Annotated in this window: 74 protein-coding genes; 36 read left to right on the top strand and 38 right to left on the bottom strand. The window is 59.1% G+C overall.

Going from position 1 to position 85,524, the window contains the following annotated elements:
- Positions 1 to 211: 211 nt before the first annotated feature.
- The 8 genes from alaC (at position 212) to fdhA (ending at position 10,922) form a co-directional block, all read left to right on the top strand.
- Positions 212 to 1,429 (top strand): alanine transaminase, encoded by a 1,218-nt coding sequence (alaC, locus tag AC07V9_RS24185; RefSeq protein WP_495018162.1) that lies wholly within the window; start codon positions 212 to 214, stop codon positions 1,427 to 1,429.
- A gap of 446 nt (positions 1,430 to 1,875) precedes the next feature.
- On the top strand, positions 1,876 to 3,129 hold the full coding sequence (glyA, locus tag AC07V9_RS24180; protein ID WP_495018161.1) for a serine hydroxymethyltransferase: 1,254 nt from the start codon (positions 1,876 to 1,878) through the stop codon (positions 3,127 to 3,129).
- Positions 3,130 to 3,144: 15 nt separating this feature from the next.
- Positions 3,145 to 4,395, top strand: coding sequence for a sarcosine oxidase subunit beta family protein (locus AC07V9_RS24175; RefSeq protein ID WP_495018160.1), 1,251 nt, complete (start codon positions 3,145 to 3,147; stop codon positions 4,393 to 4,395).
- Between the two features lie 20 nt (positions 4,396 to 4,415).
- A complete protein-coding gene (locus tag AC07V9_RS24170) occupies positions 4,416 to 4,739 on the top strand; it encodes a sarcosine oxidase subunit delta (protein WP_495018159.1) in 324 nt (107 codons plus the stop codon).
- Positions 4,736 to 7,756, top strand: a complete 3,021-nt coding sequence (locus tag AC07V9_RS24165) for a sarcosine oxidase subunit alpha (RefSeq protein ID WP_495018158.1) — start codon at positions 4,736 to 4,738, stop codon at positions 7,754 to 7,756. Before AC07V9_RS24170 ends, AC07V9_RS24165 begins: the two co-directional genes overlap by 4 nt.
- Before the next feature lie 125 nt (positions 7,757 to 7,881).
- A complete protein-coding gene (locus tag AC07V9_RS24160; RefSeq protein ID WP_495018157.1) occupies positions 7,882 to 8,514 on the top strand; it encodes a sarcosine oxidase subunit gamma in 633 nt (210 codons plus the stop codon).
- Positions 8,515 to 8,660: 146 nt separating this feature from the next.
- Positions 8,661 to 9,518: a formyltetrahydrofolate deformylase gene (purU, locus tag AC07V9_RS24155; RefSeq protein ID WP_495018156.1), complete on the top strand. Its 858-nt coding sequence runs from the start codon at positions 8,661 to 8,663 to the stop codon at positions 9,516 to 9,518.
- Positions 9,519 to 9,722: 204 nt separating this feature from the next.
- On the top strand, positions 9,723 to 10,922 hold the full coding sequence (gene fdhA / locus AC07V9_RS24150; RefSeq protein ID WP_495018155.1) for a formaldehyde dehydrogenase, glutathione-independent: 1,200 nt from the start codon (positions 9,723 to 9,725) through the stop codon (positions 10,920 to 10,922).
- A 41-nt stretch (positions 10,923 to 10,963) separates the two neighbouring features.
- Here fdhA and AC07V9_RS24145 read toward each other — a convergent pair whose 3' ends face one another.
- Positions 10,964 to 11,320 carry a hypothetical protein gene (locus AC07V9_RS24145; RefSeq protein WP_495018154.1) on the bottom strand — a complete coding sequence of 119 codons (357 nt, stop codon included), beginning with the start codon at positions 11,318 to 11,320 and terminating at the stop codon, positions 10,964 to 10,966.
- Positions 11,321 to 11,623: 303 nt separating this feature from the next.
- Here AC07V9_RS24145 and AC07V9_RS24140 point away from each other — a divergent pair, with 303 nt between their 5' ends.
- Together AC07V9_RS24140 and AC07V9_RS24135 are read left to right on the top strand one after the other, a co-directional pair.
- Entirely contained in the window at positions 11,624 to 12,298 is a 675-nt protein-coding gene (locus AC07V9_RS24140; protein WP_495018153.1) for a DUF1190 domain-containing protein, read from the top strand.
- 274 nt (positions 12,299 to 12,572) lie between these two features.
- Positions 12,573 to 13,121, top strand: a complete 549-nt coding sequence (locus tag AC07V9_RS24135) for a DUF2780 domain-containing protein (RefSeq protein WP_495018152.1) — start codon at positions 12,573 to 12,575, stop codon at positions 13,119 to 13,121.
- Positions 13,122 to 13,294: 173 nt separating this feature from the next.
- On the opposite strand, the gene yihG is transcribed toward AC07V9_RS24135, so the two are convergent.
- The gene (yihG, locus tag AC07V9_RS24130; RefSeq protein WP_495018151.1) at positions 13,295 to 14,188 is read right to left on the bottom strand and encodes a 1-acylglycerol-3-phosphate O-acyltransferase, YihG family; all 894 of its coding nucleotides are present in this window, start codon (positions 14,186 to 14,188) and stop codon (positions 13,295 to 13,297) included.
- A 194-nt stretch (positions 14,189 to 14,382) separates the two neighbouring features.
- On the opposite strand from yihG, the gene rloA2 reads away from it, so the two are divergent.
- The 4 genes from rloA2 to creD all read left to right on the top strand — a co-directional run bounded on the left by rloA2 (position 14,383) and on the right by creD (position 18,649).
- Positions 14,383 to 14,883, top strand: a complete 501-nt coding sequence (rloA2, locus tag AC07V9_RS24125; RefSeq protein ID WP_495018150.1) for a retropepsin-like aspartic peptidase RloA2 — start codon at positions 14,383 to 14,385, stop codon at positions 14,881 to 14,883.
- Positions 14,884 to 14,956: 73 nt separating this feature from the next.
- Entirely contained in the window at positions 14,957 to 15,640 is a 684-nt protein-coding gene (gene creB, locus AC07V9_RS24120; RefSeq protein ID WP_495018149.1) for a two-component system response regulator CreB, read from the top strand.
- Positions 15,640 to 17,058: a two-component system sensor histidine kinase CreC gene (gene creC / locus AC07V9_RS24115; RefSeq protein WP_495018148.1), complete on the top strand. Its 1,419-nt coding sequence runs from the start codon at positions 15,640 to 15,642 to the stop codon at positions 17,056 to 17,058. The genes creB and creC overlap by 1 nt, the downstream gene beginning before the upstream one ends.
- Positions 17,059 to 17,272: 214 nt before the next feature.
- Positions 17,273 to 18,649: a cell envelope integrity protein CreD gene (gene creD / locus AC07V9_RS24110; protein WP_495018147.1), complete on the top strand. Its 1,377-nt coding sequence runs from the start codon at positions 17,273 to 17,275 to the stop codon at positions 18,647 to 18,649.
- Positions 18,650 to 18,861: 212 nt separating this feature from the next.
- Here creD and AC07V9_RS24105 read toward each other — a convergent pair whose 3' ends face one another.
- The 8 genes from AC07V9_RS24105 to AC07V9_RS24070 all read right to left on the bottom strand — a co-directional run bounded on the left by AC07V9_RS24105 (position 18,862) and on the right by AC07V9_RS24070 (position 28,045).
- Positions 18,862 to 19,491 carry a glutathione S-transferase family protein gene (locus AC07V9_RS24105; protein ID WP_495018146.1) on the bottom strand — a complete coding sequence of 210 codons (630 nt, stop codon included), beginning with the start codon at positions 19,489 to 19,491 and terminating at the stop codon, positions 18,862 to 18,864.
- Positions 19,492 to 19,604: 113 nt separating this feature from the next.
- Positions 19,605 to 19,796, bottom strand: coding sequence for a hypothetical protein (locus tag AC07V9_RS24100; protein WP_495018145.1), 192 nt, complete (start codon positions 19,794 to 19,796; stop codon positions 19,605 to 19,607).
- A complete protein-coding gene (locus AC07V9_RS24095; RefSeq protein ID WP_495018144.1) occupies positions 19,793 to 20,926 on the bottom strand; it encodes a PepSY-associated TM helix domain-containing protein in 1,134 nt (377 codons plus the stop codon). The genes AC07V9_RS24100 and AC07V9_RS24095 overlap by 4 nt, the downstream gene beginning before the upstream one ends.
- A gap of 82 nt (positions 20,927 to 21,008) precedes the next feature.
- Entirely contained in the window at positions 21,009 to 23,444 is a 2,436-nt protein-coding gene (locus AC07V9_RS24090) for a TonB-dependent siderophore receptor (protein ID WP_495018143.1), read from the bottom strand.
- A 237-nt stretch (positions 23,445 to 23,681) separates the two neighbouring features.
- Positions 23,682 to 24,671: a FecR domain-containing protein gene (locus AC07V9_RS24085; RefSeq protein ID WP_495018142.1), complete on the bottom strand. Its 990-nt coding sequence runs from the start codon at positions 24,669 to 24,671 to the stop codon at positions 23,682 to 23,684.
- Positions 24,668 to 25,186: an RNA polymerase sigma factor gene (locus tag AC07V9_RS24080; RefSeq protein WP_495018141.1), complete on the bottom strand. Its 519-nt coding sequence runs from the start codon at positions 25,184 to 25,186 to the stop codon at positions 24,668 to 24,670. The genes AC07V9_RS24085 and AC07V9_RS24080 overlap by 4 nt, the downstream gene beginning before the upstream one ends.
- Before the next feature lie 192 nt (positions 25,187 to 25,378).
- Complete coding sequence (locus AC07V9_RS24075; protein ID WP_495018140.1) at positions 25,379 to 26,098, bottom strand: 3'-5' exonuclease; 720 nt, start codon at positions 26,096 to 26,098, stop codon at positions 25,379 to 25,381.
- Between the two features lie 12 nt (positions 26,099 to 26,110).
- Positions 26,111 to 28,045 carry a putative nucleotidyltransferase substrate binding domain-containing protein gene (locus AC07V9_RS24070; protein WP_495018139.1) on the bottom strand — a complete coding sequence of 645 codons (1,935 nt, stop codon included), beginning with the start codon at positions 28,043 to 28,045 and terminating at the stop codon, positions 26,111 to 26,113.
- A 224-nt stretch (positions 28,046 to 28,269) separates the two neighbouring features.
- On the opposite strand from AC07V9_RS24070, the gene AC07V9_RS24065 reads away from it, so the two are divergent.
- Positions 28,270 to 28,716, top strand: a complete 447-nt coding sequence (locus AC07V9_RS24065; protein WP_495018138.1) for a response regulator — start codon at positions 28,270 to 28,272, stop codon at positions 28,714 to 28,716.
- A 240-nt stretch (positions 28,717 to 28,956) separates the two neighbouring features.
- Here AC07V9_RS24065 and AC07V9_RS24060 read toward each other — a convergent pair whose 3' ends face one another.
- Entirely contained in the window at positions 28,957 to 31,134 is a 2,178-nt protein-coding gene (locus AC07V9_RS24060; RefSeq protein ID WP_495018137.1) for a malate synthase G, read from the bottom strand.
- 476 nt (positions 31,135 to 31,610) lie between these two features.
- On the opposite strand from AC07V9_RS24060, the gene AC07V9_RS24055 reads away from it, so the two are divergent.
- Entirely contained in the window at positions 31,611 to 32,129 is a 519-nt protein-coding gene (locus AC07V9_RS24055; protein WP_495018136.1) for a glycine cleavage system transcriptional repressor, read from the top strand.
- Positions 32,130 to 32,487: 358 nt separating this feature from the next.
- Here the strand turns inward: AC07V9_RS24055 and rarD are convergent, their stop codons facing one another.
- The 6 genes from rarD to AC07V9_RS24025 form a co-directional block, all read right to left on the bottom strand.
- Positions 32,488 to 33,381: an EamA family transporter RarD gene (gene rarD / locus AC07V9_RS24050; RefSeq protein WP_495018135.1), complete on the bottom strand. Its 894-nt coding sequence runs from the start codon at positions 33,379 to 33,381 to the stop codon at positions 32,488 to 32,490.
- Between the two features lie 135 nt (positions 33,382 to 33,516).
- Positions 33,517 to 34,491: a serine/threonine protein kinase gene (locus AC07V9_RS24045; protein WP_495018134.1), complete on the bottom strand. Its 975-nt coding sequence runs from the start codon at positions 34,489 to 34,491 to the stop codon at positions 33,517 to 33,519.
- Positions 34,492 to 34,540: 49 nt separating this feature from the next.
- Positions 34,541 to 36,469 (bottom strand): PhoX family protein, encoded by a 1,929-nt coding sequence (locus AC07V9_RS24040; protein WP_495018133.1) that lies wholly within the window; start codon positions 36,467 to 36,469, stop codon positions 34,541 to 34,543.
- 105 nt (positions 36,470 to 36,574) lie between these two features.
- Positions 36,575 to 37,339, bottom strand: coding sequence for a TOBE domain-containing protein (locus AC07V9_RS24035; protein ID WP_495018132.1), 765 nt, complete (start codon positions 37,337 to 37,339; stop codon positions 36,575 to 36,577).
- A gap of 281 nt (positions 37,340 to 37,620) precedes the next feature.
- On the bottom strand, positions 37,621 to 38,106 hold the full coding sequence (locus tag AC07V9_RS24030) for a YjaZ family protein (protein WP_495018131.1): 486 nt from the start codon (positions 38,104 to 38,106) through the stop codon (positions 37,621 to 37,623).
- Between the two features lie 76 nt (positions 38,107 to 38,182).
- The gene (locus AC07V9_RS24025; protein ID WP_495018130.1) at positions 38,183 to 38,917 is read right to left on the bottom strand and encodes a double zinc ribbon domain-containing protein; all 735 of its coding nucleotides are present in this window, start codon (positions 38,915 to 38,917) and stop codon (positions 38,183 to 38,185) included.
- Between the two features lie 108 nt (positions 38,918 to 39,025).
- On the opposite strand from AC07V9_RS24025, the gene bioB reads away from it, so the two are divergent.
- The 5 genes from bioB (at position 39,026) to bioD (ending at position 43,776) form a co-directional block, all read left to right on the top strand.
- Complete coding sequence (gene bioB / locus AC07V9_RS24020; RefSeq protein ID WP_166595644.1) at positions 39,026 to 40,081, top strand: biotin synthase BioB; 1,056 nt, start codon at positions 39,026 to 39,028, stop codon at positions 40,079 to 40,081.
- A 170-nt stretch (positions 40,082 to 40,251) separates the two neighbouring features.
- The gene (gene bioF / locus AC07V9_RS24015; protein WP_495018129.1) at positions 40,252 to 41,433 is read left to right on the top strand and encodes an 8-amino-7-oxononanoate synthase; all 1,182 of its coding nucleotides are present in this window, start codon (positions 40,252 to 40,254) and stop codon (positions 41,431 to 41,433) included.
- Position 41,434: 1 nt separating this feature from the next.
- Positions 41,435 to 42,166 carry an alpha/beta fold hydrolase gene (locus tag AC07V9_RS24010; RefSeq protein ID WP_495018128.1) on the top strand — a complete coding sequence of 244 codons (732 nt, stop codon included), beginning with the start codon at positions 41,435 to 41,437 and terminating at the stop codon, positions 42,164 to 42,166.
- Entirely contained in the window at positions 42,159 to 43,007 is an 849-nt protein-coding gene (gene bioC, locus AC07V9_RS24005) for a malonyl-ACP O-methyltransferase BioC (RefSeq protein WP_495018127.1), read from the top strand. Before AC07V9_RS24010 ends, bioC begins: the two co-directional genes overlap by 8 nt.
- An 88-nt stretch (positions 43,008 to 43,095) precedes the next feature.
- Positions 43,096 to 43,776: a dethiobiotin synthase gene (bioD, locus tag AC07V9_RS24000; RefSeq protein WP_495018126.1), complete on the top strand. Its 681-nt coding sequence runs from the start codon at positions 43,096 to 43,098 to the stop codon at positions 43,774 to 43,776.
- Between the two features lie 91 nt (positions 43,777 to 43,867).
- Here bioD and AC07V9_RS23995 read toward each other — a convergent pair whose 3' ends face one another.
- The 6 genes from AC07V9_RS23995 to AC07V9_RS23970 all read right to left on the bottom strand — a co-directional run bounded on the left by AC07V9_RS23995 (position 43,868) and on the right by AC07V9_RS23970 (position 50,371).
- Positions 43,868 to 45,340 (bottom strand): aldehyde dehydrogenase family protein, encoded by a 1,473-nt coding sequence (locus AC07V9_RS23995; protein WP_495018125.1) that lies wholly within the window; start codon positions 45,338 to 45,340, stop codon positions 43,868 to 43,870.
- Complete coding sequence (locus AC07V9_RS23990; RefSeq protein ID WP_495018124.1) at positions 45,333 to 46,151, bottom strand: ABC transporter permease; 819 nt, start codon at positions 46,149 to 46,151, stop codon at positions 45,333 to 45,335. Before AC07V9_RS23990 ends, AC07V9_RS23995 begins: the two co-directional genes overlap by 8 nt.
- Before the next feature lies 1 nt (position 46,152).
- Complete coding sequence (locus tag AC07V9_RS23985) at positions 46,153 to 47,085, bottom strand: ABC transporter permease (RefSeq protein ID WP_495018123.1); 933 nt, start codon at positions 47,083 to 47,085, stop codon at positions 46,153 to 46,155.
- A gap of 30 nt (positions 47,086 to 47,115) precedes the next feature.
- On the bottom strand, positions 47,116 to 48,267 hold the full coding sequence (locus AC07V9_RS23980; RefSeq protein ID WP_495018122.1) for an ABC transporter substrate-binding protein: 1,152 nt from the start codon (positions 48,265 to 48,267) through the stop codon (positions 47,116 to 47,118).
- 51 nt (positions 48,268 to 48,318) lie between these two features.
- Entirely contained in the window at positions 48,319 to 49,455 is a 1,137-nt protein-coding gene (locus tag AC07V9_RS23975) for an ABC transporter ATP-binding protein (protein ID WP_495018121.1), read from the bottom strand.
- A gap of 106 nt (positions 49,456 to 49,561) precedes the next feature.
- Complete coding sequence (locus tag AC07V9_RS23970) at positions 49,562 to 50,371, bottom strand: helix-turn-helix transcriptional regulator (RefSeq protein WP_495018120.1); 810 nt, start codon at positions 50,369 to 50,371, stop codon at positions 49,562 to 49,564.
- Between the two features lie 322 nt (positions 50,372 to 50,693).
- On the opposite strand from AC07V9_RS23970, the gene AC07V9_RS23965 reads away from it, so the two are divergent.
- The 4 genes from AC07V9_RS23965 to AC07V9_RS23950 all read left to right on the top strand — a co-directional run bounded on the left by AC07V9_RS23965 (position 50,694) and on the right by AC07V9_RS23950 (position 56,646).
- A complete protein-coding gene (locus AC07V9_RS23965) occupies positions 50,694 to 50,990 on the top strand; it encodes a pyrroloquinoline quinone biosynthesis protein PqqE (protein ID WP_495018119.1) in 297 nt (98 codons plus the stop codon).
- Between the two features lie 358 nt (positions 50,991 to 51,348).
- Complete coding sequence (locus AC07V9_RS23960; RefSeq protein WP_495018118.1) at positions 51,349 to 53,154, top strand: phenylacyl-CoA dehydrogenase; 1,806 nt, start codon at positions 51,349 to 51,351, stop codon at positions 53,152 to 53,154.
- A 193-nt stretch (positions 53,155 to 53,347) separates the two neighbouring features.
- A complete protein-coding gene (locus AC07V9_RS23955) occupies positions 53,348 to 54,643 on the top strand; it encodes a GGDEF domain-containing protein (RefSeq protein WP_495018117.1) in 1,296 nt (431 codons plus the stop codon).
- Positions 54,644 to 54,867: 224 nt separating this feature from the next.
- Positions 54,868 to 56,646 carry an acyl-CoA dehydrogenase C-terminal domain-containing protein gene (locus AC07V9_RS23950; protein WP_495018116.1) on the top strand — a complete coding sequence of 593 codons (1,779 nt, stop codon included), beginning with the start codon at positions 54,868 to 54,870 and terminating at the stop codon, positions 56,644 to 56,646.
- Positions 56,647 to 56,893: 247 nt separating this feature from the next.
- Here the strand turns inward: AC07V9_RS23950 and AC07V9_RS23945 are convergent, their stop codons facing one another.
- Entirely contained in the window at positions 56,894 to 57,802 is a 909-nt protein-coding gene (locus AC07V9_RS23945) for a LysR family transcriptional regulator (protein ID WP_495018115.1), read from the bottom strand.
- Between the two features lie 230 nt (positions 57,803 to 58,032).
- Between AC07V9_RS23945 and AC07V9_RS23940 the strand changes: the two genes are divergently transcribed.
- Together AC07V9_RS23940 and AC07V9_RS23935 are read left to right on the top strand one after the other, a co-directional pair.
- On the top strand, positions 58,033 to 58,737 hold the full coding sequence (locus AC07V9_RS23940; RefSeq protein WP_495018114.1) for an aminotransferase class III-fold pyridoxal phosphate-dependent enzyme: 705 nt from the start codon (positions 58,033 to 58,035) through the stop codon (positions 58,735 to 58,737).
- A 182-nt stretch (positions 58,738 to 58,919) separates the two neighbouring features.
- On the top strand, positions 58,920 to 59,081 hold the full coding sequence (locus AC07V9_RS23935; RefSeq protein ID WP_081564967.1) for a YqaE/Pmp3 family membrane protein: 162 nt from the start codon (positions 58,920 to 58,922) through the stop codon (positions 59,079 to 59,081).
- Between the two features lie 136 nt (positions 59,082 to 59,217).
- Here the strand turns inward: AC07V9_RS23935 and AC07V9_RS23930 are convergent, their stop codons facing one another.
- The 11 genes from AC07V9_RS23930 to AC07V9_RS23880 form a co-directional block, all read right to left on the bottom strand.
- Positions 59,218 to 61,044 (bottom strand): S9 family peptidase, encoded by a 1,827-nt coding sequence (locus AC07V9_RS23930; RefSeq protein WP_495018113.1) that lies wholly within the window; start codon positions 61,042 to 61,044, stop codon positions 59,218 to 59,220.
- The gene (gene pqqE / locus AC07V9_RS23925; RefSeq protein ID WP_495018112.1) at positions 61,010 to 62,197 is read right to left on the bottom strand and encodes a pyrroloquinoline quinone biosynthesis protein PqqE; all 1,188 of its coding nucleotides are present in this window, start codon (positions 62,195 to 62,197) and stop codon (positions 61,010 to 61,012) included. Before pqqE ends, AC07V9_RS23930 begins: the two co-directional genes overlap by 35 nt.
- Entirely contained in the window at positions 62,169 to 62,444 is a 276-nt protein-coding gene (gene pqqD / locus AC07V9_RS23920; protein WP_495018111.1) for a pyrroloquinoline quinone biosynthesis peptide chaperone PqqD, read from the bottom strand. Before pqqD ends, pqqE begins: the two co-directional genes overlap by 29 nt.
- Positions 62,441 to 63,196 carry a pyrroloquinoline-quinone synthase PqqC gene (pqqC, locus tag AC07V9_RS23915; protein WP_495018110.1) on the bottom strand — a complete coding sequence of 252 codons (756 nt, stop codon included), beginning with the start codon at positions 63,194 to 63,196 and terminating at the stop codon, positions 62,441 to 62,443. Before pqqC ends, pqqD begins: the two co-directional genes overlap by 4 nt.
- 139 nt (positions 63,197 to 63,335) lie before the next feature.
- The gene (gene pqqB / locus AC07V9_RS23910) at positions 63,336 to 64,247 is read right to left on the bottom strand and encodes a pyrroloquinoline quinone biosynthesis protein PqqB (RefSeq protein ID WP_495018109.1); all 912 of its coding nucleotides are present in this window, start codon (positions 64,245 to 64,247) and stop codon (positions 63,336 to 63,338) included.
- 118 nt (positions 64,248 to 64,365) lie between these two features.
- A complete protein-coding gene (gene pqqA, locus AC07V9_RS23905) occupies positions 64,366 to 64,440 on the bottom strand; it encodes a pyrroloquinoline quinone precursor peptide PqqA (RefSeq protein WP_003422658.1) in 75 nt (24 codons plus the stop codon).
- 156 nt (positions 64,441 to 64,596) lie between these two features.
- Positions 64,597 to 66,969 carry a pyrroloquinoline quinone biosynthesis protein PqqF gene (gene pqqF / locus AC07V9_RS23900; RefSeq protein WP_495018108.1) on the bottom strand — a complete coding sequence of 791 codons (2,373 nt, stop codon included), beginning with the start codon at positions 66,967 to 66,969 and terminating at the stop codon, positions 64,597 to 64,599.
- Positions 66,970 to 67,173: 204 nt separating this feature from the next.
- Positions 67,174 to 67,974, bottom strand: coding sequence for a carbon-nitrogen hydrolase family protein (locus tag AC07V9_RS23895; protein ID WP_495018107.1), 801 nt, complete (start codon positions 67,972 to 67,974; stop codon positions 67,174 to 67,176).
- Positions 67,975 to 67,984: 10 nt separating this feature from the next.
- Entirely contained in the window at positions 67,985 to 69,679 is a 1,695-nt protein-coding gene (locus AC07V9_RS23890) for a flavin monoamine oxidase family protein (RefSeq protein WP_495018106.1), read from the bottom strand.
- Between the two features lie 131 nt (positions 69,680 to 69,810).
- The gene (locus AC07V9_RS23885) at positions 69,811 to 70,272 is read right to left on the bottom strand and encodes an Lrp/AsnC family transcriptional regulator (RefSeq protein WP_495018105.1); all 462 of its coding nucleotides are present in this window, start codon (positions 70,270 to 70,272) and stop codon (positions 69,811 to 69,813) included.
- A gap of 163 nt (positions 70,273 to 70,435) precedes the next feature.
- Positions 70,436 to 71,203, bottom strand: coding sequence for a class II aldolase/adducin family protein (locus AC07V9_RS23880; protein WP_495018104.1), 768 nt, complete (start codon positions 71,201 to 71,203; stop codon positions 70,436 to 70,438).
- 191 nt (positions 71,204 to 71,394) lie between these two features.
- On the opposite strand from AC07V9_RS23880, the gene ppk2 reads away from it, so the two are divergent.
- Positions 71,395 to 72,306 (top strand): polyphosphate kinase 2, encoded by a 912-nt coding sequence (gene ppk2, locus AC07V9_RS23875; protein WP_495018103.1) that lies wholly within the window; start codon positions 71,395 to 71,397, stop codon positions 72,304 to 72,306.
- Positions 72,307 to 72,339: 33 nt separating this feature from the next.
- On the opposite strand, the gene AC07V9_RS23870 is transcribed toward ppk2, so the two are convergent.
- Positions 72,340 to 73,386, bottom strand: a complete 1,047-nt coding sequence (locus tag AC07V9_RS23870) for an FUSC family protein (RefSeq protein ID WP_495018102.1) — start codon at positions 73,384 to 73,386, stop codon at positions 72,340 to 72,342.
- Positions 73,387 to 73,985: 599 nt separating this feature from the next.
- Here AC07V9_RS23870 and AC07V9_RS23865 point away from each other — a divergent pair.
- Positions 73,986 to 76,964, top strand: a complete 2,979-nt coding sequence (locus AC07V9_RS23865) for an ATP-binding protein (protein ID WP_495018101.1) — start codon at positions 73,986 to 73,988, stop codon at positions 76,962 to 76,964.
- Positions 76,957 to 78,663, top strand: a complete 1,707-nt coding sequence (locus AC07V9_RS23860) for a response regulator receiver domain (RefSeq protein WP_495018100.1) — start codon at positions 76,957 to 76,959, stop codon at positions 78,661 to 78,663. The genes AC07V9_RS23865 and AC07V9_RS23860 overlap by 8 nt, the downstream gene beginning before the upstream one ends.
- Here the strand turns inward: AC07V9_RS23860 and AC07V9_RS23855 are convergent.
- Entirely contained in the window at positions 78,660 to 79,829 is a 1,170-nt protein-coding gene (locus tag AC07V9_RS23855; protein ID WP_495018099.1) for a DNA cytosine methyltransferase, read from the bottom strand. The two genes, AC07V9_RS23860 and AC07V9_RS23855, sit on opposite strands and share 4 nt — an antisense overlap.
- A gap of 531 nt (positions 79,830 to 80,360) precedes the next feature.
- A complete protein-coding gene (locus AC07V9_RS23850; protein WP_495018098.1) occupies positions 80,361 to 80,525 on the bottom strand; it encodes a hypothetical protein in 165 nt (54 codons plus the stop codon).
- Between the two features lie 378 nt (positions 80,526 to 80,903).
- On the opposite strand from AC07V9_RS23850, the gene virB5 reads away from it, so the two are divergent.
- The 6 genes from virB5 (at position 80,904) to AC07V9_RS23820 (ending at position 85,200) form a co-directional block, all read left to right on the top strand.
- Positions 80,904 to 81,689: a P-type DNA transfer protein VirB5 gene (virB5, locus tag AC07V9_RS23845; protein WP_495018097.1), complete on the top strand. Its 786-nt coding sequence runs from the start codon at positions 80,904 to 80,906 to the stop codon at positions 81,687 to 81,689.
- A 1-nt stretch (position 81,690) separates the two neighbouring features.
- Entirely contained in the window at positions 81,691 to 82,182 is a 492-nt protein-coding gene (locus tag AC07V9_RS23840; protein ID WP_495018096.1) for a hypothetical protein, read from the top strand.
- The gene (locus AC07V9_RS23835) at positions 82,179 to 82,433 is read left to right on the top strand and encodes an EexN family lipoprotein (protein WP_495018095.1); all 255 of its coding nucleotides are present in this window, start codon (positions 82,179 to 82,181) and stop codon (positions 82,431 to 82,433) included. The genes AC07V9_RS23840 and AC07V9_RS23835 overlap by 4 nt, the downstream gene beginning before the upstream one ends.
- A complete protein-coding gene (locus tag AC07V9_RS23830; protein ID WP_495018094.1) occupies positions 82,430 to 83,515 on the top strand; it encodes a TrbL/VirB6 family protein in 1,086 nt (361 codons plus the stop codon). The genes AC07V9_RS23835 and AC07V9_RS23830 overlap by 4 nt, the downstream gene beginning before the upstream one ends.
- A gap of 277 nt (positions 83,516 to 83,792) precedes the next feature.
- Positions 83,793 to 84,011, top strand: coding sequence for an antitoxin VbhA family protein (locus AC07V9_RS23825; RefSeq protein ID WP_495018093.1), 219 nt, complete (start codon positions 83,793 to 83,795; stop codon positions 84,009 to 84,011).
- Positions 84,012 to 84,192: 181 nt separating this feature from the next.
- On the top strand, positions 84,193 to 85,200 hold the full coding sequence (locus tag AC07V9_RS23820; protein WP_495018092.1) for a DUF4917 family protein: 1,008 nt from the start codon (positions 84,193 to 84,195) through the stop codon (positions 85,198 to 85,200).
- Positions 85,201 to 85,524: the final 324 nt, after the last annotated feature.

The raw sequence follows: 85,524 nt of genomic DNA, 5'->3' as shown, positions 1-85,524 counted from the left end.
TTGATTTTGCTGAAGGAAGCGCTTGGCTATGAACCTGCGCAACAATTAACGCAGACATAGCCAATGAATTCGCTCCCGCAGAGAGAAATGCGACAAGGCTGAAGCGGGTATAGACAAACCGCCACCACCGCCCTTATCTTGCGCACCAGGCCACCGCAGTGGCCAGCGTCGCTCGGACGGTTCCGGGCGCTTACGTCTTCTAGAGGCCTCCATGGCAGACCAAGGTTCGCCGCGCCGCTTTGCGCGCATCGATCGACTCCCCCCTTACGTGTTCAACATCACTGCCGAGCTGAAAATGGCCGCTCGTCGTCGTGGTGAGGACATCATCGACCTGAGCATGGGCAACCCCGATGGGGCAACACCGCCGCATATCGTCGAAAAACTGGTCACCGTCGCCCAACGTGAAGACACTCACGGCTACTCGACTTCGCGTGGCATCCCGCGTCTGCGTCGGGCGATTTCCAGTTGGTACAAAACCCGCTATGAGGTCGACATCGACCCCGAAAACGAAGCCATCGTCACCATTGGCTCGAAAGAGGGCCTGGCGCACCTGATGCTCGCCACACTCGATCAGGGCGATACGGTGCTGGTGCCCAACCCGAGTTACCCGATTCACATCTACGGCGCCGTGATCGCTGGCGCTCAGGTGCGTTCAGTGCCGCTGATTCCGGGCGTGGACTTCTTTGCCGAACTGGAAAAGGCCATTCGCGGTTCGATCCCCAAGCCGAAAATGATGATCCTGGGCTTCCCGTCCAACCCGACTGCCCAGTGCGTGGAGCTGGATTTTTTCGAGCGCGTCGTCGCGCTGGCCAAGCAATACGACGTATTGGTGGTGCACGACCTGGCCTACGCCGACATCGTCTACGACGGCTGGAAAGCCCCGTCGATCATGCAGGTGCCGGGCGCCAAGGACATCGCGGTGGAGTTCTTCACCTTGTCCAAGAGCTACAACATGGCCGGCTGGCGCATTGGCTTCATGGTCGGCAACCCCGAGCTGGTCAACGCCCTGGCGCGGATCAAGAGCTACCACGACTACGGCACCTTCACCCCGCTGCAAGTGGCCGCCATCGCGGCGCTGGAAGGCGACCAACAGTGCGTGCTCGACATCGCCGAGCAGTACCGCCAACGCCGCAACGTGCTGGTCAAAGGCCTGCATGAACTGGGCTGGATGGTGGAAAACCCGAAAGCGTCGATGTACGTCTGGGCCAAAATTCCCGAAGCCTATGCGCATCTCGGCTCGCTGGAATTCGCCAAAAAGCTGCTGCTCGAAGCCAAGGTCTGCGTTTCGCCGGGTGTCGGTTTTGGTGAGTACGGCGACGATCACGTGCGTTTCGCCCTGATCGAAAACCAGGATCGGATACGTCAGGCGGTGCGCGGTATTCGTGGGATGTTCAGGGCCGACGGGTTGTTGCCTGCCAAATCGGTCTGATTGCGACATGCGCTCCCTCAAATTCCCCGGCCTCGACCGGGGATTTTTGTTTGGAATACGCGCTAAAACTGTGGGAGCGAATTCATTCGCGAGAGGCCGGTGCGGCCGATACATCTGCATCGCCTACCCATCTTCGCGAATGAATTCGCTCCCACAGAGATATGTGTAGCCCGCAGGATTAGAGGCATTGGCAGGGCTTTGCTGCCGGTGCCCGGCAGATCGTCGGCACACCGGCCCCCTACGCCCTCCGGCCAGAATCAAACGCCTGACCACATTGGTCTCCTCCAGCATGCAGCACCCATTCACGGCCATGTCGTAAACGCGCCTTTGTGTGGCGTGCGTAGGCATCTGGCCTGTCTGCGTCAGCCCTACCATCGCTGCCAAGGGGTGATCCAAAAGCCCCAACACGACAATTCAGGCGCCGCGCCGCCGCTGGGAGAACCGCGATGTTCAGCAAGCAAGACCAAATCCAGGGTTATGACGATGCACTCTTGGCGGCGATGAATGCCGAAGATCAGCGTCAGGAAGATCACATCGAGCTGATCGCCTCGGAGAACTACACCAGCAAGCGCGTCATGCAGGCTCAGGGCAGCGGCCTGACCAACAAATATGCCGAAGGCTATCCGGGCAAGCGTTATTACGGTGGCTGCGAACACGTCGACAAGGTCGAGCAACTGGCCATCGACCGCGCCAAGCAACTGTTCGGCGCTGATTACGCCAACGTGCAGCCGCACTCCGGTTCGTCCGCCAACAGCGCCGTTTACCTGGCTCTGCTGCAAGCCGGCGACACCATTCTGGGCATGAGCCTGGCCCACGGCGGTCACCTGACCCACGGCGCCAAAGTGTCGTCCTCGGGCAAGCTCTACAACGCCGTTCAATATGGCATCGACACCACCACCGGCCTGATCGATTACGACGAAGTCGAGCGTCTGGCCGTCGAGCACAAGCCAAAGATGATTGTTGCTGGCTTCTCGGCTTACTCCAAGACCCTGGACTTCCCACGCTTTCGCGCCATCGCTGACAAAGTCGGTGCGCTGCTGTTCGTCGACATGGCCCACGTGGCCGGTCTGGTCGCTGCTGGTCTGTACCCGAACCCGCTGCCGTATGCCGATGTGGTCACTACCACCACGCATAAGACCCTGCGCGGTCCCCGTGGCGGCCTGATCCTGGCCAAGTCCAACGAAGAAATTGAAAAGAAACTGAACGCCGCTGTGTTCCCGGGCGCTCAGGGCGGCCCGCTGATGCACGTCATCGCCGGCAAGGCCGTGTGCTTCAAGGAAGCCATGGAGCCAGGTTTCAAGGCTTATCAACAGCAAGTGATCGACAACGCCCAGGCCATGGCTCAGGTGTTCATCGATCGCGGTTACGACGTTGTCTCCGGCGGCACCGATAACCACCTGTTCCTCGTCAGCCTGATCCGTCAGGGCCTGACCGGTAAAGATGCCGACGCCGCGCTGGGCCGTTCTCACATCACCGTGAACAAGAACGCCGTTCCGAACGATCCGCAGTCGCCGTTCGTGACTTCGGGCCTGCGTATCGGCACCCCGGCCGTCACCACCCGCGGTTTCAAAGTCACCCAATGCGTCACGCTGGCCGGCTGGATCTGCGACATTCTCGACAACCTCGGTGATGCCGATGTCGAGGCCAATGTTGCCAGCCAAGTCGCCGCGCTGTGCGCCGATTTCCCGGTTTACCGCTGAGTCAGGAGTCGCACCATGCAGCATTACTCGGGCTTCGGCCTCTTCAAACACTCCCTCAGCCACCACGAAAACTGGCAGCGCATGTGGCGCACGCCGACCCCTAAAAAGGTCTACGACGTGGTCATCGTTGGCGGTGGCGGTCACGGTCTGGCGACCGCGTACTACCTGGCCAAAGAGCACGGCATCACCAATGTGGCCGTGGTCGAAAAAGGCTGGCTGGGCGGCGGTAACACTGCCCGCAACACCACCATCGTGCGCTCCAACTACCTGTGGGATGAATCCGCTCACCTGTACGAACACGCGATGAAACTGTGGGAAGGCCTGTCTCAGGATCTGAACTACAACGTGATGTTCTCCCAGCGCGGCGTGTACAACCTGTGCCACACCCTGCAGGACATGCGTGATTCCGAGCGTCGTGTGAGCGCCAACCGCTTGAACGGCGTTGATGGCGAACTGCTCAACGGCAAGCAGGTGGCGGAAGAAATTCCGTACCTGGACTGCTCGAAAAACACCCGTTACCCGATCATCGGCGCGACCGTTCAACGTCGCGGCGGTGTAGCGCGTCACGACGCCGTGGCCTGGGGCTTTGCCCGTGCCGCCGACGCCTTGGGCGTGGACCTGATCCAGCAAACCGAAGTCACCGGTTTTCGTAAAGAGAACGGCGTGTGCATCGGCGTTGAAACAAACAAAGGTTTCATCGGCGCGAAACGCGTCGGAGTGGTGACTGCCGGTAACTCCGGTCACATGGCCAAACTGGCGGGCTTCCGTCTGCCGGTCGAATCTCACCCGCTGCAAGCGCTGGTGTCCGAGCCGATCAAACCGATCATCGACAGCGTGATCATGTCCAACGCCGTTCACGGCTACATCAGCCAGTCCGACAAAGGCGACCTGGTGATCGGCGCCGGCATCGACGGCTGGGTTGGCTACGGTCAGCGCGGTTCGTACCCGGTGATCGAGCACACCATTCAAGCCATCGTCGAAATGTTCCCAGTCTTGTCCCGCGTGCGCATGAACCGTCAGTGGGGCGGCATCGTGGACACAACGCCGGACGCATGCCCGATCATTTCCAAGACGCCGGTGCCGAACATGTTCTTCAACTGCGGTTGGGGTACGGGTGGCTTCAAGGCCACTCCGGGTTCGGGCAACGTCTTCGCTGCCAGCCTTGCAAAAGGCGAAATGCACCCCTTGGCCAAACCGTTTTCCATCGAGCGTTTCCACAACGGCGCACTCATTGATGAACACGGCGCTGCGGCCGTAGCTCACTAACCACTAACAGGAGAAATCCCATGTTGCACATCTTCTGTCCTCACTGTGGCGAACTGCGCTCCGAAGAGGAATTTCACTCGTCTGGCCAGGCTCACATCCCGCGTCCGCTGGACCCGGCTGCCTGCACCGACGCCGAGTGGGGTGACTACATGTTCTTCCGCGACAACTCGCGCGGCCTGCACCATGAGCTGTGGATTCATGCCGCCGGTTGCCGTCAGTACTTCAACGCCACGCGCAACACCATGACGTACGAGATTCTCGAAACCTATCCGATTGGCACCAAGCCTCAGTTCAGTGAAACGCCGGCGTCTGCAATCAAGAACACGCAGGGAGATCAGGTATGAGCCAGTCCAATCGTCTGCCCAATGGCGGCCGCATCGACCGCAGCAAGGTCCTGAACTTCAGCTTCAACGGCCAGACCTATCAAGGCTTTGAAGGCGACACTCTGGCTGCAGCCCTGCTGGCCAATGGCGTCGACATCATCGGTCGCAGCTTCAAATACTCGCGTCCTCGCGGCATTTTCGCAGCCGGTTCCGAAGAGCCGAACGCGGTCCTGCAGATCGGCGCGACCGAGGCCACCCAGATCCCGAACGTGCGCGCCACCCAACAAGCGCTGTACTCGGGCCTGGTCGCCACCAGCACCAACGGCTGGCCGAGCGTGAATACCGACATGATGGGGATTCTCGGCAAGGTCGGCGGCAAGCTGATGCCACCGGGCTTCTACTACAAAACCTTCATGTACCCGCAATCGTTCTGGATGACTTACGAGAAATACATCCGTAAGGCCGCCGGTCTTGGCCGTTCGCCGACCGAGGTCGATCCGGATACCTACGACAACATGAACCATCACGCCGATGTGCTGGTGGTCGGCGCAGGCCCTGCGGGTCTGGCGGCGGCACTGGCGGCGGCGCGCAGCGGCGCTCGCGTCATCGTGGCCGATGAGCAGGAAGAGTTCGGCGGCAGCCTGCTGGACTCCCGCGAAAGCCTGGACGGCAAGCCTGCGGTCGAGTGGGTTGGCACCGTCGTCGCCGAGTTGAAAGGCCTCGCCAACGTGGTTCTGCTGCCACGCGCGACCGTGAACGGCTATCACGACCACAATTTCCTGACCATTCATGAGCGTCTGACCGACCATCTCGGCGACCGCGCGCCCATCGGCCAGGTGCGTCAGCGCATGCACCGCGTCCGCGCCAAGCGTGTGGTGCTGGCGACCGGTACTCACGAGCGTCCGCTGGTCTACGGCAACAACGACGTGCCGGGCAACATGCTGGCGGGTGCCGTTTCCACTTACGTTCGTCGCTATGGCGTGGCTCCTGGCAAGAAACTGGTGCTGTCGACCAACAACGATTATGCCTACCGCGTTGCGCTGGACTGGCTCGACGCCGGCCTGCAAGTGATCGCCGTGGCCGACGCTCGTCACAACCCGCGTGGCGCGCTGGTCGAAGAAGCCCGCGCCAAAGGCATCCGCATCCTGACCGGCAGCGCCGTGATCGAAGCTCGCGGCAGCAAACGTGTCAGCGGTGCTCGCGTGGCAGCGATTGATGTCAAGGCGCACAAAGTCACCAGCCCTGGCGAATGGCTCGACTGCGATCTGATTGCGAGTTCCGGCGGTTACAGCCCGATCGTTCACCTGGCCTCCCACTTGGGCGGCAAGCCGGTCTGGCGTGAGGATATTCTCGGTTTCGTGCCGGGCGAAGCGCCTCAGAAACGCGTCTGCGTGGGCGGCGTCAACGGCGTCTACGCACTGGGCGATGCACTGGCTGACGGGTTCGAAGGCGGCGTGCGCGCAGCCTCCGAAGCGGGTTTCCAACCGGTTGAAGGCGTGATTCCGAAGGCGCTGAGCCGCGTTGAAGAGCCAACACTGGCGATGTTCCAGGTCCCGCATGAGAAGGGCACGTCCCGCGCGCCGAAACAATTCGTCGACCTGCAAAACGACGTCACCGCAGCCGCCATCGAACTGGCGACCCGCGAAGGCTTCGAGTCGGTCGAACACGTCAAACGCTACACCGCGCTGGGCTTCGGTACCGATCAGGGCAAACTGGGCAACGTCAACGGTCTGGCCATAGCGGCCCGCTCGCTGAACGTCACCATCCCTGAGATGGGCACCACCATGTTCCGCCCGAACTACACGCCGGTGACCTTCGGCGCCGTCGCCGGTCGTCACTGTGGACACATCTTCGAGCCTGTGCGCTTCACTGCGCTGCACGCCTGGCACGTCAAGAATGGCGCCGAATTCGAAGACGTCGGTCAGTGGAAACGTCCGTGGTACTTCCCGAAAGCCGGCGAAGACATCCATGCCGCGGTGCGCCGCGAGTGCAAAGCGGTACGCGAAAGCGTCGGCCTGCTGGACGCTTCGACCCTGGGCAAGATCGACATTCAAGGCCCTGATGCGCGCGAGTTCCTCAACCGCATCTACACCAACGCCTGGACCAAGCTCGATGTGGGCAAGGCGCGTTATGGCCTGATGTGTAAAGAAGACGGCATGGTCTTCGACGACGGTGTCACTGCTTGCGTCGCCGACAACCACTTCATCATGACCACCACGACAGGCGGTGCTGCACGCGTCCTGCAATGGCTGGAAATCTATCAGCAGACCGAATGGCCGGACCTGAAGGTGTACTTCACCTCCGTGACCGACCACTACGCGACCCTGACCCTGTCGGGCCCCAACAGCCGCAAGCTGCTCAGCGAAGTGACCGACATCGACCTGGATCGTGAAGCTTTTCCGTTCATGACCTGGAAAGAAGGTCTGGTCGGTGGCGTTCCGGCGCGTGTCTTCCGGATTTCCTTCACCGGTGAGCTTTCCTACGAAGTGAACATCCAGGCCGACTACGCCATGGGTGTTCTGGAAAAAATCGCCGAGGCTGGCAAGCAGTACAACCTGACCCCGTATGGCACTGAAACCATGCACGTACTGCGGGCCGAGAAGGGCTTCATCATCGTCGGTCAAGACACCGACGGCTCGATGACCCCGGACGACCTGAACATGGGCTGGTGTGTCGGTCGCACCAAACCGTTCTCCTGGATCGGCCAGCGCGGCATGAGCCGTGAAGACTGCGTGCGTGAAGACCGCAAGCAGCTGGTAGGGCTCAAGCCTGTCGATCCGAACAAGTGGCTGCCGGAAGGTGCGCAGTTGGTGTTCGACCCTAAACAGTCGATCCCGATGACCATGGTCGGTCACGTGACGTCGAGCTACGCAGCGAACTCGCTGGGTTACTCGTTCGCCATGGGCGTGGTCAAGGGCGGCCTGAAGCGCATGGGCGAACGTGTGTTCTCGCCACAGGCTGACGGCAGCGTGATCGAGGCGGAAATCGTTTCTTCGGTGTTCTTCGATCCGAAGGGTGACCGGCAGAACGTGGAGTAAACCGATTCGCGGATGAATCCGCTCCCACAGAGGAACGCGGTGTCCTGTGGGAGCGAATTCATTCGCGATAGCCGCGCCGCAGATGTCTCGTCTGATGTAACAACAGAATTCAAAACAGGTGCTCTATGACCACAGCCAACGTTTACCAACAGCGGCCAACGACCGACGTCAAAGCCGAGTCGCCACTGTTTCATGCCGACCTGAAAAGCCTGGTCGGCAAAGGCCGCACCAACCCGGGTGTGGTGTTGCGCGAGAAAAAACTGCTGGGTCACCTGACCCTTCGTGGCGACGCCCATGATCCGGCTTTCGCTGCCGGTGTTCACAAGGCACTGGGCATGGAACTGCCCGCCGCGTTGACGCTGGTTTCCAGCGGCGAAAGCTCGATTCAGTGGACGGGCCCGGACGAGTGGCTGCTGATCGTCCCGACTGGCGAAGAATTCGCCGTCGAGCAAAAGCTGCGTGAAGCGCTGGCCGGCCTGCACATTCAGGTGGTCAACGTGTCCGGCGGCCAGTCGATTCTGGAACTGACCGGCCCGAACGTGCGCGACGTGCTGATGAAATCCACCAGCTACGATGTACACCCAGGCAACTTCCCGGTCGGCAAGGCCGTCGGCACTGTATTCGCCAAGTCGCAGCTGGTGATCCGCCGTACTGGCGAAGAAACCTGGGAGCTGCTGATCCGCCGCAGTTTTGCCGATTACTGGTGGTTGTGGCTGCAGGATGCGAGCGCCGAGTACGGCCTCGGGATCGCAGCCTGACCCAGTAGGCGCGCGCTTGCCCGCGATTGCGTTGTGTCATTCACCCATTATGTTGAATGGAACGACTCTGTCGTCCGAATGCGGCCCAGACCAAGCGCGCTCCTACAATGCTTGTGCAAACGTTCGACAACAGGAGCAACACCCCCATGAGCCGCGCCCCCGATACCTGGATTCTGACCGCCGACTGCCCCAGCGTGCTGGGCACGGTGGATGCGGTGACGCGCTTTCTGTTCGAGCAGGGCTGCTACGTCACCGAGCACCATTCGTTCGATGACCGGCTGTCCAGCCGCTTTTTCATTCGCGTCGAATTTCGTCAGCCGGACGGCTTTGACGAGGCGTCCTTTCGTGCAGGTCTGACCGAACGTGCCGCAGCCTTTGGCATGAACTTCGAGCTGACGGCGCCCAACTTTCGCCCAAAAGTGGTGATCATGGTCTCCAAGGCCGATCACTGCCTCAATGACCTGCTTTACCGTCAGCGCATCAACCAACTGTCGATGGACGTGGTCGCCGTGGTGTCCAACCACCCCGATCTCGAACCGCTGGCACGCTGGCACGATATTCCCTACTACCATTTCCCACTCGATCCCAACGACAAGCCCGCGCAGGAAGCAAAGGTCTGGCAGGTGATTGAGGAATCCGGCGCTGAGCTGGTGGTGCTTGCCCGTTACATGCAGGTCCTGTCGCCGGAACTGTGCCGCAAGCTCGATGGCAAGGCGATCAACATTCACCACTCGCTGCTGCCGGGCTTCAAGGGCGCCAAGCCGTATCACCAGGCCTACAACAAAGGCGTGAAGCTGGTTGGGGCGACGGCGCATTACATCAACAACGACCTGGACGAAGGTCCGATCATCGCCCAGGGCGTCGAGGTGGTTGACCACAGTCACTACCCTGAAGACCTGATCGCCAAGGGCCGCGACATCGAAGGCCTGACCCTGGCGCGAGCGGTGGGTTATCACATTGAACGGCGTGTGTTTCTGAACGCCAACAGGACTGTAGTGCTTTGACTTGTAGGAGCGCGCTTGCCCGCGATGAACGCTGGCGCGGTCTGTCTGATACACCGCGCCGTCTGGTTCGCGGGAAAGCGCGCTCCTATAGGGCGCGATGAACGAGTTCAAACCCAGAGCAACCAGTGCGTTGCAGCAACACCAAGCAACGCATTTCTCCGTTACACAGCTGCATCCATAACAACAATTCAGCGAGGTGAAAGCATGTCTGGTAATCGTGGTGTCGTGTATCTCGGCGCAGGCAAGGTCGAAGTACAGAAAATCGACTATCCCAAAATGCAGGACCCGCGCGGGAAGAAGATCGAGCACGGTGTCATCCTGCGCGTGGTGTCCACCAACATCTGCGGCTCCGACCAACACATGGTTCGCGGCCGTACCACTGCCCAGGTCGGTCTGGTGCTGGGCCACGAGATCACCGGTGAAGTGATCGAAAAAGGCACTGGTGTCGAAAACCTGCAGATCGGCGATCTGGTTTCCGTGCCTTTCAACGTGGCGTGCGGCCTGTGCCGTTCCTGCAAAGAGCAACACACCGGTGTGTGTCTGACCGTTAACCCGGCCCGTCCGGGGGGCGCCTACGGTTATGTCGACATGGGCGACTGGACCGGCGGCCAGGCCGAATACGTCCTCGTTCCGTACGCCGACTTCAACCTGCTCAAACTGCCGAACCGCGACAAGGCCATGGAAAAAATCCGTGACCTGACCTGCCTCTCCGACATCCTGCCAACCGGTTACCACGGCGCAGTCACTGCCGGCGTGGGCCCAGGCAGCTCGGTGTACATCGCAGGTGCCGGCCCAGTCGGTCTGGCGGCGGCGGCTTCGGCCCGTCTGTTGGGCGCGGCGGTGGTCATCGTGGGTGACGTGAACCCTGTCCGTCTGGCGCACGCCAAGGCGCAGGGCTTCGAAATCGCCGACCTGTCCAAGGACACCCCGTTGCACGAACAGATCGCCGCATTGCTGGGCGAGCCTGAAGTGGACTGCGCTGTCGATGCCGTGGGCTTCGAAGCCCGTGGTCATGGTCATGCAGGCGTCAAGGAAGAAGCGCCGGCCACCGTGCTCAACTCGCTGATGGGCGTCGTGCGCGTTGCAGGCAAGATCGGTATCCCTGGCCTGTACGTCACTGATGATCCAGGCGCAGTCGACGCTGCCGCAAAAATGGGCAGCTTGAGCATTCGCTTTGGTTTGGGCTGGGCGAAATCCCACAGCTTCCACACCGGCCAGACCCCGGTCATGAAGTACAACCGTCAATTGATGCAAGCCATCATGTGGGACCGCATCAACATCGCCGAAGTGGTGGGCGTTCAGGTCATCAGCCTCGACGATGCGCCGCGCGGTTACGGCGAGTTCGACGCAGGCGTTCCGAAGAAATTCGTGATCGACCCGCACAAGCTCTTCAGTGCGGCATAAGCCTGCTGGCGGTCAGTGAAAAGGCGACTTCGGTCGCCTTTTCATTTCTCCCGGATCAACTTCAAATAGGGCGTGGATGCGGCATCGTCTGGCTTGATGAGGGTAGTGCCCCTATAAATGCAGACTGTTTTGTTGTCCGTCTCCTCAACCGAATCGGCCCGCAACTCGTATGTCGTGTCGAGGTAGTCGTGTTTGGCGCCAAGGGTTTCACCGTGCCACTCCCCCGCGTTGTATGTATACCCTTCGTTGTAGGGGGCAGCCAGACGCGGCTCATCAGTTTTGAATTTCGATGCTCTGATGTCGCTGACTTTCGGGCAGATAGAGATATCACCCTCGGCATACACGTTGCCCGCTATCAAGACTATTAACAGCAGTGTCCAAGCGAATCCATTTCGCATGTGGGTACTCCATTACCTTTGATGGCTCAGGGGTGTGTTAATGCTGAGCAGTGGCTGCAGAGCCGTCTACTGTCAGAAATGACAGTTGTAGAAACGTTTGGCGATAACCGGCCACTGGTGCAGTACGCTCGTGCATGCTTGGCTGCGTTGTCTTTTGGGTGTCTTGCGTAGGTGGTTGCACAGTTTGGTGTAGGGCGTTTCCGAGAGTTGGGGTGGAATATTTGATTTCCATTCCAGCTTGTTTCTGAGCGTGACTTTGCGTGCTATTTGTCCGCCCGGTTTTTTCTTGGGCGCGGGTAGTACATGTTTATTGAAGCCTTGAAAGCCGGATTTCTGACCGGCATCGGCATCGGGTTTGCCGCAGTGCCGACAGTATTGGCAAAGGCCGAGTCTCTGCCCGAAACGCCGCGCTGGATCACGTCCACGGTGTTCTTCGAAAACGCCAATGCGTGTAAATGGGCAGGCGTTCCCGCACACCTTTGTGAGTCGGGACACCGTTCGGCGTATCGGCAGCATGTGCGAATCGCGCCATCCTATCGCGAGCAGGCCGACTGTGAAGCCGATTTCATTCCGGGGGAGTGCTTCGTCAGTGGTGTGTCGCGTCTCTGGACGCCATGGCTTTCGGGGTTTTCGCTCATTACCGATGCGCAGCTGCCGCCCGCTACCGAGCATGCGCAACACGAGGGGCAGGTGGCGCTGGCAATCATCAGCAAGTCCTGGGCGCAGCACTTGCAGGAAGTGAGCCGCTCTCCTGAGCCTACGACTCACGTGCGCTATTTCAGCGAGCCGCTTTACTGGGAGCGTGATCATCAGGGCGGCTTTCACCTGACTACGCTGCGCGAGAAACTACGCAACGGTGAATGGTTTGCCAATGCGTTCAGCAAGCGACCGCGGGTTAGACCTGGCTCCCCGCTGTGGACCCGCCACTTGACACGCAGCTTCGAGCCGCAACGCCTGGTTGACGTAGCGACGCCCTGATGGATACCAAGCTGGACCTTGCGTGCAGCGTATCCAGACAGCGCTGCGGCGTCTCATTGGCGTTCGGCTTGTTTTTCAGCGCAGGGGTGGTAGTTCGCGTGTTTGCGCAGGAGGTCGATGGCCGTGGCGCGGGTGATTTGGATCGTCCCCCTTATCGGTACCGTGTTTGAACTTCCAATCGGGCAGCGGTCCAACGCGCAGTTAACGTTTTACACGTGCTAGTCCGGCCACCGCCGGGTTTCTTGCAACTGAGGTGGGTTCAATGAAGGTATCAATGAAGAATGCACGCAACGTAGCGTTGGTCACGTTGATGGCGCTTGCGGCAAGCCCGGTCTTTGCGTTCAACCTGAACGACGCGGCGAACGCCGTTTCCAACGCCACCGGCGGCCAGCAGAAGGCAACCGCCGCGCCCGCAACCGCAGGCCTGCTCAACACCCTTGGCACGCAATTGAATGTCACCCCTCAGCAAGCCGTTGGCGGCACCGGCGCGCTGCTGGGGCTGGCGAAGAACAAGCTGTCGAGCAACGACTTCTCGCAATTGAGTCAGTCAGTCCCGGGCCTGGACCAACTGTCCGGCACCTCGGCATTGGGCAGTCTGGGTGGCCTGGGCGGCATGCTCGGCAACTCCGGCAGCCAGTCGGCCGTCAATAACGCGCTGGGCAACGTGCAAAGCATGGGCGACGTAAACAAGGCGTTCGGCGCACTGGGCATGGACAGCGGCATGGTCGGCCAGTTTGTCCCCGTCATCCTGCAATACCTGGGGCAGCAGGGCGCGAGCGGCTCGGCAATGTCGGCGTTGAGTGGGGTTTGGGGGGCGAAGTGATTCAACCCGGCCCAGAGTTCCTGTAGGCACGATCATCCGGTTTAGGAGCACCTGTGGGAGCGAATTCATTCTGGACGGCATTCCGACGAGACGGTGGTACATCCGATAGATAGCTTGCGGATGTAACGGCCAATCGCGAATGAATTCGCTCCCACAGATTTATGGATGGGGCGTCAGTTGCGGGGTGCTTCTGCGCGCAGCTCGGCGATCCGCGCACTCTTTTCAGTCCACAGCCGATTCACCCATTCCTGCACATACTCGCGAAACACCGGGTCGTTTTCGTAATCGCCCTGCCACAATGCGGGGTCGAGTTCGCGGGTCTGGATGTCGATGATCACGCGTGGCACCTGCCCTGAGATCAGGTCCCAGAAGCCGGGAATGCGCGCGCTCGGGTAGACCACGGTGACGTCCAGCACGGCGTCGAGCTGTTCGCCCATAGCCGCGAGCACGAAAGCCACGCCGCCCGCCTTGGGCTTGAGCAAATAAGGGTACGGCGAGGCCTGCTCGGCTCTCTTGGCAGGGGTGAAGCGCGTGCCTTCCAGGTAATTCACCACCGTCACGGGTTGGCGCTTGTACAGCTCGCAGGCCTCTTTGGTGATCTCCAGATCCTTGCCTTTAAGCGCGGGATTCTTCGCCAGAAACGCCTTGGTGTAGCGCTTCATGAAGGGGTAATCCAACGCCCACCAGGCCAGGCCCAGGAATGGCACCCAGATCAGCTCTTTCTTCAGGAAGAATTTGAAGAAGGGCGTGCGACGGTTCAAGGACTGCACCAGCGCCGGGATGTCGACCCACGATTGATGGTTGCTGATCACCAGGTACGAGGTGTCGTTGCGCAGGCCTTCGTCGCCTGTGACTTCCCACTGCGTCGGCAGGCAGAGTCGGAAAATCAGCTTGTTGATCTCGCTCCATGTTTCGGCGATCCACATCACCGCCCACGAGCAGCGGTCGCGCATCTCGCTCTGGAACACCAGCTTGAGCAGCGCAAAGACCATCAGAGGCCCGAACAGCACCAGGGTGTTGAGCAGCAGCAACAGGGTGACGGCGATTCCGGTGAACAGGTGACGCATAAATCACTCGTGGTCATGAGAAGGGCGGGCAATGATAAGCAGGTCCGTCGCATCAGCCAAATCCGACCGTCGCCGACAAATGTTTCACTTGCCGCGCGTTACGGCGACTTCTTCTTTTGTAAGCGAACGATGCGCAAAGTTGCGGTCTAAAATCGGGCTCGTGCAACGCCCATCCATTGCGAGGAACCTGTTACGTGAAATCCCTTCTGGCGCTTCTGTCCCTGCTGGCGTTGCCTGTCATGGCTGCCGACCCGACGATTTACGGTCGCTACGAGTACATTCAGGTCTCCGAATTCGGCGAGACCTTCAAGGCCAAAATGGACACCGGCGCCCTGACCGCGTCGCTGTCGGCCAAGGACATCGAACTGTTCAAGCGTGACGGCGATGACTGGGTGCGCTTCCGTCTGGCCACCAAGGACGCCGACAACAAAGTGTATGAGCACAAGGTTTCGCGCATCAGCCGCATCAAGGGTCGCTCCGATGGTGATGATGACGACGAGCCGGTCGATCCGACCAAACGTCCGGTGGTGGACCTTGAGCTGTGCCTGGGCGACGTCAAGCGTACCGTCGAGGTCAATCTGGTAGACCGCAGCCACTTCAACTACCCGCTGTTGATCGGCGCCAAGGCATTGCGCGAGTTCGGCGCGGCGGTGAACCCGGCGCGTCGTTACACCGCCGACAAACCCGAGTGTTAAAAAGACCGTGCTGATTGACGTGCAGGGCTGATATCCGGCACCGTTCCGGCTTTATGCCAAGTGCTCGGATGCCATGCCCCACATTCTGATTGTCGAAGACGAAGCCGCTATCGCCGACACCCTCGTCTATGCCTTGCAGGGCGAGGGTTTCAGCACCACATGGCTGACCCTGGGGCAGGCCGCCGTCGAGCATCAGCGCACGACCCCCGCCGACCTGATCATCCTCGACATCGGTTTGCCGGACATCAGTGGTTTCGAAACCTGCAAGCAACTGCGCCGTTTCAGCGAAGTTCCTGTGATGTTTCTGAGCGCCCGCGATGGCGAAATCGATCGCGTGGTGGGCCTTGAGATCGGGGCTGACGACTACGTGGTCAAGCCCTTCAGCCCTCGGGAAGTCACCGCGCGGGTCAGGGCGATCCTCAAACGCATGGCGCCTCGACCTGAAGCCTCACCTGCCAGTAATGGTCATTTTTTGATCGATGTTGATCGCGTCTTGATCAGCTATCGCGGTCAGCCGCTAACCCTCACGCGACACGAATTTCGCCTGCTGCACTGCTTGCTGGAGCAACCCCAACGGGTGTTCAGTCGCGAGCAACTGCTCGATGCCGTCGGGGTGCCGAGTGATGTCGGTTATGAGCGCAACATCGACAGCCACATCAAAAGCGTGCGCGCCAAGCTGCGCATGATTGCCGCTGACGCCGAGCCGATCCAGACCCATCGCGGCCTGGGATACAGCTACAGCCCGGACCGTAGCTGATGCGCCTGGGCATCCGGATCTTTCTGGTCTATGCGCTGTTTATTGGCCTGACCGGCTACTTCGTCCTCAACACCGTGATGAAGGAAGTGCGCCCCGGCGTGCGGCAGTCAACCGAAGAAACCCTGGTCGACACCGCGAACCTGCTGGCCGAAGTGCTGCGCGCAGACGTTGCCAACGGCACCCTGAGCCAGAGCCACTTCCCCGACGTGCTCAAAGCCTACGGCCTGCGCCAACCCGGCGCGACGATCTGGGGCATGCCGAAGAATCAGGTCAATAACCGCATCTACGTCACCGACGCCAAAGGCATCGTCTTGCTCGATTCCAGCGGCGAGGCCGTGGGCCAGGACTACTCGCGCTGGAACGACGTGTTGCTGACCCTGCGTGGCCAGTACGGCGCGCGCTCGACCCGCAGCGATCCGAACGACCCCAACACATCGGTCATGCATGTCGGCGCGCCGATCCGGGACAACGGCCAGATCATCGGCGTGGTCACGGTCGCCAAGCCCAACAGCTCGTTGCAGCCCTATGTCGACCGCACCGAGCGACGCCTGCTGTGGTATGGCGCGGGGCTCGTGGTGCTGGGGCTTCTGTTTGCCGGGCTGTTGTCGTGGTGGCTGAGCAAGTCGCTGCGGCGCTTGACGGGTTACGCGCAGGCCGTGAGCGAAGGGCGTCGGGTCGAGCTGCCGCATTATCGCGGCGGCGAGCTGCGACAGCTGTCGGCGGCGGTCGAACACATGCGCACCCAGCTCGAAGGCAAGGCCTATGTCGAGCGCTATGTGCACACCCTGACCCACGAACTGAAAAGCCCTTTGGCCGCCATTCGCGGGGCGGCGGAATTACTCCACGAAGACATGCCCATCGAGCAGCGCCGACGCTTCATCGGCAACATCGACAGCGAGAGCGCGCGCGTCCAGCAGTTGATCGAGCGGCTGTTGAATCTGGCGATGGTCGAGCAACGCCAGGCACTGGAAGAGCATGTCGCCGTGCCGCTCGCCGATTTGATCAATCAGCTGCTGAGCGCCCAAGGCGCGCGGATCGAGCGCAAGCAGCTCAGCGTCGATCAACTGATCCCCGCCGATCTGAAAGTCACTGGCGAGCGTTTTCTGTTGCGTCAGGCATTGGCCAACCTGCTGGAAAACGCGCTGGATTTCACCCCTGATCACGGCACGTTGCGCTGGGTGGCCGAGCGCGACGCCGGGCAATTGAAGGTGTGTCTCTTCAACAACGCCGAGCCCATCCCTGATTACGCATTGCCCCGCTTGAGCGAGCGCTTCTATTCCCTGCCAAGGCCCGACAGCGGCCGCAAGAGCACCGGCCTGGGCCTGAATTTTGTCGAGGAGGTGATGCAGCTGCATGGCGGCGCGCTGCAGATTGGCAATGTCGAAGGCGGCGTTCTAGTGAGCCTCTGGCTGTCCTGATCTCCACCGATTTATCCCTCTGTGGGAGCGAATTCATTCGCGAGAGGCCGCTCCATTAGATAGATGTCCATCAGATGCAGCACCGTCTCGCGAACGAATTCGCTCCCACAGGTTTGGTCGCGCACAACGTATTTCCACACAATCTCCACATTCGCCCCATCATCGTTCCACACCCGCCTCCCACACTCGCCCCATCAAACACGGGGAGAGTTCCATGAACAAAGGCATGACGCTGTACAAGCTGGGGATGATCGGGCTGCTCATCCTGCTGTTGTTGATTGCGCTGATGATGATCAACGGGCTGATTCAGGATCGGCAGATCCGCCGAAACGAGGTGCTGCACGACATCGCCCGCAGCTCCAGTTACAGCCAGCAACTGAGCGGGCCGCTCTTGATCGTCCCTTACCGCAAGTTCACCAAGGTGTGGAAACCCAACGCCGAAAGCCCGGTGCGTTACCAAGAGACGGTTGAGGAAAGAGGCCGGCTGTATTTTCTCCCCGAGCAGTTCCAGCTCGATGGCGATGTGCAGACCGAAGTGCGGTCGCGCGGCATTTATGAAGCGCGGCTGTACCACGCGGACAACAAGGTCAGCGGCCATTTCGTCCTACCGCAGCACTTCGGGCTCGGTGACGACTTCGCCGACTATCAGTTCGACCAACCCTTTCTGGCCGTCGGGATCTCGGACGTTCGTGGTATCGAAAATTCACTGAAACTGACACTCAATGATCAGGAAGAGGACTTCGTACCCGGCACGGATGTGCCGTTGCTCGGCGAAGGCGTCAGCGCCACTCTGCCCATGGAGACTGGCGTCGACGAGAAACGCCTGAACTTCGCCTTCAACATTCGCCTGCAAGGCACGGGGCAGTTTCAGGTCACGCCCGTCGGCAAGTCGAGTGTCGTCAATCTGGTCGCGAACTGGCCGCACCCCAGCTTCATCGGCAACTACCTGCCGACCAGCCGCGGGATTACTGAAACGGGGTTCAGCGCTACTTGGCAAACGACGTTTTTCTCCACGAATTTGCAGGAAATCCTTAACGCTTGCGCCTCCAATCAGGTGTGCGAGGAGTTCAAGGCGCGCAGCTTCGGTGTCAGCTTCATTTCACCCGTGGACCACTACTTGAAGGCCGACCGCTCGATCAAATACGCGCTGCTGTTCATTGCCCTGACGTTTGCCGGTTTCCTGCTGTTCGAAGTGTTGAAGGGCCTGGCTGTGCACCCGATCCAGTACGCGATGGTCGGCGCGTCGCTGGCGCTGTTTTACCTGCTGTTGTTGTCACTGTCCGAGCACATCGGTTTCGATCTGGCGTATTTGCTGTCGGCCACGGCTTGCGTTTCGCTGATCACTTTTTACGTCTGTCATGTGCTGCGCAGCGTGACCCATGGCCTTGGGTTCGGTGCAGGCTTGGGGGCGCTGTACGCCTTGCTCTATGGGCTGCTCGGCGCTGAGGATTATGCGTTGCTGATGGGGGCTTTGCTGATGTTCGGCCTTCTGGCGGTGGTCATGGTGCTGACTCGCGAGCTGGACTGGTACGCAATCGCCCAGCGCTCGGCCAAGCCGGCCAAAGCCTCGCCCGAGGTGGGTCATGAGTAACTGGTTGGGGTTGCGCGAGGATCAGCGGATGGGGCGTGATCTGTCCGCCGAAATCACTCACTGGCTCACGTTGAATGACTGTGGGAGCGAATTGATTCGCGAGGGGGCGGTACATCTCACAGAGATGTACCGTTTGCAAAACGATTCGCGAATCAATTCGCTCCCACAGAAGTCAGGTGCTCTCACAGGATTTGCGATGACCTCAATGCCAATCACGCAGGCGGCTGGGACTCCAGCATCGACGGCCGCTGACTGACTTCGTAATACCAGCTGGCCAGCCGGGGATGGCTGCTGCGCCAGCCCAGGTTCGGCTGACGGAAGTCCAGGTAACCCAGCGCGCAAGCCAGGCTGATCGAGGCGATATCGAAATGGGAACTCAGCTCGGTGACCGCTTCGGTTTCGAAGTACGACAGGGAGCGGGAGATCTTTTCGCCCTGATTGTCGACCCAGTCGGTCCAGCGTTTCTCTTCGGGACGAAGGAAGGTTTCGTAGCGGATCAGCACGGCGGCATCGAGCACAGCATCCGCCAGCGAGGCCAGGGTCAGACGCCGCCAGCGCGCCGAGCCCTCACGGGGAATCAGCGGGTTGCCGACGTGTTGATGGTCCAGGTAATCGAGAATCACCCGGCTGTCGTGGATCACGTTGTCATCGGCCAGGCGCAAGGCCGGGATCTTGCCGCACGGGTTGTCGCGGCAGACTTCGGCATCGGGACTGACTGGGGTGACAGTAACGGGCTTGAGGCCGACTCGTGCGGTCTGTCCGGTTTCGTGAAGCAAAATCAGCACCTTGCGCGCGAAGGGCGAAGCTGCGTTGTAGTACAGCGTCATGCTGGGAGCAGACATGGACATTCCTCTGTTCGGACTGGCGCTAAGACTAGTCAGAGGCCTCTCGCGGCGCAATATATCGTTGGGGGCGCGACTCTTGGAACGTCACGTCAGAGACGATTGATCGGATGTCACGCCCGGCGTCGCACCATCAGCCCCTTGATGCTCAGCCACGCCGGAATGCCCATGCCGATCCACGACAGCACATCCCAGGCGCCGTCGCCCAACAGCGCGGCGAACAGGCCCGCCGCCGTCAGCAGGGCGATCCAGGTCGGTTTGCCGAAGGTTTTCCAGAATGCCGGGTGCTTCTTGTGTCGAGTCATGTCGCTTGCACCGCCTCAGGCATGTTGACGGTCGCCGCCGCGCGCCGACGCACCCACCACAGGTACAGGCCGCTGCCGAGCACGATGATGGTCAGAACGTCGAGGATGCCCCACAGGATTTTCATCGGCATGCCGCCGTAATCGCCGAAGTGCAGCGGTTGCGACAGCAGCAGGGCGTCCAGATACCACGGGCTGTTGACGATGGCGGTGACCTTGAGGTCGCTGGCGTCGATCAGCACGGGTGTCAGCAAGTGCGAGGTCAGGTGGGTGCTGCCCTTCATGAACACCGCGTAGTGATGCTCGCTGGAGAAACGCGTGCCGGGGAACGCAATGAACGACGGCTCGGTGCCGGGAACGGTCTGTCTGGCGATTTCCAGCAGGCGCGTGGCCGGGGCGCGGTCGGTCAGGGGCGGAGCGTTCTGGTAGGGCGCGACCATGGCCGCCAGCGCATCGTTGCGCCATTGCGCGATGACAAGGTCCGCGCAGGCATTGAGCACGCCGGTCAGGCCGACGACGAATGCCCAGGTCAGGGTGACCACGCCAATCAGGTTATGCAGGTCGAGCCAGCGCACGCGCGTGGATTTGTTCGGGCGTACGGTGGCGAAATCTAGTCGACGCATGAAAGGTGCATACAGCACCACGCCGGAAACAATTGCTAATACAAAAAGCAGCCCCATGAAGGCCAACAGCAGCTTGCCGGGAAGACCCGCGTACATGTCGACGTGCAAACGCAGCATCACCATCATGAACCCACCGTTGGCCGAAGGCGTTTCAACGGCTTCGCCCGTGCGTGCATCGAGCATAAAGGTGTGGGTGTCGTTCGGGTCGCCGCCTGCGGTTTTACCCATGAAGGCATACATGCCATTGGGCTCGTCTTCATCCCAACCGAAGTACTGAACCACCTCGCCCGGACGATGGGCTTCAGCGGCCTTGACAAGTTGCTGCAGGTCCATGCGCGGCGTATCGGCGGGCATCTCGCGGATTTGCGGGGCATCGCCCAGCAGATGATCGATCTCGTGATGAAAGACCAGCGGCAGGCCGGTGATTGCCAGCATCAGCAGAAACAGCGTGCAGATCAGGCTGCTCCACGTGTGGATGAACGACCAGCGACGAATGGTTTGGCTCTTCATGGTTGCGGGTACCGGGTTGAGCGAAAGCAAAAGGGCCGCTGTTGCGAGCGGCCCTTGTTTACAGTGCTGCAAGTTTAAACGATTACCATTTGTAGTCCACGCTGGCGAGCACGCTACGACGATCACCGTAGTAGCAATAGAAGCCGTCACACGTGGAAATGTATTCCTTGTCGAAGACGTTGTTGGCGTTCAGCGACACGCTCACACCCTTGAGCGAGTTGGTCATGCGACCCAGATCGTAATGAACGGCAGCGTCATAAACGGTATAGGCGTTGCTGTGGCCGTAGTTCGAATCGGCAACGAAACCGTAGCTGCCAATGGCGATGTTGTCGGTTTCGCCGATGTAGCGGGCGCCGAAGCCCAGGCCGAAGCCGTCCAGCAGGCCGGTGTGCCAGGTGTAGTCAGCCCAGATCGAGGCTGCGTTTTCCGGGGTCAGCGGCAGCGGCCGGTTCTTGTCCAGCGGGTCGGTGACTTTGGTCATCTTGCTGTTGGCGTAGGTGTAGGACGCGGTCACTTTCAGGTTGTCGGTGACGTTGCCGACTGCTTCCAGTTCGAAACCACGCACCTTGGCTTCACCCAGCGGGCGCGAGACACCCAGGGTGTCGCTCAGCACGATGTCCCGGCGAGTCAGGTCATAAGCAGCAGCCGTGAACAACAGGTCGGTGCCCGGAGGCTGGTACTTGATACCTGCTTCGTATTGCTTGCCCGTGCCCGGCTTGAAGGCTACGCCATTGGCACCGCCTTGCTCGGCCTGGAACGACTCCGCATAGGAAATATACGGCGTGAACCCTGAGTCGAAGACATAGCTCAGCGCAGCGTTGCCAGTGAACGCGCTGTCGGTGCGGTCATCGGACTGATTGCTGTTGTAGAACCTGGTGTCGGTCTTGAGCAGGTCTTGACGGCCACCCAGGGTCAGACGCCAGTTATCCAGCGCCATCTGATCCTGAACGTACAGGCCGAAATCGTCGGTCTTCTGGTTGTAGTTCTGGAACGCGGTATAGCTGACGTTGCTGAAATCCTGACCGTAGATCGGCGTGACAATGTTGCTGGACGGCGCGCTGCCATACAGCCACTTGTAGTTGTGGTTGATGCGCTGGTAGTCCGCACCCAACAGCACCGTGTGCTTGAGCGCACCGGTGCTGAAGTCGGCCTGGAAGTTGTTGTCCAGCGCGAACTGGCTCATGTCTTCGTTGACGACGTTCGCGCCGCGAGCAACGGTGCCGTCATCCGATACCGAACCAAAGTAGCCACCGGACGTGATGGTCTGGAACGACAGGTCGCTCTTGGTGTAGCGCAGATTCTGTTTGAACTGCCAGACGTCGTTCAGGCGGGTTTCGAAGGCGTAACCCAGTGCGTAATAGGTCTTGTCGTAGAATTCCCAGTCCGGATCGCCCAAGTTCTCGTGGTATTTGACACGGCCAACGGCGGATGGATATTTAGTGCCCTGGATCGGGAGAAACTGACTGGTAGCCCCTGTATCGTCACGGTTGAACATGCTGAGTAAGGTCAGCTTTGTGTCCGGGTTGATGTTCCAGGTCAGGCTGGGCGCGATGTTGTAGCGTTTGTCGTCCATGTGATCGACTTGCGTGCCGCTGTCGCGAACCACCCCCGTCACGCGATACTCGAAGTTGTCCGCATCATCAATCTTGCCAGTGCTGTCAAAGCTGATCTGCTTGCGGTTATAGCTGCCGACCTGCGCCTGAATCTCGTGGCTCTCTTCAGCCTGTGGGCGGCGGCTGACCATGTCCACCAGGCCACCCGGTGGGGTCTGGCCATACACCGAAGACGCCGGGCCACGCAGCACGGCCACGCGCTCCAGGTCCCAGGTTTCCATCTTCGGCATCACGTACGCGCCTTTGGGCAACGGCAGGCCGTCGAGGAACTGGGTCGGCTCGAAACCCCGGATTTTCAGCCACTCGGCGCGGCTGTCGCTGCCGTAGCTGCTGGCGACCACGCCTGGCATGTAGCGAACGGCGTCGTCGAGGTTCTGGACGGCGCGGTCCTGCATCTGCTGGCGCGTGGCGACGGAGATCGAACGAGGCGCTTCGGCGATTGCGGTGTCGGTTTTGGTACCAGCGGCCGTGCGAGTGGCGGCGTAGCCTTCTGCAGGCCCCCACGCGCTTTCGAAACTGTCCTGACGACCCTGAATGCTGGTCTCCGGCAGCGCCATCACGCCTTCAGGAGCCGCCACCAGGCTGTAGGTGCCTGCGGTGGTCTGGCTCAGTTGCAAACCGGTGCCGCGCAGCGCCTGGGCCATTGCGCCCGGTGCGTCGAATTGGCCCTGAACCGGCGCCGAGGTACGGCCGGCTGCCAGCGATGGGTCCAGCGACAGGGCGATGCCGGCCTGGCTGGCGATCTGGGTCAGCGTGGTCGACAGCGGCGCGGCGGGCAGGTTGTATGCGCGAACGCTGGACGCCTGGGAGGCCGCCAGCAGTTGGGTGCTGGCCAGCGGGGTCGCGAGGGCGACGGCAACGGCCAGCAGGCGTGGTCGCAGAAGGGTTTGAAGCGTGCGGGACATGGTCGGCTCCTGAGTGCAATGGTTCTCAATGCCTATGTGCCGAACGAGATTAGAAAAGTGATAGGGCCGAATCGAAAATAATTTAGATTTACAATTCGGGCCGTTCGGCAAGGTTTACAACGGGCCACCCTTTGTGGGAGCGAATTCATTCGCGAAACGGTGGTGCATCTAATGGAGATTTGCCGAATGTACCGACGTCTCGCGAATGAATTCGCTCCCACAGGGGATTGCAGTGACCTAGAGCTTCCGGGTTTGCCGGGCGTCGCTGCCCACCACCGTCACCCACCAATGCGTGCGCTGTTCGATTTCCACGGGAAGCGTAGGCATCAGCGCCTTGAGCGCCAGGTCGGTGTTGTTGAGCGGGAAGCTGCCGGTGATGCGCAGATCGGCGACGTCCGACGCAACCCCCAGATAACCTGAGCGATAACGCCCCAACTCGGCGATCACCTCCTTGAGCGGCGCGTTGTCCACCACCAGCATGCCGCGCAGCCAGGCATCGGCGCCGGGGGCAATGGCGACCATCGGACCAAGGCTGTGGCGCTGGATCAGCATCTGCTGGCCTTCACGCAGGATGAGTTCGTTGTCAGCAGCCTGCGGGTGTGCCGCGACCGCCGACTGCAGCACACTGAGCAACGTGCCGTCGTCGCGGCGTTTGACCAGAAACTTCGTACCCAGGGCGCGCATTTGCCCTTCAGCGGTTTCGACGATGAAGGGCCTCGGGTCTTCATGGCTGCCGGTCTCGACGAAGATTTCGCCTTCCTGCAGCACGACACGACGCTGTTTGCCGTCGAACTTCACGTCCAGCGCGCTGTGGGTGTTCAGGCGAATCAGCGTGTTGTCCGAAAGCCGAATGGTGCGCTGCTCGCCAGTCGCCGTGCGTTGATCCGCCAGCCAGTAGTTCACCGGCAGGAAGCGGTCGCCCATAAACAGCGTCAGCCCCAGCGCCAAAGCGAACCCGGCGACGCCGCGGCCCACGTTACGCATCTGTCGGCTGATACCTTCGTGCGAACGTATCAATGCCGAGCGCGCAGGCCCGGTGGTGCCGACAAAGCGTTGGTCGAGCATGCCCAACTGCATCCACGCGCGGGCGTGTTCGTCGCTGGCGGCGTACCACTTGGCGAATTCCTCGCGCTCGGCGTCGCTGCCCTGGCCGCAATCCAGGCACAGTTGCCAGGCAATGGCGGCGTCGAGCACTTTCGATGAAACAGGGCGGGTGGGGATGCTCATGTCGGCTCGCCGTACAGCGCGATGTAGCACTGACGCATGCCCTGGGCCAGATACTGGCGGACGCGAGGCACGGAAACGCCGATTTTTTCGGCGATTTCAGCGTGGGTCATGCCGTCCAGACGGTTGTACAGGAACGCAGCCCGCGCTTTGCTCGACAGCTTGCCGAGCATCCGGTCGATGGCTTTGAGGTCTTCGAGGATCAGTAGTTGCTCTTCCAGCGAAGGCTGTTCGCCCTCCGGAACAAGCATCAGTTCGTTGAGATAAGCCTGCTCCAGCGCCGCTCGACGGAAATAGTCGAACAGCAGCCCCTTGGCCACCTGCACGAGAAATGCCCGCGGTTCGCGCGGCGCATCCAGTTGCTCGCGGCCCAGCAGGCGTATGAAGGTGTCCTGGCTCAGGTCTTCGGCGCGGTGCGGACAGGCGACGTTGCGCTTCAGCCAGGCCAGTAACCAGCTGCGATGGTCGCGATAGAGCGTGCCGACAAGCTGATGTTGAGGACTTTGGAATGACGACACGTGCGCACCGAAGAGAACAAAGTAACTAACGAGAACTATTCGCGATTGTGGCAGAGCCCATGAATGCTGGCAATTGGCGCTTATCGAAAGGAGCTGAACGGTAGCTGTAGGAATTGGGGGCGGAGCGTGTGGGAATACGTTCTTGGCACTCCCACAGGGATTCAGGTATCGCCGAGAGGGTGCGTATGTCCTTTAGAAAGAATGCGACTGCTGCCGCCGACGCCACTTGCTCAGGCATTGCTCCAATCGCACGGGGCTGTCCATGTCCTGCCGTCGCGCATGGCTGAACAGGATCAGCGCCAACTCGGCCGTCACCAGTGCATCGGCGCTCGCGTGATGCCGCTCTTCCGCTTGCAGGCCAAAGAAGGCGGTCCAGTCGTCCAGCCCCGCCTGGCGCAGGCAGGCCTGTGGACACAGCAGCGGGGCGATCTCAGCCACGTCGAAAAACGGGTGCTGCAGTTTGTAACCCAGGCTTTCCTTCAAGGCGCGGCAGATCATGTGCTGATCGAACGGCGCATGAAACGCCAGCAGCGGGCTGTCGCCGACGAACTCCATGAAATCCAGCAGCGCTTCCACCGGCTCGCTGCCCGCTGCAATCGCGCTGGGCGCCAGGCCGTGAATGAGCACGCTGGGGCTGAGTTTGTGATCAGTGCGCAGCAGAGTGCGTTCGAACAGCTGACCGAGATTGATGGCGCCGTCCTCGATGACCACCGCGCCGATGGACAGCACTTCATCGCGGTTCATGTTCAGGCCGCTGGTTTCCAGGTCCAGCACGACCCAACGCTGCTGACGCAGCGGGTTTTCGCTGAGCGCGGGGGCGCGGGGCAGGTCGCTCAGGCGCTGCAGCTGCTCTGGTGTCAGATCCGGCGCTTTGCTGCGTTTGGTGGGTTTGAGCCACTGAAACAGGTTCATCGATCGGTCGCTTTACAGTTGATAACGCAGGGTCAGGCTGGATTGCAGGCGCTGCGCCTGGCGGAATGATTCACGCAAAATGCGGCGGTCCAGATGATTGAGCACGTCGGGGTCGATCCGGTTGGTGTACGGCAGATTCTGTCGGCTCTGCTGCTGATGCTGCTGCATGCGGGTCTGCTGAATGAAGTGATAAGCCTCTTCATAGGCCGCGCCGTCCAGCGGGTCGATGACTTCCTTGGCCACCAGTTGGCGCAGGCGCTCCAGTGTGTTGTTGGCGGCCACACCGTTGGCCAGCGCCAGCAAGCGCGCGCCATCGACGAAGGGCGTCAGGCCTTGGGTCTTGAGGTCCAGCGTGTCTTTTTCACTGCCTTTGCGCGCCACGACGAAATCCTTGAAGCGCCCGACCGGCGGGCGCTGGCGCAAGGCGTTGTCGGCCATCATGCGCTGGAACAGGCGGTTGTCGGCGACCTGCGCCAGAATGCTTTGCCGCAGTTGCTCGCCGCCGCTTTCATCGCCCCAGGCCACCCGCAAATCGAAATAAATGCTCGAAGCCAGCAGGTTTTCCGGGGTCGCCTCGCGAATGAACGCGCCGAAGCGCCGCGCCCACTCGATCCGCGACAGGCACAGCTCGGGGTTGCTGGCCATGATCCCGCCCTTGCACAGCGCAAAGCCGCACAGCGCGAGGCCTTGGTTGATGCGCTCGGCAATCGGCAGCAGTCGCCCGCGAATCTCGGCGGCTTCGGCGGCGTCCCTGGCTTCGAACAGAATGCCGTTGTCCTGATCGGTGTACAGCGTCTGCTCGCGACGGCCTTCGCTGCCGAAGCACAGCCAGCTGAACGGGATGCCCGGGTCGCCTTTTTCTTCCAGCGTCAGCTCGATGACCCGGCAGACCATGTGGTCGTTGAGCAGGGTGATGATCTGGGTGATCTGCGTCGACGAGGCGCCATGGGCGAGCATGCGGTCGACGAGCTGCACGATGTCGCCGCGCATGTTGCTCAGTGAGTCGATGCGCGGGGCGTTGCGGATGGTCCGCGCCAGATGCACCAAGTCCACGCGCTGCAAGGAAAACAGGTCGCGCTCGGAGACCACGCCGCACAGCCGCTGATCCTTGACCAGGCAGACGTGGGCGATGTGCCGCTCGGTCATGGCGATCGCCGCGTCGAAGGCGCTGGCGTCCGGGCTTAAATAGAAAGGCGCTTGAATCATGCTGTGCTGGATCGCCTGACCGAAGTCGGCGTTTACGTCTGCGACCACTTGGCGCAAGTCGCGCAGGGTGAAAATCCCCAGCGGCGCCTTGGCCTCGTCGACAATCACGATGCTGCCAACCTGCTGCTCATCCATCAGCTTCACGGCTTCGCGCAGTGGCGTTTCCGGCGCACAGGTCACCGGGTGACGCATCGCCAGCTCCCCCAAGCGGGTGTTCAGTGAGTATTGTGTGCCGAGTGTTTCCACGGCCTTCTGCTTTACTTGCTGATTCACCTGTTCGAGAAGGCTGCTGACGCCGCGCAGGGCGAAGTCGCGGAAGGTGCTGGAGAGTGCGAACAGCTTGATGAAGGCTTGTTTGTTCAGTTGCAGGCAGAACGTGTCTTCGGCCGCCAGATGCTCGGTGCGCGTGGCGCGTTCGCCCAATAAGGCCGCCAGCGGGAAACATTCGCCGGTGGTGATTTCAAACGTGGTTTCAGTGCCACCCTTCGCGGAGTGTGGGCGTTCCCCGACCACGCGGCCCTGTTTGACGATGTAAAAGTGCTCTACTGGCCCATCGCCAGGCTTGATGATGCTCTCATCCGTAGCGTAGAAACGCAGCTGGCACTGTTCAACCAGATAGGCGAGGTGAGCGTTCTCCATCTGATTGAATGGCGGGAATTTTTGCAGGAATTGCATGGTGCCGTGGATGTTCTGCAACACGGCTGTTTTGCCTGCCTGGGTGTAAGCGTCCGCTTTGCTCATGACCGATACCGCTTGTTTTTATGGCTCCATGGTCGACCGCTTATCGGGCAGTGCCCATTGGACGTAAGTCTTAGGCAACGCAAAAGGCGTTGGAGTGCAGGGAGGCGTGGTGTAAAACCGCATGAAGCAGCGGCCGCAATGGCCTGGCAGGAAGCTCTAAGGTGTGCAGCGTATTCAGTCTGTTTGCGCTGTCAGAATGAAGTCGACGGGAAGATGAGACGGGTATGTTCGATCACGACATTTTGAGTGATGAAGAGCGCGAAGCCCTCAATGAGGTCATGCTGGCGCCTCCATCACAATCGCCACAACGGGTGCTGATCGTCGACGACGACAAGGATGCACGGGAAATACTCGCCGAAATCCTCAGTCTGAACGACATCAGCTGTATTACGGCTGCGGGCGGCACCAGTGCCATGCTCTTGCTTGAGACTCGACCGTCCATTGCGCTGCTGATCACCGATCTGCGGATGGCGCCGTGCGACGGTCTGGACCTGATCCGACAGGTGCGCGATTCGGACCGGGCAGCCTTGCCGATCATCATCGTCTCGGGCGACGCCCATGTGCGCGACGCGATCGATGCAATGCACCTGAGTGTCGTGGACTTTTTGCTCAAGCCGATCAACACCAAACAGTTGCTAAGGTTGGTGAAGCGGGAGTTGGGGATGTCGTAGAGTGACGCATTTCCCTCCGAGGGGGCGAACGACTCAGGTGTTGAGGTGTTCCCGGATTCTGTAGGAGCGAATTCATTCGCGAGAGGTCGGTACATTCGATACATATTTGTCGGATATAAAACCGCCTCGCGAATGAATTCGCTCCCACAGGTAGACCATTGTTAGTCAGGGAGACTGCGCGACGATGGCAATAAAAAAGGCGGTGTGTCCTTGGACGCACCGCCTTTTTTTATGGCCGGATTACAGGCCGTTCTTGGCCTTGAACTCACGTCGACGGCGATGCAGCACCGGCTCCGTGTAGCCGTTAGGCTGTTGGGTACCTTCGATCACCAGTTCGACCGCTGCCTGGAAAGCGATGTTGCTGTCGAAGTCTGGCGCCAGCGGGCGATACAGCGCGTCGTTGGCGTTCTGACGGTCGACCACCGGCGCCATGCGCTTGAGGCTTTCCATCACCTGCTGCTCATTGACCACGCCATGACGCAGCCAGTTGGCGATGTGCTGGCTGGAGATGCGCAGAGTCGCTCGGTCTTCCATCAGGCCCACATCGTTGATGTCCGGCACCTTCGAGCAACCCACGCCCTGGTCGATCCAGCGCACCACATAACCGAGGATGCCTTGAGCGTTGTTGTCCAGTTCGTTCTGAATCTCTTCAGGGGTCCAGTCAGTATTCGGTGCCAGCGGGATGGTCAGGATGTCATCGACCGCTGCAGGCGCACGCTGCGCCAGTTCGGCTTGGCGCGCGAACACATCGACCTTGTGATAGTGCAACGCATGCAGCGCCGCTGCGGTCGGCGACGGCACCCAAGCGGTGTTGGCACCGGCCAGCGGATGAGCGATTTTCTGCTCCAGCATCGCGGCCATCAGGTCCGGCATGGCCCACATGCCTTTACCGATCTGCGCACGCCCTTGCAGGCCGCACTTGAGGCCGATGTCGACGTTGGAGTTTTCGTACGCGCCGATCCACTTCTCGGCTTTCATCTGCGCCTTGCGCACGACCGGGCCGGCCTCCATGGAGGTGTGGATTTCATCGCCGGTGCGGTCCAGGAAGCCGGTGTTGATGAACACCACGCGCTCGCTGGCTGCCTTGATGCAGGCCTTGAGGTTGACCGTGGTGCGGCGTTCCTCGTCCATGATTCCGACTTTCAGCGTGTTGCGCGGCAGGCTCAGCACATCTTCGATGCGACCGAACAGCTCATTGGTGAACGCCGCTTCTTCCGGGCCGTGCATCTTCGGTTTGACGATGTACAGCGAACCTTTGCGGCTGTTGGCCCGCGAGGTGTTGCCCTTGAGGTTGTGGATCGCCGCGAGGCTGGTCAGCAGGCCGTCAAGAATGCCCTCCGGCACTTCATTGCCTTGGTTGTCGAGGATCGCGTCGATGGTCATCAAGTGACCGACGTTGCGCACGAACAGCAGCGAACGGCCATGCAGCGTCACCGGATCGCCGTTTGGCGAGGTGTAGACGCGGTCCGGGTTCATGGTGCGGGTGAAGCTCGTGCCGCCCTTTGAGACCTCTTCGGACAGGTCGCCCTTCATCAGACCCAGCCAGTTGCGGTAGACCACCACTTTGTCGTCGGCGTCTACGGCGGCGATGGAGTCTTCGCAATCCATGATGGTGGTCAGCGCGGCTTCCATCAGCACGTCTTTGACGCCTGCAGCGTCGGTCTGGCCGACGGGGCTGGTGGCGTCGATCTGGATTTCGAAGTGCAGGCCATTGTGCTTGAGCAGAATGGCGGTCGGTGCCGAGGCGTCGCCCTGGAAGCCAATCAGCTGCGCGTCGTCACGCAGACCGGTGTTGCTGCCGCCCTTCAAGCCGACGATCAGCACGCCGTCGACGATCTTGTAGCTGGTGGAATCGACGTGGGAGCCAGCGGCCAGGGGTGCCGCTTCGTCCAGGAAGGCGCGGGCGAAAGCGATGACCTTGTCGCCGCGAACCTTGTTGTAGCCTTTGCCTTTTTCAGCGCCGCCCGCTTCAGAGATGGCGTCGGTGCCGTACAGCGCGTCGTACAGCGAACCCCAGCGCGCGTTCGAGGCGTTCAGCGCGAAGCGGGCGTTCATCACCGGGACCACCAGTTGTGGGCCGGCCATGGACGCGATTTCTTCATCGACGTTTTGCGTCGTGATCTGGAAGTCCGCCGCTTCTGGCAGCAGATAACCGATTTCCTGCAGGAAAGCCTTGTATGCCGTGGCGTCGTGGGCCTTGCCGGCATTGGACTGGTGCCAGGCATCGATGCGCGCCTGCAAGTCGTCACGTTTGGCGAGCAGGGCTTTGTTCTTCGGCGCCAGCTCGTGGATGAGCTTGTCGGCACCGCCCCAGAATGCGTCGGCCTGGATGCCGGTGCCTGGGAGGGCTTCGTTGTTTACGAAATCCAGAAGGACTTTGGCGACCTGAAGGCCACCGACTTGAACGTGTTCAGTCATTGCTTGCCTCACTCTGCTCAGCTATCTGCGCTTTGTAGCGCTTTCTTGTTTAAGCCATCGACATCGCTGCTCACCCTTGCCAGAACATGCCCTTACGGGCGGCTGGGCCGGGGCCGGATTACCTGAAGGAAAAGACGTCGTGCGCTTTGCAGAACAGGTTTCGATGAGCGGCGATGCTGGGTCAGGCATCTTCCCAACGTTATGTAGTGGACGCGGCGGAATACTACATGATGAGTCGCGGTGTGAAAATCAGGCTAAATATGTCACCGAGCGACTGGATTTTCACGTTCAGTCACGTCGGGGTTACGGATGTTCTCAAAAAACCTGTGAATTGTTCCAGAGAATTATCAAAACCGTACACAAATTGTTTCCTCAGGAAGCATCCGGGCGCAGGGCGAGGTCTTGCCTATACTTGCCCACAGCCGCGCAGGCGCCTGAATCCGCCTTGCGGACCTATAAAACAAAAGGAGTCGACCGTGGATCATCTCATCGTCACCGTTTTTGCCCCGGACAAACCTGGCCTGGTCGAACAGATCGCAGCAACCATTGCAAATCACGGTGGCAATTGGCTGGAAAGCCGTATGACTCACATGGCCGGACAGTTCGCCGGAATTCTTCGCGTGGATGTTCCTGCACAAGCCCACCACGAATTGAGAGATGCCCTACAAGGTTTGTCGGCCCACGGCATTCGCGTGCAATTCGCTGAAATCGGTATCGAGACCGCCTGCAACTGGAAGCCGATCAACATGGAACTGGTAGGCACCGACCGGCCCGGCATCGTGCGGGATGTCACGCGGCTGCTGACCGAGCAGGGGGTCAACGTCGAGCAATTGGTCACCAACGTGGAGCCAGCGCCGATGAGCGGCGAGACGCTGTTCCGCGCCAATGCATTGCTGGGATTGCCGCCGACGTTGTTGCAGGAGGCGTTGCAGAAGCGCCTGGAGACCTTGGCGGATGATTTGATGGTGGAGTTGAAGGTGAAAACGGATGAGTAAATGACCGGCTGACTCACTCCCTGTGTAGGAGCGAATTCATTCGCGATTGGCCTGTACATCCAAAACATATCTATCGAATGTACTGCCGTCTCGCGAATGAATTCGCTCCCACAGTGAAAGAGCCGGATCTGTAGATTTGGCCGATCAGTTATCCCGTTTTTCCTTGAGCCTGCCTGTGGATAACCTGCGAATACTGCCCTGCAGCCCTTTACTCTCAAGGCTTTGCGGTTTTTGATTAAAAAAGCAGCAGATTCAAGGGCTTGTGCACAAATAGCTTGAATGAGGGTGTGGATAACCTGCGTAAAACACGCTGCAGGCCTTACAAAACGCGGCCTGCAGCGTGCTGGTTATTTACTGATCAGTGTTGGGCCTTGCGGCGGATGGACATCCAGGCATCGGCACTGTAGATAATCAGGCCAGCCCAAATGAAGCAAAAGGTCACCACGGTCGCCGATGGCATGTGTTCATCAAACATCAGTACCGCCAGTGAAAGTACCAGCGTGGGCGCGATGTACTGCAGAAAGCCTAGCGTTGCGTACGGCAGATCGCGCGCAGCTGCGTTGAAGCACACCAGGGGAATCAGCGTCACAGGCCCCGCGGCGGCCAGCCAGATCGCTTCGGAAGTCGTCCAGAACTCAGGCTGCGCACTGTGGGCCATCGGATTGAACAGCAGCCAGCCAACGGCCAGTGGCACGAGAATCCAGGTTTCCACCACCAGCCCCGGCAGCGCGGCCACGGGGGCTTTTTTACGAATCAACCCGTAGAAGCCGAAGCTGAACGCCAAGGCCAGTGAGATCCACGGCAAGCTGCCGACTTGCCAGACCTGCTGCAGCACGCCGATCAGCGCGAGGATTACCGCCACCCATTGCAGAGGCCGCAGCCGTTCGCGCAGCAGCACCATGCCCAGCATCACGTTGATCAGCGGGTTGATGAAATAACCCAGGCTGGCCTCGACCATGTGGTTGTTGTTCACCGCCCAGACGTAGATCAGCCAGTTGGCGGCAATCAGCGCACCGCTGCAGGTGAGGATGGCAAGGCGGCGGGGGTTGTCGCGCAGCTCACGCCACCAGCCGGGGTGTTTCCAGACCAGCAACAGCAGCGAGCCGGAAATCGCCGACCAGATGGCCCGGTTGACGATGATTTCCAGCGACGGGACTGAGGCGAGCAGCTTGAAGTAGATCGGGAACAGTCCCCAGATGATGTAGGCGCTGAGGCCCAGGATGTACCCGCGACGCGGGTTGGCAGCTTGCATGGGTGGTCCTTCGGCAAGTTTTTTTATCGTGTGAAACGGGCCAATACGAATCGATTGCCTGTAGCAGCGTGGGGTGCCGGCGGCGTCATGATTCGCATCCGCCGACAAAGCGGCGCTACAGGGTGTTCGATCTTCTTAAAACAGCTTGAGTGGTTCCTCGTTCAACGCCGCCAGCTGTTCGCGCAATGCCAGCACCTGGTCGCCCCAATAGCGTTCGGTGCCGAACCAGGAAAAGCTGCGCGGGAAAGCCGGATCGTCCCAGCGGCGGGCCAGCCAGGCGCTGTAATGCAACAGGCGCAAGGCACGCAAAGGTTCGACCAGCGCCAGTTCGCGCGGGTCGAAATCGTGAAATTCGTTATAGCCGTCCATTAATTCCGACAACTGGCTCAGACAATCCTGACGATCACCGGCAAGCATCATCCAGATGTCCTGCACAGCGGGGCCCATGCGGCAGTCGTCCAGGTCGACGATGTGGAAGATCTCGTCGCGGGTCATCATGTTGCCGGGGTGGCAATCGCCGTGCATACGGATGTTCTGGTGCGGCGTGGCGGCGTAGGCATCTTCCACACGCTTGAGCAGATCCTTGGCCACTGACGAGTAGGCAGGCAGCAGGCTGCGCGGAATCACGTCGTTTTCCAGCAAGTAATTCAACGAGTCCTGACCGAAGTTCTTCACGGCCAGTGCCTCGCGATGCTCAAAAGGCCGCGTGGCGCCGACCGCGTGAATGCGACCCAGCAGCTGACCCAGACGATAGAGCTGGTCGAGGTTGCCCGGCTCCGGCGCACGCCCGCCGCGGCGGGGAAAGAGGGTGAAGCGAAACCCTGCGTGTTCGAACAGGGTCTGGTCGTTGTGGACAAGCGGCGCGACCACCGGGATTTCCACCTCGGCGAGCTCGGCGGTGAAGCTGTGCTCTTCGAGAATCGCCTCGTTGGTCCAGCGGCCGGGGCGGTAGAACTTGGCGATCAGTGGCTGGCCGTCGTCGATGCCGACCTGATAGACGCGGTTCTCGTAGCTGTTGAGCGCGAGAATGCGTGCATCGCTGACAAAGCCGATGCTTTCAACGGCATCCAGTACCAGGTCGGGTGTAAGTGTTTCGAAGGGGTGGGCCATGCTGACTCCTGCGCGCAGCAGGCTGCCGCGTCGGGCCAGCCATGGTAACTCAGGCCCCGATGACCCCACCATCCTCACGCGTGATCACCATCACCGATGACCGCGGTTTGCCGTTCGGCAGATGCTCTGGAAAGGTCGAGCCACCCTTCTCGCCGGGGTGCTGGATGCCGACGAACAGCGCTTTGTAGTCGGGCGCAAAACTGATGCCCGTGACCTCGCAACCCACAGGTCCCACCATGAACCGACGAATCTCGCCGCTCGCCGGGTCCGCGCACAGCATCTGGTTATTGCCCATCCCGGTAAAGTCTCCAGCGTTGGAGTAATCGCCGTCGGTCAGAATCCACAACCGCCCGGCGTTGTCGAATCCCAGGCCGTCAGGGCTGTTGAACATGTTCTGCGGGGTGATGTTGCTGGAGCCAGCTTGCGGTTTGCCGGCATGCACGCCGGGGTTACCCGCGACCACGAACAAGTCCCACGCGAAATCCATCGACGCCGCATCCGATCCAGTCTCCTGCCAACGCAGAATCTGCCCGTACTGGTTCTTCTCGCGAGGGTTCGGCCCGCCCACCGGCTGGCCTTCTTCGCCGCGTTTGACGTTGTTGGTCAGCGTGCAATAGACCTGCCCGTCCTTGGGGCTGACCACGATCCATTCCGGGCGGTCCATGCGCGTGGCCTTTACCACGCTCGCCGCCAGCCGTGCGTGAATCAACACCTCAGCCTGATTGGCAAAGCCGTTCGAGGCATCGATGCCGTTCTTGCCGTGGCTCAGCTCGACCCATCTGCCCTGACCTTTCGGGTGATCGGCGTTGCTGTCGCCATCATCGAACTGCGCGACATACAGGGTGCCGTGATCGAGGAGGTCGCGATTGGCTTTCGGGTTCCTGTGATCGATCTTGTCGCGGCTGATGAACTTGTAGATGAACTCGCCGCGCTCGTCGTCGCCCATGTACACCACCACGCGACCATCTTTGGTTTCGGTGATCGCCGCGTTTTCATGCTTGAAGCGACCCAGCGCGGTGCGTTTGACCGAGGTGGAATTCGGGTCGAACGGGTCGATTTCCACGACCCAGCCGTGGCGATTGAATTCGTTGGGGGTCTTGGCCACGTCGAAGCGCTCGTCGTGCGGGTGCCAGTTCACTTCCTTGCTGGTCGCGACCACACCGTAGCGCTTGGCCGCGGCGTCGAATTTCTGCGCAGGATCGCTGCTGCCGAAGCAGTCAGTGAAGTTCTCCTCGCATGTCAGATACGTGCCCCAAGGCGTCTTGCCGTTGGCGCAGTTCTGGAAGGTGCCGAGAACGGTCCTACCGGTTGGGTCGGCAGCGGTCTTCAGCCATTCATGCCCGGCCGCCGGGCCGCTCAGATGAATTGGCGTGTTGCCGTGCACGCGGCGGTTGTATTTCGAGCCTTGCACGAACGTCCACTGACTGCCTTCGTGCTTCACCTCAATCACCGACACCCCTTCGCTGGCCAGGGCCTTGTGCACGTCTTCGGCGGACTGGGGGTCTTTGCCGTGATCGAACAGATAGCGATAGTTGGTGTATTCGTTGTTGATCGCCATCAGCGCGCGGGTGGCATTGTTGGCGTCGTCGCCGGGAAAGGTGAACAGGCTCATGCCGTCGTTGTTGTCGCCAAACTGCATCTCCTGCGCCTTGGCCGTGCCCCGGCCGCTTGGGTCGAAGGCCGGGCCGCCTGCGTGAAGGGGCTGGCCCCAGCTGATCAGCACGGAAGATTTGTAACCAGCAGGCAGCGTGATGCTGTCGGCGGTGGAAGAGGGGATGCTGTCGAAGCCGAGCAAGGTGCTGTTGCCGGCACTGACGCTGGCCGCCATCACACTGCGGCTGAGCAGGTTGCCGCCCAAAAACATCGCCGCACCACACAGGGCGCCTGCGCTGATGAAACCACGGCGGGTCAGGCCCACCTTGCTGTGCTGCACGAGGTTTTCGAGGTCGGTGGACTGATTTTCTTCTAACAGTTTCATCACGGGCTTCCTGCGGTTTTGGCGCAAACCTTATTCAGCCCGGATGACGCTATTGTGTCCGTCCGATGACGACGCAGGCCCTTTGAGGCGACCTGTGGAAGGAGATTAAAGCGGCGTACCAATCAGCACGTTGGACGGCGCGAACTGCACCTTAGTCTCGCTGCCGGCCTTTATTTTCAAAGCCTTGAGATGATCCGGTTCAGCCACGGCGCACAGCGTTTGACTGCTGGCCAGGCCGATTCTGACCTCGCTGGGGCCGTCTTCGCCGTCGAGAATTTCCTCAATTTCACCGGTCAGGCAATTGTATCCAGGTGTTGCTGGCTGGTCGGACGGCAGCAATTCCAGCCAACTCGCCTTGATCAGTGCGAACACATGGGTGCCTTGTGCCAGTTCCAGACGCAGCGTGCTGTCGTGCGTGATCTGCACATCGATCGACTGACCGCCTGCCAGCGCCAGTTTGATCATGTCGTTGCGCCCGAACGGCGTGATGCTCGACACCTCGCCGTGCAGCTGATTGCGCGCGCTGGTGCGCAACATCAAACGGCCAAGCAGCGCCAGATCGCTGGATTCTTCCGGCGTTTCCAGCAGCTGCGTCTGCAATGCCTGCAAACGCTGATACAGCCGCAACACCCGCTCGCCTTCTTCCGACAACTTCGCGCCACCGCCACCACGCCCGCCAACGCTGCGCTCGACCAGGGGTTTGTGCGCCAGATTGTTCAGCTCATCGATGGCATCCCACGCCGCCTTGTAACTCAACCCCGCGCTCTTCGCCGCCCGCGTGATCGAACCCTGCTCGGCAATATGCTGCAACAAGGCGATGCGATGAGGGCGGCGGACCATGTGTTGCGTGAGGGAGGGGGGTAGGGACATGTCGGGCGATGTTTGTCTTTGGGAGATGAGGGCGGAGTGTAAGCCATAAAAGCTGGAGGCTGTTGTTTGCGTCTGCCGCGGCGGATTAGCCCTGAACACGATTGTTTGATATAGTCGCTGCCGTCGATACAGACCGGAACCTTCGTTGAAGGGGTATCGATTTCGGAGCGAAAGCTCTCCTAGCCCGTGAGCAGGATAAGGTGGCGACACCGAAAGGACAGGCCGATTTCAGATTCAGCAAAAGCCCCGGGTGCGAAAGCTCCGGGGCTTTTTGCTTCCCGTTACACCGACTTCCCCTCGTTACGCTGTTTCAGGATATAGCGCACGTTATAAGGCTTGCCCCTAGGCAAGGAATGGCGGCCCCAGTTTTCAACGACGTAGGCGGAAATCACATGAAGCCGAAGGTAGTTCGTTGTCTGGGCGGGCTTGCTGATCGAGAAGAAGATCGCGTACTCATGCAGGTCCAGGCAAAAGTACCGCTGGCCGCCTTTGCGGCTGTTGTAAGGCACCGCTACGCCGTCGATGAAACGTCTGTCGATATAGTCCCGCAGCTGGCGGCTACAGAAGTATCGCGTGGAGCAAAAATAACGACGTTCGCCTTTATGGACCAGCGCCTCACCGTTGCCCTTGTCGTCGGAAAAACAGTGGAACCCGAACTCGAAGCGGACCGTGAGCGGTTGGCTTGCAACGTCGAAAATCATTTCGAACGGTTGCAGGTGAGCCATGCTTGTTGTGGCTCCATTGATGACCAGATCATTCCATTGCATTGAGGCGGTTGGTGTCCGAGAGCCGAAAGGCGCGCATTGTAGCGCTGCAAAACCTCCAGACCCCGTCTTGAAACATTCAGTCACCAGGCTTCGGCGTCCTCGCCAGACAATACACATCCACAGCCCTCGCCCCCGCCTTCATCAACAGCCGGGCAATCGTGTCAGCCGTGGAGCCTGTGGTCAGCACGTCGTCGATCAAGGCGACGTGCTTGCCCATGACACCCTCAGGCTTCACCAACACAAATGCCTCGCGCAGATTTCGTTTGCGCGCCTTTGCTCCGAGCCCCTGCTGGGCCGGGGTGTCTTTCACGCGTTTGATCAGCCGTTCATCGACGGGCAGCTCCAAAAGAGAGCCCAGCCAGTTCGCCAGCATGGCAGCCTGGTTATAACCGCGCTGGCGCAGTCTCTTGCTGGCCAGAGGCACGGGGATCATCACGTCGGGTTGGCTCAGGCCTTCGTCGAAGCGGTGTTGCAGGGTCTGGGCGAGCAATTCAGCCAGCAATCGGCCAAGCGGCCACTTGCCCTGATGCTTGAAGCGTGTGACCAGCGCGTCGATGGGGAAGTCGTAAAGCCACGGCACGATCACGTCGTTGAACGCGGGCGAGTGGCGGGTGCATTGCGCGCAAGTCAGGCCTGACATCGGCATGGGCAAGGCGCAGCGCTCGCATGAGTCGATCAGCCATGGCAGGTCGCTCTCGCAGGCCGTACAGATGGCGTAAGAGGAGTCTGTCCGTTCATCGCACAATAAACAGATCTGCTCACTTTTTAACCAGATGTAAACCTGATAGTTGTCATGTGGTTGACAGTGCATGGCTCTTCCTTAACTATGCCGAACATCCGTGTTGCACCTGTGGTCTTTCTGGTTTCGCCGATTGAGCGAACCGCCCGGGCAATCGCCAAATACATGAAGGAGCCGCCCATGAGCGCCAGCATCAATGCCACTTTGCGTCACGACTGGACCTTAGCCGAGGTCAGGGCTCTGTTTACACAGCCCTTCAATGACCTGCTGTTTCAGGCGCAAACCGTGCATCGCGCTCATTTCGACGCTAACCGCGTGCAAGTCTCCACCCTGTTGTCCATCAAGACCGGTGCCTGCCCTGAAGACTGCAAGTACTGCCCGCAATCCGGCCACTACAACACCGGCCTTGAGAAAGAAAAACTGATGCAGGTCCAGCAGGTGCTGGAAGAAGCTGCTCGCGCCAAGGCCATTGGTTCGACCCGTTTCTGCATGGGCGCCGCCTGGAAACATCCGTCGGCCAAAGACATGCCGTACGTGCTGGAAATGGTCAAAGGCGTGAAGGCCATGGGCCTGGAAACCTGCATGACCCTGGGCAAGCTCGATCAGGATCAGACCAAGGCGCTGGCGGATGCCGGCCTTGATTACTACAACCACAACCTCGACACCTCACCGGATTTCTACACCAGCATCATCACCACCCGCACCTACAGCGAGCGTCTGCAGACCCTGGCTTACGTGCGCGATGCGGGCATGAAGATCTGCTCGGGCGGCATTCTGGGCATGGGCGAGTCGCTGGACGACCGCGCCAACCTGCTGATCCAGCTGGCCAACCTGCCAGAACACCCGGAATCGGTGCCGATCAACATGCTGGTGAAAGTCGCCGGTACGCCCCTGGCCAACGCCGAAGACGTCGACCCGTTCGACTTCATCCGCATGCTGGCGGTTGCGCGCATCCTGATGCCGCAGTCCCACGTGCGTCTGTCGGCAGGTCGCGAGGCGATGAATGATCAGATGCAGGCCCTGGCGTTCTTCGCTGGTGCCAACTCGATCTTCTACGGCGACAAGCTGCTGACCACTGCCAACCCGCAGGCCGACAAGGACATGCTGCTGTTCTCGCGTCTGGGCATCCAGCCTGAAGCGCGCGAAGAGCACTCGGACGAAGTGCATCAGGCGGCGATCGAGCAGGCGCTGATCGAGCAGAAGAGCAGCGAGATGTTTTACGACGCGGCGGTTTGAGACTGACGCATCACCCTCTGTGGGAGCGAATTCATTCGCGAGGCGGTTTTACATCCGATTAATGTGTATCGAATGTACCGATCTCTCGCGAATGAATTCGCTCCCACAGGGTTCTATGCATCACAGGGAATGAATGGCGTGCCCTTCATCCCGCGACACTCGAGGCCTGCATGTCTTTCGATCTGAGCGCACGTCTCGCTGCCCGTCGTGCCGAACATCTCTATCGCCAACGCCCGCTGCTGCAGAGCCCCCAAGGCCCTGAAGTGGTAGTCGATGGCACGCCGTTGCTGGCTTTCTGCAACAACGACTACCTGGGCCTGGCCAATCATCCCGAGATCATCAAGGCCTGGAAAACCGGCGCCGAGCGCTGGGGTGTGGGCGGCGGCGCGTCGCATCTGGTGATCGGCCACAGTACGCCGCACCATGAACTTGAAGAAGCCTTGGCCGATCTCACGGGCCGCCCTCGCGCCTTGCTGTTTTCCAACGGCTACATGGCCAACCTTGGTGCCGTGACTGCGCTGGTGGGGCAGGGCGATACCGTGCTGGAAGACCGCCTCAACCATGCCTCGTTGCTCGATGCCGGCTTGCTCAGCGGCGCGCGTTTTTCCCGTTATCTGCACAACGACCCTGACAGCCTGAACACGCGGCTGGAGAAGGCCGTGGGCGATACGCTGGTGGTCACCGACGGTGTGTTCAGCATGGACGGCGACATCGCTGACCTGCCTGCCCTGGCCAAGGTCGCCAAGGCCAAGAATGCCTGGCTGATGGTCGACGATGCCCACGGTTTCGGCCCGCTGGGGGCAAACGGAGCGGGCATCGTCGAGCACTTCGGTTTGAGCATGGATGACGTGCCGGTGCTGATCGGCACCCTTGGCAAATCCTTCGGTACCGCAGGCGCGTTCGTCGCCGGTAGCGAGGAGCTGATCGAGACGCTGATCCAGTTCGCTCGCCCCTACATCTACACCACCAGCCAGCCACCCGCCCTGGCCTGCGCCACGCTGAAAAGCCTCGAACTGCTGCGCACCGAACATTGGCGTCGCGAGCATTTGCGTGCGTTGATCAAGCAATTTCGCGACGGTGCCCAAGCGATGGGCCTTGAGCTGATGGACAGCTTCACGCCGATCCAGCCGATCCTCATCGGCAGCAGTGACCGCGCTTTGCGCCTTTCACAAATGTTGCGCGAGCGCGGCCTGATGGTTACCGCGATCCGCCCGCCCACCGTGCCTGCGGGCAGCGCGCGTTTGCGCGTCACCTTGTCTGCGGCCCACAGCGAAGCCCAGGTGCAGCTATTGTTGCAAGCACTGGAGCAGTGCTACCCGCTGCTGGGCGAACATGAATCGGTGGAGCCATAACATGCGTGATCGCTTGATCCTGCTGCCGGGCTGGGGGCTCGGCGTCTCGCCCTTGGAGCCACTGGCTGCGGCGTTGCGCGGCCTGGACGAACACCTGCGGGTCGAGATCGAACCGCTGCCGGATTTGTACACTGACGACCTCAATGAATGGCTTGACGAGCTGGACGCGACCCTGCCGGATAACGTCTGGCTGGGCGGCTGGTCGCTCGGTGGCATGTTGGCGGCCGAGCTGGCCGCGCGACGTGGCGAGCGTTGCTGCGGGCTGGCGACTTTTGCCAGCAACGTCTGCTTCGTCGCCCGCAGCCAGTGGCCGAACGCGATGCCGCAGACCGATTTCGATGCGTTCATTGCTGGCTGCAAGGCTGACTTTGACACAACCCTCAAGCGCTTCAGCTTGCTGTGCGTGCAAGGCGCCGAAGAGCCACGCGCGTTGTCGCGGCAGCTCAAGGCCGGCGCCCCCCATGGCACCAGCAACAGCTTGATCGAAGGCCTGAAGCTGCTCGAACAGATGGACACCCGCGCCGCGCTGCAGGCCTACCGTGGCCCGCAGTTGCACCTGTTCGGTGGCCTTGATGCACTGGTGCCCGCCGAAGCGTCGGCCGATCTGCTCAATCTCTTGCCTGACATCGAAGTCGGCGTGATCGAGCAGGCCAGCCACGCGTTCATCCTGGAAAACCCACACGGCGTGGCCGCAGCGGTCCAGGCGTTCCTACATGAGTCCGGTGATGACTGATCTTTCCCACTGTGCGGTGCTCAAGGCCGTGAAACAGCAACAGGCGACAACCGAAAGCCGTCTGCCGGACAAGCGTCAGGTGGCGGCGTCCTTCTCCAAGGCAGCGGCCAGTTATGACAGCGTCGCCGAGTTGCAGCGCGCCGTCGGCACCGAGCTGATGTCGCGCCTGCCTGAGATGGCGCCTGCCCGCTGGCTCGACCTGGGCAGCGGCACCGGGTATTTCAGTCGCGTGCTGGCAGAGCGTTTCCCTCAAAGCGAAGGTCTTGCGCTGGACATCGCCGAAGGCATGCTCATCCACGCACGTCCACTCGGCGGCGCGCAACATTACGTGGCGGGCGACGCCGAAAACCTGCCGCTGCGCGATGCCAGCGTCGAGCTGATGTTCTCGAGCCTGGCGGTGCAGTGGTGCTCGAATTTCGCCGCGGTACTGGAGGAGGCCAAGCGCGTCCTGCAGCCCGGCGGGGTGTTCGGTTTCGCCAGCCTGTGCGTCGGCACGTTGTACGAGCTGCGAGACAGCTGGCAGGCCGTGGACGGCATGGTGCATGTGAATCGCTTTCGCGCGTTCGAGAACTATCAGCAGCTGTGCGCCGCCAGCGGTTTGCAGGTGCGCAGCCTGAATGTATTGCCCCATGTGTTGCATTACCCGGACGTGCGCAGCCTGACCCACGAATTGAAGGCATTGGGTGCCCACAACATCAATCCGGGGCGTCCAGGGGGATTGACGGGTCGAGCGCGAATTTCTGCGTTGATCGAGGCGTATGAGGGCTTCCGACAGGAAAAAGGCCTGCCTGCGACCTATCAAGTGGTTTACGCCGTGCTGGAAAAACCGGCGGCTGTTTAAAAAATGACCGGATTTACCAGCGCCGTTCGTGCGAGCGCTATAGTGAGTGAGCAACAGTTTGAAAAAATCTGAACGGATGGTCGCCAAGATGAGTGCTGCGTATTTCATCACGGGAACCGATACCGACGTGGGCAAGACCACCATTGCCACGGGGCTGCTGTATGCGGCGCGACAATCCGGACTGAGCACGGCGGCGGGCAAGCCCGTGGCCTCGGGCTGCGATGTGAAGCCCAAGGGCCTGCGCAACTCCGACGCCGTCGCGCTGCGTGCCGAATGTTCGGTGGAATTGACCTACAACGAGGTCAACCCGGTTGCCTTCGAGCCCGCCATTGCCCCGCATCTGGCGGCGCGCGAGGCCGGCGTCGCACTGACCGTACAATCGCTGCTCGGCCCGATGCGCCACATTCTGGAAAAACAGGCGGATTTCACCCTGATCGAAGGCGCGGGCGGCTGGCGCGTGCCGTTGGCCGATCAGGCCAACCTGTCGGACCTGGCGATTGCGTTGAAACTGCCGGTGATTCTGGTGGTGGGCGTGCGTCTGGGCTGCATCAGCCACGCGCTGCTGACCGCCGAAGCCATCGCCAACGACGGCCTGCAACTGGCGGGTTGGGTGGCCAACATCATTGATCCGAAGACGTCGCGTCTGGAAGAAAACCTCGCCACCCTCGCCGAACGCCTGCCTGCGCCATGCCTGGGGCGTGTGCCTCATATGAAGAAGGCCACGGCGGAAAGGGTGGCTGAGCATTTGCATCTGGAGTTGCTGGATTAAGCCGCTATCGCTCGAATTGGGGACGGGCGATATCCGCTTCTGCCCGGCCCTGCGGCCAGAATCAAGAGTCCCCGCGAAACGTGAGCCTGGTTCATTTGATATACCACCCCCACGGCTGCTCACTGACGTACTCCGTCACCTGCTTGACCTCAAGGTAGTTATCCAGCCCCCACTGCCCTAACTCGCGACCGATCCCACTGTGCTTCATCCCGCCCCACGGCGCTTCGACGAAGGTCGGTTGTGAGCAGTTGACCCAGACAATCCCTGCCCGCAGCTGATTGGCCACTCGCGTAGCCCGCTGCGGATCTGCGCTCATCACGGCGGCGGCCAGACCAAAACGGCTGGCGTTGGCCATTTGCACGGCCTGCGCTTCGTCCTTGAAGCGTTTGATACACAGCACCGGGCCGAAGATTTCATCGCCCCAGATGCTGCTGTTGTGCGCCGGTTCGTCGAAGATCGCAGGCTCCATGAAATAACCCTGCGACAAATGTGCCGGCCGTTTCCCACCGGTGAGCAGCTTCGCGCCGCTGGCCTTGCCCTGATCGACGAAGCCCAGCACTTTCTCGTACTGCCCGCGACTGACCAGCGGGCCCAGCAATACGCCGGGCTCAAGGCCCTGGCCGATGCTGATCTTGCGTGTTTCCTCGACCAATCGTTCGATCAGACGTGGTGCGATGCGCTCCTGCACCAGCAAACGGGAGGTTGCGCTGCAGACCTGACCCTGATTCCAGAAAATTCCGAACAGAATCCATTCAACCGCTGCGTCCACGTCGGCATCGTCGAACACGATAAAAGCCGACTTGCCCCCCAGTTCCAGGCTGATGTTCTTGATATCGCTGGCCGCCGCCGACATGATTTTCGAGCCCGTGGGAACGCTGCCGGTGAAGGCCAGTTTGTCGACGCCGGGGTGCAGCGTCAGCGGGCTGCCCGCATCGGCGCCCAAGCCTGTGACGATGTTCAGCACGCCCGCAGGCAGGCCGATACGATCGGCAGCCCCCGCCAGTTCCAGCGCCGTGAGCGGGGTCAGTTCCGAGGGCTTCAACACGACCGTGGCGCCCGCCGCCAGGGCAGGCGCGACTTTCCAGGCGGCCATTAGCAGCGGGTAATTCCATGGAATGATCTGCCCGGCGACACCAATGGGCTCCAGCCGGGTGCGGCAGCGAAAGCGCGCATCGGGCAGGGCGAGGGGCTGGTCCTGTCGGCCATCGAGTTCCCGCGCCAGCCCCGCGTAATAGCGAAAGCAGGCAACCGCATCGCCGATGTCCCACTGCGCTTCGGGCAGTGGCTTGCCGTTGTCGCGTACTTCGAGGATGGCCAGTTCGTCCTGCGCGTCTTGCAACTCATCGGCCAGCGCTTCCAGCCAGACCGCCCGCTCTGCGCCTCTGGTCTGTCCCCAGTCGCTGTCGAAGGCGCGTCGGGCTGCGCGCACGGCGTGGTCGATGTCTTCCTCGGTGCCCGCTGCCACCCGTTGCAGGACCTGCTCGGTCGCAGGGTCGATGACGTCCATGTAGCCACCAAGATCGGGGCTGACCCACTCGCCGTTGATGTACAACTGATCACGCATGTGAGGCTCCTGTGCGGCGATTCTGCAAGTAACGGGAGGTGAACAGCAGCGCCAGCGAAGCGCAGATGATCACGGTGGAAACGGCGTTGATTTCCGGGGTCACGCCGCGCCGGATCGACGAGAAGATGTAGATTGGCAGCGTGGTTTCAGGGCCGGCGACGAAGAAGGCGATGATGAAGTCGTCGAAACTGAAGGTGAACGCCAGCAGGAAGCCCGCCATGATGGCGGGGGTGATCTGCGGCAGCGTCACGCGCCAGAAGGTTTCCAGCGGCGGCGCGTAGAGATCGGCGGACGCTTCCTGCAGGGCCTTGTCCAGTGAGTCGACGCGGCTGCGCACGATCACCATCACCAGCGCCATGGTGAACAGCGAGTGGGCTGCGACCACCGTGAAGAAGCCCATGTTCAGCTTCGGCAGGCTCGGCATCAGTTGCGCGAGCAGCGGGTTAATGACGTCGAACACGCTGATGAAGGCGATCAGCGTCGAAATGCCAATGACGATGCCGGGGATGATGATGGCGCAGTAGGTCAGCGCGTCGAACATCAGCCGAACCTTCTTGCCGGCGCGTTGCAGGCCGAACACCGCAAGGGTGCCGAACAGCGTCGCCAGCACCGCCGAGCAACTGGCGATCAACGCGCTGTTACCTAGGGCCTCCATGATGAACGGGTTGCTGAACGCGCGACCGAACCACTGCACCGAGCAGCATTCGAAGGCCAGGCCGCTGCGCCCGGCGTTGAAGCTGAACAGCATGATCAGTGCGATGGGCAGGTAGAGAAACAGGTACAGCGAGGTCGAGTAGGTGCGCAGCCACATGTCAGAGCGCTCCTTCGCCAGGTTTGCCGCCGTAGCGGGCCACCAGTTTGAGGTAGACGCCGATGATCAGCAGCATGATCGCCACCAGCGTCATCGCCAGGGCGCTGCCGAATGGCCAATTGCGCGATTGCAGGAACAGGTCCACCAGTGCGTTGCCGACGAAGAACACCTTGCCGCCGCCGAGCACGGCAGGAATCAGGAACTCGCCCATCAGCAGAATGAACACCAGCATCACGCCGGTAATGATCCCCGGCGCCGACAGCGGCAGCGTGATGCGCCGCAAGCTCTCGAAGGCGCTGGCGCCGAGGTCCGCCGAGGCTTCGAGCAGGCGCTTGTCGAGTTTTTCCAGGCTGACGTAGATCGGGAACACCATCAGCGGCAGGTAGCCATAGACGATGCCGATCAGCACGGCGTACGGGGTGTTGATCAGGCGCACGTCGTCCAGCCCGATGCTGGCGAGCAACGCGGGAATGCCCTTGCCGCTGAGGATGAAAATCCATGCGTAGGTGCGAATCAGGAAGCTGGTCCAGAACGGTACGATCACCAGCGTCAGCAACAGCGAGCGGCTTCGTCCGGCCTTGACCGCGAGAAAGTAGGCCAGCGGGTACGCCGCCAGCAAGCACACCAGGGTCCCGAGCGGCGCCAGCACCAGCGTGTTGCTGAAGGCTGCGGCGCGCGAGCCGAGGTTGAGATAGTTGGCCAGCGTCAGGCCGCCGGCATAGCCGCCGACGGCACTGCGTTCGCCAAAACTGAAGACCAGAATGTTCACCAGCGGCATCACCAGAAGCAGCAGGAACCACAAGGTCGACGGCAGCAGCATCAGCAGCGTGATCCGGCGCCCCAGGCTGCGCCGCTTGTGCTGCGCGCGCTGAGTGTCGGCGTCGGACACGCTGGCGTCGGCGTGCTGCGCGGCCGGATTAATGACAGCATCCATGTGCGGTTCCTTATGGCTCATCACGGCAGGTCATGCGGACTTGAAGCGCGCCATCAGTTCGGCGCGCAGCGGACTGGTCAGCGTCGCGGCGGCGCCGAATTCCAGCGGACTCAAATGCTCGGCAGCGGGGTACATGATCGGGTCGTTGAGCATGGCGGCCGGCAGCAACGCATCGACGCGCTTATCACCGCTCGGGTAGCCGTGGCTCAGCACTTCCAGCTTGTTGTGCTGTGGGTCGAGAAGGTAATTGATGAAGGCATATGACGCGTCCTTGTGTTCGGCGCTTTTCGGGATCGCGAAGAAGTCACTCCACAGCTCGCCGCCTTCCTTGCCCAACGCGTAGACCATTGACGGAATGTCGCGGTGCAGCTGCGAGGCGTCGCCCGTCCAGGACATCGCCAGAATTGCATCGCCGCTGCGCATCGACGGCTGGATGTCGGAGTTGATCGCGAACAGGTGCGGCTTGACCTCGATCAGCAGCTTTTCGGCGTCGGCGAGCTCTTTCGGGTCCAGCGAGTTAAAGCTGTAGCCGAAGGACTTCAGTGCGTTGCCGATCGCGGTCAGCTGGTAATCGTGGACCATGGTGCGGCCGTCGGCCTGATCCCTGGCCAAGGCCCAAAACTCTTTCCACGACGTCGGTTTGGCCTTGAGCTTGGCGCTGTCGTAAGCCATGCCGGTGGTGCCCCAGTTTTTCGGCACAGCGTACACCTTGCCGTCGACGGTGCCTTGGGCCATGAATTTTTCCTGAAAGGCTGCGGCGTCGAAATTGGGAATGCGCGACAGGTCCAGCGGCTCGATCAAACCCAGTTTCACGTAAGTGCTGATGGTGTAGTTGGTCGGCACCAGCACGTCCCAGCCACTGCCGCCGGCCTGCAGTTTGGCGAGCATCTCTTCGTTGGAGCCGAACACGCTCATGGCCACGCGGGCGCCGGTGGTCTTGGCGAAGTTATCGAGGTTTTCCTGGCTGTGATAGTTGGGCCAGGTCGCCAGACCCAGACGGTCGCCGATGTTCTGGTCGGCCCCCAGGGCGCTGGCGCTCGAGCTGCCTGCCAGCAGCCCCGGCATGTTGGTGGCGACCACCGCGGCGGCAATGCCAAGACCGGTGCGGCCGAGGAAATCGCGGCGTGTGATCGAGCCGTTCTGCCAACTGCGCATCGTCTTGATAAAGGTCTTCTGGTCCATGGCATTTTCCCCGTCTGATAAATGGTCTGATCGTTAGAGTTGCTTCGCGTATTACAGAGCCATGGCCAAGCCGTTGGCGTTGTTCCAGCCCACCTGCACGGCCTCTCCGTGTTCGAAGCCTGCGTTATCGAACGCCCCTTGAGCGCCTGCGCCGTGTTGACGCGGCACGCGCACACAGACGATGCCGAACGGCTGCGTGCGTACGCGGTATTCGGTGATGTTGCCCAGATAGATGCGGTCTTCGACGCAACCGTCCAGGGTCACGTCGCGCCCTTGCAGGCGGCCTTGGGCAGCGATGTCGATCAGCTCCGGACGCACCGCGATGCAGCCTTCGCTGTTGGCGCTCAAGGTGCTGCCGTTTGGCGTCAGCGGGCTGCTCAGCTCGATGCCTTGGGCGGTGCGCAGTAGTGCCGAGTTGCCCTGCACGTGACGCACGGTGCCGTTGAACAGGTTCGATTCGCCGATGAAATCGGCCACGTAACGGGTGGCGGGGGCTTCGTAGAGTTGTTCGGGGGAGGCGGTCTGAATGATCGAGCCGCTGTGCATGACGCTGATGCTGTCGCTCATCGACAGCGCTTCTTCCTGATCGTGGGTCACCAACACGAAGGTGATGCCGACTTCCCGCTGCAGGCGCAGCAATTCGGACTGCATTTCCTTGCGCAGCTTGCGGTCCAGAGCAGCCAGCGGTTCGTCGAGCAGCAGCACCGTGGGCTTGTTCACCAGCGCTCGTGCAAGGGCCACACGCTGTTGCTGCCCGCCCGACAATTCGCTCGGCTTGCGATGCCCCAGGCCCGACAGGCGCACCATTTCCAGCGCTTCATCGGCGCGGCGTTGCTGTTCTTTTTTATCCGGGCGAGGGGTGAGGTAACGCAGGCCGTAGGCGATGTTTTGCGACACAGTCATGTGCGGAAACAACGCGTAATGCTGGAAGACCATGTTCACCGGACGCTGATAGGCCGGCACGCCCGCGACGTTCTTGCCCGCCAGGCGGACTTCGCCGAGAGTCGGCTGATCGAAGCCGGCGATCATGCGCAGGGTGGTGGTCTTGCCGCAGCCCGAGCCGCCGAGGAAGGAGTGAAAGGTCCCGCGCTTGACCTGAAAGCTCAGGTTGTTCACGGCCTTCAGGTTGCCGTAGTGCTTCTCGACGTTGCAGAACTCGATATCGTTTTCGTGGCGATGGTCGGTCATTAAAGGCTCTCGCATTCCAGTGCAGGGTTCGCTGCGATGGAGGCCAAACTAACAACCGCTGTTTTGCGCTGTATATATCCCTTGGGGGATAGAGGTCGTTCTTGGGTCAGGCCGTGGCTGCGATATCGGGGCCTGTCAGCTCGCGAATGAACAGTCCCAGTAGCTCGGCCTGACTGCCGATGCCGAACTTGGCGTAGATGTTCTTGCGATGGATTTTCACGGTCCCCGGACTGATCGAAAGCTGTTCGGCCACCGACGCGCTGGAGTGGCCGCGCAACAGCAGGCGTACGATTTCCTGCTCACGACCTGTGAGAATGTGGTTGCCGAAATGATCGAAAGCGGCGTGCACCTTGAAGTCCAGATCTTGCGCTGAGCGTGGCTGTTGCGCGCGCTGCTGGCGCCAGGCTTCAACGATGACCTGTTCGACGATGGCCTGCGCGCACTCCATCAATTGCAGTTCATCGCGACTGAACGCCGAACTCGCCGTGGCCCGCATCAGCGACAGCACAGCCATTGCATCACCACCCAGGTCGACGAAAAACGCGACCTCTTCGGCCAGCCCGGTTTGCTGGTAATACGCCAGGTAGTACTCGCTTAGGTAGAAGTGGTCCGGCGCGAACTGACGCAAACGCCATAGCCCCGGCTGCTGCCTGCGGGTGCAGGCCAGATAGAACGGGTCGAGCAGATAGGGGCCGCATTGATAGTCGTCGACGTATACGCGGCGTTTGTCCGGCGGGAAGGTGTCGAACAGCGCGAGGGGGCGATGATTGCCTTCGTAGACGAACAGCACGAAGTGATCGACCGGTGCGATCTGTTTCAGCCATTGGCTCAGACCGCCCAGCCGCGCGCCGCCTCCCGGCAGGTCGAGCAGGTGGGCGATTCCGCTGGTCCAGTGTTTCAGTTCCTTTGGGCGCATGATGCGTTCGCGGTCGAATCCGTGAGAGGGGCACTTCAGCACAGGATGCAGGATGTGCGCCACTGCACAATTCAGGGGCTTGGGGGCGGCGTTGTGGGGATAAAGTGGTTAAGGTGCCTATACGAATTGTTTCGGGATGCACCGTTTTCAGGCATGACCTGTCACCCGTTGCCACGCGGTAACGACTCAGCAGCCCTTCTGGCCGCGTCTATCAGCAGGCCCGATGCCATTAGTCTTTTTGCCGAGTGTTTCACGGCTGACACTGATTTAATGGCACTGTTCGTTTTTTGAACTGTTCGCTTTTTGAACAAAGGACACGCTCATGCAAATCTCGTTGAACAACACGCTGTACCCAGGCTTGAGTGCTATTCAGGTTGGGCAGGACCGTGTCGATCAGGCCGCCACGCAGTTGGCCAGCCCGGCGACCGAAGTGTCCGGCCGCAGCCAGTCTTCCGACTTTCAGCTTGAGCGTTTGCGCTCGGTCGAGCGTCCGGACCGTTCGGATTTGGCCAGTAATGTGGTCGAGATGGAGCAGGGTCTGCTTCAGGTCAAGGCCGGCGTCAAAGTCGAAAAGGCCAGCGACGAAATGCTCGGCACCCTAATCGATACTTACGCCTGACCCCTCTTTAACGTGCGCTTCGGCACACGTCTTCGTTGTGCGCGTTCTTTCTGAATACCGCCTTATCACGCGACCGAATCGCCGCCTTCCCACGCGCGTTTCAGACCGTTCGTTCAACTAGACTCAACCTCATGACGCGCTACGTTCTGCCCTGTGGAAAGTGTGCGGCTGCATGCCGTTTTTCGCATGCACGATGAAAGGTTCATGACCCACCCTTGACAAGCCCATGGGCGTAAACGTATGTTTCAAACACCTGTTTGACCCTCGAACAACAATCAGATCTCGAGGGGCGGGGCCAGTCCCCACAGTGACCCGACGGTCATCCAATTCCAGGATTCATCAGCAGAGGTTTATCGCTATGCCTGACTACAAGGCCCCCTTGCGTGATATTCGCTTCGTTCGTGACGAGCTGCTCGGCTACGAAGCGCACTATCAGAGTCTGCCAGCCTGCCAGGACGCCACGCCTGACATGGTCGACGCCATTCTCGAGGAAGGCGCCAAGTTCTGTGAGCAGGTACTGGCCCCGTTGAACCGCGTGGGTGACATCGAAGGCTGCACCTGGAGCGAGTCTGGCGTTAAGACCCCGACTGGCTTCAAGGAAGCGTACAAACAGTTCGTTGAAGGCGGCTGGCCAAGCCTGGCCCACGACGTCGCCCATGGTGGTCAGGGCCTGCCTGAGTCGCTGGGTCTGGCGGTCAGTGAAATGGTCGGCGAAGCCAACTGGTCGTGGGGCATGTACCCAGGCCTGTCCCATGGCGCGATGAACACCATCTCCGAGCACGGCACCCCTGAGCAGCAAGAGGCTTACCTGACCAAGCTGGTGTCGGGCGAGTGGACCGGCACCATGTGCCTGACCGAACCACACTGCGGCACTGACCTTGGCATGCTGCGCACCAAGGCCGAACCTCAGGCGGATGGTTCGTACAAGGTGTCCGGCACCAAGATCTTCATTTCTGCTGGCGAACACGACATGGCCGATAACATCGTCCACATCGTGCTGGCGCGCCTGCCCGATGCGCCTGCGGGCACCAAAGGCATCTCGCTGTTCATCGTTCCGAAATTCCTGCCGGCTGCCGATGGCAGTGCAGGTGAGCGCAACGCGGTGAGCTGCGGCTCGCTGGAACACAAGATGGGCATTCACGGCAACGCCACCTGCGTAATGAACTTCGACGGCGCCACCGGTTTCCTGATCGGCCCGCCGAACAAAGGCCTGAACTGCATGTTCACCTTCATGAACACCGCACGTCTGGGTACTGCGCTGCAAGGTCTGGCCCACGCCGAAATCGGCTTCCAGGGCGGCCTGAAATACGCTCGCGAACGCCTGCAGATGCGCTCCCTGACTGGCCCGAAAGCGCCGGACAAAGCCGCTGACCCGATCATCGTTCACCCCGACGTGCGTCGCATGCTGCTGACCATGAAAGCCTTCGCCGAGGGCACTCGCGCGATGGTTTACTTCACCGCCAAGCAGGTCGACATCGTCAAATACAGCGACGACGCTGAAGCCAAGAAGCAAGCCGATGGCCTGCTGGCCTTCATGACCCCGATCGCTAAAGCCTTCATGACCGAAGTCGGTTTCGAGTCCGCCAACCACGGCGTGCAGATCTACGGCGGCCATGGCTTCATCGCCGAGTGGGGCATGGAGCAGAACGTTCGCGACAGCCGGATTTCGATGCTGTACGAAGGCACTACCGGCGTTCAGGCCCTCGACCTGCTCGGTCGTAAGGTGTTGATGACCCAAGGTGAAGCGCTGAAGGGATTCACCAAGATCGTGCACAAGTTCTGCCAGGGTCAGGAAGGCAATGAGGCGGTCAGCGAGTTCATCGCACCGCTGGCTGCGTTGAACAAGGAGTGGGGCGAACTGACCATGAAGGTCGGCATGGCCGCCATGAAAGATCGCGAAGAAGTCGGCGCCGCTTCGGTGGATTACCTGATGTTCTCCGGTTACGTCTGCCTGGCCTACTTCTGGGCTGACATGGCGCGTCTGGCAGCCGAGAAGCTGGCAGCGGGCACTACCGAAGAAGCGTTCTACACCGCCAAGCTGCAGACTGCCCGCTTCTACTTCCAGCGCATCCTGCCGCGTACCCGCACGCACGTTGCGGCCATGCTGTCGGGCGCGAACAACCTGATGGACATGAACGAAGAGCACTTCGGCCTGGCTTACTAAGCCACCGGCTGGTTTTTACCTCAAAGCCGCTTGCCCTTCGGGGCCGGCGGCTTTTTTGTGTCCGCAATAAAACCCTGTAGGAGCGGTGTCCGCAAAAAGAGTGATCCAACGCACAATTTCTCCTCATCAAATCTGTTATCCGGCCGATACAGGCACAATGCCATTTGATTTGAACGAGTAGGAGATCGTCCTCTTGCTGCGCCCTTCCGCCGCACGTATCAGCCATTTCTTACCGTCCCTGGGGCTGTTGATCGCCGGGCTCGCGGCTGCTTACGTGAAGGACCTCAACGTGTTCTTTACCTCCCTGTTCAACGTACTGCCAACGTTGGTCCTGTTGCTGGGCGGCGCGTATTGCGGCGTTTACAAGCGTCAGCGCGAGCTGTTCCTGATGATCACGGTGTACATCGCTTACTTTCTGCTCGACACCCAAACCGATTACTACCGCGATAACGGAAAAGTCCGAGAGGATGCCGCGGTGGTGTTCCACCTGTGCTGTCTGCTGTTGCCGGTCATGTACGGGCTATTTGCCGCTTGGGAAGAACGCACCCATCTGGTACAGGACCTGGTCGCCAGGCTTGCCGTGATTGTGGCAGTCGGCGGCGTCGCGCTGGGGCTTGAACAGAGCTTTCCGGAGAGCCTGCTCGCCTGGCTGGCCGATATTCGCTGGCCTGCGCTGCATGGCGAGTGGATGAGCCTGATCCAGCTGTCCTACGCGACGTTCCTGGTCGCCTTTGGCGTGCTGATTACCCAATACATCCGCAAGCCGCGTCCGCTGCACGCCGCGCAATTGGTGGGTTTGCTCGGAATGTTCTGGGCGTTGCCGAAAACCTTCATCCTGCCGTTCACGCTGAACATCATGTGCAGCCAGGTCATGCTGATGATTGCCGCAGGGGTCGCCCACGAGGCCTATCAGATGGCCTTCCGCGATGAGCTCACCGGGTTGCCGGGCCGCCGCGCGCTCAACGAGCGGATGCAGCGTCTGGGACGCAATTACGTGCTGGCGATGAGTGACGTCGACCATTTCAAGAAATTCAACGACACCCACGGCCACGATGTCGGCGACCAAGTGCTGCGTCTGGTCGCGAGCAAACTGTCGAAGATCACCAACGGCGGCGGTCGTGCCTACCGTTACGGCGGGGAAGAGTTCGCCATCGTCTTCGCGGGCAAAACCCTGGAAGAGTGCATGCCGCACCTGGAAGTGATCCGCGAAACCATCGCCAACTACGCCATCCATTTACGCAATCAGGACAACCGGCCGCAGGACGATCAGCAAGGTCGCCAGCGTCGTGCAGGCTCTCAGGCGTCCACCGTTTCGGTGACGGTGAGCATTGGCGTTGCCGAGCGCCAGCCCGAGCATCGCAATCCTGAAGAGGTGCTCAAGGCCGCCGACCAGGCGCTGTATGCCGCCAAAGGCGCGGGTCGAAACTGTGTCGTCGCGCACGGTCAGACCAACAAGCGCGGTGCTGTCAGAATGGCTGCCGCCAGCTAAGTCCCATTTCCTTTTTCTGTGTAATCAAAGGCTTTCGCACCTGTGCGAAGGCCTTCTGATACGTATTGTTTATACGTGACCATAAACTGATAAATGGTCACTACTTGACCCTATGTGTTGCAAATGGTGTTCATGTACACTCGGATCAACTGATACATTGACGCCGCCTGATGACTGTGGCGTCTCTCTTTTCCGGATATCTGCTGCTGTTTGCGAGGTTTGCCATGGCTGACTACAAAGCGCCGTTGCGCGATATGCGCTTCGTTCTCAATGAAGTGTTCGAAGTCTCCAAGCTCTGGGCCACGCTGCCCGAGCTGTCCGAAGCGGTCGATGCCGAAACCGTCGAGGCAATTCTTGAGGAAGCGGGCAAGGTCACTGGCAAATCTGTCGCGCCCCTGAGCCGCGCCGCTGACGAAGAAGGCTGCCACTGGAACGACACCGTGGTGACCACGCCAGCCGGTTTCGTTCAGGCGTACAAGACCTACGCCGAAGGTGGCTGGGTGGGCGTTGGCGGCAACCCGGAGTTCGGTGGCATGGGCATGCCCAAGGCCGTTTCGGCGCAAGTCGAAGAGATGGTCAATTCCTCGAGCCTGGCGTTCGGCCTGTACCCGATGCTGACCTCCGGCGCCTGCGTGTCGATCAATACCCACGCCAGCGAAGCGCTCAAGGCCAAATACCTGCCGAACATGTACGCGGGTGTCTGGGCCGGTTCGATGTGCCTGACCGAGGCCCACGCTGGCACTGACCTGGGCATCATTCGCACTAAGGCCGAGCCCCAGGCAGACGGTTCCTACAAGATCAGCGGCACCAAGATCTTCATCACCGGCGGCGAGCACGACCTCACCGAAAACATCATTCATCTGGTGCTGGCCAAATTGCCAGATGCACCGGCGGGCCCGAAAGGTATCTCGCTGTTCCTGGTGCCGAAATTCTTCGTCAACGAGGATGGTAGCCTGGGCGCGCGCAACACCGTGTCCTGCGGCTCCATCGAGCACAAAATGGGCATTCAGGCTTCTGCCACCTGCGTGATGAACTTCGACGAGGCTGAGGGCTATCTGGTTGGCGAGCCGAACAAGGGCCTGGCCGCGATGTTCACCATGATGAACTACGAACGTCTGGGCGTCGGCATTCAAGGCCTGGCGTCGGGCGAGCGCTCTTACCAGAACGCCATCGAATACGCCCGCGATCGCCTGCAAAGCCGTGCTCCGACGGGCGCGCAATCCAAGGACAAGATTGCCGACCCGATCATCGTTCACCCCGACGTACGTCGCATGCTGCTGACCATGAAAGCGCTGAACGAGGGCGGTCGCGCGTTTTCGACCTACGTCGCGATGCAACTGGACACTGTCAAATACAGCGAAGACGCTGAAGTGCGCCAGCGTGCCGATGCACTGGTCGCGCTGCTGACCCCCGTCGCCAAAGCTTTCCTCACCGACATGGGCCTGGACACCACTGTGCATGGCCAGCAGGTGTTTGGCGGTCATGGCTACATTCGCGAGTGGGGCCAGGAGCAGTTGGTGCGCGACGTGCGGATCACGCAGATCTACGAAGGCACAAATGGCATTCAGGCGCTGGACCTGATGGGCCGCAAGGTCGTCGCTACTGGCGGTGCATACTACAAGCTGTTTTCCGAAGAAGTCCGTGGGTTCATTGCAGCGTCCGACAGCTCGCTGGGCGAATTCACCAAGCCGCTGAGCGCCGCGCTGACCACGCTGGACGAATTGACTGACTGGGTACTGGATCGCGCGCGCAGCAACCCGAATGAAATCGGTGCAGCGTCTGTCGAATACCTGCACGTATTTGGTTACACGGCCTACGCGTACATGTGGGCAATGTCGGCCAAAGCCGCGCTGGGTAAAGAGGCCCAGGAAGATTTCTACGCCAGCAAACTGGGCACCGCGCGCTTCTATTTCGCACGTCTATTGCCTCGGATTCACTCGCTCGCCGCCTCGATCAAGGCCGGCAGCGAGTCGCTGTATCTGCTGGACGCGTCGCAATTCTGACGGCCAAATCTTCGTGTAAGCATTTGCTTACACGACGTGCTGACATTCGGCTCTATCGCTTCAATGGATCCAAGATTAATCTACACACATGGACGTCGCGCAGGATGCGCAAACAGACAACATGGACACGTAGGGAATGCCTGCCAGGACGGCGGGAAGAAAAGGAAGTCAAAAGGGAAACAGTCTGGAAAACCTCGCTTAGGCGGGGTTTTCTTTTATCTGCGTCCTGAAAAAAATCCAAACCCTCTTACGCGCCCTCCGGCCGCGCAGGTTTCGGATTTTCCACATCATCGAGTACTGACTTGAGCAGCGCCAGCGTCGCTTGCTGTCGTTGTGCATCCCGATACACCAGCCCGATCTGCAGCGGCACTCGCGGCTCGCTCAAGGGTTTCCACAGCAATTCTTCGTTGTCCTGAATGTCTTCGGCGCGCCCCGGCAGCACCGTCGCCAGCTTCATGTGCGCGAGGCTGTCGAGAATCCCCGCCATGTTGTTCAGCTCAGCCTGCACATGGGCGCGACGCCCCAGGTTGCTCAGCTGCGTCTGCCAGATCTGCCTGACCTGAAACTCCTCACCCAACAGCAGCATTGGCAACTCGGCCGCTTGGCTCATCGACACCTTCTTGAATTCCCGCAACGGGTGGTTCGCCGGGATGACAAGTTTGAGTTCGTCTTCGTACAGCAGCAGGCCGTGCAAGCCGGGCTGGCGCGGCGGTAGATAACTGATGCCGATGTCCAGCGTGCCATTGAGCAGGCGCCGCTCGATCTCCATCGCGCTCAGCTCGTAAATCTGCACCACCAGATGCGGCTGCGCCTTGCGCACGTGTTCCAGCATTTGCGGCACCAGACTGGAATGCACGGTCTGCATCACGCCAATGGCCAAGGTTCGTTGCGATTGACCCTTGAAATTGCGCAACCCATCACGGGCGCGCTGCATGCCGTCCAGCAACGGTACCGCGTGGTTGTACAGCGTATGGGCGGCAAGGGTGGGCAGCAGGCGCTTGCTGCTGCGCTCGAACAGGCTCACATCAAGGCTGTGCTCCAGCAGGCGGATCTGTTGCGACAGTGCAGGTTGCGACAGCGATAGACGCTCGGCTGCCCGGCCTACATGGCCTTCTTCGTAGACCGCGACGAAATAACGCAGTTGGCGGAAATCCATAAGTCATTCTTATCGAAATGGCTGGAAAATCGAAATGGCCGTTTGCCCGGCCGACGCATAGTCTACGCCCAACTCACAGGGGTTACAGGGCCATAAAGCGCAATGAACAGTGTTCGAGTCGATGGGATTTACATAGGTAAAGCGAAAAATCCGGGTCAAGGATTGATCAGCGATATCGATAAGCACCACTTGGACCGACGCTTATGGCTGGCACCCCAAGGACTACGCGCATGAATCTCTTCAAATTGCTGCGCGGCGCTGAAAACAGTGAAACCGAAGTTATCGACCAACCGGCGCTGTTGCCGCCGCTGGAGCGCTTGCGCCAGCGCACAGGCAGCGATCAGGCGGGCTTCTTCGCCGCCGAGCAAGACGCCTGTGCAGGCGCTGTAACCCTGGCGCGCAAATGGGGCCAGCGTCATCGTCGCGGTGAGTGCGGGGTGGTGGTCGCCAGCGGAGGTCGTTTCGATGGATTGATTGAGTCGATGGCCAGCAATTTTTGTCGCGTGCCGTTCAACGATCTGGCCGCGATCGAGGCTGCCGTGGATTCACGCACGGTTGCGATCATCCTGGAGCCGATTCAAGGCGAAAACGTGGTTACCCCTGCGTCGCAAGCCTATATGGAAGGCGTGGAGCGGCTGTGTCGCGCGCTGAACATTCTGCTGATTTTCAACGAAGCGCGAGGCACGGTCGGCCAGCACGGCGGCCTGCTCTGTGAATATACCTACAGCGTGTCGGCAGACATCGTGGTGCTGGGCGATCACTCCAATCGCAGCCCGCGCCTCGCCGCATTGCTTGCCCGAGGGCACGCCTGCACTGCACCGATCGAGACTTTGCCCGGCTATGTGCAAGAGCCGTCTTCAGCCGCGCGCCCGACCCGCGCCGCGCCTGCTTCCCGCGCGCCACGACAGTTCGTGCCCAACGGCCTCATGGCCTGACGCAACCCCATACCGTCTTGCGTTCTGTACGCTTCGCCCTGCACCGGAGGCCTTGGGTGCGGGGCGTTTTTTTGCATGCCGTGATGGCTCGATGATATGCGCGTTGGAACCCCTGCAACCGCGCAGGGTCGATTTAGCTGTGTGGCCTGTTTGGGCCATCTTCTCGATCAGGAGCTTCACCCATGGACATCATTCGCATCATCATTGCCATCCTGCTGCCACCCCTGGGCGTGTTCCTGCAAGTCGGCTTCGCCGGCGCATTCTGGCTGAACATCCTGCTGACGCTGCTAGGTTACTTCCCGGGCATCATCCACGCGGTTTACATCATCGCCAGCCGTAAATAAGAGCAGCCAGCGACTTCAAAGGGTTCCTAATGGCCCTCCGTGGGAGCGAATTCATTCGCGAAAAATTGTACATTCGATGAGAATTTGTCGACTGTACCGGCCAATCGCGAATGATGCGCTCCCACAGACATCTGAACTATCCCTCAATCACCTTCCGGTAAAACGCCCACTCGGTCTCCAATGCATGGGCCAGATTGCTGGCCTTGCGGAAACCATGGCGCTCATCAGGGTAGAAATGGCCCTCCGCCGGAATGCCCTTTTCCACCAGCGCATTGAGCATGTTGCGCGTTTGCGCCGGCACAACCACCGCATCAAGCTCGCCCTGAAAGAAGATCACCGGGACCTTAATCTGATCAGCATGTAACAACGGCGTGCGTTCTTTGTAACGGACCATGTCAATGTCCGGATCGCCGATCAGCCAGTCCAGATAGTCCGCTTCGAACTTGTGCGTTGCCTCGGCCAGTGCCAGAGGGTCGCTCACCCCGTACAGGCTCGCGCCCGCGCGGAACACGTCCTTGAACGCCAATGCACACAAGGTCGTGTAGCCGCCGGCGCTGCCGCCGCGAATGAACGCATTCTTCGGATCGATCAGGCCTTGATTGCCGAGGTACTCGACCACCGCGCAGGCGTCTTCCACGTCGACCACGCCCCACTCCAGAAACAGCGCCTGTCGATAGGCTCGGCCATAGCCGGTGCTGCCGCGATAGTTGAGGTCGGCCACCGCGAAGCCTCGCTGCGTCCAGTATTGAATGCGCGGGTCCAGGACGGGGTAGCAGGCAGAAGTCGGGCCGCCGTGGATGAACACCACCAACGGCGGTTTTTCTTCACCGCTCATGGCCGGGTAGAAGTAGCCGTGTGCTTGCTCGCCGTCGCTCGGGTAGCGCAGGGTTTGCGGGCGGCTGATGCGCTCGGCTGGCAGCGGCGCGACGCCACCGGCCAGCACTTGAACGCTTTTGTCCGAGCGGCTGATTGCCACGACGGCAGAAGGGCTGATCGCTGACGCCGCGATGCAATAGATGTACTCATCGTCCAGCGCCAAGCTACGAAATCGGCCGTAATCGCTGCTGAAATCTTCCAGAGTATTGTCAGCCGAACGCACGGCTAGCATGCCCGTGCCGTCTTCCGACCAAGTGGCAAGGTATGCACCGTCATTTAACGGCAGCCAGCTCGAACCGCCTAACTGCCAGGGTGCCGGGGCATGATCGGCCTTGGCTGCAGGCAGGGCTTCGAAACCCTCCAGCGTTTCAACCCACGGCTGCCAGAATCCGCCGCGATCGGTCAGGCAATACAGGCGCCCTTGGGCATCGAAGCGAGGCTGCTGCAACGCCTCAAGCCCCAATCCTCCGGCCAGGCAATGGGCGCGACCCCACGTGGCATCGGCCTGACGTTCCATGCTGAGCAGTCGCGTCGACGTCCAAGGCTGATGCGGGCGCCACCATTCAATCCACACCAGGCGATTGCCGTCCGGGCTGAGCGTCGGCGAGGCGTAGAAGTCCGCGCCTTCAGCCAGCACTTCACGGCGTCCGTCCACCCGATCGATCGCCACCAGACGATGAACGTCGTTTTCCTCCTCAACGGCCAAGATCTGCCCACGCGCGAATCGGACATCACCGTAGCGTTTGTCGCCTTGGGTCAAGGCCTGTGGGGTGCTGGAGTCGAAAGCTTGGACGTAGATCTGCTGATCGGCCTCGTTGACGAACGCCACCGCGTCGCCGGTGAGGCAGAACGAACCGCCTCCATATTCGTAGACCCGGCTGCGAGCGCTGAAGCCGTCCGGGGTCAGGCAGGTGGTGGCGCCATTGCTTCTGCGCCAGATGCGCGAAGCCGCGTCCTGCGGGCGGAATTCATTCCAGAAAAGGCCGGCGGGACTGACGCTCAGCTCGGCGAAATCGATGCCTGCCGCCACGGCCTGGGCGGCAGAGAACAGATCAGGATTTTGCGATGAGTCGTGAGTTTCGTTCATTGCGGAAAGCCAGTTGCTCGATGGTCTGGCTAGCATACTCGGCTTCGTCGCGCGCTTGGGTGATCAGGCTGTGTTGCGGCGACTTGGCGCACACCGGGTCCGCATTGCTGGCATCCCCCGTGAGCATGAACGCCTGACAGCGGCAGCCGCCAAAGTCCTTCTCTTTCTCGTCACACGACCTACACGGTTCGGGCATCCATTCGTACCCGCGAAAGCGGTTGAAACCGAAGGACTCGTACCAGATGTGTTGCATGGTGTGATCGCGCACATTGGGAAACTGTATCGGCATCTGTCGCGCACCGTGGCAGGGCAGGGCGGTGCCGTCGGGCGTGACGGTCAGGAACAGATTGCCCCAGCCATTCATGCAGGCTTTCGGGCGTTCTTCATAGTAATCGGGGGTGACGAAGATCAACTTGACCGGGTGATTCTCGGCGGCGAGCTTCACGCGGTATTCGTTGGTGATGCGTTCGGCGCGTACCAACTGATCCTTGGTTGGCAGCAAGCCCACGCGATTCAGGTGCGCCCAGCCATAGAACTGGCAGGTGGCCAGTTCGACGAAATCCGCTTCCAGCGCCACGCACAGCTCGATGATCTTGTCGATCTTGTCGATGTTGTGCCGGTGAGTGACGAAATTCAGCACCATCGGGTAGCCGTGTTTCTTCACCGCCCGAGCCATTTCCAGCTTCTGCGCGAAGGCCTTTCTCGAGCCCGCGAGCATATTATTCACCTGCTCGTCACTGGCCTGGAAACTGATCTGGATGTGATCCAGACCCGCTTCCTTGAAGTCGATGATTTTCTGCTCGGTCAAGCCGATGCCGGAGGTGATCAGGTTGGTGTAGAAGCCCAGACGAAGGGCCTCGGCGATCAGCTCGGCCAAATCCTGACGCACCAGCGGTTCACCGCCGGAAAAGCCGATTTGCGCCGCGCCCATCTGCCGCGCTTCGGCCATCACCTTGAACCACTGCTCGGTCGTCAGCTCCTGACCCTGCTTGGCGAAATCCAAGGGGTTTGAGCAATACGGGCATTGCAACGGGCAGCGATACGTCAGTTCGGCAAGTAGCCACAACGGCAGCCCGACCGGGGGCGTGGGCGGAATATGCACCTTGGATTCGGTTGCCTGCGGCTCAGCCAAGTTCGATCCAGTGTTCGGCACGGGCGACCTCCATGAATTGCTCGACATCAGTGCCGAGCTCGGGAACGCCGGGAAATTTTTCGTCAAGCATCGCGATGATCGCGCCGACGCTGCGCTGACCGTCGATCAGGCCGCCAATCTCGCTGGCGCTCTCGTTGAGCTTGATCATGCCCTCCGGGTACAGCAGCACGTGGCCATTTTGCGCGGGCTCGAACTGGAAGCGGTAACCCCGGCGCCAGCTCGGCACCTGTTCACGATTGAAGCTCATAGGGCAATTCCTTTATGCCAGACGCGTTGGTCGGTGACGCTGTGGTAGGGCGGGCGCTTCAGCTCGTAGGCCATGGTCATGGCGTCCAGCATGCTCCACAAAATGTCGAGTTTGAACTGCAGGATTTCCAACATGCGCTGCTGGCCTTCCCACGTCGTGTAGTGCTGCAACGTGATCGCCAGACCGTGCTCGACATCGCGGCGGGCCTGGCCCAGACGCGTACGGAAGTATTCGTAGCCCGCCGGATCAATCCACGGGTAATGCTGCGGCCAGCTGTCCAGACGCGATTGGTGAATCTGCGGTGCGAACAGCTCGGTCAGTGAGCTGCTGGCGGCTTCCTGCCAGTTGGCGCGTCGGGCGAAATTCACGTAGGCGTCGACGGCAAATCGTACGCCCGGCAGTACCAATTCCTGCGAGCGCAGTTGGTCGGGGTCGAGCCCTACCGCCTGACCCAGACGCAGCCATGCCTCGATGCCGCCATCTTCGCCAGGGGCGCCGTCGTGATCGAGCAGGCGTTGAATCCACTCGCGACGAACCTCGCGGTCCGGGCAATTGGCCAGAATCGCGGCATCCTTGAGCGGGATGTTCACTTGATAATAGAAGCGGTTGGCCACCCAGCCCTGAATCTGCTCGCGGGTCGCGCGGCCTTCGTACATCGCCACATGGAACGGGTGATAGATGTGGTAATACGCACCCTTGGCGAGCAGGGCCTGTTCGAATTCGGCGGGGGACAGTGGCTTTTGCTCGCTCATATCGTCAGTCATCCTCAAGAATGTTGGCAGATCCTGTGGGAGCGAATTCATTCGCGAAACGTGGGCACATCCGACGCTGATCTGTCGTCTGGTCTACCTTCGCGAATGAATTCGCTCCCACAGGTTGACCTGCGTTTTCCTACAACTCAATGCTCATGCCATCAAAGGCCACTTCAACCTCGCGGCGGGCCAGCTCGGCGCGCTCGCGGGAGTCTTCGTCGAGAATCGGGTTGGTGTTGTTGATGTGAATAAGCACTTTGCGCTGGTTTGGCAGTTTTTCCAGCACCTCAAGCATGCCGCCGGGGCCGTTCTGCGCCAAATGGCCCATTTCCGTCCCAGTGCGCGTGCCGACGCCGCGACGCTTCATTTCATCGTCGTCCCACATCGTGCCGTCCACCAGCAGACAGTCGGCGCCGCTCATTTTTTCCATGAGGGCATCATCGACTTTGCCAAGACCGGGGGCGTAGAACAGTTTTCCGCCGGTACGAGTGTCCTCGACCATCAGGCCGATATTGTCGCCGGGGTGTGGGTCGAATCGGTGGGGCGAGTAGGGCGGTGCCGCGCTGCGCAGTGGGAATGGCGTAAAGCGCAGGTTCGGACAGGCCGGAATCACAAAGCTGCCTTCCAGCTCAATGCGGTTCCAGACCAGCCCGCCGTTCCAGTGCTTGAGCATGTTGAACAGTGGAAAACCGGTAGTGAGGTCTTCATGGACCATGTCCGTGCACCACACTTGATGCGGGCAACCCTCGCGCAGGCTCAGCAGGCCGGTGGTGTGGTCGATCTGGCTGTCCATCAGAATGATGGCGCTGATGCCGGTGTCGCGCAGGCCGCGATTAGGCTGCATCGGCGCAAAGCCTTGCAGTTGCGCGCGGATGTCGGGGGAAGCGTTGCACAAGACCCAGTTAACGCCGTCATCTGACAGAGCGATGGACGATTGGGTGCGGGCGTGGGCGCGCAGGCTGCCGTCGCGAAAGCCTGCGCAATTGACGCAGTTGCAGTTCCATTGAGGAAAACCACCGCCCGCCGCCGAGCCGAGAATCTGGATGTGCATGTGTACTCCGTACCGAGGGGCGCGAGGCCCGAAGTCGCAGCTCACAGGCTGCGCCTTGAAATCTTGAACCCTGTAACAAAAAAGCCCCGGCGAACCGAGGCTTTCTACCGCGCAGACATCAACGGCTAGCGAAGTACATGGTGACTTCAAAGCCGATACGCAGGTCGGTGTAAGCAGGTTTAGTCCAGGACATAGGAGACTCCTTCCAAGTGAGTGCAGCGGTGGGTGAGTACATCTTTAGTACTCCTTTGAAGGGAGACGTTCAAATGCTTAGGGAGCTATGTTACTAAAAATATCCGGGCACCAATGATGAAATATCGGATAAAGCTTTTTGCATTTGAAGCAATGATCACGGGCGCGAAGGCTTTACAGCGTCTGGTTTGGCGCGATTCGAGAGGATGAACGTCCGGGTTTCAGACAGCGCTATCCGACTGACGGCACGGTTTATCGCCTCAGGATGAAGTTTTGCAAACGAATGTTGCAGCTGCTCGGCGTAGTTCGCACCGTGGCCTACGAGGTGCGCCTGCCAGAGCATTTCGGCCGCTTGTGCGCTGTCCATAGCGTCAGGATCGAGCTGGTCCTGTAATGCTGCAACCAGAGCCGGAACATTGGCTCGCTCGATCAGCGCAGGCAGCGTCTTGAGGAAGGTTTTGATGTGCTCGACCAGCTCTTGCGCGCTCGCGTTTGGAGATTGCACGCCGAACAACATCCCGCCAACCCCGGCTATTTGTCGGAAACCGCTGAAAACCGCGTAGCCCAATTGCAATTCGACCCGCAGGCGTTGATAGAACGGCGCCTGAACCAACTGTCCGAATAATCGCCACAGGGCCTCGTCTTCGACACGTTTCGTGGGTGCTGGGTAGAACATCAGCACAGCATTTTCGGAAGCTTCTGACGGCTCAGTTGCCCAACCAAGGGCTGCCGGCAGTGAAAGGGGTTGCGGGCTTCTTGTTTCAGCTGTGCCCGGCATGTTGCTCATGGCGTGAGTCAGAGCGGCTGACTGTGCCCCCTGAAACCCCGCGGTTAAGCCGATCCAGCGCGTTTTGGCCCAGAGCGTTTGCAAATCGGCGGTTTCCGCTTGAACTGGCCTGTTCAAAAAATGATCAGGTAACGTTTTGAGCAGCTGACGGATCGGCATCGGCACAGGCTCGCGGCTCGGCTGGCCGTAGGTCGCCAACGTCTGCGCATCGGGGTGCGCGAGCAGGTTCAGGGTTTGTCGCAACACGGCCGGGATCGGCTCGGCCATACCGCTCAACTTCAGTTGCCACTGTTCGCCGTAGGCCGTGAATGCCAGGGTGACGCCCGCTTGCTGAGCCTCTGCGGTGAGGGTTTTGAGGCTGTCGTGGAGCATCTGGTGCAACTTTGGCTGCGCAGAGGGCAGTGTCCAACGCAGGTAAAGCGTGGCTTCTCCTGTAGAAGCGAGGGTGTTGCTGAAGGTCAGGGATGGCAGCGCAACGCCTGAGTTGGCAGGGCTACAAGCTTCTCGCAAGAACGGATTCGGCACGGGCAAGCGCCAATTGACGCCATCGTGGGGCTCCAGGGATACCGGTCTCAAAAGGGCGTCTGGCGTGAGATGGTCGAGCAGGGCGCTGATGGCCTTGTCGTTCAGATCTCTCAGGTTCGCGCTGTAATGGCGCGCCAAAAGCAGAGCACCGCTGACCTGCAGTCGACGCAATTCAAGGCGCGCGTATTCGTCGAGCAGTTGGCGGAAACGGGTTTTGAAGAAGGCCAGCCAGTCGAACACCAGTGCCGAAATCAGGCCTGTGTCATTGCCGCTTGGGGTGATGTCCAGATCAAGCACCAGTTGGCCAGCGAACTCGTAAAACACCTGCGCCTTCAGCGATTCAATCAAGCCTCGGTCGCGCAACTGCGCAATCAATCCGCCTGGCTGCGCGTTGTTGATCCAGGTGCAGAGAAACGCCGCAGCCTGCTCGTGCCCTTCCGGTAATCCTTCGCACGCGAATATCAGATGCATCCGGCGCGCATCGTCTGCTGCCGGTTGTTCGGCAGGGCGGTTATCCACAAGCGGGGGAGGTTGCTGCCGATCGATCCGACGTCCCTTGGGGAAATATCCGCCAAAGCGTGTCGCCAAGGCCTCTAGCTCATCCAGCGTTTGTGGCCCCGCAAGGCTCAAGGTCATCTGACCCGCCTGATAGTACGTGCGATAAAAATCCTGCAACGCTTGCTGAAACGCCGGACGTGGGACTGGCAGGCTGAAGCGATTGCCTGCATGAAACCAGCGCAGTGGATGCAAGGGTGAGAGTGGCCGCAGACGTCGCAGTTGATCGCGAGAAGCATCGTCCCGCGACCAGGCAATAAACTCGGCGTGCAGCACCTCTCGTTCACGCAACTGATCAGCCTGGGCCATGCGCGGATGGCTGAGCATGTCGCACAAGCGCTCCAAGCCGCCTGTAAACAGAGGGGGGGCGAGTTCGAAGAAAAAGTCAGTCGTGCGCTCCCGGGTGCTGGCGTTCACCTGCCCGCCGTGACGCTGGACGTAGGCCATCAGATTCTGGTCTGAAGGAAAACGCTCGGTGCCGAGAAAGAAAAGATGTTCCAGAAAGTGCGCCAGCCCTGGCCATTGCTCAGGCACGTCATGACTGCCCGCCGCCACCCGCAATGCTGCCGCACAGCGTTTCAGGCGCGGTGCCGAGCACAGCACCACTCGCAGGCCAGTGGGCAAGGTCAGGGAGCGATGCGTGGTTGAATTGGGGGCAGGCATGAAGGTTTCCGCAGTCGCAGAGGGTGTGACGCGTCATGCTAGCGGATTGCGCAGCATTTGCGGGCGTACGCATAACCCCCTCTGGGAGCGAATTCATTCGCGAGAAATGGAGCGGTCGACATTCACATGTGGGATGTACCGACGTCTTGCGAATGAATTCGCTCCTACAGAGATTGTGTGGTGTCAGATAAACACGGGCGCGCCTCAGCCTTTCGCCAACCCCGCATAAAACCCCGGCCGCCGGTCCTTGAAATAGGTGTTGATCGCCTGAGACTCACCCATTACACGGCGGTCCAGATCAGCAATCACCAACGCCTCTTCTCTCCCGGCCAGCCCGATCTGTTTGCCATCCGGCGCGCAGATGCTGCTCAGCCCGCAGTACTGAATCTCGCCTTCGCTGCCGCAATAATTGGCGTACACCAAATAGCACTGGTTTTCGAATGCCCGGGCGCGCACGGTCACTTCACAGACGAAATTGTAAGGCGCCATGTTGGCGGTCGGCACCAGAATCAGGTCAGCCCCGGCCAGGGCCAAACGTCGGGTGTTCTCGGGGAACTCCACGTCGTAGCAGATGAGAAATCCCAGCTTCCAGCCGTCGAATTCCACGACGGGAAAATGATCGTCTCCTGCACTGAACATCGACTTGTCCAGTTCGCCGTACAGATGCGTCTTACGATAATTGCAGCGTCGTACGCCTTGCGCATCGATCAGTTGCACAGCGTTGTAGACCTGACCCTCAGCACTCGATTCGGGATAGCCATACAGAATCGCGATACTGTTTGCCTTGGCTATTTCGGCGATTTCCTGTGCTGCCATCCCGTCGCAAGGTTGCGCCAGATCCCGTGCCGCCTGCGCGCCGATGTTATAGCCGCTCAGGTACATCTCCGGAAACACCAGCAGCGTTGCGCCCTGATTCGCTGCTTCTGCCGCCTGCGTTTGGAGCCGCGCAAGATTGCTGCTGACGTCCAGTGGCAACGGTGGGCATTGGTACAGGGCAACGCGCATGACGGTCTCCTTATTCGGGCAGCACGATGGGGCCGATTTCGTGGAACACGTCACCCGGGCCCGGGTTCTCGGCGTGGGTTTTGCCACCGAAGTGGGTCATGATGCCCCACACCGCGTTGAGTGAGGTTTGCACGGCGCCCTCGACCCAGGCGGGCGTCCAGGAAACGTCGTCGCCGGCGATGAAAATGCCACGTTGCTCCTCAGGCATGTCTTTTTGCATGAAGTGCGCGTACATCCGCTGGTTGTAGCGATAGTGGCCCGGCAACGCGCCTTTGAAGGCGCCGAGGAAGTGCGGGTCGGCTTCCCACGACACAGTGATCGGATCTCCGATGATGCGCGCGGCGATATCCACCTTCGGATAGATCTTTTTCAGCGCGCCGAGGGCCAGGCTCACGCGTTTTTCCACAGGGTGCGGCAGCATTTTCAGCGCGTCGCTCATCCACGAGTACGACAGGCAGATAACACCCGGCTTCTCGGTGCCGTTGGAGTAAGTGCCGTTATCGAACAGGTAGGTGCCGCGGGTCAGGCGATCGGTGAGGGTCATGCTCATCAGGTCGCGACCGGTTTCCGGGTCTTTGTCCTTCCAGAACGGGCGATCAACCATCACGAAGGTTTTTGATGACTGCATGTAACGGGTGCGGTCCAGCGCCATCCACATCTTTTGCGAAAACAGCGTTTCTTCACACTCGATCTGCGTGGTCAGCAGCCAGCTTTGGCAGGTCGCCAGCACCGCGTCGTAATGGCGGGTGTCGCCCCAGTTATCGGTCACGGCGAACTTGCCGTCGGCGGCGCGGGCGATGCGCTTGACGCCCGTGCGTGGCGCGCCGTGGTGCAGGGTCGAGAGGCTGGTGCCTTCCGGCCAGTGGGCGCAGCGTTCCGGTACGTGACGCCAGATGCCCAACGGCACTTGCTCCACGCCGCCGACGATGAGGTGCTGGTGATCGTCGCAGTTGGTCATGACTACGCGGAAGATTTCCAGCATCGAGTTGGGGAAGTCCGAGTCCCAGCCGCCGGTGCCGAACCCCACCTGACCGAACACTTCGCGGTGGTAGAACGACAGTTTGGCGAAGGCTTTGGAGGTGGCGACGAAGTCGTAGAACGTGCGGTCGTCCCACAGCGGCACGAGCTTGTCCCATAGCTCTTTAAGACGCGGCACGTCGCGCTCGCGGATGGCTTGCTGGATGTCGGCGAACTGCGCGCCGTCTTCCAGCGCATCGGCCCAGGCGTCAGCCACTTCCTGGAACAGCGCCGGCAAATCCGACAGCTTCTGTGCGTAATGAGTGGTGCCTTCCAAGTCGATGACCGTGCTGCCGGACGCGGCGGTCAGCGGGTTGGGGAAGGGCCTGGACTCAAGGCCGAGTTTGTCGACGTAGTGATAGAAGGCGGTGGACGACACTGGAAAGCGCATGCCGCCCAGCTCGGCGATGATGCCCTCGGCGCCTTCGAACTGCTGCGAGCGCAGGCGGCCGCCCATTTTCGAGGCTTCGTAAACGACCGGCTTGAGGCCAAGTTTCATCAGCTCGTAGGCGGCCACCAGGCCCGCGATGCCTGCGCCGACAATGGCCACTTCCTTGCCGAGGTTGTCGGTCGGAATGCTGCCCAGCCCTGCGGGGTGCTCGATCCAGTCGTCAAAAGCGAACGGAAAATCCGGGCCGAAAATCGTGATCGGTTTTTTACCGTCGGCGGGGTGGCGAATGTTCTTCATGACTGACCTTGTTCGGCTGAGGCGCGGAAGAGGAAAGTCTAGATAACACTTGAGACGTTAATAAGACGCAGAGTGTCGTCATTTTGTAGAGATTTTGAGCAAAATGACGAAGGCTTGCGGCATAACGATGATTAGACAGGCTGTCCGCGATCAATCTTGCTGCTGAGGATGATGGACGTGGTGGTCTTTTCTACGCCGTCGACGCTGCCAATCAGGTCGAGTAACTGGTCCAGCTGCTCGGGGGAATCTGTGCGCAGCCAGGCAACGTAGTCGAACTCGCCACTCACGGCGCAGAGTTGCTGCACTTGGGCCAGCGCGCTCAATCGGCGCAATATTTCCTTGCCCGAACGCGGCTGCACGGTGATGCCGACATAGGCCTGTAATCCGCCATCGACGACGCGCTGGCTCAGGCGCACGCCATAGCCGGTAATGATTTTGGCCTTTTCCAGCCTTGCCAGACGTGAGGTGACGGTCGTACGCGCGATACCCAATTGACGAGCAAGATTGGCCACCGGTTCGCGGGCGTTGATCTGCAGCGCGGCGATCAATTGGCGGTCGACGTCGTCAAGGGCAGGCGGGCGTGTGTCGGACAAGGGGATCTCCTTCGGCAAACCGGTGATGTTAGGAGATTCTGGGGTGGATCGGGAAGCGTTCAGGTTATAGAACTCATCACTGAGAGATGGGGTGACTGCGCGCGCACTGCTATTTCTGTGGGAGTGAGCAAGCTCGCTCCCACAGGAGGGCATAGCCGCGGCGTCAGTTTTTATAATCCGGCGCGACGCGATCCAGCATTCTCAGCAATGCCGCCCAGGCAAAATCCACGGCATCCAGATCGCTCAACTCACCTTCTGCCACGCCTTGTCCCGGCGCATTGAACTGCCTCTCGGTGCGTACGCGCACTTCTTCGGGCGGCAAATGCAGCTGGCCACCGGCTTGCGCGGCGATCTGAATCTCGCAAGCCTTTTCCAGGTAGTACATGCGCAGGAATGCCTGCTTCACGCTGTCGCCCACCGTCAGCAGGCCGTGGTTACGCAGGATCATCACCGAGTTGCCGCCCAAGTCTGCTACCAGTCGTTGCTGCTCGCTGAAATCCAGCGCGATGCCTTCATAGTCGTGGTAGCCCACGCGACCGTAGAACTCCATCGAGATCTGGTTCACCGGCAGCAGCCCGCCTTCCTGCGCGGCCACTGCGCAACCCGCCTTGGTATGGGTGTGCAGCACGCATTGCGCGTCCTCGCGAGCACTGTGAATCGCGCTGTGAATCACGAATCCTGCAGGGTTGACCGGATATTGGGAGGCCTCGACCTTGTTGCCATCGAGGTCGATCTTCACCAGATTCGAGGCAGTGATTTCCTCGAACATCAGGCCGTACGGGTTGATCAGGAAGTGATGCTCGGGCCCGGGGATGCGCAGGGAAAGGTGGGTGAAGATCAGGTCGGTCATCTTGTAATGAGCGATCAGGCGATAGCAGGCCGCCAGTTCCTGCCTGAGTTGCCATTCCTGCGAGCTGTACGCGTGGGACATGTGGGGCTCCAGTGGTTCGGATCTGCTGTCGACGCAGCCTGCCAGTCAGAATCGCCGGCGTCGAGGTGTCTGTTTTGGAGTTCGCTCTGTAGGACTTTTCCCCGGTGCCACTCCTCTGTCATTCAGCTGTCACCCATGGCGTGCCTAAATTCTGTCCCTGACCCTCAGAATCCACGCCCGGGAGCTCTGTCATGACTCTGGATTTATCCGAAACCGCCCGCTACATCCACGCCGATATCCTCGACAGTTTCGACGAAGAACTGGAGATGGAATACGACGATGCACGCCTGGATGGCCTGCTGTCTGACTTGGGCGAGGAAGTGCCGAAGAGCATCGATCGACGCGTGTATTTCCGCGAGTTGCTGCGTCTGCAGGGTGAGTTGGTCAAGCTGCAGGATTGGGTCGTCAGCCAGAAATTGAAGGTGGTGGTGCTGTTCGAAGGCCGTGACGCGGCGGGTAAGGGCGGCGCGATCAAGCGCATCACCCAGCGCCTCAATCCTCGGGTCTGCCGAGTGGCTGCCCTGACCGCACCCAGCGAACGCGAGCGTACCCAGTGGTACTTCCAGCGCTACGTTTCGCATCTGCCGGCAGCGGGCGAGATGGTGCTGTTCGACCGCAGTTGGTACAACCGCGCGGGCGTCGAGCGGGTCATGGGTTTTTGCAATAACGACGAATATGAAGAGTTCTTCCGCACTGTTCCGGAGTTCGAAAAGATGCTGGTGCGCTCCGGCATCATCCTCATCAAATACTGGTTCTCGATCACCGACGATGAGCAGTATCGCCGCTTCCTGATGCGCATCCACGACCCGCTCAAGCAGTGGAAACTGTCGCCAATGGATCTGGAATCCCGCCGTCGCTGGGAAGATTACACACGCGCCAAGGAAGAAATGCTGACACGCTCCCACACCGACGTCGCACCGTGGTGGATCGTCGAGGCTGACGACAAGAAGCGCGCGCGACTCAACTGCATTCATCACCTTTTGGAGCAGATCCCGCGCGGCGACGTTGAATCTGCGCAAGTGGTGCTGCCGGAGCGCGAATACAACGCCAACTACCTGCGTGCTCCAGTGCCGCGGGACATGGTCGTGCCGTCGCGTTATTGATGTACCGGCGCATTAACGGGGCTGCGAAGAGGCTCAGATCTTCCAATTCTTCGCAGTCTTCGCCAGCCGCTGTTGCAGCCCTTCGATGTTCAGCGCCAGTTGCCGCGTCATCAGCTGATACCCCAACACTTCCGCCGAAACGGCAGGCGTTTGCGGGCCCACCGCCAAGGACTCCGTCGGGCGAGCCAGCCGCTCTGTCGCGCCACTTTGCAGGGCGCGGGCCATGCCGATCAGCATGCGCCGAATCCGACGCTGCTCGGCGTTCATTCCTACATTGCCCAAGTCTGCCGGACGCAAGTTCGAGAGGATTTCCAGGGTGCTCAGACACATGCGGAAATGGCCTTGAATCGCATCCAGCTCCACCAGCGAAATTTTCACTTCCTTGGACACCGACGGCATCAGTGAGCGCAGCTGCAGCATCGTCGCGTTGAGGCGCGCGGTCAGCTTCAGGTGCTCGTCCGCCGCAACTGACTGCCCGCTGCTGATGCGCTCGTACACCTTCGCGCAATCACGCAAACCGCTCGCCAGGTTGTAGCGCCATGAGTACACCGCATACAGCGGCAGCGCGAATGAGAACGCCAGCGCCAGCGCAATGCCGATCAGGATGTCCACCGTACGCCACAGCCCGTCGGTGATCGGGTTATCGCCGTGCCCGGCCACAATAAACAACGTGATCGCCGACAGCAGCGCCGTGTACCCGCCCTTGCCGATGGCGTGATAGGCGAAAAACCCGCAGATCAGCGACATGATCACGTACGTCAGCAGCGGCATGCCCAGATAACTCTCCTGCGCCACCACCGCCAGCCCCAACGCCGCACCAATCAACGTCCCGTAAGCGCGCTCCACCGATTTTTTGCCGATATTGCCGTGATGCTGCAGACCGCCGATCACGATCAACATCGTCACCGACGCCCACTCGCCATGGGGCAGGTGAATGCCGGTGGTGAGCAGGATCGACACCAGCAGACCGACCACGATGCGGCCGGCGTGGATGTAGCGAGCGTGGCGATAACGGCGGTAAGGGTCCAGAAGCGGACGCAGCAAGCGGCGAGCAAACAGAGGCAGGGAAGGCATATTCATGAGCTAACAGACCGCTGAGACGGCAAATGTATCCGGCAGTTTGGCAACGGCTAGAGGCAATTACACCTGATGAAAGTAGGCTCAAACGGCTGGGATGAATCTGAGAGGCGCGAGTGACTGACACTGTGGACGATATGTGGACGTCATGGCATCGAAGTCCATCAAGAATTTCTCGTGCGCGAAAACGACAAAGCCGCGCAATGCGCGGCTTTAAAGGTGGTGGGCCCACACGGACTCGAACCGTGGACCAAAGGATTATGAGTTCGCCAGCGAGCATGACAGTCTAGAGAAGTCAGCGTTTGCTAAGCGAAATATACAGTAATGATCAAGCGCTAAAAGCTCAATAAAATCAGTAGATTAACCTAATCTACGGTTGCTTAGAGAAGAACTGCACTGTACCCCTAGTGTACCTTTCTCCCAGAGATTTGGTAGCTTCAGAAGCAGGCTAGGGGAATTGCGGCCCCGAACACCTTGTGGCCATAGAATCTCGGTCGTGGATTAGGGCAGGACTCCTTAGCTTTGGGCGTTAGGCAGGAGCTTGTGCTTTCCCTGCCGTCAGCGGCAACTCCAACGGATATTGGATAATTTCGAGAAAATGTATGAATGACGCCGTAGCGTTCCAGACTAGAGCGCGAACGATCGACCACCTAGGCAGAGAGCAAATTGCCGATGTGCCGACTGCAGTGAGTGAGCTCTGGAAAAATGCTTACGATGCTTACGCACGTGAGGTCTCGTTACAGATCCACAGCACTAAACAGCCCACCGCTGTCGTAATGGATGATGGGCATGGAATGACTCGTGGGCAGTTTCTGGATAAATGGCTGGTCGTTGGTACCGAGTCGAAGGCCGGCAACGACTCTGTTCCTGAAGCGCTCAGAAATGGCTTGCCCGAAAGGCCAAAGCAGGGTCAAAAAGGAATCGGAAGGCTTTCAGTCGCGGCCCTAGGAGCCACGGCGCTGATTGTTTCGAAACAGGAGCACGAGAAATTTGTCGCATGTCTCATAGATTGGCGGCTGTTCGAAAATCCATATATCTTGCTTCAAGATATTAAGCTGCCAGTAAGAGAATTTTCTGATGTGGCGGAGTTTAACCTCCTCATTCCCGAGATGCGTAAATCTCTTCTAGAAAATTTAACCGGATCGGATGGAGATAACGGGCGTGCCTCACGGTTGTCATCCGCATGGAGAGACTTTGATAAACTAGTAAAAGAGCGTGATGCGACTGAGCAAGCGGTTTCTGATCAAATTAAAAAATCTGCGTCTTATGATCTAGATTTAGATAAGTTTCTGGAATCCTGGCCGGTATGGACGGAGAGAAAAAAGTCTGGTACGGCAGTAATTATTACCGAGCTTAACTCGGCTCTCTTGGCATGGATTGCTGAAGGTGAGGATCAAAATTCGGACGAAATAGAAGCAATTAAGGCTTCGATGGTTCGTACTCTGTCCGGCTTCTCTGATCCTTATGTTAAAAATGTCGAGGAAATTACCTCCGAGTCCTCTGGCTCAGATGATCAAAATGATGAAGTCTTAGACTACAGTGTTGTAGTGCACGCTCGCTCTGGCAGCAAGTGTGTTGTCGGTCGTGAGAAAGGCTTTGGCCTTGAGTATCTGCAGAGTCTCGATCATAGTCTCATCGGTGAGATTGATGATTATGGGGTTTTTCGAGGAAGAGTGCGGGTGTTCGGGAAGGATATCGGAGATGTGGAGATTGCTCCATCGCACCCGATACCGACCTCAAATAAAGACAAAGTCGGGGCTTTTCTACTTTGTTTGGGAGCATTTGAGCCTATTGCACGATCTAGCTCTCTCAGCGAGGCAGTGCACAGTAAGGTATTGGAAAGAGCTGAAACCCACTCGGGCTTAAATATCTATCGAGATGGGTTAAGGGTGATGCCTTACGGACGTCCAGAGAGTGACTTTTTCAAAATTGAAGAGCGGAGGCAATTCCACGCTGGTCGGGAGTTTTGGGCGAGTCGGCGGATTTTCGGGCGTATCGGAATTACTCGGTCAGATAACCCTAATTTGAGAGATAAGGCTGGCCGCGAGGGGTTGATTGATAACACTGCTAGCCGAGCAATACAGGCACTAGTTGTTGATCTGCTAAAAGTTACGGCTCGTAGGTACTTCGGCACAGATGCTCCGGTCCGAAAAGAGTTATTGCCAGGTGTTGAGGCTGAAAATGATGCCGCTGCCAAAAACGCAAAACAGGCAAGAAGTGGCCAACTGTCAAACTTTAAATCTTCTGTTAAAAAGCAGCTTCCAGAGCTTGAAATTGCCCTCTCTAAAGCAAGGTCTATAGAGGAACATCTCAATTCAGTATTGGAAGGAAGTGAACTGGAAGAATTATGGAGGCTTTCGGCATCTGTTAGTGATCTACAAGATTCAAAGTTAGAGTTAAGGCTTCCTCCGAAGCCTAAGAATCTAGGTAAATTCGAGGAGCGTTACAGGGAATATAGGGATCAATATGCCATCTTGGTGGATGTGGTTGAGGGCGTGCGCCAAAAATGGGCTAGTGAGACTGAAAGATTAAATGCGAAACCTGCGATTGATGTTGTAAAGTCAAGGTTGGCAAGCCATCAGAGTGCTTTGAGTGATCAGTTGTCTCGTTGGCGGAGAGCGATTGTTGATATTCTCACATCGGAGCAAGCTCGTATAATAAGTTCAGCTCAAGATGATCAAAAGGAATACTATAAAAAGGTTTCTCCGTTGCTTTTTGAGGTTGAGAGCGAAAGGGTTGCATTGACGGCCGCCTTAGCTGAGATGGATGAAACCAGACAAACGCTGAATGACCAATTTTCATCCAGGTATGAATCCTATAAACGCAGCTTGCAGCAGCTCGCGAGTGGGGTGGATCTAGATGGTGCATTCGCCTATGCCGGGGCAAGGAGTGAGACACTAGAAGGGCGACTGGAGAAGCTCCAAAGCTTGGCGCAAGTTGGTATTAGTGTCGAGATTCTCAGTCACGAGCTTCATGTGCTTGATAGGAGGCTTCAGACAAGTTTAGACAAACTGCCTAGTGAAATTAAGAAAACGAAGGAGTTTGCGGAGGCTAACTGGGCGCGTCAAGAGCTTGTTGAGAGGCTCAGGTTCCTTTCGCAGATGCAAATATCCGGAAGTGACGTGCGTCAGAGGATAACGGGGTCAGATATTGATGAGTACTTAATGGCGTTTTTTGGGAATACACTTTCTGAAAAGAATGCTGCAATTAATACGTCTGATGTGTTTAGGCGTGTGGCGTTTTACGAGTTCCCGTCGCGCATTTTTCCAGTATTCATCAATCTGATTAACAACTCGCTTTACTGGCTTCCTTCAGCAGGTGATAGGGTTATCCAAATCGATGTCATCGATGGGGCGATAGTTATTTGCGATTCTGGTCCTGGGATTGACCCTGATGATGTAGATAGTCTATTCGAATTATTTTTTACGAGGCGAATAAGAGGTCGTGGGGTTGGGCTATACCTTTGCAGGCAAACGCTGGCTGCGGGCGGCCATACCATAAATTACACCGAAGACAAACCTTGGAAGCAGTTGTCAGGTGCATGCTTTGTAATAACTTTGCGGAACGGATTCGATGCCTAATATATCTCCCGAGCTGTTGAAAGAAGCTTTTATTGATCCTATCCGTTTTGCACTAGTAGTGGATGACGAATTTCCAACGTATTCTCAAATGGCGCGTCAGGAAATTGAAAGATATGATGCTGTTCGTGCTGAAAGTCTATTTGGTTTTTGCCGGGCTCAAGGATGGCTCTGCGATGTAGACAATGCCGTAAGAGTGGCGGAGAAGTTTGAGCGAGACAAGCACTTGAACCAGTCTGATCTGCTCATATTAGATTTTCATCTTGAATCAGACAAGCCTGAAGACCCAACTAGGGCACTGGGTGTGCTTCAGTCTTTAGCGGCCTCCGATCATTTTAATTTGGCTATCATATATACAGCGGCTCCTCCGTTGGATGTGGCTCGGGATGTTGCGTATAGCTTGGGGGGCGGGGTAAAAATCTCGCTGGAAGATGCCCGTAATGTGTCAGAGTTTATTGAGGGTCTTGATCCTGACGATTATGATGGAATATTGGATTGCTCTAATGCAGAAGTGATACAAAATTTCCTGGCCTCTCAGAGGCCAAGCGCGAGCGCCCAGGCATTGGTGCGAGCTCTTCGTGAGGCTGAGATAAACCAGGGGCTAATTGGAAGTGCTGTCGCTTACATTTGTATGGAGCAGCTCAATGAAAAACTGTCTCGTGCAGTAACTGAGCGGCGTAATAGTTCTGCTAATGTGGAAGTTAGTTTTTCGGCGGAAGGGCCGATGTGGGTTGCTGAAGGCAATTTGTTTGCTGTGATAGTGAATAAGGAGGAGCCGGTAGAGGTTTTGCTGGATAGGTTACAGAGCGCATTGGTCTCTTGGAATCCGTCTCCGCTCAAACTAATGATGATCCAGGCGCGCGCGGCGCTCGAAAAGGCAGGGACTACCGTAGATTTGAAGGTTTTGGATACCCCGCGTCGACAAGCAGGTTGGCTTTTGAGGATACTTGCCGCCTCTGATCTAAATGAGAGAAAGCGGCACATACATGAACTATATGGACGTTTGTTTGAGCGCCTAATCAAGCATGTTGACGAGGTAGTTATAGGGTTTGGAGCGAAGTTGTTTGTAGACTTTGAAGGTAGTCCCGCGAAAATTGCTAGGGAAATGGCAAAGGCTAAAGGTGTTCAGGATGAAGATATATATCACGCTTTGAATGAGCATCTATGTTCGGACTCTTACACCGATGGAGTCATTACTACCGGCGTAGTATTTAGGTGTAATCGGGATGGTAACTTCAGCTATTGGTTATGTGCTTCGCCAGCCTGCGATCTAGTCGTAGGTCAAAATTCTAATGGATGGGATGGTGACTTACACCCTTATCGACCAATTAATGCTGTTAGACTTACCTCTGTCAGTGGAATGAGGAAAAGACTGGAAAGCGCAACGCATGGCAGAGACATATTTTTACATGTGGATGGCGAGGCGTTAGTTCTTGAGGTTGCAGACAGCACAACTCGTCAGATGAAGATGGAAACTTTGCTTCTGGCTGATGGTGGCGTAATCAGCTCCTCAATTTTCACAGGTCTCATAATTGCGCTTGATAAAGACAAAAAGCCGGAAATTATTACCTCTGAGTTTCAATCTGTAGCACTATTGCGGTCTGATTATGCCAATAAATTTTTGGCAGAGTCCGGCTATCAGCGTGCTCGGATAGGAGTTGATTTTGTACCTATCCCTAAGCAGGCGGCACAGGCCGGTTAGCCGGGCTGTTGGGTTAGTGCCCTGTAGATTTCGCTAATAATTGCCTTTGCTAACCCTACTGGTACAGCGTTACCGATCTGTTCTCCGGCGGCCATCAACCCGCCGCCGAAGACGAAATCGTCAGGGAATGTTTGGAATCGCGCTGCTTGACGTAGTGTAATCCCATGGTTTTCAGTCGGGTGTACGAAACGCCCCTTTGAAGGGTTTATACAAGCAGTTGTCATAGTTGGCGCTGGTTTAGAAGGATTGATGCGGCCATACACATCATTATGGCCACCGTGTCCTTCGTGACATTTTAGGGTGCGTCCAGACTGAGAGCGACTCCCCCCATTGATAGGAGTGCATTTGAATAATTCGACCATTTCAGGAGAATGGTTCATGTGAATATTATTCGGATCGTTCTCCTCAGAGGGGTGGAATGCCACTGCAGCATTTTTCCAAACAGGCCTGCTGTCTCGAAAAGGCTCGGGCGTACTGGGAGATACATGGGTCGGACGTGGGGGCCATTGAATGTCTAACGGCCTTCTGGAGTCTACTCCTAGTATAAATACTCTCTTTCGATTTTGGGGTACGCCAAAATCGCAGGCGTTAAGAACAGCCGGGGGGAATAAGTTGTACTCCGCTTCGCGTCCCATCTCGTAGAAGCGTTGAAGATATTCCTTGTGCCTCGGCCAGAGTAAGCCGGGGACATTTTCTACTAAGAAAACCCTTGGTCTAATCGTTTTTACGTAATCGAAATACCTACATAGTAGAGCATTTCGAGGATCCCCCACGCCTTTGTCTTTGATGCGATGACTGGAAAAACCTTGGCATGGAGGACCGCCAATTATGAAATCGCATGTTCCTGGCTCGACTCCCCACTGTTTAAGTGCTTCTTCTGGATCAAGCGGAAGTATGTCTCCATTGATGACGGGGACTTTCTTTCCGGCATATCTCGGGATGTTGTCCGAATATGTTTTTGCAGCCTTTTCTTTGATCTCAAGGGCGCCGACTACGTCTATGCCAGCCTGTATAGCACCTAGCGAAAAACCACCCGCGCCGGCGAACAAATCAACGCACTTTACGACGGATGGCTCCACGGCGCCCGTCGCTCCAGCAGGTTCATGCTGCTCGACGCCAGCCTGCAGCAGCCGGCCATCAACATTTTGAGGGGGCACTTGAAGCATTGATAGCCTACAATCCAAAAATCCTCCATTGTAAGGATATGGATTTTTGGCGCAATAGGTTTGAGTGGCTATATTTCGCTCCGCTCAAGCTGGGAGGGGCGCCGGGGTGCCTGATAAGGGGGGGATGTTGGACGATTTGGGTGTAGCCTATGTCAAGCCTCATGGGTAATGCTCCATCTCTTCAGCCTAGCATCGCGCTACTTACAACGTCTGTATGCTTACTTATTAATCGACCAAGTGCTTCGATTTGCTCGATGGTTACTGGTTCGTAATATCCCTCATTCCAGCACCCAGCAATTTGACTAAGATTCCTGCCTAATGCCAGCAACTGATAATTTGACTCACCCAAGGCATCAATTTCATGCATGCTGAACTGAGGCTCGCGCGTAAGTCCTACACGGACGGCATCTACGATCCAGCGCCTTGAGAGCTACGCTCAAAATCGGCGCGTTCCTTTATGGCTTCTTTTTCCGACTTCGTGAGCAATATTTCAAACCGTTTCTTTGGTTCCTGAATGTTTTCCGTCTGCGTTTAGGATTTGGGCAGATGCACTGTGCCTATGTTCTCAAGCTGGTGTTCGATGGCTTCCTTCAACGCGGCACCTGATGTCTTGCCCAAACTGCTGCAATAACTAATCCAGCGTAATTTCAATTCCATCCCAAGATGAACATTAATAGAGCGAGCGCCGGTTGCCATAATTGCATCTCCTGAATTTATGTGGATGGGAGTATCTGGGTAGCATGCAGTGTGCGCACATACCACCGGCGAATAGCCTATCCTGCAGTAGCCACTCGTAGTAGTCGGAATTTCGTCATGACGAAGAATTGGGACGTACGGCTCTTTTGGATATTGGACTAAGGTGAGACAATACATATCGCCAAAGTGTAGTACTTTGGTTAATTCTGTGACGCTGTAACCGCCTCGCTGATGCTTATTGCATTATGGGCGCGGCCCTTAAAAGACGGGGCCTACACCGGGTAAGACTGGCGCATAGTCACCCCAAGAACGGTATAGCCGTACCGGGTGCGATTCCTGAGCAGATCGACAGGTCGGACAGACGGCCCAGCGTTCACCATGTCCAATGGAGAGGTGACTATGGGTCCGTTAAAACGTTTTACGTTCAAAGGCGTCCGGCCATTTAGTTTCGCGACGATGTTCGTGTCGATGCTAGGGGCCCAGCAGGGGTACGCTCAAATCCCCGTAACCGTTACTACCCAAGTGACGGATTCCCCCATGACTGTTGCCGAGTTCGCGTCTAACACGACTCGCTGGGCCCAACAGGTTCAGCAGATGACATCCCAAATTGATCAGATGAAGCAGCAGTACGGCGCGCTCACGGGGTCGCGTGGGCTCGGTCGAGTATTTGATGATCCGCAGCTGCGAGAGTATCTGCCTCAAGACTGGCAGGCTGTGTATGACGCAGTGAAGCATGGCGGCTATTCAGGCCTGAATGGTCGTGCTGGTTCGATCTATGCGGATAACAAGGTGTTCGATGCCTGCGAAAGTCTGGTTCAGGATCAGCAGCGCGATGCTTGCCGAGCACAGGCGGTGAAGCCGTCGCAAGATAAAGCGTTTGCTCTGCAGGCCTATGACCAGGCCGAGGCCCGATTACGGCAGATTGACCAGCTCATGGGGCAGATCAATCAAACGCAAGATCCCAAAGGGATCGCAGAGCTGCAAGGTCGCATCGCGGCAGAGCAAGCGATGATCCAGAATGAGCAGACCAAATTGCAGATGTTCCAAATGGTCGCTGAGGCTGAGGGCAAGATCCAGGAGCAGCGGCAACGGGAATTGAATGCCCAGGTGCTCGACAAGAGAGGCTACAAGAATCGCGAAGTGCTGAACCTGGGGGGCAACTGAAATGATCTCGTACGCTCATATCCTCCCCTTGGTCATGTGCTTCTTCATCCTCACTTCCTTACGGCGATTCTGGGTTTGCATTGGCCGGTTCGGAGCTTTGAAAGAGGTGTCACGACGTGCGCCTGAGTTGATCCAGAGCGATCTCCTGGCGGCATCAGCCGCGATCATGCCTTTTGTACTGGCGCTTGCCGATTGGTTGCAGATAGTGCCGCCCCGAGCAACTGGGCCAATCTCCTCAACGCTCGCCGTTTTGACCTCATTCGCATGTGCACTGGGTTCGTCGCTATTGATTTCGAGGTCCGAATACCGCATTGCGGGTAGTTGGGCAGGGACAAGGGAAAGCGCGTTGAGAACGCTTGCCGCACTTCAGATTATCAACGCTGCTGAGCTGGCCTATTCGCTGAAATTTGCTGGGGAATTCCGCACGGAGGCGGAGCATGTGCTGCCTCGTGAAGTGAATGGAGCGGATCAGAATCGGGAGGGCCGGAAATGACAGCCTCTCGTTTCTCAATTGTCGTTTTGTTTCTGCTCACGGGCTGCGGGGCGGATGAACCGGTCCATTCTGTCGATTGGTACAAAGCCCACAGCTCGGAAAGGGATATCCGTATATCGGAGTGTGAGCGACATGCCGGGACTCTGGCCCTTACGCCGAACTGCGTTAATGCCAAGCAGGCCAGGAATGAGCAGCAGCTTGATCAGCGCGGCTATCGGAGGCGTGAAATGCTGAATCTGGAGGGGCAATGACCATGGAGTCCAATTTTTACGAATGGGTAGGTGGCTCAATCGACTCGGTGTTGAACAGCTACGTGCAACTCATGGCACATAGTGTCATTGATAACTCCTCGGGCTCGTTCGTTGCTGGCGGCGGCCTTTTCTTCATGATCCTGGGCCTGCTGTCCGTCGGTGGCTTCATCGAGCATCCTCTCCCGCATGTTTTCAAGCTCATGTTGAAATGGGTATTCATCGGCGCATTGGCACTCAATGCTGATACGTACCTTGGTTGGGTCGTGGAAGCGATTCGCGGCCTGGAGGTTGGCTTGGCAGATGCGTTTTCGCCAAATGGCAAAGGTGTGGCTGCCACATCGGTGTATCAGGTGATTGATAGAGCCATGACCGATGGATTTGATATCGCTTCCGATCTGATTGCTCGCGCTGGACGTCGTGGCATGACCGAGATAGGCATGATTCTTTATGACTGGCTTATTGCAGGAACGATGATCATCGCAACATTCCTGATTACGCTGCCCGCTGGAGCGATGATCATCACGGCCAAGGTGCTGTTGGCGTTTTTGCTAGGGTGCGGACCGCTGTTCATCGCACTGCTGCTGTTTGGGCAGATGACCAGCAAGTGGTTCGATCAATGGTTCGCCCAGGTGATGACCTACATCATTCAATGCGCAACGATCACGTCAGTGCTTACGCTGGGGATGAAGTTCTTTTCGACAATGCTGGCCGATGTGCAGCCCACTGCTGGAAACGGCCCACCGACCGACATGCTGGAGATCCTCGCGTTAAGTGGGATTGTGCTCTATATGGTTTATCAGGCTTACTCATTGGGAGGTCAGCTTGCAGGTGGTCTGTCGTCCAGTGCGATCACATTGCGGCAGATGACTCAGGCTGCGTTAAATCCAGCCAAGGCGGTCTTCAACACTGTTAATCCGATGTCAACGCGCCGAGACCTGCAGTCGGGCATGATGACCACTGCTAGAGGTTTGAATCATGTAATCGCAGGGAACAGCGTTTGGAACCCAGCCTATCGGCAGCACGTCATGCAGAACCTGGGCAAGAACTGGGGTAGGGCGAGAGGAGGGAGGGTCGGTAGTTAGCGACCAGATATCAGAATTACGGACCCTGCTGCGCGCCCTGGCGGGCTTGCCCAAAGGGGCTCTGCCCCTCTGGACTTCCCGCCCTCGCCGGTAGCAGGGGCCGCTGGGAAAGGCATCCAGCAGCCCCGCAGATAGGATTGGGGTGGCGCAGCGTCAAGGGTGCGCTTCGCCGTCATCCTCGCCCGGTCCCGTTTCACGGGCTGCGGCCTCCGGTGACGCCCTTGACCCTTCAGCTTATCAGCGCTGAAATTGTCTTGTTCTACTTCGCGGAGCTCTCATGAAACGGATGAAGAATATGGATGCTGTCGAGCTCATGGATGCAGAGCGGACTCGTCGGCAAGCTGCAGTCGATTACGCTCGTGCTTCACTCACGTTGGAAGGATTTACGTTAACTCCTGAGCTAGAGCAGTACGCTCTCGCTTTCGTGAACGGCGAGTTGACCTTGGTCGAGTTCATTTCATCTGTTGATTTTTCACGCCCGCCTGCTGTTCGTTAGTATCGCCATCACCGAATTGCTTTCCATCGATAGCGGATGACTCTACAAAATCTTAGCGTTCGAGGGGCGACGATTGGGTTTTTCGCGAATTCGTACAGAGCCCAGGCAGGCTATCACTGGTGGCTGACATGCCATTAATTTGAGATTACGCTGTTCCATCGCAAATGGAGAGAGCGACAACATGCCAGAGATAGTGCAGTGGGGAGAGATTCGGGATCAGTACACGGACAGCTTGCTCCTCGGAAACGGGGCGAGCATGGCAGTACATCCTCAGTTCGGATACGGCTCCCTTTTCGACAGAGCGCAGGAAATTGGGCACATCACACCCGCAGTGGCGGGCATTTTTGATCGTTTCGGTGTGAATGATTTTGAGCTGGTTCTTCGCCGCCTCTGGCAGGCGAGCCTCGTGAATCAGTCCCTCGAAATTCCACATGGCAGAGTGGAGGAGGCGTATGCGGAGGTCCGAACTGCTCTAATCTCTACGGTGCGAGACATTCATGTGGATTATGACAACGCGCTGCCCCATCTACGTCTGATCTACCCATTCATGATGCACTTTGACACGGTCATTTCCCTAAATTACGACTTGATCGTTTACTGGGCTGCGATGCTGGGCAACCGCGAGCGAGGTCCGCATTTTAAAGACGGGTTCATTGGCGGCACCTTTACCGAAGATTGGGAATCTTTGCGTGCCCCTTACGGAAGAGCAACCGGCAGCACTCTATTCTTCTACCCTCACGGAAATCTCGCTCTCACCCGAACCGACGATCGCCGCGAGAGCAAGATTGGAGCTCAAGACGGCGGCCGCTTACTCGATGCGATACTTGATCACTGGGAAGGCGGAGCCACAATTCCTCTATTTGTCTGTGAAGGGACTGCTGCCCACAAAAAGAAATCGATTGAAAGCTCTTCATACTTGGAGCGTGTTTTTAGGGAAGTCGTCCCCGCCCTAGGTGATTCAGTCACTATTTACGGCTGGAGCCTTTCGGAACAGGATCAACACATCGTCGACCAGATCACCAGAAACCCACCTCAGAGGGTAGCGATCTCTGTGCGCGGCGGCTCACAGGCGTTCGCTCAGCAAGCGGAAGAAAAAATGGTTCGTGCTGGCGTCAATCAGGTCGCTTTCTTCGACTCAGAGAGCCTGGGCTGCTGGAACAATCCTACGGAAGCTCCGGGAGAAGAGTGACTTAGTTCATAGGTTCTGGACGCAAAACCTTGATACTCGTTCATGCTGCGTCGATAACAGTCTGACCTTCATCTCAAGACTTTCGTGCAGGGCTATTACTTAGGCTCTGTGCGAAAAGCTTTGAGACGGACGTCAGGCAAAGCGAAAACAGCCGAGGAAGTGGAATTTACGTGGTGTAAATGAGCATTCCAAGGCTGTTTCAACGTAGCATCAACTAGTGTCTATAAGTGTGATGTCGGTAGAATTTACGTAAGCGTCCGAGCTACACCGCCTTGCAACTCAAACCTAAATCCGTTTAAACCACTGATTCACGCGCTCGCACTC

The organism is Pseudomonas sp. GW821-FHT02A11, from assembly GCF_059421985.1.
The sequence above is the reverse complement of the archived record's forward strand: the minus strand, read 5'-3'. Positions and strand labels throughout refer to the sequence as shown.

Excerpts from the sequence above, each read along its gene's own strand:
- AC07V9_RS23820 (WP_495018092.1), top strand. The coding sequence starts at position 84,193 with ATGCCAGAGATAGTGCAGTGGGGAGAGATTCGGGATCAGTACACGGAC.
- AC07V9_RS23840 (WP_495018096.1), top strand. The coding sequence starts at position 81,691 with ATGATCTCGTACGCTCATATCCTCCCCTTGGTCATGTGCTTCTTCATC.
- AC07V9_RS24100 (WP_495018145.1), bottom strand. The coding sequence starts at position 19,796 with ATGACTCGACACAAGAAGCACCCGGCATTCTGGAAAACCTTCGGCAAA.
- alaC (WP_495018162.1), top strand. The coding sequence starts at position 212 with ATGGCAGACCAAGGTTCGCCGCGCCGCTTTGCGCGCATCGATCGACTC.
- pqqF (WP_495018108.1), bottom strand. The coding sequence starts at position 66,969 with ATGCCTGCCCCCAATTCAACCACGCATCGCTCCCTGACCTTGCCCACT.
- AC07V9_RS24095 (WP_495018144.1), bottom strand. The coding sequence starts at position 20,926 with ATGAAGAGCCAAACCATTCGTCGCTGGTCGTTCATCCACACGTGGAGC.
- AC07V9_RS24060 (WP_495018137.1), bottom strand. The coding sequence starts at position 31,134 with ATGACTGAACACGTTCAAGTCGGTGGCCTTCAGGTCGCCAAAGTCCTT.
- AC07V9_RS24085 (WP_495018142.1), bottom strand. The coding sequence starts at position 24,671 with ATGAGCATCCCCACCCGCCCTGTTTCATCGAAAGTGCTCGACGCCGCC.
- AC07V9_RS24010 (WP_495018128.1), top strand. The coding sequence starts at position 41,435 with ATGCGTGATCGCTTGATCCTGCTGCCGGGCTGGGGGCTCGGCGTCTCG.
- AC07V9_RS23855 (WP_495018099.1), bottom strand. The coding sequence starts at position 79,829 with ATGCTTCAAGTGCCCCCTCAAAATGTTGATGGCCGGCTGCTGCAGGCT.
- AC07V9_RS23960 (WP_495018118.1), top strand. The coding sequence starts at position 51,349 with ATGCCTGACTACAAGGCCCCCTTGCGTGATATTCGCTTCGTTCGTGAC.
- bioD (WP_495018126.1), top strand. The coding sequence starts at position 43,096 with ATGAGTGCTGCGTATTTCATCACGGGAACCGATACCGACGTGGGCAAG.
- AC07V9_RS23935 (WP_081564967.1), top strand. The coding sequence starts at position 58,920 with ATGGACATCATTCGCATCATCATTGCCATCCTGCTGCCACCCCTGGGC.
- AC07V9_RS24175 (WP_495018160.1), top strand. The coding sequence starts at position 3,145 with ATGCAGCATTACTCGGGCTTCGGCCTCTTCAAACACTCCCTCAGCCAC.
- AC07V9_RS24105 (WP_495018146.1), bottom strand. The coding sequence starts at position 19,491 with ATGTCTGCTCCCAGCATGACGCTGTACTACAACGCAGCTTCGCCCTTC.
- virB5 (WP_495018097.1), top strand. The coding sequence starts at position 80,904 with ATGTCCAATGGAGAGGTGACTATGGGTCCGTTAAAACGTTTTACGTTC.
- rarD (WP_495018135.1), bottom strand. The coding sequence starts at position 33,381 with ATGCAAGCTGCCAACCCGCGTCGCGGGTACATCCTGGGCCTCAGCGCC.
- AC07V9_RS24045 (WP_495018134.1), bottom strand. The coding sequence starts at position 34,491 with ATGGCCCACCCCTTCGAAACACTTACACCCGACCTGGTACTGGATGCC.
- AC07V9_RS23995 (WP_495018125.1), bottom strand. The coding sequence starts at position 45,340 with ATGCGTGATCAGTTGTACATCAACGGCGAGTGGGTCAGCCCCGATCTT.
- yihG (WP_495018151.1), bottom strand. The coding sequence starts at position 14,188 with ATGCGTCACCTGTTCACCGGAATCGCCGTCACCCTGTTGCTGCTGCTC.
- AC07V9_RS23965 (WP_495018119.1), top strand. The coding sequence starts at position 50,694 with ATGCAAATCTCGTTGAACAACACGCTGTACCCAGGCTTGAGTGCTATT.
- creD (WP_495018147.1), top strand. The coding sequence starts at position 17,273 with ATGAACAAAGGCATGACGCTGTACAAGCTGGGGATGATCGGGCTGCTC.
- AC07V9_RS24025 (WP_495018130.1), bottom strand. The coding sequence starts at position 38,917 with ATGCACTGTCAACCACATGACAACTATCAGGTTTACATCTGGTTAAAA.
- AC07V9_RS23970 (WP_495018120.1), bottom strand. The coding sequence starts at position 50,371 with ATGCGCCCAAAGGAACTGAAACACTGGACCAGCGGAATCGCCCACCTG.
- AC07V9_RS23940 (WP_495018114.1), top strand. The coding sequence starts at position 58,033 with ATGAATCTCTTCAAATTGCTGCGCGGCGCTGAAAACAGTGAAACCGAA.
- AC07V9_RS24035 (WP_495018132.1), bottom strand. The coding sequence starts at position 37,339 with ATGTCCCTACCCCCCTCCCTCACGCAACACATGGTCCGCCGCCCTCAT.
- creC (WP_495018148.1), top strand. The coding sequence starts at position 15,640 with ATGCGCCTGGGCATCCGGATCTTTCTGGTCTATGCGCTGTTTATTGGC.
- pqqD (WP_495018111.1), bottom strand. The coding sequence starts at position 62,444 with ATGAGCTTCAATCGTGAACAGGTGCCGAGCTGGCGCCGGGGTTACCGC.
- AC07V9_RS24160 (WP_495018157.1), top strand. The coding sequence starts at position 7,882 with ATGACCACAGCCAACGTTTACCAACAGCGGCCAACGACCGACGTCAAA.
- AC07V9_RS23825 (WP_495018093.1), top strand. The coding sequence starts at position 83,793 with ATGAAACGGATGAAGAATATGGATGCTGTCGAGCTCATGGATGCAGAG.
- AC07V9_RS23930 (WP_495018113.1), bottom strand. The coding sequence starts at position 61,044 with ATGAACGAAACTCACGACTCATCGCAAAATCCTGATCTGTTCTCTGCC.
- AC07V9_RS23975 (WP_495018121.1), bottom strand. The coding sequence starts at position 49,455 with ATGACCGACCATCGCCACGAAAACGATATCGAGTTCTGCAACGTCGAG.
- AC07V9_RS24170 (WP_495018159.1), top strand. The coding sequence starts at position 4,416 with ATGTTGCACATCTTCTGTCCTCACTGTGGCGAACTGCGCTCCGAAGAG.
- AC07V9_RS23865 (WP_495018101.1), top strand. The coding sequence starts at position 73,986 with ATGAATGACGCCGTAGCGTTCCAGACTAGAGCGCGAACGATCGACCAC.
- bioC (WP_495018127.1), top strand. The coding sequence starts at position 42,159 with ATGACTGATCTTTCCCACTGTGCGGTGCTCAAGGCCGTGAAACAGCAA.
- pqqB (WP_495018109.1), bottom strand. The coding sequence starts at position 64,247 with ATGCACATCCAGATTCTCGGCTCGGCGGCGGGCGGTGGTTTTCCTCAA.
- AC07V9_RS23985 (WP_495018123.1), bottom strand. The coding sequence starts at position 47,085 with ATGGATGCTGTCATTAATCCGGCCGCGCAGCACGCCGACGCCAGCGTG.
- bioF (WP_495018129.1), top strand. The coding sequence starts at position 40,252 with ATGTCTTTCGATCTGAGCGCACGTCTCGCTGCCCGTCGTGCCGAACAT.
- glyA (WP_495018161.1), top strand. The coding sequence starts at position 1,876 with ATGTTCAGCAAGCAAGACCAAATCCAGGGTTATGACGATGCACTCTTG.
- AC07V9_RS23860 (WP_495018100.1), top strand. The coding sequence starts at position 76,957 with ATGCCTAATATATCTCCCGAGCTGTTGAAAGAAGCTTTTATTGATCCT.
- AC07V9_RS23945 (WP_495018115.1), bottom strand. The coding sequence starts at position 57,802 with ATGGATTTCCGCCAACTGCGTTATTTCGTCGCGGTCTACGAAGAAGGC.
- AC07V9_RS23880 (WP_495018104.1), bottom strand. The coding sequence starts at position 71,203 with ATGTCCCACGCGTACAGCTCGCAGGAATGGCAACTCAGGCAGGAACTG.
- AC07V9_RS24140 (WP_495018153.1), top strand. The coding sequence starts at position 11,624 with ATGTTTATTGAAGCCTTGAAAGCCGGATTTCTGACCGGCATCGGCATC.
- AC07V9_RS23950 (WP_495018116.1), top strand. The coding sequence starts at position 54,868 with ATGGCTGACTACAAAGCGCCGTTGCGCGATATGCGCTTCGTTCTCAAT.
- AC07V9_RS23870 (WP_495018102.1), bottom strand. The coding sequence starts at position 73,386 with ATGAATATGCCTTCCCTGCCTCTGTTTGCTCGCCGCTTGCTGCGTCCG.
- AC07V9_RS23850 (WP_495018098.1), bottom strand. The coding sequence starts at position 80,525 with ATGGCAACCGGCGCTCGCTCTATTAATGTTCATCTTGGGATGGAATTG.
- AC07V9_RS24075 (WP_495018140.1), bottom strand. The coding sequence starts at position 26,098 with ATGAACCTGTTTCAGTGGCTCAAACCCACCAAACGCAGCAAAGCGCCG.
- AC07V9_RS23990 (WP_495018124.1), bottom strand. The coding sequence starts at position 46,151 with ATGTGGCTGCGCACCTACTCGACCTCGCTGTACCTGTTTCTCTACCTG.
- AC07V9_RS23895 (WP_495018107.1), bottom strand. The coding sequence starts at position 67,974 with ATGCGCGTTGCCCTGTACCAATGCCCACCGTTGCCACTGGACGTCAGC.
- AC07V9_RS23890 (WP_495018106.1), bottom strand. The coding sequence starts at position 69,679 with ATGAAGAACATTCGCCACCCCGCCGACGGTAAAAAACCGATCACGATT.
- AC07V9_RS23980 (WP_495018122.1), bottom strand. The coding sequence starts at position 48,267 with ATGGACCAGAAGACCTTTATCAAGACGATGCGCAGTTGGCAGAACGGC.
- AC07V9_RS23830 (WP_495018094.1), top strand. The coding sequence starts at position 82,430 with ATGACCATGGAGTCCAATTTTTACGAATGGGTAGGTGGCTCAATCGAC.
- ppk2 (WP_495018103.1), top strand. The coding sequence starts at position 71,395 with ATGACTCTGGATTTATCCGAAACCGCCCGCTACATCCACGCCGATATC.
- purU (WP_495018156.1), top strand. The coding sequence starts at position 8,661 with ATGAGCCGCGCCCCCGATACCTGGATTCTGACCGCCGACTGCCCCAGC.
- AC07V9_RS24165 (WP_495018158.1), top strand. The coding sequence starts at position 4,736 with ATGAGCCAGTCCAATCGTCTGCCCAATGGCGGCCGCATCGACCGCAGC.
- pqqC (WP_495018110.1), bottom strand. The coding sequence starts at position 63,196 with ATGAGCGAGCAAAAGCCACTGTCCCCCGCCGAATTCGAACAGGCCCTG.
- AC07V9_RS24135 (WP_495018152.1), top strand. The coding sequence starts at position 12,573 with ATGAAGAATGCACGCAACGTAGCGTTGGTCACGTTGATGGCGCTTGCG.
- creB (WP_495018149.1), top strand. The coding sequence starts at position 14,957 with ATGCCCCACATTCTGATTGTCGAAGACGAAGCCGCTATCGCCGACACC.
- AC07V9_RS24070 (WP_495018139.1), bottom strand. The coding sequence starts at position 28,045 with ATGAGCAAAGCGGACGCTTACACCCAGGCAGGCAAAACAGCCGTGTTG.
- AC07V9_RS24090 (WP_495018143.1), bottom strand. The coding sequence starts at position 23,444 with ATGTCCCGCACGCTTCAAACCCTTCTGCGACCACGCCTGCTGGCCGTT.
- fdhA (WP_495018155.1), top strand. The coding sequence starts at position 9,723 with ATGTCTGGTAATCGTGGTGTCGTGTATCTCGGCGCAGGCAAGGTCGAA.
- AC07V9_RS24145 (WP_495018154.1), bottom strand. The coding sequence starts at position 11,320 with ATGCGAAATGGATTCGCTTGGACACTGCTGTTAATAGTCTTGATAGCG.
- AC07V9_RS23835 (WP_495018095.1), top strand. The coding sequence starts at position 82,179 with ATGACAGCCTCTCGTTTCTCAATTGTCGTTTTGTTTCTGCTCACGGGC.
- AC07V9_RS24040 (WP_495018133.1), bottom strand. The coding sequence starts at position 36,469 with ATGAAACTGTTAGAAGAAAATCAGTCCACCGACCTCGAAAACCTCGTG.
- bioB (WP_166595644.1), top strand. The coding sequence starts at position 39,026 with ATGAGCGCCAGCATCAATGCCACTTTGCGTCACGACTGGACCTTAGCC.
- AC07V9_RS24065 (WP_495018138.1), top strand. The coding sequence starts at position 28,270 with ATGTTCGATCACGACATTTTGAGTGATGAAGAGCGCGAAGCCCTCAAT.
- AC07V9_RS24030 (WP_495018131.1), bottom strand. The coding sequence starts at position 38,106 with ATGCAATGGAATGATCTGGTCATCAATGGAGCCACAACAAGCATGGCT.